The organism is Citrobacter sp. U14242 (assembly GCF_046555775.1).
In the GTDB taxonomy this organism is placed as follows: Bacteria; Pseudomonadota; Gammaproteobacteria; order Enterobacterales; family Enterobacteriaceae; genus Citrobacter.
On record NZ_JBKGLW010000007.1, the window covers coordinates 57672 to 173014 of the forward strand.

General features: G+C 51.9%; 104 protein-coding genes, 3 tRNA genes, 1 pseudogene and 1 other annotated feature (1 of these 109 only partly in view). Of the genes and pseudogenes, 63 read left to right on the forward strand and 45 right to left on the reverse strand.

What is annotated here, in order from left to right:
• The 4 genes from dnaC to ACLJXE_RS12940 all read right to left on the reverse strand — a co-directional run.
• Positions 1 to 102 carry the 5' end (the start) of a DNA replication protein DnaC gene (dnaC, locus tag ACLJXE_RS12925; protein WP_003019133.1) on the reverse strand. Its footprint begins 636 nt before the window's first position, so the window shows 102 of its 738 coding nt (coding positions 1-102); it begins with the start codon at positions 100 to 102; its stop codon lies off the left edge, out of view.
• Positions 103 to 104: 2 nt separating this feature from the next.
• On the reverse strand, positions 105 to 644 hold the full coding sequence (gene dnaT, locus ACLJXE_RS12930) for a primosomal protein DnaT (RefSeq protein ID WP_410751074.1): 540 nt from the start codon (positions 642 to 644) through the stop codon (positions 105 to 107).
• 123 nt (positions 645 to 767) lie between these two features.
• Positions 768 to 1241, reverse strand: a complete 474-nt coding sequence (locus ACLJXE_RS12935) for a threonine/serine exporter (protein WP_202039584.1) — start codon at positions 1239 to 1241, stop codon at positions 768 to 770.
• Positions 1232 to 2008 carry a threonine/serine exporter ThrE family protein gene (locus ACLJXE_RS12940; protein WP_101742995.1) on the reverse strand — a complete coding sequence of 259 codons (777 nt, stop codon included), beginning with the start codon at positions 2006 to 2008 and terminating at the stop codon, positions 1232 to 1234. The genes ACLJXE_RS12935 and ACLJXE_RS12940 overlap by 10 nt, the downstream gene beginning before the upstream one ends.
• A gap of 442 nt (positions 2009 to 2450) precedes the next feature.
• On the opposite strand from ACLJXE_RS12940, the gene ACLJXE_RS12945 reads away from it, so the two are divergent.
• Positions 2451 to 3176: a helix-turn-helix transcriptional regulator gene (locus ACLJXE_RS12945; RefSeq protein ID WP_410751075.1), complete on the forward strand. Its 726-nt coding sequence runs from the start codon at positions 2451 to 2453 to the stop codon at positions 3174 to 3176.
• On the forward strand, positions 3137 to 3826 hold the full coding sequence (gene bglJ / locus ACLJXE_RS12950) for a DNA-binding transcriptional activator BglJ (protein WP_410751076.1): 690 nt from the start codon (positions 3137 to 3139) through the stop codon (positions 3824 to 3826). Before ACLJXE_RS12945 ends, bglJ begins: the two co-directional genes overlap by 40 nt.
• Before the next feature lie 45 nt (positions 3827 to 3871).
• Here bglJ and ACLJXE_RS12955 read toward each other — a convergent pair whose 3' ends face one another.
• On the reverse strand, positions 3872 to 4330 hold the full coding sequence (locus tag ACLJXE_RS12955; protein ID WP_410751077.1) for a YbaK/EbsC family protein: 459 nt from the start codon (positions 4328 to 4330) through the stop codon (positions 3872 to 3874).
• A 235-nt stretch (positions 4331 to 4565) separates the two neighbouring features.
• Here ACLJXE_RS12955 and ACLJXE_RS12960 point away from each other — a divergent pair, with 235 nt between their 5' ends.
• Positions 4566 to 4706, forward strand: a complete 141-nt coding sequence (locus ACLJXE_RS12960; RefSeq protein ID WP_271441718.1) for a hypothetical protein — start codon at positions 4566 to 4568, stop codon at positions 4704 to 4706.
• Positions 4696 to 6039, forward strand: a complete 1344-nt coding sequence (locus ACLJXE_RS12965) for a PTS sugar transporter subunit IIC (protein ID WP_410751078.1) — start codon at positions 4696 to 4698, stop codon at positions 6037 to 6039. Before ACLJXE_RS12960 ends, ACLJXE_RS12965 begins: the two co-directional genes overlap by 11 nt.
• Before the next feature lie 30 nt (positions 6040 to 6069).
• Here the strand turns inward: ACLJXE_RS12965 and fhuF are convergent, their stop codons facing one another.
• Both fhuF and ACLJXE_RS12975 read right to left on the reverse strand, forming a co-directional pair.
• Entirely contained in the window at positions 6070 to 6858 is a 789-nt protein-coding gene (gene fhuF, locus ACLJXE_RS12970; RefSeq protein ID WP_410751079.1) for a siderophore-iron reductase FhuF, read from the reverse strand.
• Positions 6859 to 6967: 109 nt separating this feature from the next.
• Entirely contained in the window at positions 6968 to 8044 is a 1077-nt protein-coding gene (locus ACLJXE_RS12975) for a GGDEF domain-containing protein (RefSeq protein WP_410751080.1), read from the reverse strand.
• Positions 8045 to 8296: 252 nt separating this feature from the next.
• Here ACLJXE_RS12975 and ACLJXE_RS12980 point away from each other — a divergent pair, with 252 nt between their 5' ends.
• Positions 8297 to 8533 (forward strand): DUF1435 domain-containing protein, encoded by a 237-nt coding sequence (locus ACLJXE_RS12980; RefSeq protein WP_410751213.1) that lies wholly within the window; start codon positions 8297 to 8299, stop codon positions 8531 to 8533.
• Positions 8534 to 8572: 39 nt separating this feature from the next.
• On the opposite strand, the gene ACLJXE_RS12985 is transcribed toward ACLJXE_RS12980, so the two are convergent.
• The 4 genes from ACLJXE_RS12985 to rsmC form a co-directional block, all read right to left on the reverse strand.
• Positions 8573 to 8659, reverse strand: a tRNA-Leu gene (locus tag ACLJXE_RS12985).
• A 33-nt stretch (positions 8660 to 8692) separates the two neighbouring features.
• Positions 8693 to 8779: transfer RNA gene (locus ACLJXE_RS12990), tRNA-Leu, on the reverse strand.
• Positions 8780 to 8807: 28 nt separating this feature from the next.
• Positions 8808 to 8894, reverse strand: a tRNA-Leu gene (locus tag ACLJXE_RS12995).
• A gap of 205 nt (positions 8895 to 9099) precedes the next feature.
• The gene (rsmC, locus tag ACLJXE_RS13000; protein WP_410751081.1) at positions 9100 to 10131 is read right to left on the reverse strand and encodes a 16S rRNA (guanine(1207)-N(2))-methyltransferase RsmC; all 1032 of its coding nucleotides are present in this window, start codon (positions 10129 to 10131) and stop codon (positions 9100 to 9102) included.
• A gap of 155 nt (positions 10132 to 10286) precedes the next feature.
• On the opposite strand from rsmC, the gene holD reads away from it, so the two are divergent.
• The 8 genes from holD (at position 10287) to ACLJXE_RS13040 (ending at position 16788) form a co-directional block, all read left to right on the forward strand.
• The gene (gene holD / locus ACLJXE_RS13005; RefSeq protein WP_410751082.1) at positions 10287 to 10700 is read left to right on the forward strand and encodes a DNA polymerase III subunit psi; all 414 of its coding nucleotides are present in this window, start codon (positions 10287 to 10289) and stop codon (positions 10698 to 10700) included.
• On the forward strand, positions 10669 to 11115 hold the full coding sequence (gene rimI, locus ACLJXE_RS13010; RefSeq protein ID WP_410751083.1) for a ribosomal protein S18-alanine N-acetyltransferase: 447 nt from the start codon (positions 10669 to 10671) through the stop codon (positions 11113 to 11115). The genes holD and rimI overlap by 32 nt, the downstream gene beginning before the upstream one ends.
• Before the next feature lie 17 nt (positions 11116 to 11132).
• Positions 11133 to 11810 carry a pyrimidine 5'-nucleotidase gene (yjjG, locus tag ACLJXE_RS13015; protein ID WP_410751214.1) on the forward strand — a complete coding sequence of 226 codons (678 nt, stop codon included), beginning with the start codon at positions 11133 to 11135 and terminating at the stop codon, positions 11808 to 11810.
• A gap of 92 nt (positions 11811 to 11902) precedes the next feature.
• Positions 11903 to 13492: a peptide chain release factor 3 gene (gene prfC / locus ACLJXE_RS13020; protein ID WP_016151601.1), complete on the forward strand. Its 1590-nt coding sequence runs from the start codon at positions 11903 to 11905 to the stop codon at positions 13490 to 13492.
• A gap of 299 nt (positions 13493 to 13791) precedes the next feature.
• Positions 13792 to 14409, forward strand: a complete 618-nt coding sequence (gene osmY, locus ACLJXE_RS13025) for a molecular chaperone OsmY (protein WP_410751084.1) — start codon at positions 13792 to 13794, stop codon at positions 14407 to 14409.
• Positions 14410 to 14537: 128 nt separating this feature from the next.
• Entirely contained in the window at positions 14538 to 14699 is a 162-nt protein-coding gene (locus ACLJXE_RS13030; RefSeq protein WP_003019081.1) for a DUF1328 domain-containing protein, read from the forward strand.
• Between the two features lie 242 nt (positions 14700 to 14941).
• Positions 14942 to 16015: a patatin family protein gene (locus ACLJXE_RS13035; protein ID WP_286630665.1), complete on the forward strand. Its 1074-nt coding sequence runs from the start codon at positions 14942 to 14944 to the stop codon at positions 16013 to 16015.
• Entirely contained in the window at positions 16012 to 16788 is a 777-nt protein-coding gene (locus ACLJXE_RS13040) for a metal-dependent hydrolase (RefSeq protein ID WP_286630666.1), read from the forward strand. Before ACLJXE_RS13035 ends, ACLJXE_RS13040 begins: the two co-directional genes overlap by 4 nt.
• A gap of 65 nt (positions 16789 to 16853) precedes the next feature.
• On the opposite strand, the gene ACLJXE_RS13045 is transcribed toward ACLJXE_RS13040, so the two are convergent.
• Together ACLJXE_RS13045 and ACLJXE_RS13050 are read right to left on the reverse strand one after the other, a co-directional pair.
• Positions 16854 to 17717, reverse strand: coding sequence for a YjjW family glycine radical enzyme activase (locus ACLJXE_RS13045; RefSeq protein WP_410751085.1), 864 nt, complete (start codon positions 17715 to 17717; stop codon positions 16854 to 16856).
• Positions 17689 to 19239 carry a YjjI family glycine radical enzyme gene (locus ACLJXE_RS13050; RefSeq protein ID WP_410751086.1) on the reverse strand — a complete coding sequence of 517 codons (1551 nt, stop codon included), beginning with the start codon at positions 19237 to 19239 and terminating at the stop codon, positions 17689 to 17691. The genes ACLJXE_RS13045 and ACLJXE_RS13050 overlap by 29 nt, the downstream gene beginning before the upstream one ends.
• Positions 19240 to 19500: 261 nt before the next feature.
• On the opposite strand from ACLJXE_RS13050, the gene deoC reads away from it, so the two are divergent.
• From deoC to yjjJ, 5 genes are all read left to right on the forward strand, one after another.
• Positions 19501 to 20280: a deoxyribose-phosphate aldolase gene (deoC, locus tag ACLJXE_RS13055; protein ID WP_410751087.1), complete on the forward strand. Its 780-nt coding sequence runs from the start codon at positions 19501 to 19503 to the stop codon at positions 20278 to 20280.
• Positions 20281 to 20387: 107 nt separating this feature from the next.
• The gene (gene deoA / locus ACLJXE_RS13060) at positions 20388 to 21710 is read left to right on the forward strand and encodes a thymidine phosphorylase (protein ID WP_410751088.1); all 1323 of its coding nucleotides are present in this window, start codon (positions 20388 to 20390) and stop codon (positions 21708 to 21710) included.
• Between the two features lie 51 nt (positions 21711 to 21761).
• Positions 21762 to 22985: a phosphopentomutase gene (gene deoB, locus ACLJXE_RS13065; protein ID WP_410751089.1), complete on the forward strand. Its 1224-nt coding sequence runs from the start codon at positions 21762 to 21764 to the stop codon at positions 22983 to 22985.
• A gap of 60 nt (positions 22986 to 23045) precedes the next feature.
• A complete protein-coding gene (deoD, locus tag ACLJXE_RS13070; RefSeq protein ID WP_000224864.1) occupies positions 23046 to 23765 on the forward strand; it encodes a purine-nucleoside phosphorylase in 720 nt (239 codons plus the stop codon).
• A 143-nt stretch (positions 23766 to 23908) separates the two neighbouring features.
• On the forward strand, positions 23909 to 25237 hold the full coding sequence (gene yjjJ, locus ACLJXE_RS13075) for a type II toxin-antitoxin system HipA family toxin YjjJ (RefSeq protein WP_410751090.1): 1329 nt from the start codon (positions 23909 to 23911) through the stop codon (positions 25235 to 25237).
• 7 nt (positions 25238 to 25244) lie between these two features.
• On the opposite strand, the gene lplA is transcribed toward yjjJ, so the two are convergent.
• Positions 25245 to 26261: a lipoate--protein ligase LplA gene (gene lplA, locus ACLJXE_RS13080; protein ID WP_410751091.1), complete on the reverse strand. Its 1017-nt coding sequence runs from the start codon at positions 26259 to 26261 to the stop codon at positions 25245 to 25247.
• A gap of 21 nt (positions 26262 to 26282) precedes the next feature.
• A complete protein-coding gene (locus ACLJXE_RS13085; RefSeq protein ID WP_286630673.1) occupies positions 26283 to 26924 on the reverse strand; it encodes a YtjB family periplasmic protein in 642 nt (213 codons plus the stop codon).
• A gap of 116 nt (positions 26925 to 27040) precedes the next feature.
• Here ACLJXE_RS13085 and serB point away from each other — a divergent pair, with 116 nt between their 5' ends.
• From serB to nadR, 3 genes are read left to right on the forward strand one after another with little or no spacing between them, the layout of a single operon-like run.
• Positions 27041 to 28009, forward strand: coding sequence for a phosphoserine phosphatase (serB, locus tag ACLJXE_RS13090; protein WP_410751092.1), 969 nt, complete (start codon positions 27041 to 27043; stop codon positions 28007 to 28009).
• 11 nt (positions 28010 to 28020) lie between these two features.
• Entirely contained in the window at positions 28021 to 29403 is a 1383-nt protein-coding gene (radA, locus tag ACLJXE_RS13095) for a DNA repair protein RadA (protein WP_003829944.1), read from the forward strand.
• 53 nt (positions 29404 to 29456) lie between these two features.
• Positions 29457 to 30686, forward strand: coding sequence for a multifunctional transcriptional regulator/nicotinamide-nucleotide adenylyltransferase/ribosylnicotinamide kinase NadR (gene nadR / locus ACLJXE_RS13100; RefSeq protein ID WP_410751093.1), 1230 nt, complete (start codon positions 29457 to 29459; stop codon positions 30684 to 30686).
• A 100-nt stretch (positions 30687 to 30786) separates the two neighbouring features.
• Here nadR and ettA read toward each other — a convergent pair whose 3' ends face one another.
• A complete protein-coding gene (gene ettA, locus ACLJXE_RS13105; RefSeq protein WP_005123940.1) occupies positions 30787 to 32454 on the reverse strand; it encodes an energy-dependent translational throttle protein EttA in 1668 nt (555 codons plus the stop codon).
• 208 nt (positions 32455 to 32662) lie between these two features.
• Here ettA and sltY point away from each other — a divergent pair, with 208 nt between their 5' ends.
• Complete coding sequence (gene sltY, locus ACLJXE_RS13110) at positions 32663 to 34600, forward strand: murein transglycosylase (protein ID WP_410751094.1); 1938 nt, start codon at positions 32663 to 32665, stop codon at positions 34598 to 34600.
• A gap of 90 nt (positions 34601 to 34690) precedes the next feature.
• Complete coding sequence (gene trpR / locus ACLJXE_RS13115; protein WP_286630684.1) at positions 34691 to 35017, forward strand: trp operon repressor; 327 nt, start codon at positions 34691 to 34693, stop codon at positions 35015 to 35017.
• Positions 35018 to 35117: 100 nt separating this feature from the next.
• Here trpR and yjjX read toward each other — a convergent pair whose 3' ends face one another.
• On the reverse strand, positions 35118 to 35633 hold the full coding sequence (gene yjjX / locus ACLJXE_RS13120; RefSeq protein ID WP_410751095.1) for an inosine/xanthosine triphosphatase: 516 nt from the start codon (positions 35631 to 35633) through the stop codon (positions 35118 to 35120).
• Positions 35634 to 35704: 71 nt separating this feature from the next.
• Between yjjX and gpmB the strand changes: the two genes are divergently transcribed.
• Entirely contained in the window at positions 35705 to 36352 is a 648-nt protein-coding gene (gpmB, locus tag ACLJXE_RS13125; RefSeq protein WP_271441700.1) for a 2,3-diphosphoglycerate-dependent phosphoglycerate mutase GpmB, read from the forward strand.
• On the opposite strand, the gene robA is transcribed toward gpmB, so the two are convergent.
• Complete coding sequence (gene robA / locus ACLJXE_RS13130) at positions 36349 to 37218, reverse strand: MDR efflux pump AcrAB transcriptional activator RobA (RefSeq protein WP_286630686.1); 870 nt, start codon at positions 37216 to 37218, stop codon at positions 36349 to 36351. The genes gpmB and robA overlap by 4 nt on opposite strands.
• Before the next feature lie 211 nt (positions 37219 to 37429).
• Here robA and creA point away from each other — a divergent pair, with 211 nt between their 5' ends.
• The 4 genes from creA to creD are packed head-to-tail and all read left to right on the forward strand — an operon-like array spanning position 37430 to position 41433.
• Positions 37430 to 37903 carry a protein CreA gene (gene creA, locus ACLJXE_RS13135; protein WP_271441699.1) on the forward strand — a complete coding sequence of 158 codons (474 nt, stop codon included), beginning with the start codon at positions 37430 to 37432 and terminating at the stop codon, positions 37901 to 37903.
• Between the two features lie 12 nt (positions 37904 to 37915).
• The gene (gene creB / locus ACLJXE_RS13140) at positions 37916 to 38605 is read left to right on the forward strand and encodes a two-component system response regulator CreB (RefSeq protein WP_410751096.1); all 690 of its coding nucleotides are present in this window, start codon (positions 37916 to 37918) and stop codon (positions 38603 to 38605) included.
• Positions 38605 to 40029, forward strand: a complete 1425-nt coding sequence (gene creC / locus ACLJXE_RS13145; protein ID WP_410751097.1) for a two-component system sensor histidine kinase CreC — start codon at positions 38605 to 38607, stop codon at positions 40027 to 40029. Before creB ends, creC begins: the two co-directional genes overlap by 1 nt.
• Before the next feature lie 57 nt (positions 40030 to 40086).
• The gene (gene creD / locus ACLJXE_RS13150) at positions 40087 to 41433 is read left to right on the forward strand and encodes a cell envelope integrity protein CreD (RefSeq protein WP_410751098.1); all 1347 of its coding nucleotides are present in this window, start codon (positions 40087 to 40089) and stop codon (positions 41431 to 41433) included.
• Between the two features lie 60 nt (positions 41434 to 41493).
• Here the strand turns inward: creD and arcA are convergent, their stop codons facing one another.
• Complete coding sequence (gene arcA, locus ACLJXE_RS13155) at positions 41494 to 42210, reverse strand: two-component system response regulator ArcA (protein ID WP_001194359.1); 717 nt, start codon at positions 42208 to 42210, stop codon at positions 41494 to 41496.
• 95 nt (positions 42211 to 42305) lie between these two features.
• On the opposite strand from arcA, the gene yjjY reads away from it, so the two are divergent.
• The 7 genes from yjjY (at position 42306) to ACLJXE_RS13190 (ending at position 49228) form a co-directional block, all read left to right on the forward strand.
• On the forward strand, positions 42306 to 42446 hold the full coding sequence (gene yjjY / locus ACLJXE_RS13160) for a protein YjjY (RefSeq protein ID WP_001541509.1): 141 nt from the start codon (positions 42306 to 42308) through the stop codon (positions 42444 to 42446).
• A 399-nt stretch (positions 42447 to 42845) separates the two neighbouring features.
• Positions 42846 to 43532: a tRNA/rRNA methyltransferase gene (locus ACLJXE_RS13165; RefSeq protein ID WP_410751099.1), complete on the forward strand. Its 687-nt coding sequence runs from the start codon at positions 42846 to 42848 to the stop codon at positions 43530 to 43532.
• A 277-nt stretch (positions 43533 to 43809) separates the two neighbouring features.
• Positions 43810 to 43936, forward strand: a sequence feature (Thr leader region).
• Positions 43815 to 43880, forward strand: a complete 66-nt coding sequence (gene thrL, locus ACLJXE_RS13170) for a thr operon leader peptide (protein ID WP_032337689.1) — start codon at positions 43815 to 43817, stop codon at positions 43878 to 43880. (Overlaps the previous feature by 66 nt.)
• Before the next feature lie 23 nt (positions 43937 to 43959).
• Positions 43960 to 46422, forward strand: coding sequence for a bifunctional aspartate kinase/homoserine dehydrogenase I (gene thrA, locus ACLJXE_RS13175; protein ID WP_286630693.1), 2463 nt, complete (start codon positions 43960 to 43962; stop codon positions 46420 to 46422).
• Position 46423: 1 nt separating this feature from the next.
• Positions 46424 to 47353, forward strand: a complete 930-nt coding sequence (gene thrB / locus ACLJXE_RS13180) for a homoserine kinase (protein WP_410751100.1) — start codon at positions 46424 to 46426, stop codon at positions 47351 to 47353.
• Positions 47354 to 47356: 3 nt separating this feature from the next.
• Positions 47357 to 48643 carry a threonine synthase gene (gene thrC / locus ACLJXE_RS13185; protein ID WP_410751101.1) on the forward strand — a complete coding sequence of 429 codons (1287 nt, stop codon included), beginning with the start codon at positions 47357 to 47359 and terminating at the stop codon, positions 48641 to 48643.
• A 267-nt stretch (positions 48644 to 48910) separates the two neighbouring features.
• Entirely contained in the window at positions 48911 to 49228 is a 318-nt protein-coding gene (locus ACLJXE_RS13190) for a DUF2502 domain-containing protein (protein WP_410751102.1), read from the forward strand.
• Between the two features lie 46 nt (positions 49229 to 49274).
• Here ACLJXE_RS13190 and yaaA read toward each other — a convergent pair whose 3' ends face one another.
• Positions 49275 to 50048: a peroxide stress protein YaaA gene (gene yaaA, locus ACLJXE_RS13195; protein WP_286630697.1), complete on the reverse strand. Its 774-nt coding sequence runs from the start codon at positions 50046 to 50048 to the stop codon at positions 49275 to 49277.
• Between the two features lie 77 nt (positions 50049 to 50125).
• Positions 50126 to 51556: an alanine/glycine:cation symporter family protein gene (locus ACLJXE_RS13200; RefSeq protein ID WP_410751103.1), complete on the reverse strand. Its 1431-nt coding sequence runs from the start codon at positions 51554 to 51556 to the stop codon at positions 50126 to 50128.
• 274 nt (positions 51557 to 51830) lie between these two features.
• On the opposite strand from ACLJXE_RS13200, the gene tal reads away from it, so the two are divergent.
• The 3 genes from tal to ACLJXE_RS13215 all read left to right on the forward strand — a co-directional run bounded on the left by tal (position 51831) and on the right by ACLJXE_RS13215 (position 54913).
• Positions 51831 to 52784, forward strand: coding sequence for a transaldolase (tal, locus tag ACLJXE_RS13205; protein WP_137383782.1), 954 nt, complete (start codon positions 51831 to 51833; stop codon positions 52782 to 52784).
• Between the two features lie 110 nt (positions 52785 to 52894).
• Entirely contained in the window at positions 52895 to 53482 is a 588-nt protein-coding gene (gene mog / locus ACLJXE_RS13210; protein WP_410751104.1) for a molybdopterin adenylyltransferase, read from the forward strand.
• Between the two features lie 123 nt (positions 53483 to 53605).
• A complete protein-coding gene (locus ACLJXE_RS13215) occupies positions 53606 to 54913 on the forward strand; it encodes an MFS transporter (RefSeq protein ID WP_410751105.1) in 1308 nt (435 codons plus the stop codon).
• A gap of 33 nt (positions 54914 to 54946) precedes the next feature.
• Here ACLJXE_RS13215 and satP read toward each other — a convergent pair whose 3' ends face one another.
• From satP to ACLJXE_RS13230, 3 genes are all read right to left on the reverse strand, one after another.
• On the reverse strand, positions 54947 to 55513 hold the full coding sequence (satP, locus tag ACLJXE_RS13220) for an acetate uptake transporter (protein WP_271449370.1): 567 nt from the start codon (positions 55511 to 55513) through the stop codon (positions 54947 to 54949).
• A gap of 149 nt (positions 55514 to 55662) precedes the next feature.
• The gene (gene msyB, locus ACLJXE_RS13225; RefSeq protein WP_410751106.1) at positions 55663 to 56376 is read right to left on the reverse strand and encodes an acidic protein MsyB; all 714 of its coding nucleotides are present in this window, start codon (positions 56374 to 56376) and stop codon (positions 55663 to 55665) included.
• A 26-nt stretch (positions 56377 to 56402) separates the two neighbouring features.
• Positions 56403 to 56807, reverse strand: a complete 405-nt coding sequence (locus ACLJXE_RS13230; RefSeq protein ID WP_410751107.1) for a DUF2541 family protein — start codon at positions 56805 to 56807, stop codon at positions 56403 to 56405.
• Between the two features lie 383 nt (positions 56808 to 57190).
• Here ACLJXE_RS13230 and dnaK point away from each other — a divergent pair, with 383 nt between their 5' ends.
• Positions 57191 to 59113 (forward strand): molecular chaperone DnaK, encoded by a 1923-nt coding sequence (dnaK, locus tag ACLJXE_RS13235; RefSeq protein ID WP_286630704.1) that lies wholly within the window; start codon positions 57191 to 57193, stop codon positions 59111 to 59113.
• Positions 59114 to 59198: 85 nt separating this feature from the next.
• Positions 59199 to 60332, forward strand: coding sequence for a molecular chaperone DnaJ (gene dnaJ, locus ACLJXE_RS13240; protein ID WP_271457035.1), 1134 nt, complete (start codon positions 59199 to 59201; stop codon positions 60330 to 60332).
• A gap of 68 nt (positions 60333 to 60400) precedes the next feature.
• Here dnaJ and ACLJXE_RS13245 read toward each other — a convergent pair whose 3' ends face one another.
• Positions 60401 to 63730 (reverse strand): AAA domain-containing protein, encoded by a 3330-nt coding sequence (locus ACLJXE_RS13245; protein WP_410751108.1) that lies wholly within the window; start codon positions 63728 to 63730, stop codon positions 60401 to 60403.
• A gap of 249 nt (positions 63731 to 63979) precedes the next feature.
• Between ACLJXE_RS13245 and nhaA the strand changes: the two genes are divergently transcribed.
• Together nhaA and nhaR are read left to right on the forward strand one after the other, a co-directional pair.
• Positions 63980 to 65146 (forward strand): Na+/H+ antiporter NhaA, encoded by a 1167-nt coding sequence (gene nhaA, locus ACLJXE_RS13250; protein WP_410751109.1) that lies wholly within the window; start codon positions 63980 to 63982, stop codon positions 65144 to 65146.
• Positions 65147 to 65184: 38 nt separating this feature from the next.
• The gene (gene nhaR, locus ACLJXE_RS13255) at positions 65185 to 66084 is read left to right on the forward strand and encodes a transcriptional activator NhaR (protein ID WP_410751110.1); all 900 of its coding nucleotides are present in this window, start codon (positions 65185 to 65187) and stop codon (positions 66082 to 66084) included.
• A 59-nt stretch (positions 66085 to 66143) separates the two neighbouring features.
• Here nhaR and rpsT read toward each other — a convergent pair whose 3' ends face one another.
• Positions 66144 to 66407, reverse strand: coding sequence for a 30S ribosomal protein S20 (gene rpsT, locus ACLJXE_RS13260; protein WP_003018940.1), 264 nt, complete (start codon positions 66405 to 66407; stop codon positions 66144 to 66146).
• A 105-nt stretch (positions 66408 to 66512) separates the two neighbouring features.
• Here rpsT and ACLJXE_RS13265 point away from each other — a divergent pair.
• From ACLJXE_RS13265 to ispH, 6 genes and pseudogenes are all read left to right on the forward strand, one after another.
• A pseudogene (locus ACLJXE_RS13265) lies at positions 66513 to 66728 on the forward strand (DUF2575 domain-containing protein).
• Between the two features lie 7 nt (positions 66729 to 66735).
• Positions 66736 to 67674, forward strand: a complete 939-nt coding sequence (gene ribF / locus ACLJXE_RS13270; protein WP_410751111.1) for a bifunctional riboflavin kinase/FAD synthetase — start codon at positions 66736 to 66738, stop codon at positions 67672 to 67674.
• A gap of 37 nt (positions 67675 to 67711) precedes the next feature.
• Positions 67712 to 70528: an isoleucine--tRNA ligase gene (gene ileS / locus ACLJXE_RS13275; RefSeq protein ID WP_410751112.1), complete on the forward strand. Its 2817-nt coding sequence runs from the start codon at positions 67712 to 67714 to the stop codon at positions 70526 to 70528.
• On the forward strand, positions 70528 to 71025 hold the full coding sequence (lspA, locus tag ACLJXE_RS13280; protein ID WP_410751113.1) for a signal peptidase II: 498 nt from the start codon (positions 70528 to 70530) through the stop codon (positions 71023 to 71025). The genes ileS and lspA overlap by 1 nt, the downstream gene beginning before the upstream one ends.
• Before the next feature lie 87 nt (positions 71026 to 71112).
• The gene (gene fkpB, locus ACLJXE_RS13285; RefSeq protein ID WP_003018929.1) at positions 71113 to 71562 is read left to right on the forward strand and encodes an FKBP-type peptidyl-prolyl cis-trans isomerase; all 450 of its coding nucleotides are present in this window, start codon (positions 71113 to 71115) and stop codon (positions 71560 to 71562) included.
• A 1-nt stretch (position 71563) separates the two neighbouring features.
• Complete coding sequence (gene ispH / locus ACLJXE_RS13290; RefSeq protein ID WP_410751114.1) at positions 71564 to 72505, forward strand: 4-hydroxy-3-methylbut-2-enyl diphosphate reductase; 942 nt, start codon at positions 71564 to 71566, stop codon at positions 72503 to 72505.
• Between the two features lie 137 nt (positions 72506 to 72642).
• Here ispH and ACLJXE_RS13295 read toward each other — a convergent pair whose 3' ends face one another.
• Complete coding sequence (locus tag ACLJXE_RS13295; protein ID WP_410751115.1) at positions 72643 to 73239, reverse strand: hypothetical protein; 597 nt, start codon at positions 73237 to 73239, stop codon at positions 72643 to 72645.
• A 266-nt stretch (positions 73240 to 73505) separates the two neighbouring features.
• Between ACLJXE_RS13295 and rihC the strand changes: the two genes are divergently transcribed.
• From rihC to caiF, 5 genes are all read left to right on the forward strand, one after another.
• Positions 73506 to 74423: a ribonucleoside hydrolase RihC gene (gene rihC / locus ACLJXE_RS13300; RefSeq protein ID WP_410751116.1), complete on the forward strand. Its 918-nt coding sequence runs from the start codon at positions 73506 to 73508 to the stop codon at positions 74421 to 74423.
• Positions 74424 to 74596: 173 nt separating this feature from the next.
• Positions 74597 to 75418 carry a 4-hydroxy-tetrahydrodipicolinate reductase gene (dapB, locus tag ACLJXE_RS13305; protein ID WP_271454648.1) on the forward strand — a complete coding sequence of 274 codons (822 nt, stop codon included), beginning with the start codon at positions 74597 to 74599 and terminating at the stop codon, positions 75416 to 75418.
• A 454-nt stretch (positions 75419 to 75872) separates the two neighbouring features.
• On the forward strand, positions 75873 to 77021 hold the full coding sequence (gene carA / locus ACLJXE_RS13310; protein WP_410751117.1) for a glutamine-hydrolyzing carbamoyl-phosphate synthase small subunit: 1149 nt from the start codon (positions 75873 to 75875) through the stop codon (positions 77019 to 77021).
• A 17-nt stretch (positions 77022 to 77038) separates the two neighbouring features.
• Complete coding sequence (carB, locus tag ACLJXE_RS13315) at positions 77039 to 80266, forward strand: carbamoyl-phosphate synthase large subunit (RefSeq protein ID WP_410751118.1); 3228 nt, start codon at positions 77039 to 77041, stop codon at positions 80264 to 80266.
• A 274-nt stretch (positions 80267 to 80540) separates the two neighbouring features.
• Positions 80541 to 80933, forward strand: a complete 393-nt coding sequence (caiF, locus tag ACLJXE_RS13320) for a carnitine metabolism transcriptional regulator CaiF (protein WP_286630714.1) — start codon at positions 80541 to 80543, stop codon at positions 80931 to 80933.
• 76 nt (positions 80934 to 81009) lie between these two features.
• On the opposite strand, the gene caiE is transcribed toward caiF, so the two are convergent.
• The 6 genes from caiE to caiT form a co-directional block, all read right to left on the reverse strand.
• Positions 81010 to 81606, reverse strand: coding sequence for a carnitine operon protein CaiE (caiE, locus tag ACLJXE_RS13325; protein ID WP_410751119.1), 597 nt, complete (start codon positions 81604 to 81606; stop codon positions 81010 to 81012).
• Positions 81607 to 81612: 6 nt separating this feature from the next.
• Positions 81613 to 82398: a crotonobetainyl-CoA hydratase gene (caiD, locus tag ACLJXE_RS13330; protein ID WP_410751120.1), complete on the reverse strand. Its 786-nt coding sequence runs from the start codon at positions 82396 to 82398 to the stop codon at positions 81613 to 81615.
• 54 nt (positions 82399 to 82452) lie between these two features.
• Positions 82453 to 84006 (reverse strand): crotonobetaine/carnitine-CoA ligase, encoded by a 1554-nt coding sequence (gene caiC / locus ACLJXE_RS13335; RefSeq protein WP_410751121.1) that lies wholly within the window; start codon positions 84004 to 84006, stop codon positions 82453 to 82455.
• A 63-nt stretch (positions 84007 to 84069) separates the two neighbouring features.
• On the reverse strand, positions 84070 to 85287 hold the full coding sequence (gene caiB / locus ACLJXE_RS13340) for an L-carnitine CoA-transferase (RefSeq protein WP_410751122.1): 1218 nt from the start codon (positions 85285 to 85287) through the stop codon (positions 84070 to 84072).
• 60 nt (positions 85288 to 85347) lie between these two features.
• Positions 85348 to 86490 carry a crotonobetainyl-CoA dehydrogenase gene (gene caiA / locus ACLJXE_RS13345; protein ID WP_137383761.1) on the reverse strand — a complete coding sequence of 381 codons (1143 nt, stop codon included), beginning with the start codon at positions 86488 to 86490 and terminating at the stop codon, positions 85348 to 85350.
• A 34-nt stretch (positions 86491 to 86524) separates the two neighbouring features.
• A complete protein-coding gene (gene caiT, locus ACLJXE_RS13350; protein WP_286630718.1) occupies positions 86525 to 88042 on the reverse strand; it encodes an L-carnitine/gamma-butyrobetaine antiporter in 1518 nt (505 codons plus the stop codon).
• Between the two features lie 481 nt (positions 88043 to 88523).
• On the opposite strand from caiT, the gene ACLJXE_RS13355 reads away from it, so the two are divergent.
• The 9 genes from ACLJXE_RS13355 to folA all read left to right on the forward strand — a co-directional run bounded on the left by ACLJXE_RS13355 (position 88524) and on the right by folA (position 96813).
• Positions 88524 to 89294 carry an electron transfer flavoprotein FixA gene (locus tag ACLJXE_RS13355; protein ID WP_286630719.1) on the forward strand — a complete coding sequence of 257 codons (771 nt, stop codon included), beginning with the start codon at positions 88524 to 88526 and terminating at the stop codon, positions 89292 to 89294.
• A 15-nt stretch (positions 89295 to 89309) separates the two neighbouring features.
• Entirely contained in the window at positions 89310 to 90251 is a 942-nt protein-coding gene (locus ACLJXE_RS13360) for an electron transfer flavoprotein subunit alpha/FixB family protein (protein WP_410751123.1), read from the forward strand.
• A 51-nt stretch (positions 90252 to 90302) separates the two neighbouring features.
• Positions 90303 to 91589: an FAD-dependent oxidoreductase gene (locus ACLJXE_RS13365; RefSeq protein WP_271449976.1), complete on the forward strand. Its 1287-nt coding sequence runs from the start codon at positions 90303 to 90305 to the stop codon at positions 91587 to 91589.
• Positions 91586 to 91873, forward strand: a complete 288-nt coding sequence (gene fixX, locus ACLJXE_RS13370) for a ferredoxin-like protein FixX (protein ID WP_096758345.1) — start codon at positions 91586 to 91588, stop codon at positions 91871 to 91873. Before ACLJXE_RS13365 ends, fixX begins: the two co-directional genes overlap by 4 nt.
• Positions 91874 to 91980: 107 nt before the next feature.
• Complete coding sequence (locus ACLJXE_RS13375) at positions 91981 to 93324, forward strand: MFS transporter (protein ID WP_286630721.1); 1344 nt, start codon at positions 91981 to 91983, stop codon at positions 93322 to 93324.
• Positions 93325 to 93414: 90 nt separating this feature from the next.
• Positions 93415 to 93648: a YgdI/YgdR family lipoprotein gene (locus ACLJXE_RS13380; RefSeq protein ID WP_271440470.1), complete on the forward strand. Its 234-nt coding sequence runs from the start codon at positions 93415 to 93417 to the stop codon at positions 93646 to 93648.
• A gap of 103 nt (positions 93649 to 93751) precedes the next feature.
• Positions 93752 to 94282: a glutathione-regulated potassium-efflux system oxidoreductase KefF gene (kefF, locus tag ACLJXE_RS13385; RefSeq protein ID WP_410751124.1), complete on the forward strand. Its 531-nt coding sequence runs from the start codon at positions 93752 to 93754 to the stop codon at positions 94280 to 94282.
• Positions 94275 to 96137 carry a glutathione-regulated potassium-efflux system protein KefC gene (kefC, locus tag ACLJXE_RS13390; RefSeq protein ID WP_286630722.1) on the forward strand — a complete coding sequence of 621 codons (1863 nt, stop codon included), beginning with the start codon at positions 94275 to 94277 and terminating at the stop codon, positions 96135 to 96137. The genes kefF and kefC overlap by 8 nt, the downstream gene beginning before the upstream one ends.
• Before the next feature lie 196 nt (positions 96138 to 96333).
• The gene (gene folA, locus ACLJXE_RS13395) at positions 96334 to 96813 is read left to right on the forward strand and encodes a type 3 dihydrofolate reductase (RefSeq protein WP_003018873.1); all 480 of its coding nucleotides are present in this window, start codon (positions 96334 to 96336) and stop codon (positions 96811 to 96813) included.
• A gap of 66 nt (positions 96814 to 96879) precedes the next feature.
• On the opposite strand, the gene apaH is transcribed toward folA, so the two are convergent.
• The 6 genes from apaH to lptD form a co-directional block, all read right to left on the reverse strand.
• Positions 96880 to 97728: a bis(5'-nucleosyl)-tetraphosphatase (symmetrical) ApaH gene (apaH, locus tag ACLJXE_RS13400; RefSeq protein ID WP_286630723.1), complete on the reverse strand. Its 849-nt coding sequence runs from the start codon at positions 97726 to 97728 to the stop codon at positions 96880 to 96882.
• Between the two features lie 10 nt (positions 97729 to 97738).
• On the reverse strand, positions 97739 to 98116 hold the full coding sequence (gene apaG, locus ACLJXE_RS13405; protein ID WP_003018867.1) for a Co2+/Mg2+ efflux protein ApaG: 378 nt from the start codon (positions 98114 to 98116) through the stop codon (positions 97739 to 97741).
• Between the two features lie 2 nt (positions 98117 to 98118).
• The gene (rsmA, locus tag ACLJXE_RS13410; protein ID WP_048212723.1) at positions 98119 to 98940 is read right to left on the reverse strand and encodes a 16S rRNA (adenine(1518)-N(6)/adenine(1519)-N(6))-dimethyltransferase RsmA; all 822 of its coding nucleotides are present in this window, start codon (positions 98938 to 98940) and stop codon (positions 98119 to 98121) included.
• Positions 98933 to 99925 (reverse strand): 4-hydroxythreonine-4-phosphate dehydrogenase PdxA, encoded by a 993-nt coding sequence (pdxA, locus tag ACLJXE_RS13415; RefSeq protein ID WP_410751125.1) that lies wholly within the window; start codon positions 99923 to 99925, stop codon positions 98933 to 98935. The genes rsmA and pdxA overlap by 8 nt, the downstream gene beginning before the upstream one ends.
• Positions 99925 to 101211 carry a peptidylprolyl isomerase SurA gene (gene surA, locus ACLJXE_RS13420; protein WP_410751126.1) on the reverse strand — a complete coding sequence of 429 codons (1287 nt, stop codon included), beginning with the start codon at positions 101209 to 101211 and terminating at the stop codon, positions 99925 to 99927. Before surA ends, pdxA begins: the two co-directional genes overlap by 1 nt.
• A gap of 179 nt (positions 101212 to 101390) precedes the next feature.
• Positions 101391 to 103763 (reverse strand): LPS assembly protein LptD, encoded by a 2373-nt coding sequence (gene lptD / locus ACLJXE_RS13425; RefSeq protein ID WP_410751127.1) that lies wholly within the window; start codon positions 103761 to 103763, stop codon positions 101391 to 101393.
• 450 nt (positions 103764 to 104213) lie between these two features.
• On the opposite strand from lptD, the gene djlA reads away from it, so the two are divergent.
• Complete coding sequence (djlA, locus tag ACLJXE_RS13430) at positions 104214 to 105029, forward strand: co-chaperone DjlA (protein WP_202039525.1); 816 nt, start codon at positions 104214 to 104216, stop codon at positions 105027 to 105029.
• Positions 105030 to 105170: 141 nt separating this feature from the next.
• Here djlA and rluA read toward each other — a convergent pair whose 3' ends face one another.
• The 6 genes from rluA to araB form a co-directional block, all read right to left on the reverse strand.
• Complete coding sequence (gene rluA, locus ACLJXE_RS13435) at positions 105171 to 105830, reverse strand: bifunctional tRNA pseudouridine(32) synthase/23S rRNA pseudouridine(746) synthase RluA (protein ID WP_410751128.1); 660 nt, start codon at positions 105828 to 105830, stop codon at positions 105171 to 105173.
• Between the two features lie 11 nt (positions 105831 to 105841).
• Positions 105842 to 108748, reverse strand: coding sequence for an RNA polymerase-associated protein RapA (gene rapA / locus ACLJXE_RS13440; RefSeq protein WP_410751129.1), 2907 nt, complete (start codon positions 108746 to 108748; stop codon positions 105842 to 105844).
• A 177-nt stretch (positions 108749 to 108925) separates the two neighbouring features.
• On the reverse strand, positions 108926 to 111277 hold the full coding sequence (gene polB / locus ACLJXE_RS13445) for a DNA polymerase II (RefSeq protein WP_410751130.1): 2352 nt from the start codon (positions 111275 to 111277) through the stop codon (positions 108926 to 108928).
• An 89-nt stretch (positions 111278 to 111366) separates the two neighbouring features.
• A complete protein-coding gene (araD, locus tag ACLJXE_RS13450) occupies positions 111367 to 112062 on the reverse strand; it encodes an L-ribulose-5-phosphate 4-epimerase (RefSeq protein WP_410751131.1) in 696 nt (231 codons plus the stop codon).
• A gap of 52 nt (positions 112063 to 112114) precedes the next feature.
• Positions 112115 to 113617, reverse strand: coding sequence for an L-arabinose isomerase (gene araA / locus ACLJXE_RS13455; RefSeq protein WP_410751132.1), 1503 nt, complete (start codon positions 113615 to 113617; stop codon positions 112115 to 112117).
• Positions 113618 to 113627: 10 nt separating this feature from the next.
• Entirely contained in the window at positions 113628 to 115337 is a 1710-nt protein-coding gene (gene araB, locus ACLJXE_RS13460; RefSeq protein WP_410751133.1) for a ribulokinase, read from the reverse strand.
• Positions 115338 to 115343 lie beyond the last annotated feature (6 nt).

Here is a 115343-nt window from a genome sequence, read left to right on the forward strand (position 1 = left end):
CTTTTGCCACGCCAGCAGCTCCTCACCTGTTTTGAAGGCTGGCTCAACATTAGGTGGCATCATTTTTTGCAAACGTTTCATCAGGTCGCCAACGTTTTTCATCGTTATCCCCTAAAACCTGGTGGAATATGGCTGTCAGGTTCGCTGACACTGTTAACATCGCGCTTGGGCATTCCGCCATTGCTGGCCCGGCCTATTTGTATGCTGCGCGCCAGTTTTTGCTGCCACTGGATATGGTGAAAGACTTTGCCTTCGGCTTGCCAGTAGGCAACAAATGAAGCCAGTTCTTCAGCGGTGACTGGCTCTCTTAGCGCCACTCCCCATAACGCCGCCTGACGCTGGAAGTCAGCATCTGGCTGCCAGTCAGCGTACATCGCAAATTTACCCATTGGCACGGCAACCGGTGCAGCTTGCGGCTCTTCATAAAATTGGGCATCTAATGTTACATCGCTTCCCGGGCGTGACAGCTTCTCTTCAAGCGCCAGCAACTCTGCCAGCCGTGCTGGGGTTACTGCGTAAAAAGCCGGCACATTATTGGCAAAAACAGCCACAGCGCCAGTCGCCGACTTTGCCAGCACCGCGTTGTGATCGTGTAATAAGGCGTCAATACTGATGACGTCCGGAGTCAAAATTTTGCAGGACATAATGTTTCTCAATACTGAACAACAACCGAGAAGGGACTGCTTTTATAGTAACACAGAGAAAGAGGAGAGCAGCAGATGAGGGAAGGTTCCCCCCATCTGCGAAGGGGTAAACAGGTTCACTCGTTAAACGCGCGGACGTTTGCGATACAGCCATAATCCTGGCACGGAAAGCCCAATTGAGAGTGCGCCCACAATCGATGACGCTTTCAGGAAGTTGGTCAGCAGGGTGATCATCAGCGCTTCGCTATAGCCGAAATGACCGATCTTTACAGCGGATATCATGGCGGTGTAGGCGGAGATCCCTGGGAACATAGGGATCACTGCCGCAACGGTGAAGACTTTCGGATGTGCCAGATACCATCGTGACCACTGGATCCCAATGCAGCCTACCAGCAATGAGGCCATAAAGGTGGACCACTCGATGTTAAATCCAGCGGTCATCATAACCATTCGGGAACCGTGTCCCAATGCGCCCAACAACGCACACCAGGGAAGCGCCCGATGTGGAACATTAAAGACCATGGCAAATCCTACTGCCGGGATGGCAGAAAGGATCATGTCCTGTATGAGTGCAAAAATAAAATCGATCACGCCCATCCGCGAAGCCCCCATAAGGTCATGGACATCACCACGCCAATGCAGGTTGCCAGCGTAAGCAGACTGGCAATCGCCCAGCGAGCGAGGCCGGTGTTAATGTGACCTTTAAACATATCCGCAACTGAATTGATCAACGGGAAACCGGGAACCAGTAACAGCACGCTGGCGGCCATGGCTACAGTCGGCGTGTGATTAAACGTCGGCAGCGTAAGCAGCAGGCCGGATATGGTCGTTGCCACGAAAGCGGTGATACAAAAGTTGATTTGTGGATGCAAATGCCGGGAAGCCAGGATCTGGCGAATGTACATGGCGATCATGCTGGCGAAAAAGGTGATCATCGCGCCATCCCAGCCGCCGTTATTGAGCTTACAAAAGCAGGCGCAGGACAATCCGACCATGAAAGCAACCAGCCATCTGGGATAGCGCAGCGGTTTGATTTGGTTAAACCGTTTCTCTACCCCTTTTTCATCCAGCAGATTATGTTCTGCCAAAATAACGATGTGTTGCACTTCCGTCACGACGTGCATATTGATGCCACGATCCTGATTTTTTCGGGTCGATGTCAGGCATTGTCCGTCTTTGATCGTCGTCAGGACGATAGCATTCGATGATATGGCACTTTCTACACTGTCCATCCCAAGCGCCAGACCCAGGCGGGTGGAAAGTTCATCGACTAACGCGCTTTCTGCGCCATGTTGCAGTAAAAAAAGCCCGCATTGTATACATAACCGTGTAACCGTTCTTTGTGACGACTGCTCTGTTTGCATAGCTCGCTCTGACTAAAAGATGCTCTCTTAATGAAGAATATCTTCTTTTTATCATGAAGCGCGAGTCTGTTGGCTCTGGATAAGATCAATCTTTGTGTTGAAAAAAGAAACCGGCCACTCGGTGGTTGCAGGGAATCGTATTGTGGACCCACTCCTGAACCAGGGCTAAATTTTCTGAGGTGAGCAGTAATTACGTAAGGAATGCTAATAATTTAATGTAGTTATTTTAATTGTACAATGATTGTACTTATGCGTGATTATGGCATGATAAATTTATAGTGTGATGTTATTGGGAATGTAGCATCACCGTTCCTTATTCAGAATAGGGATAATAATTCATCCTGTCTATTGTTCAACGCATGTCTATTTATTAATTATTTTATTTGATTGTAGGTGATACTTGTGCAAGCAAGATATGAAGACATGTGAATATGGAGGAGTTATGTTGCTGGGACGCTGCAAGAACGCAATTATTATTAGTAAATTACCTATCATACAAACTGGGCTTAAAGGGGTAATGCAGGCGCATTTCTCCGATTACAAACTGACCTACTGCCGCTCTGTAGAAGAACTGACATTGCTGCAACTGCGACGTTCAGATCTGGTCATCGCTGATTTAACCGGAGATTGTAGCCATCCGCGTTCGATCTGCGAACAATATTATTCTTTGTTACCCCAATACCGTGATATTCACTGGGTCTTTCTTGTTTCTCGAAATTATTATCCTGTGGCCGTTGAGTTGCTGATGTGTCCAATCAGTACGCTGTTATCCGATGCCGAACCGATCGACAGTTTAGTAAATGCTATTGATGCGGGGAATATTTATGCTGACAGAATTAGCCAGGTATTGCTTTCTCCGGTAATAACACCAGAAAGACAGGATCATAGCGTACATTCAATTATTCTGACGCTATCTGAACGGAAAGTGCTACGGCTTCTGGGAAAGGGTTGGGGGATTAACCAGATTGCCACATTACTTAAAAAAAGTAATAAGACCATCAGCGCCCAAAAAAATAGCGCAATGCGCCGTCTGTCTATACACAGCAATGCGGAGATGTATGCCTGGATAAATAGTTCTCAAGGAGCACGAGAATTGAATCTACCTTCAGTTTATGGAGAGACCACGGAATGGAAGACGGAAGTATCAAAAGAAATGTCGCACTGGTAGAAAAGTGTGTCATGAGCAGTGTGGGTATTTATAATTTATTTAATGCCATACCGAATAACCAATATCGACTCCATCCCTTTTCACGACAGCCAGCCTTCAGCCAGGCGATGTCACAGACGTCATTTTTCGCGGTTATTTTTTCACTTTCCGCGAAAAGAACCGATCGTCGCACCGGGCTGGCCTACCTGACGGAGCTGGCGATGAAACACCCTCGCATCAAGCGAGTAGTCATTGCCGATGATGATGAGGAGGCGCGGTTAATTGGCTCGCTGTCACCGTCACCACTGGATGCCGTGATTAGCAAAGCATCCACACTGAGTGTGTTACAGGAAGAATTATTTGCAGCGTTGGATTGTGTCAGAGGGGAAACAGAGGATACAAAAAAACTCTGGTATATCAATCAATGTCGTATGCTTAGCCCAACCGAGCGCGAAATTCTGCGCTATATGTCGAATGGCTATTCGATGCTGCAGATCGCGATTGAGCTTGAGCGAAACATTAAAACGATTCGTGCGCATAAATTTAATGTGATGTCCAAACTGGGCGTTAGTTCGGATGCCGGATTACTGGATGCTGCCGATATTCTGTTGCATGTACGCTCTGCTGAACCGTCATCTTTTCGTCGTACTGCCCCGTTATGGCGCGCTTGAGAAAAGGTGTATCAGCGTAGTCATTGGCATGGAAAGGTAAATCGATCACTGGCACACATCAACCCAGGTCGCCGCAGTCAGTTCTGCTATTCTCTCTGGCGTGATGCGAACCGCGCTGTGAGTGGCTCCAGCCGCAGGGAGCACTTCAGTGTAGTATTTCAACGAGACATCACAGTACACCGATATTGGTGTCTCCAACCCGAAAGGACATACGCCTCCCACGGGATGGCCTGTTGCGATGACCACTTCATCGCTGCTCAGCATGCGCGCTTTGGCGCCAAACGTATTTTTCAGTTTTTTATTATCGAGGCGAGCATCTCCTCTGGCGACGACCAGGATAATGTCGTTTTTCACTTTTAGTGACAGCGTTTTTGCGATCTGCCCTGGTTCGACGTTATGGGCTTTTGCTGCCAGATCGACGGTGGCGGTGCTTTGATCTAATTCGATGATTTCAATATCTGGCGCATGTTGCGCTAAAAACTGCCGCACTGATTGCAAACTCATTCTTTTCTCCCTCTCGCTTATCCGCAGCCCTGTATAGCAGAAAACCGCCTGGCGTAATTTGTCATAGGGGCAGCGTTACTGTAAATATTTTATTGTAACAACATAGCAACATCGACAGTTTTTCGATCACCTTCACAATCAAAGAAACCGGTTACAGTAACCGGTTGCAGAATATTGAAATGGCGATTAATACTGAAGCTGTCACTTCCTCTGTATCACATAATAAGAGCCATCTATGAAACTTAACTTTAATAGCGGTAGCGCTGGTGTTCCTCCCGGCACGGTTGCGAAAAGTGGTAACGGGCCTTACGTGGTGGTGTTGATACCAGCACATTTACAGGGTTTTGCACAACAGGAGAGCGGCTATGTCTACTAACCATGCTGTGTTTAATGTGATTTTCCGCTTTGTTGAAAACTACGTTAGCCCTGTCGCCGGGCGCATTTCTTCACAACGTCATGTGATGGCAATACGTGATGGCTTCATTTCGGCAATGCCGTTTATGATTGTAGGATCTTTTTTGCTGGTTTTTGCCTATCCCCCTTTTTCGCCGGATACCACCTGGGGATTTGCCCGCGCATGGCTGGATCTGGCAAAACAATTTGAAGGCCAGATACTCACGCCGTTTGATATGACGATGGGGATCATGTCGGTCTATATATGTGCCGCCATTGCTTACAACCTGGGTAAACACTATGTGAAGTCGCATCAGCTGGATCCGTTTATGTGCGCGATGCTGTCCATCATGGCGTTTTTACTGATCGCCGCACCGAAAACCAAAGGTACGATGCCGGTTGATAGCCTGGGTGGGACGGGGATTTTCACCGCGATCCTCGTGGCGATTTATTGCGTTGAGATGATGCGGTTCCTGAAGGTGCACAACATCGGGATCCGCTTACCCGATCAAGTGCCGCCGATGATCAAAAACTCATTTGATCTCCTGATCCCAGTGCTGGTTGTGGTACTGACGCTGTACCCGCTTAGCCTGGTGATACAGTCGCAGTTTGATATGCTGATCCCTCAGGCCATTATGGCAATCTTTAAACCGCTGGTGTCTGCTGCCGATTCTCTTCCGGCGATACTGCTGGCGGTATTGATAGGCCACCTGCTGTGGTTTGCCGGGATTCACGGGGCGGCGATTGTGTCCGGGATGCTGCAAATGTTCTGGCTGACCAACCTCGGCATGAATCAATCGGCGCTGGCGCAGGGGGCTCCTTTGCCGCATATCTTTATGGAAGCGTTCTGGACGTTTTTTATCGTGGTGGGGGGATCGGGGGCAACGATGGGGCTGGTGATTTGCTATCTGCGCAGCCGCTCTGCCCATTTACGCTCAATTGGACGCCTCAGCGTCGTCCCAAGCATTTTTAATATCAATGAACCGGTGATTTTCGGCACGCCGATAGTGATGAATCCGGTGTTCTTTATTCCGTTCCTGCTTGCGCCGATGGTGAATGCCGTATTGGCCTGGGCGGCGATGAAGCTGGATTTGATTGGTCGCGTCATTTCTGTCGTTCCCTGGACCGCACCGGCCCCGGTGGGGGCGGCATGGGCATTAGGCTGGGATTATCGAGCGGCGATCCTGGTGGTCGTGTTGGCGCTGGTTTCTGCCATCATCTACTTCCCATTCTTTAAGGTCTATGAAAAGCAATTGCTGGCGCAGGAAAAAGAAGAAGCTCAGCGTATAGAAGAGGAAAGTCAGCAGGTAGCGTAATCGTGCAGGCGGGGGGTTGTGGCTCCTCGCTTACTTTAACGTGCAGTCACCGCATTGCTGAACATCGGGCAAGCGATAGCGTTGACAGCAGGTTCTGCGTACTAACAGACCCTCACGTGGAACGACGGTACGCCACAACGGATTATCCTGGCCACAGGAGAGCTGTTTCTCAAAGAAGCAGGTTTGACGCAATGTTGTCAGCAGCTCTTCACCTAACAGCGGCTTCATTTCCGTTAAATACCAGTGGATGAGATACCCGGTATTGCTCCAGATAAGTTTCGCGTTGATCTCACCCGTCGATTCCAGCGCCTGAACAACCGGTGTCAGGGCTGACAAAATCAGCGTTTCCATGCGTTGTTGCGGTGAGAGCGCAGTGGTCTGGTGATCCTGATGTACATCTATCCAGAAACATGCGGCACGCCCGGTTTCGTGAAATTCCACGTGCATATGTTCAGGCGCGACATCCATGGCTTCTTTTTGCGTCAGCAGAGCTACCATAAGCGGGGGCATCATCAGGCCGATATACCATTGCGCCCAGAGGGAGAGCAGCGGTTTATTTTCGCGTACTAACGTGGGCTGGTTGCGGTAGATATGGTCTGAATAAACGGCCAGAAGCGAACTTAACGTTGTCGGTTGCGTCCATTCATGTAATGTCATTGCACCTTGTGGTGGGGGCTCGTCAAGACGAATGAAATCCAGCAAGTGTTCGCGAGTTTGGGCTATGGTCGCACGCACGGAGGCCGCCAGCGAGGGCATCTCTGAAGGGAGATGGCTGCGCCAGATGACATCTTCAACGATGGGTGCGGAACGGTAAGCCATGGTGATATAAGGATGTTAATCTAAATGATAATGATTGCTAATCCTATAGGTGAGGGTAAACGATGGCAAGATCTTTGTCGCAATATCGGGCAGTTCCGCACGGATAAACTCAGGAAGAGGCGCAGTTTATCCTCAGTTCATCGCTGACCAGGGTGTTGTTTCGACCGAGATTCTTGGCCTCATAAAGCGCTTTGTCTGCTCTGGTAATCGCAGAGTCAATATCCTGATCCACTAAAGGCGCAATGCCGATGCTGACCGTCACATTGGTTGCTACGCTCTCATTAAACATATGAGGAATCTTAAGGTCATATACTTTCTGGCGGATACGCTCAGCTGCGGCCTGCGCCTGCTGTGGATCGACGGCGGTCAGTAACACCATAAATTCTTCGCCACCAAAACGCGCGACCACATCCCGGGAGCGTACGGAATCACGAATCGCGGCAGAAACGCGAATTAACGCCTGATCGCCCATCATATGCCCGTAATGGTCGTTATAGGCTTTGAAATGATCGATATCCAGCAATAAGACGTAATGCTTCGAGTTGCTCAGTGCCAGCAACGTATCGAGTCGGTGTTGCAGCCCCCGGCGGTTATACAGACCCGTCAGCGGGTCGAGCATACTGAGGCCGTTCAGCGTTTCCCGTTCCTCTAAAAGTTTGTACATCAGTTGCTGAGCAAAACCGTCATAGCGCTTTTGGATCACATGCTGAATGGCGATCCCAGCCATCGGCAGTGCCATGAAATAGATCACTCGCAGCCCATGTTCACTGCCATTCAGCCACAAGCACACGGCAACTGAGGGAAGTGAGTGGAGGGTAAAGGCAATGATATTATTGGCAAAAGCGATAGAACCAATAAACAGCACGCTGAGAAGCGCTATTAACAGGAAATAATAATCATTATGACCTAGCGCGTTAAATTTCAGGAAAATATGCAATGCCCATAACAAGCCAAAAACGATTGAAATAAAAGGAAGATTAATTCTTTTATTCGCATATTTCCCATGCCATGCCAACAGCAATGTACTGGCGGCCAGGATGATCAATGCCGGGACAGATAAGGCGTTGACGGCAAAAAGTGGGAAAACAAGCGTAAACAGCGCGGAGACTGCGTTGAGAAGCAGAAACAGACGTAAAGAGAGTTGATATTTCTTAGTGCGCAGAGTTCGCCAGGATTGTACTGTCATAGGTAAATATTGTTATCTATCTGCAATATATGAAGGTGTGTTTGTAAGGAAAAAAGATGAACGAAAAATCATTCGTTCAGGTCGTTATTGTTTTTTGATGAAAAGCTAACCGGCGAGCAATTTATCACCTTAAATTATTCATGTCATCAATCGTTAAGTAAAACTCATAGAATTGATAGCCTTTCCTGGCTGACAAATGAGAAAATTTATCATATGATATTGGTTATCATTATCAATGTCATAGGTGAAACCATGTTGCAACGTGCGCTGGGCAGTGGATGGGGGGTTTTGCTGCCGGGGATAGTGATTGCCGGGCTGGCATTTACTGACCTGTCACTCGACGCATGGAAGGCGATGATTGTATTAGGATTGCTGTTGACTTCGCTAATGCTATACCACAAACGCTTACGGCATTTCGTTTTGTTGCCTTCATGTGCAGCGCTGATCGGCGGTATTGTCTTGGTAGTAATGAACTGGAATCAGGGATGAGTAAAGCAGAGAAGAAAACCGAGAGGAAAATAAGATAATTGGTGCGAGGGGGGGGACTTGAACCCCCACGTCCGTAAGGACACTAACACCTGAAGCTAGCGCGTCTACCAATTCCGCCACCTTCGCACAGTCATCTTACTTTTTTTGATATCGCCTCGTTGGTGCGAGGGGGGGGACTTGAACCCCCACGTCCGTAAGAACACTAACACCTGAAGCTAGCGCGTCTACCAATTCCGCCACCTTCGCCCAGTGCGAGCAATATCAACGTGGATTATGGTGCGAGGGGGGGGACTTGAACCCCCACGTCCGAAAGGACACTAACACCTGAAGCTAGCGCGTCTACCAATTCCGCCACCTTCGCATACCATCGATACTCAAAAAGTATCGTTACCACGGAGGCGCATTCTAGTGGTTTTCAGCTTTTCGTCAATAGTTAATTGCCCAGGACGCGATTAATTGATGTAAAAATGGGCGCCAGCCGTAGGCCGGATAAGCGATAGCGCCATCCGGCATTACCCGGTGTCACGTCGGATGGCGGCGTAAACGTCTTATCCGGCCTACATCAGTTAGGCTTTTTTCGCCTGACGCGTCATGATGGTACGATAAACCTTGAAACGACCGGTTTGTGCGATAACTTCATGGAAACCAAACACCTCATCCAGCACTTTCGGATACGGCAGGAAGGCGTTGGCCACGATACGCAGCTCGCCGCCGCTGTTCAGGTGACGAACTGCCCCGCGAATCAGCGTTTGAGCTGCATCAAGGCTGGTCTGCATGCCATCGTGGAACGGCGGGTTAGAGATGATCATATCAAAGCGGCCTGTCACGTCAGAAAAGACGTTACTGGCAATCACGTCACCTTCAATGCCGTTTGCAGCAAGCGTTGCGCGACTGGCTTCAACCGCGGATGCGCTGACATCGCACAGGGTCAGTCGAACTTTCGGCGAGTGACTGGCTAACGCAACAGAGAGCACGCCCGCGCCACAGCCGACATCCAGAACCTTGCCTTTAGTGTGCGGCGTTAGCGTAGAGAGCAGCAACTGGCTGCCGACATCCAGTCCGTCACGGCTGAATACGCCAGGCAAGGTTTTGATGGTCAGATTGTCGATGGTGTATTCATCCCAGTATTTTTCTGCATCAAAAACGGGCTGTTTTTCCAGGCGGCCATGATAAAGACCACAGCGACGGGCGCTGTCGACTTTATTCAGTGGCGCGTATTCGGCCAGCATCTGCTCTGCGCTGCGCACACCGCTGCGGTTCTCACCGACAACAAAAATATCGGTGCCGACGGGTAACAGCGACAGAATATTCATCAGTTGGAACTGGGCTTCTGGCTTATTCTTCGGCCAGTAGTAGATCAGCGTATCGCTGTCAGCAACGTCATCGGCTTGTGCGACGAGGCTAAAGCGGACGTTATCACCCATTTGGCGGCTCAGTACCTGCCAATGGTGCAACTGCTGAGTATGCGCGCGGCTGGCGGCGCTTGCGAATTGGGCTGGCAGGTCATCCTGCAAATCACCGGCAAACAGAATACGGCTTTGTTCGAAATCATCACTGTGGCGCAGCAAGACTTCACTTGCCGGGGTAAAAGCAGACATGGAATGCTCCTTAATTTATATAGGGTGCGATTATATACACAAAATCATTCAAGCTGAATCAAGGCGGTCTGCGGGATGACGTGTATCGTTGTTTGTTGGCGCTGATTCGACGAATTTGCTATATTTGCGCCCCTGATAGACAGGAGTGTTTCGCTATGACATCCCGACGAGACTGGCAATTACAGCAACTGGGCATTACGCAGTGGTCGCTGCACCGTCCTGGCGCGCTGCGGGGCGAGATCGCGATTTCAATTCCTGCGCATGTCCGTTTGGTGATGGTTGCTGCACAGTTACCCGCGCTAACCGAACCGTTAATGAGCGATATTTTACACGCATTGACCGTTAGCCCGGATCAGGTTTTACAACTGACGCCTGACCGTGTCGCCATGCTGCCGCAAGGTAGCCGCTGTAATAGCTGGCGGCTGGGAACCACTGAGCCGCTGCTGCTGGAGGGCGCTCAGGTCGCCAGTCCGGCGTTTAATGAATTACGGGATAACCCAGCGGCACGCGCCGCGTTATGGCAACAAATCTGCGCATATGAACACGATTTCTTCCCTCGAACCGACTGATTTACCTGCAGCATTTCAGATTGAAAAACGCGCACACGCCTTTCCGTGGAGCGAAAAAACATTCGCCAGCAACCAGGGCGATCGTTATCTCAACGTTCAACTGACCGTTGACGGCACGATGGCAGCCTTTGCGATTACGCAGGTCGTGCTGGATGAAGCTACGCTGTTCAACATCGCCGTTGATCCTGACTTTCAGCGCCGGGGCCTTGGGCGTGAGCTGCTGGAATACCTGATCGATGAGCTGGAAAAGCGCGGTATTCTGACGCTGTGGCTTGAGGTTCGCGCCTCGAATGCTGCGGCAATCGCATTGTATGAAAGCCTTGGCTTTAACGAGGCGACGATTCGGCGCAATTACTATCCGACAGCCGATGGTCATGAAGATGCCATCATAATGGCATTGCCAATCAGCATGTAAGACAAGGTGTAATGATGATGAAGTGGGACTGGATTTTCTTTGATGCCGATGAAACGCTGTTTACGTTTGACTCGTTTACCGGCTTACAGCGGATGTTTCTCGACTATAGCATCACCTTTACCGCTGAAGATTTTCAGGACTACCAGGCCGTGAATAAACCGCTGTGGGTGGATTATCAAAACGGCGCAATTACCTCATTACAGCTGCAGCATGCGCGTTTTCAGAGCTGGGCTGAGCGCCTGAAGGTTGAGCCCGGTCAGCTAAACGATGCGTTTATTAATGCCATGGCAGAAATCTGTTCGCCATTACCGGGTGCCGTGTCGCTGCTTAATGCGATTCGCGGTAAAGCCAGGATTGGCATCATTACCAATGGTTTTACTGCATTACAGCAAATCCGTCTGGAGCGTACGGGCCTGCGCGACTATTTCGACCTGCTGGTGATTTCTGAGCAGGTTGGGGTGGCAAAACCCGATCCCCGTATTTTTGACCACGCGCTGGAGCAGGCGGGCAACCCTGACCGTTCCCGCGTGCTGATGGTGGGCGACACGGCAGAGTCCGATATTCTTGGTGGCATTAACGCCGGGCTATCCACCTGCTGGCTAAATACGCACCGCCGCGAGCAGCCAGCGGGCATTCAGCCGACCTGGACTGTCGTGTCGTTAAGCGAACTGGAGCAGCTCCTGTGTAAACACTGATTGCCTCCCCCCCATTGATGGGTAAAATAGCCGCAATTTTTCGTATTCAACTTGCGCGGCACAATGCCGTGCTTACCTAAGAAGATTTGACTATGACGTTGTCTCCTTATTTGCAAGAGGTGGCCAAACGCCGCACTTTTGCCATTATTTCTCACCCGGATGCCGGTAAAACGACAATTACTGAAAAGGTGCTGTTATTCGGACAGGCAATTCAGACAGCCGGTACGGTAAAAGGCCGTGGCTCCAGCCAGCATGCAAAATCTGACTGGATGGAAATGGAAAAGCAGCGTGGTATCTCTATTACCACGTCTGTCATGCAATTTCCGTATCATGACTGCCTGGTAAACCTGCTGGATACCCCGGGGCACGAAGACTTCTCCGAAGATACCTACCGTACGCTGACGGCGGTCGACTGCTGCCTGATGGTCATCGACGCCGCGAAAGGGGTCGAAGACCGTACCCGCAAGCTGATGGAAGTTACGCGTCTGCGTGATACACCGATCCTGACGTTTATGAACAAACTCGACCGTGATATCCGCGATCCAATGGAGCTGTTGGATGAAGTCGAGAACGAACTGAAAATCGGCTGCGCGCCGATCACCTGGCCGATTGGCTGCGGTAAGTTGTTCAAGGGCGTCTATCACCTGTACAAAGATGAAACGTATCTGTACCAGACCGGTAAAGGCCATACGATTCAGGAAGTCCGCATTGTTAAAGGGTTGAATAACCCTGAACTTGACGCTGCTGTAGGTGAAGACCTGGCGCAGCAACTGCGTGACGAGCTGGAACTGGTGCAGGGCGCATCTAATGAGTTCGATCATGAACTGTTCCTTGCTGGTGAAATCACTCCAGTCTTCTTCGGTACTGCGCTGGGTAACTTCGGCGTTGACCATATGCTGGATGGCTTAGTGGAGTGGGCGCCTGCACCGATGCCGCGTAAAACCGATACCCGCGTTGTGGAAGCCTCAGAAGAGAAATTCACCGGTTTCGTCTTTAAAATTCAGGCCAACATGGACCCGAAACACCGCGACCGTGTCGCTTTCATGCGTGTGGTTTCCGGCAAATACGAGAAAGGCATGAAAATGCGCCAGGTACGTATTGGTAAAGACGTGGTGATTTCCGATGCGCTGACCTTTATGGCCGGGGACCGTTCTCATGTGGAAGAGGCGTATCCTGGCGATATTCTTGGTTTGCATAACCACGGCACGATCCAGATCGGCGATACCTTTACTCAGGGTGAAATGATGAAGTTCACTGGTATTCCGAACTTCGCACCAGAACTGTTCCGCCGTATCCGTCTGAAAGATCCGTTGAAGCAGAAGCAGTTGCTGAAAGGGTTGGTTCAGCTGTCAGAAGAGGGGGCAGTGCAGGTCTTCCGTCCGATCGCCAATAACGATTTGATCGTCGGTGCTGTCGGTGTGCTGCAGTTCGACGTGGTGGTTTCTCGTCTGAAGAGCGAATACAACGTTGAAGCGATTTATGAGTCGGTCAACGTGGCGACTGCGCGCTGGGTAGAGTGTTCTGACGTGAAAAAATTCGAAGAATTTAAGCGTAAAAACGAAATTCAGCTGGCGCTGGATGGTGGGGACAACCTTACCTATATCGCGCCGACCATGGTTAACCTGAATCTCACCCAGGAACGTTACCCTGACGTTCAGTTCCGCAAAACGCGCGAACACTAATCTGCCTCCCAGGGCGCGGTACTCACTGCGCCCTGCAACTTTTCCTGTCTTGTAAATCCCTTGCGGAATGTTCTTAAATCCCCTGATTTTTGTTTGTTTTTTAATCAATTCAGGCATCAGCCACGAAATCGTGAACTATATTTAACAATGTGATGATATAAATATCGGCTTTTAATGCTCATCATTACGCATTTTTTAGCCTCTTTAGCTGATATTTATTTCAGTCACGAGATTAGTTGCTGGTTATGACCGCTATGTGGCAGAACATCGCTATAAGCACAACAAACAGGAATACATCGATGACAATGACAGGACTTAAGATTTCTAAAACGCTACTGGCCGTGATGCTGACTTCCGCTGTCGCAACGGGTTCTGCCTATGCAGAAAACGCCACAATGGATAAAGCGCAATCCGGGCTCGAAAGTGCGGGGCAGAAAGTCGATAGCTCTATGAACAAAGTCGGTAATTTCATGGATGACAGCACCATCACCGCCAAAGTAAAAGCCGCGCTGGTGGACCACGAAAGCATTAAGAGCACCGATATCTCCGTCAAAACGGATCAGAAAGTGGTGACGTTAAGTGGGTTCGTTGAAAGCCAGGCTCAGGCTGAAGAGGCCGTTAACGTCGCGAAAGGCGTTGAGGGCGTGACCTCCGTTAGTGACAAACTGCATGTGCGTGACAGCAAAAACACCTCCGTAAAAGGCTATGCGGGTGATACGGCTATCACCAGTGAAGTGAAAGCCAAGCTGTTGGCTGATGACATCGTCCCTTCTCGTAAAGTGAAAGTTGAGACGACAGATGGCGTGGTCCAGCTTTCAGGAACCGTCGATTCACAGGCGCAAAGTGAGCGTGCTGAGAGTATCGCTAAAGCAATTGATGGCGTGAAAAGCGTCAAAAACGACCTCAAAACTCAGTAATTCGACTTAATTCGTCCTCCTGACGTTTGTCGGGAGGCGCATTGTGCACCACACTGAAAATATCGCCGATGAGCAGCCTGAGCGCTCATATCAAGCGGTCGACATTAACTAGGGTAAAGGAGAAGCATATGTTTCGATGGGGCATCATATTTCTGGTTATCGCGTTAATTGCCGCCGCTCTGGGATTTGGTGGACTGGCGGGTACCGCAGCAGGTGCTGCAAAAATTGTTTTTGTGGTGGGGATTATCCTGTTCCTGGTCAGCCTATTCACTGGCCGTAAACGACCCTAGCGTATCCCTTTATTCTTCAAGTTACAGGTGCGCTGGCTACACGCGCTTACCCGAATCACTTACCAGAGTAAGCTCATCGGGACTCACGCACTTGCCGCTTTCCTGTAACTCGAATTATTTTGGGGATTAGCTGTAAAGAATAATTGCTACTATGCCAGTCCATTGGACTGGCTTTTACGGTTTTAGCGCTGGGCAATTTGCGTTACCTTGTTGCTCTATTACAAAAAAACAGGAAGGCAGAGGTGGGGCAGAGAATACCCGTCACGCTCGGTAATATAGCGCCGTTATCGTTACGTCCATTTCAACCAGGCAGTATGGCGCTGGTGTGCGAAGGCGGAGGGCAACGGGGGATCTTTACTGCCGGCGTACTGGATGAGTTCATGCGTGCGCAATTTAATCCTTTCGATCTCTTCTACGGGACATCTGCTGGCGCGCAAAATCTGTCAGCCTATCTCTGTAACCAACCCGGCTACGGGCGCAAAGTGATCATGCGCTACACCACCCGACGCGAATTCTTTGACCCGGTGCGGTTTGTGCGCGGGGGAAATCTCATCGATCTCGACTGGCTGGTGGACTCCACCGCTGCGCAGATGCCGCTGGCGCTGGATAATGCGGAGCGCCTGTTTGAGGCAGGTAAAGCGTTTTATATGTGCGCCTGCCGGGGAGATGACTACACCCCGGGTTATTTTTCGCCGAACCGGCACAATTGGCTGGATCTCATTCGCGCATCCAGTGCGATTCCGGGATTCTATCGTTCAGGGGTTGTGTTGGATGGCGTAAACTATCTGGATGGTGGGGTCAGTGACGCCATACCCGTTCAGGAGGCGGCGAAGCAAGGGGCGAAAACGCTGGTGGTGATCCGCACCGTGCCGTCGCAAATGTACTACACCCCACAATGGTTCAAACGTATGGAGCGCTGGCTGGGGGAGAGCAGTCTGCAGCCGCTGGTGAATCTGGTTCAACATCATGAAGCCAGCTACCGCGCTATTCAGCGCTTTATCGAAAAACCGCCGGGCAAGCTGCGTATCTTTGAGATCTACCCACCAAAACCGCTCCACAGTATGGCACTGGGGAGCCGTATTCCGGCATTGCGTGAAGACTACAAAACCGGGCGCCTGTGCGGGCGCTATTTTTTGGCAACTATTGGTAAACTGTTGGCGAAAAACGCGCCGTTGCCTCGTCAGACGCCGAAGATTGTGGTGCCCAGCCCGGTGGTGGTTCCACCTGCCCCCGTTGCCAACGATGCCCATGCATCCGTTGCGAGCAGCGCGCCCCAGGCCAACGATACGACGTTTAAAAATGAGGATCTGGCGTGAGTCCCCGGTTTATCGATACGCATTGTCATTTTGATTTCCCCCCCTTTACCGGCGATGAGCCAGCCAGCCTCCAGCGTGCAGCTGACGTCGGTGTGCACCATATTATTGTTCCGGCAACGCAGGCGATGAACTTTTCACGCGTACTGGCGTTAGCGGAAGATTATCCTGCGTTGTATGCCGCGCTGGGTCTGCATCCCATTGTTATTGAAGATCACGATGATGACGGTCTGGACAGGTTGCAACAGGAATTGGAGCAACGACCACAGAAGCTGGTAGCGGTCGGTGAGATCGGGCTGGATCTCTGGCGTGACGATCCGCAGTTTGATAAGCAGGAAAGGGTGCTGGAAGCACAGCTTAAGCTGGCGAAGCGTTACGATCTTCCGGTGATCCTCCATTCGCGCCGTACCCATGACAAGTTGGCTATGCATCTTAAACGCCATGCTCTCCCGCGAACCGGTGTGGTGCATGGCTTTGCCGGAAGCCTGCAACAGGCAACGCGTTTTGTACAACTGGGGTACAAGCTCGGTGTTGGTGGGACCATCACCTATCCACGCGCCAGCAAAACGCGTGAGGTGATGGCGACATTGCCGCTGGAATCGCTGCTGTTGGAAACCGATGCGCCGGATATGCCGCTTAACGGTTTTCAGGGCCAGCCTAATCGTCCTGAGCAGGTGGTCAGAGTTTTTACCGCATTATGCGAACTGCGCTCTGAACCTACGGATGTGATTGCTGACGCGCTGTATCGCAATACGACGGCGTTGTTTGATGTGTGATTGTTGAGTGCCAGATGGCGGCTGCGCCTTATCCAGCCTACAAATGATGTCGTCGCATCCGGCAATCACAGGTACAGCGCCGGGAAGATCAAATTATCCACGCCACGCTTGCGTAACGCATTTGCCAGTTGCTCCACATCTCCCGGCGTGGCACCCGGCCAGGATTGCGCGTCGCCATACACCCCATGCGCATGAAAGGCATTAAGCCGCACAGGCACGTTACCTAAGCGATGAATAAACGCAGACAGCGGGTCAATGTGTTGCAGATAGTCTACCTGACCGGGGATCACCAACAGGCGTAATTCTGCGAGTTTTCCCTGGTCTGCCAGAAAAATAATACTGTTTTTAATCAGAGCATTATCACGCCCTGTCAGTTGCAGATGACATGCGCTATCCCAGGCCTTTAGATCGAGCATTGCACCGTCACAAACCGGTAGCAACTTTTGCCAGCCGGTTTCGCTCAGCATGCCGTTACTGTCTACCAGGCAGGTGAGATGCTGCAGATGCGGATCGCTTTTGATCGCACCAAATAGCGCAATAATAAATGGTAACTGTGTTGTCGCCTCACCACCGCTGACCGTCATTCCTTCAATAAACGGCGAGGCTTTACGAACATGCTGCAGCACCTCATCCACGCTCATGGTCAGCGTCATCGGCGTGGCCTGCTGAGGACACATATGCAGGCAGGTGTCGCATTGCTGGCAAATATCAGATTGCCACCCTACTTTTCCCGCGCTCAGACTTAACGCTTCATGCGGGCAATGCAGCACACATTCCCCGCAATCGTTGCAGCGGCCCATCGTCCACGGATTGTGGCAATTTTTACAGCGCAGATTGCACCCCTGCAGGAACAGGGCCAGACGACTGCCTGGCCCGTCGACGCAGGAGAAGGGAATCAGCTTACTTACTGAAGCGCATCTGCTGTTCATGACTAATCACACGAGGTTGTCGTTCCAGAATACGCGTATTGCGCGCGGCTTCTTCGCCCAGCCAGGTGGTGTTGGTACGTGAACCTTCGGTACGGTATTTTTCCAGATCCGACAGGCGCACCATATAGCCGGTGACGCGAACCAGATCGTTGCCGCTCACGTTGGCGGTAAACTCACGCATACCGGCGTTGAACGCGCCGAGGCAAAGTTGTACCAGCGCCTGTGGGTTACGTTTGATGGTTTCGTCCAGCGTGAGAATATCGCTGATCCCGGCGTGATAATACGCATGATGCGGCGCGACGGTTTGCAGATGGGTGATGGGATCGGGTTCATCACCATATGGCAGACGCGCGCCCGGCGTGGTGCCGATATCAGAACTGATGCCTGACTGCGCATGCAGCATCGCGCGCTGCTTCCAGCCATATTTCACCGGTGTGTTGTTAACAAAGTTGGCGAGCTGGGCACTAATACGATAACCAAGCTGGTTAGCGTACTCCTCTTTGCCGTAACGCGCGTTGTGTCCTGCTTGCTCACACAGCAGGTTTACGGCTTCTGCCAGGCCATACATGCCAAACATCGGCACAAAACGTTCGGGATCGATCAACCCTTCCTGTACCAGGAAGCTATTCTCAAAGAAATGTGATTTCTCGTAGAGGAATTCACATCGTGAATCAATGATGGCGATTTGCTGTTGGCAGTAATGCGGTAGGGTGCGCGTAAAGAAGTCATCGACAGAGGTGCTGCGTTCTGCAATGGCTTTCAGATTGAGTCTGACCAGTGTGCTTCCACCGCCCGCCAGCGGCAGTGAGTTGTAACAACTGACGACGCCATAGTGGCCTTTTGTGAAAATTTTATCATTTTCAGGGCCGTTAGAAATGTGCGGTTTACTGCATTCGCAGATATTTTTCGCGACGTTGAGCAGTAGATCATCAGGAGTAATTTGCGGATCATAAATAAATGTCAGATTGGGCGAAACCTGCTTTAACTCTGCATCTGCGCGTAAAATTGCCCGTGTTACAGGCGTGTCGGCAGGACCGATATTGGCGTGCATAAATGCATCAGGCAGCGTTCTGTCGAGATAACGCCAGAAACGTTTTATTCGAATATCGATCTCGTCTTGTGTTAGAATTTTAACATACGGTTGCAGCAACGCATCGAGTTGACCGAGGTACACTGGCATCGACGTCACTGACGGGACGTGGTGGTAAAGAATGGTGAGTAAGGATAATGCGTCATCGAGATCCTCTGCTCCTTCCAGTTCCAGCCATGATGAACCGTTGGCCAGAAAACGCGCGTAGTCGGGTAAAATATAGCGCGGTTTGAACGGGGCATGACCTTCGTACATGTCGCAGATAACCCCGTCATCCAGCGCCTGGCGTGCTTCAGCAGGCAACTGTGGATACGGCAAAGCGTTTTCTGCCTCCAGTGCCAGAAAATGACGTTTTTGTTCAGGGCTGAGCACTGGACTGGTCACGATTTGTTGGCAGCGCTGTTGCAGTGCGAGTTCGCTTGACGTGGGCATCGTTAGTTCCTTTATGTACTGAAGGTTAAGCGCCATTGTAGGAAGCAACGCAGCGCCAACCTTTGATCCGGATGCGCCTGATGTCACCGCACGCCGCCAGTAAAGGTCATTTATTTGAAGTAGATCTCATTAGAGTAATGCAAATCTGTATGTGGTTTTCATTAACTGTGATGTATATCGAAGTGTGATAGCGAGCGGATGTTAGAATACTAACAAACTCGCAAGGTGAAATTTTATACGGCGATGCCGTTGGAGAATGTTATGACCGATTTAACAGCAAGCAGCCTGCGTGCCCTGAAACTGATGGACCTGACCACCCTGAATGACGACGACACCAATGAAAAAGTGATCGCGCTGTGTCATCAGGCAAAAACCCCGGTAGGTAACACGGCGGCAATCTGCATCTATCCGCGTTTCATCCCTATTGCGCGTAAGACGCTGAACGAGCAGGGCACACCGGACATCCGTATTGCCACCGTTACTAACTTCCCGCATGGCAACGACGATATCGAGATCGCGCTGGCAGAAACTCGCGCCGCGATTGCCTACGGTGCAGACGAAGTTGATGTGGTATTCCCGTATCGTGCACTGATCGCAGGCAATGAGCAGATTGGTTTCGATCTGGTTAAAGCCTGTAAAGACGCGTGCGCAGCAGCCAATGTGCTGCTGAAAGTGATCATCGAAACTGGCGAATTGAAAGAAGAAGCTCTGATTCGTAAAGCATCTGAAATCTCCATCAAAGCCGGTGCTGATTTCATCAAAACCTCTACCGGTAAAGTACCGGTCAATGCGACGCCGGAAAGCGCACGCATCATGATGGAAGTGATCCGCGATATGGGTGTTTCTAAAACTGTTGGTTTCAAACCGGCTGGTGGTGTGCGTACCGCTGAAGATGCGCAGCAGTTCCTGGCGATTGCCGATGAACTGTTTGGCGCTGACTGGGCCGATTCCCGTCACTACCGTTTTGGCGCATCCAGCCTGCTGGCTAGCCTGCTGAAAGCGCTGGGTCACGGCGACGGTAAGAGCGCAAGCAGCTACTAAGTTTTCATTGCCCATCGTAGGCCGGATCAGGCGCTAGCTGCCATCCGGCATCAATACGACCCGCCGGGGAGCACAGTGCTTTCCCGGCCCATAATCGGGAGGTTACCTTGTTTCTCGCACAAGAAATTATTCGTAAAAAACGTGATGGTCATGCGCTGAGTGATGAAGAAATTCGTTTCTTTATTAACGGTATTCGCGACAACACCATCTCTGAAGGGCAAATCGCCGCCCTGGCGATGACCATTTTCTTCCACGATATGACAATGCCAGAGCGTGTCTCGCTGACCATGGCAATGCGTGATTCAGGAACCGTGCTGGACTGGAAAAGTTTGCAGCTGAACGGCCCGATTGTGGATAAACACTCTACCGGTGGTGTAGGTGACGTGACGTCACTGATGTTAGGCCCGATGGTCGCAGCATGCGGCGGCTACATCCCGATGATTTCCGGGCGAGGCCTGGGTCATACCGGCGGTACGCTGGATAAACTGGAAGCCATTCCGGGATTTGATATCTTCCCGGACGACGCGCGTTTCCGTGAAATTATTAAAGACGTGGGTGTGGCGATAATTGGACAAACCAGTTCGCTCGCACCGGCGGACAAACGTTTTTATGCCACCCGCGATATTACCGCGACGGTGGATTCCATTCCGTTGATCACCGGTTCCATCCTGGCTAAAAAGCTGGCGGAAGGGCTGGATGCGCTGGTGATGGACGTCAAAGTCGGCAGTGGCGCCTTTATGCCGACCTATGAACTTTCAGAAGCCCTTGCCGAAGCGATTGTCGGTGTGGCGAACGGTGCAGGCGTGCGTACCACCGCACTGTTAACGGATATGAACCAGGTGCTGGCTTCCAGCGCCGGTAACGCGGTTGAAGTCCGTGAAGCTGTGCAGTTCCTGACCGGCGAATACCGCAATCCGCGTTTGTTAGACGTCACCATGGCGCTGTGCGTGGAAATGCTGATCTCCGGCAAACTGGCGAAAGATGATGCTGAAGCCCGCGCGAAGCTGCAGGCGGTGCTGGATAACGGTAAAGCGGCAGAAATTTTTGGCCGCATGGTTGCGGCGCAGAAAGGCCCAACCGACTTCGTGGAAAACTATGCGAAGTACCTGCCGACGGCAATGCTCAGCAAAGCGGTATATGCTGATACCGAAGGTTTTGTCAGCGCAATGGATACCCGTGCGCTGGGTATGGCGGTTGTTTCCATGGGCGGCGGTCGCCGTCAGGCTTCGGACACCATTGATTACAGCGTTGGTTTCACCGACATGGCGCGTCTGGGCGACAGCGTGGACGGTCAGCGTCCGCTGGCGGTAATCCACGCCAAAGACGAAGCCAGCTGGCAGGACGCGGCGAAAGCGGTCAAAGCGGCAATCAGGCTTGACGACAACGCGCCAGAAATTACACCGACAGTCTATCGTCGTATAACCGAATAACTGTATACTGATCTGATCGCTTTTTTGCGGCGCAGATGTGTGGAGAACAAGATGAAACGTGCATTTATTATGGTGCTGGACTCCTTTGGTATTGGTGCGACTGAAGATGCGGATCGCTTTGGCGACGTAGGCTCAGACACTATGGGACATATTGCAGAAGCTTGTGCGAAAGGCGAAGCTGACAATGGTCGCAAAGGTCCGCTGAATTTGCCTAACCTGACCCGTCTGGGCCTGGTGAAAGCTCACGAAGGTTCTACCGGTAAAGTTGCTGCCGGGATGGATGGTAATGCAGAAGTGATTGGTGCCTACGCATGGGCACATGAACTCTCTTCCGGCAAAGACACGCCGTCTGGCCACTGGGAAATCGCCGGTGTGCCGGTTCTGTTTGACTGGGGATATTTCTCCGATCATGAGAACAGCTTCCCACAAGAATTGCTGGATAAACTGGTAAAACGTGCCAACCTGCCTGGTTACCTCGGCAACTGCCACTCTTCCGGTACGGTAATTCTGGACCAGTTGGGCGAAGAACATATGAAAACCGGCAAGCCGATTTTCTATACCTCTGCTGACTCCGTGTTCCAGATCGCCTGCCATGAAGAAACCTTTGGCCTGGATAAACTCTACGAACTGTGTGAAATCGCACGCGAAGAGTTGACCGAAGGCGGCTACAACATTGGCCGTGTTATCGCGCGTCCGTTTATCGGTGACAAGGCCGGTAACTTCCAGCGTACCGGTAACCGTCACGATCTGGCTGTTGAGCCGCCAGCGCCGACGGTACTGCAGAAACTGGTCGATGAGAAAAAAGGTCATGTCGTGTCCGTTGGTAAGATTGCGGACATCTACGCGAACTGCGGTATCACTAAAAAAGTGAAAGCAACCGGTCTGGACGCGCTGTTCGACGCCACCATCAAAGAGATGAAAGAAGCGGGTGATAAGACAATCGTCTTCACTAACTTTGTTGATTTCGATTCTTCCTGGGGCCACCGTCGCGATATCGCTGGCTATGCTGCCGGTCTGGAGTTGTTCGACCGCCGTCTGCCAGAGTTGATGGAGCTGGTGGGTGAAGATGACATTCTGATCCTGACCGCTGACCACGGCTGCGATCCGAGCTGGACCGGTACTGACCACACCCGTGAACACATTCCGGTACTGGTTTACGGCCCGAAAGTGAAACCGGGATCTTTAGGCCACCGTGAAACCTTCGCGGATATCGGTCAGACGCTGGCGAGCTACTTCGGTACGTCGCCAATGGACTACGGTAAAAACATGCTGTAATTGATTGCCGGGCGGCATTGCGCCACCCGGCAAAAACAACAAATTAAAAGGGAACTGAAGATGGCAACTCCACATATTAATGCAGAAATGGGTGATTTCGCTGACGTCGTTTTGATGCCGGGCGACCCACTGCGTGCGAAGCACATTGCTGAAACTTTCCTCGAAGATGTCCGTGAAGTAAACAACGTTCGCGGCATGTTAGGTTTCACCGGGACTTACAAAGGCCGTAAGATCTCTGTTATGGGTCACGGTATGGGTATCCCGTCCTGCTCTATCTACACCAAAGAGCTGATCACTGATTTCGGCGTGAAGAAAATCATTCGCGTAGGCTCCTGTGGCGCTGTGCGTATGGACGTCAAACTGCGTGACGTGGTTATCGGTATGGGGGCCTGCACTGACTCCAAAGTTAACCGTATCCGCTTTAAAGATCATGACTTTGCAGCTATCGCTGATTTCGACATGGTGCGTAACGCTGTTGATGCGGCAAAAGCGCTGGGCGTTGACGCGCGTGTGGGCAACCTGTTCTCCGCTGACCTGTTCTACTCTCCGGACGGCGAAATGTTCGACGTGATGGAAAAGTACGGCGTACTGGGCGTGGAAATGGAAGCGGCGGGTATCTATGGCGTTGCGGCTGAATTTGGTGCGAAAGCGCTGACCATCTGCACCGTGTCCGACCATATCCGTACCCACGAGCAGACCACTGCCGCTGAACGTCAGACGACCTTCAACGACATGATTAAAATCGCACTGGAATCCGTTCTGCTGGGCGATAAAGAGTAAGTTTTCTATAAGGGGCATCATTTGCCCCTTTTTCTTTCAAGTATCCATTCATCAATCCCTTCCTTGATTCCATTTTATATTGACAAATTAATTAGCTATACCATTTAATGTATTCAATTATCTATTCATGAATCTATTCATTAATGAGCGCGTTAACCGATTTGCTACTCCAGGGGCCACGTTCAGCACCTGAACTACGACAGTCGCTGGCAATCAGCCAGGCAACCTTTTCTCGTCTTGTATCAATGCATGAAGAGGTCATGCAGTTTGGTAAAGCCCGGGCAACACGCTATGCGCTCATTAAACCGATTCGTGGTGTAACGTCGTTTCCGTTGTGGCTGGTCGATGCACAAGGGAGTGCCTGTAAGTTTGGCGTTATTTACCCCTGTTGGCCGCAGGGGAGCTGTCTGGTCGCGTTGTCTTCTGGAGAATGGCAGTGGTTTGATGGTCTGCCGTGGTATCTCACCGATCTGAGACCGCAGGGCTTCCTTGGACGAGCCTGGGGAAGAGCTGTCGCACAACATACCAACCTGCCGGATGATATTCGTTTGTGGCAAGAGGATGAAGTGCTGTACGCACTGCGTACGTATGCGGGTGAAAATGCGGGAGGATGGATCATCGGTGAAGATAATTACCAGCGTTGGGTCGACGCGCCAGAACCGATCGTCATTGCCCACTCCGATAAAATTACGCGTTTTCAACAGCTCGCAGAGGATGCGTTAGCTGGTGAAGTTATCGGTTCCTCTGCCGGTGGTGAGCAGCCTAAATTCGCCTGTTTTGTGCAGACGGAGCAAGGAAATAAAAATGCGTTGGTTAAATTCAGTGCGCGGGAGCGGAGCATTATTTCTGAGCGCTGGAGCGATCTGCTGATTGCCGAATCTATTGCGCTATCGGTGCTGGAGGGGGCGAATGTTTCTGCAAGTCACGCCACGGCTTATTGTAGTGATGCAGGGCAGGTATTTCTGGAAAGCATCAGGTTTGATTGCGCAGGCGTACGCGGCAGGCGGCAGGTAGTCTCTCTTGAAGCGTTGCAAAGTGAGTATGTCTCCTCACTGGGAACCTGGCCTGTTGTCACGCGCCAACTGGCAGTACAGGGCTATATAGATGCACATTCCAGTCAACAAACCGAGATAATCTGGGCGTTTGGTCGCTTGATAGCCAACAGCGATATGCATGCTGGTAATCTTTCGTTCTATTTGTCCGCTCCGCCTATGGCGCTGGCTCCTGTTTACGACATGCTGCCGATGTCGTTTGCCCCCTCTGGAGCGGGTTCGTTGCGTACTGAAGCGGTTGATATAAAAGTAGATGCGACGGTAAACAGAGACGCGTGGGAATTTGCTCTGCCACTCGCTGAAGCATTCTGGCTGCATGTTGCAGATGATGCGCGCATCAGCGCGGGATTTCGACAAATTGCCCGCGCAATGCTGGAAAAACTGACGTTAGCCAGGGGGGTTATTCAGCGGCTTGCTTAAAGAGGACCTAACGTACCGCGCTCGCAATCCACACCGACAATTCTCGCAGCTCTTTTTCTTGTTCAGGGAAGTCCGTCAGTAGCGCCTCACATTCCTGTTGCAACCTATCAGCACGATACAGACACCCTTGCAGACGACCTGCCAGCGCTTCTAACGGCGCGGGGTTGAGACTGTCGGTAAAGACCTGTGCACGGGTGATGTGGCCTTTTTCGACGTCGAAATGCAGCTCGACGCCGCCCCAGGTAAAGCGCTCATCAAGCAGATGTGAGAAGGCGGGGGCCTGACCAAAATTCCATTCCCAACTGCTTTGGCGGGCGAAGGTTTCGGCAAAATTCGGCAGATCCGGTGTTTTGTCGGGAGAGATAATTTCGGCATCTACGCGTTCGCCGTAGTGTTCAAAAAAGGCTTCTGTAACAGCCTTACACACCTGTTCGTGGGTAATGCCCGGTAACAATTCAGTCAAATTGGCAACTCGCGAGCGGACGGAGGTAATCCCTTTCGCGGCGAGTTTCTTTTTATCGGGGTTCAGGTAGTTGGCCAGTCGACTGAGGTCGGCATTCAACAGCAGTGTTCCGTGGTGAAATCCACGATCCTTGGTTTCCCGATATGCGGAACCAGAGACCTTGCGATCGCCCTCGGCCGTTTTGACCACCAGATCGTTACGTCCGGAGGCATCGGCGTTTACACCCAGCGAATTCAACGCATTCAATACGATAGCAGTGGAGATGGTTTTGTCATACTCCGGTTTGCCGGCCATAAAGGTAAAGCAGGTATTCCCGAGATCGTGAAATACCGCGCCACCGCCGCTGCTGCGACGTGCCAACCGCACGTTATCCTCTTCCATGCGTCGGGTATTGCACTCTTTCCACGGGTTTTGCGCCCGGCCAATAACCACCGTATCGGCGTTACGCCATAAAAACAGGACGCGCTGCGTGGCGGGCATCTGGCGGAAAATGCACTCTTCAACGGCCAGGTTAAACCAGGGATCGTGAGAGTCAGAGATAAGCAGGCGTAGTGTTGTCATGGTTGATTTCCTTTCTTTGAATTACTCTTTTTTCTCGGTGTCTTCTTCCTGCACTGGCTTGTTGGCGGTAAGCAGGAATGGAGATTGTTGCCAGCGGGTACGCTTGCCTTGCAATAATGTGCGAGTGAGGACTACGCCAATAGCCAGTGACAGGAGCAGCATCAGGCGTAAGATGTTGGTGGTGTTGTCTACCTGCTTTGCCTCGGTGGCAAGCGTGTGGGTGTCGAGTGTCAGTCGCAGATAACCCAGCGGACCGTTTCTCCCCTGAATGGGCTCAACGATTTGCTGATTAAAATAGCCCCCGGCTTTTTTGCCATCGAGCGCCAGCCGGTCACGGACATTGACGCTCTCACCGGTGCGGGTAATCAGATCGCCCTGTTCATCGTACACACCAGCATCCAGAATACGGCTACTCTCCGTTAACTGCGTGAGTACGGCTTTGATGCGTTTTTCATCCGGTGTTTCGGTACGCATCAGCGGCGCGACGTTTAAGGTGACCTGGCGGGCCAGTGTACGGGCCAGTTCTTCCAGCTGCGGATTACGTTGCTGCTGGTGGCTTTGACTAAACCAGGATGCCCCCTGCATCAGGGCAACAAGCAACGCGAGACAGGACAATACAATCACTGCACGATGAAGTCGGAATTTCAGTTTTGCGCGAGCCATATTCCACCTGCTGAAAATTTGAGGCTTAATGTTGCCAGAAGCGCTGGTTACAGGGTAGCCTCATGCGTTATTTTCCCCTGGATGATTCCGACCCGAACGATTTTACAGGAGCTTTAATGCCTAACATTACCTGGTGCGATCTACCTGAAGATGTCTCTCTGTGGCCAGGTCTGCCCCTTTCTTTAAGCGGTGATGAAGTCATGCCGCTGGACTACCACGCGGGCCGCAGTGGCTGGCTGCTGTATGGTCGTGGGCTGGATAAACAACGCTTAACGCAATACCAGGGCAAACTGGGCGCGGCGATGGTGATCGTAGCCGCCTGGTGCGTCGAGGATTATCAGGTGATTCGCCTGGCGGGGTCGTTAACGCCGCGTGCGACAAAACTGGCGCATGATGCCAAACTGGATGTCGCCCCGCTGGGGAAAATCCCGCATCTGCGCACGCCGGGTCTACTGGTGATGGACATGGACTCTACGGCTATCCAGATCGAATGTATTGACGAAATCGCCAAACTGGCCGGCACGGGCGAAATGGTCGCGGAAGTGACCGAACGCGCGATGCGTGGTGAACTGGATTTTACCGCCAGCCTGCGCAGCCGCGTTGCCACGCTGAAGGGCGCTGATGCCAATATCCTGATGCAGGTTCGTGAAAACTTACCGCTGATGCCTGGCCTGACGCAGCTGGTGCTGAAGCTGGAAACGCTGGGATGGAAAGTGGCGATTGCCTCCGGTGGTTTTACCTTCTTTGCGGAATACCTGCGTGAAAAACTGCGGCTGACTGCCGTTGTGGCGAATGAGCTGGAAATCATGGACGGGAAATTTACCGGCAATGTGACTGGCGATATCGTCGATGCCCAGTACAAAGCCAATACCCTGACACGCCTGGCGCAAGAGTATGAAATCCCGATGGCGCAGACGGTGGCGATCGGCGATGGTGCCAACGATCTGCCGATGATCAAAACGGCAGGGCTGGGGATCGCCTACCATGCAAAACCGAAAGTGAATGAAAAGACGGAGATTACTATCCGTCACGCTGATCTGATGGGGGTGTTCTGCATTCTCTCCGGCAGCATGAATCAGAAATAACGAGGTAAAACGTGGCAAAAGCTCCTAAACGCGCCTTTGTATGTAATGAATGCGGTGCCGATTACCCGCGCTGGCAGGGGCAATGTAGCGCCTGTCAGGCCTGGAACACCATTACCGAGGTACGTCTTGCGGCGTCGCCTACGGTGGCGCGTAACGAGCGACTCAGCGGCTACGCCGGGAATGCAGGTGTCGCAAAGGTGCAGAAGCTGTCTGATATTAGCCTCGAGGAGTTGCCGCGTTTCTCTACCGGTTTTAAAGAATTCGATCGCGTACTGGGCGGCGGTGTGGTGCCGGGTAGCGCCATTCTGATTGGTGGCAACCCCGGAGCAGGGAAGTCGACGCTGCTGCTACAAACGTTGTGTAAGCTTGCCGAGCAGATGAAAACCCTGTACGTCACGGGGGAAGAATCGTTGCAACAGGTAGCGATGCGCGCTCATCGACTCGGTCTGCCGACGGCGAATCTGAATATGCTGTCGGAAACCAGTATCGAGCAGATTTGCCTGATTGCGGAAGAAGAACAGCCAAAGCTGATGGTCATCGACTCCATTCAGGTGATGCATATGGCGGATATTCAGTCTTCGCCAGGCAGCGTGGCGCAGGTACGTGAAACGGCCGCTTACCTGACGCGCTTTGCCAAAACGCGGGGCGTGGCGATTGTTATGGTCGGCCATGTCACCAAAGACGGGTCGCTGGCCGGGCCAAAGGTACTGGAGCACTGCATTGACTGCTCGGTACTGCTCGACGGCGATGCGGATTCTCGTTTTCGTACCCTGCGTAGCCATAAGAACCGTTTTGGCGCGGTGAATGAACTTGGCGTTTTCGCCATGACGGAACAGGGACTGCGTGAAGTCAGCAACCCTTCTGCTATCTTTTTAAGTCGCGGTGATGAAGTCACCTCCGGCAGCTCAGTAATGGTGGTCTGGGAAGGGACACGTCCATTACTGGTGGAGATCCAGGCATTGGTCGATCATTCTATGATGGCGAACCCGCGCCGCGTGGCGGTTGGGCTGGAACAAAACCGCCTGGCGATTCTGCTGGCAGTACTGCACCGCCACGGTGGTTTGCAGATGGCGGATCAGGACGTGTTCGTCAATGTGGTGGGGGGGGTAAAAGTCACTGAAACCAGTGCCGACCTGGCGCTGCTGCTGGCGATGGTTTCCAGCTTACGCGACAGACCGCTACCGCAGGATTTAGTCGTCTTTGGTGAAGTGGGGCTGGCAGGCGAAATCCGCCCGGTTCCCAGTGGTCAGGAACGTATTTCGGAAGCGGCGAAGCACGGCTTCCGCCGGGCGATTGTGCCTGCCGCCAACGTACCGAAAAAAGTACCGGAAGGAATGCAGGTTTTTGGCGTTAAAAAGCTTGCAGATGCGTTAAGCGTGTTCGACGACTTATAATTTAATCTTCGTTCCAGGGTATTTCGTTTTTTTTAGTAAAGCAGGAGGCTCTTGTGTCATTTGATTATCTGAAAACCGCCATTAAGCAAAAGGGCTGTACCCTGCAACAAGTGGCGGATGCCAGTGGCATGACCAAGGGATATCTCAGTCAACTGTTGAATGCCAAAATCAAAAGCCCCAGTGCGCAAAAGCTGGAGGCACTGCACCGTTTTTTGGGGCTTGAGTTTCCCCGTCAGCAGAAAAATATCGGTGTGGTATTTGGCAAGTTTTATCCGCTGCATACCGGTCATATCTATCTTATTCAGCGCGCCTGTAGCCAGGTAGATGAACTGCATATCATCATGGGCTATGACGATACGCGTGACCGTGGCCTGTTTGAGGACAGCGCCATGTCACAGCAGCCCACGGTCTCCGATCGTCTGCGCTGGCTGCTGCAAACGTTCAAGTATCAGAAAAATATCCGTATCCATGCCTTCAATGAAGAGGGTATGGAGCCCTATCCGCACGGTTGGGATGTCTGGAGCAATGGCATCAAAACGTTTATGCAGGAGAAGGGGATCCAGCCAAACTGGATTTACACATCTGAAGAATCTGATGCCCCGCAATATCTTGAACATCTGGGCATTGAAACGGTACTGGTTGATCCCAAACGGACATTTATGAGTATCAGCGGCGGGCAAATTCGAGAAAACCCATTCCGCTACTGGGAATATATCCCCACTGAAGTGAAACCGTTTTTCGTGCGCACCGTGGCGATCCTCGGTGGAGAATCGAGCGGTAAATCGACGCTGGTGAATAAGCTCGCCAATATCTTCAACACCACCAGTGCGTGGGAATATGGCCGTGATTACGTCTTTTCCCATTTGGGGGGCGACGAGATGGCGTTGCAGTACTCGGACTACGATAAGATCGCGCTGGGACAGGCACAGTACATTGATTTCGCAGTGAAATATGCCAATAAAGTGGCATTTATCGACACTGACTTTGTGACCACTCAGGCATTCTGTAAAAAGTACGAAGGGCGTGAGCATCCGTTTGTGCAGGCATTGATTGACGAATACCGCTTTGACCTGGTGATCCTGCTGGAAAACAACACGCCGTGGGTGGCGGATGGATTACGCAGCCTTGGGAGTTCGGTTGACCGTAAGGCATTTCAGTCTCTGCTGGTGGAGATGCTACAGGAAAACAACATCGATTTTGTCCACGTGGAAGAGCCTGACTATGATGGCCGGTTCCTGCGCTGCGTGGAGCTGGTGAAAGAACTAATGGGTGAGCAGAGGTAGGTTTTAATGCCGGATGGCGCTGCGCTTACCCGGCCTACAAGTCGTACTAACCTCGTAGGCCGGATAAGGCGGAACGCCGCCATCCGGCGCTTAACGGTAATTACTTAGAAATACGCTTGTACTTAATACGCTTCGGCTCCAGCGCATCAGCGCCCAGCGTGCGTTTTTTGTACTCTTCGTATTCGGTAAAGTTACCTTCAAAGAACTCGACTTTACCTTCATCCTGGTAATCCAGAATGTGGGTGGCGATACGGTCAAGGAACCAACGGTCGTGCGAGATAACCATCGCACAGCCTGGGAATTCCAGCAGGGCGTTTTCCAGCGCGCGCAGGGTTTCGATATCCAGGTCGTTTGTCGGTTCATCGAGCAGCAGCATATTACCGCCAACCTGCAGCAGTTTCGCCAGGTGCAGACGACCACGCTCACCGCCGGACAGTTCGCCTACGCGTTTACCCTGATCAACACCTTTAAAGTTGAAGCGGCCTACGTAGGCACGGCTTGGCATTTCGGTATTGCCGATACGCATAATATCCAGCCCGCCGGAGACTTCTTCCCACACGGTTTTGCTGTTGTCCATGGCATCACGGAACTGGTCAACAGACGCCAGTTTCACGGTTTCACCCAGTTCAATGGTGCCGCTGTCAGGCTGTTCCTGACCGGACATCATGCGGAACAGGGTGGATTTACCTGCACCGTTCGGGCCGATGATACCGACAATTGCCCCTTTTGGTACTGAGAAGCTCAAATCGTCAATCAGTACGCGATCGCCGTAGGATTTACGCAGATTGGTCACTTCAACGACTTTATCGCCCAGACGCGGTCCTGGTGGAATAAACAGTTCGTTGGTTTCGTTACGTTTCTGGTATTCGGTATTGTTGAGCTCTTCAAAGCGTGCCAGACGGGCTTTACCCTTAGACTGACGGCCTTTCGCACCCTGACGTACCCACTCCAGCTCTTTCTCAATGGATTTACGACGAGCGGCTTCCTGAGAGGCTTCCTGAGCCAGACGCTGATCTTTCTGTTCCAGCCATGAGGAGTAGTTACCTTCCCATGGAATACCTTCACCACGGTCAAGCTCCAGAATCCATCCGGCAACATTATCAAGGAAGTAACGGTCGTGGGTAATCGCCACAACGGTTCCTTCAAAGTCGTGCAGGAAGCGTTCCAGCCACGCGACGGATTCGGCATCCAGGTGGTTCGTCGGTTCGTCGAGCAGCAGCATGTCTGGTTTTTCCAGCAGCAGGCGGCATAGTGCGACGCGGCGACGTTCACCACCGGAGAGCTTCTCAATTTTGGCATCCCAGTCCGGCAGACGCAGGGCATCGGCGGCACGTTCGAGTTGTACATTCAGGTTGTGACCGTCGTGCGCCTGAATAATCTCTTCAAACTTGCCCTGTTGCGCAGCAAGCTTATCGAAATCGGCATCCGGCTCGGCGTACTTCGCATACACTTCATCCAGGCCTTTCAGGGCATTAACCACTTCGGCAACCGCTTCTTCAACGGATTCACGAACAGTGTGTTCCGGGTTCAGCTTCGGTTCCTGTGGCAGGTAACCGATCTTGATACCCGGCTGCGGACGTGCTTCACCCTCGATATCGGTGTCAATGCCGGCCATGATACGCAGCAGGGTAGATTTACCCGCACCGTTCAGACCGAGCACCCCGATTTTGGCGCCAGGGAAGAAGCTCAGAGAGATGTTTTTAAGAATATGACGTTTCGGCGGAACGACTTTGCCGACACGATGCATGGTATAAACGAATTGGGCCACGTTGGACTCGCCTCTCATCTAATTAATGATGAATAGTTATCAAAGGCGAAGTGTAGCCTTTTTCATTGCCCAATCCCAGCCAGCAGATCTCACTCGCAACAAAAGTAAAAAAGTGTCCGTGACGTGGCACATTCTGCAATGTCTGGTTAGCATGAACTAATTAAGCGGCATGATGCTGCACAGACGTAAACGACAAGAGGAAGAGCTTGTGGACAAAGCCAAACAATTTACCTGGCGCCTGCTGGCTGCCAGCGTATGTCTGCTGACAGTCAGTCAAGTAGCGCGAGCCGATTCCCTGGATGAGCAGCGCAATCGCTATGCGCAAATTAAGCAGGCCTGGGATAACCGACAAATGGACGTCGTAGGGCAGATGATGCCCGGCCTGAAAAACTATCCTCTGTACCCCTATCTGGAATATCGCCAGATCACTGACGATTTGATGAATCAGCCCACCATCACCGTAACGAACTTTGTGCGTGCTAACCCGACGCTCCCGCCGGCACGTACTCTGCAATCGCGTTTTGTGAATGAACTGGCGCGTCGGGAAGACTGGCGCGGGCTGCTGGCATTTAGCCCGGATAAGCCTGGCACCACCGAGGCGCAATGTAATTACTACTATGCGAAATGGAGCACCGGACAAACCGAAGAGGCCTGGCAGGGCGCAAAAGAGCTGTGGTTAACCGGCAAAAGCCAGCCGAATGCGTGTGACAAATTATTCGGCGTATGGCGCGCTTCCGGCACTCAGGACCCGCTGGCGTATCTGGAACGTATCCGTCTGGCGATGAAGGCGGGGAATACCGGACTGGTGACTGCGCTGGCCGGACAGATGCCAGCGCAGTATCAGACAATTGCGCAGGCAATCATCGCGCTGGCGAATGATCCTAATTCGGTGATGACCTTTGCGCGCACAACTGGTGCAACAGATTTTACGCGCCAGATGGCGGCGGTGGCTTTTGCCAGCGTAGCCCGTCAGGATGCGGAAAATGCACGTTTGATGATCCCTTCACTGGCGCAAGCACAACAGCTTAATGACGATCAAATTCAGGAGCTGCGTGATATCGTTGCCTGGCGCCTGATGGGCAACGACGTCACTGACGAGCAGGCGAAATGGCGCGATGATGCGATTATGCGCTCAAATTCCACTACGCTTGTGGAGCGCCGTGTACGCATGGCGCTGGGAACCGGCGATCGTCGTGGCCTGAATACCTGGCTGGCGCGTCTGCCGATGGAAGCAAAAGAAAAAGACGAATGGCGCTACTGGCAGGCGGATCTGCTGCTGGAGCGGGGACGCAATGATGAAGCGAAAGAGATTCTGCAGCAGCTCATGCAGCAGCGCGGTTTTTACCCGATGGTGGCCGCGCAAAGGCTGGGAGAAGAGTACGCGCTGAAAGTGGATAAAGCGCCAGCGAATGTTGACTCTGCCCTGACTCAGGGGCCGGAAATGGCGCGAGTTCGTGAACTGATGTACTGGAACCTGGACAATACCGCCCGCAGTGAGTGGGCGAATCTGGTTACCAGTCGCACGAAATCTGAACAGGCACAATTGGCGCGTTATGCGTTTAATAACCACTGGTGGGATCTGAGCGTTCAGGCCACGATCGCTGGTAAGCTTTGGGATCATCTGGAAGAGCGTTTCCCGCTGGCTTACCAGGATCTGTTTACCCGTTATACCCGCGGCAAAGATATTCCGCAGAGTTATGCGATGGCCATTGCACGTCAGGAAAGTGCCTGGAATCCGAAAGTAAAATCGCCGGTAGGTGCCAGTGGGCTGATGCAGATTATGCCGGGCACTGCGACACATACGGTGAAAATGTTCTCGATTCCAGGTTACAGCAGCCCAAATCAGCTGTTGGATCCTGATACCAATATCAACATCGGTACCAGCTATTTGCAGTACGTGTACCAGCAATTTGGCAACAACCGTATCTTTGCTTCTGCGGCGTATAACGCTGGCCCGGGACGCGTTCGTACCTGGCTTGGCAATAGCGCAGGTCGTATTGATGCCGTGGCGTTTGTCGAAAGTATTCCGTTCTCGGAAACGCGAGGATATGTGAAGAATGTGCTGGCATACGATGCTTACTACCGTTATTTCCTCGGGGATAAACCGACGTTGATGAGCGACGCAGAATGGCAACGTCGTTACTGATCGCGTTGAGTGTGTTATGCTATCGTACTCGTTAAAGAGTACAAAAGGGGGAGGCAAGCACGCTTCCCCCCGCAACGATGGCGACATTTTATGACCCAGCAATCACCCTATTCAGCAGCGATGGCAGAACAGCGTCACCAGGAGTGGTTACGTTTTGTCGACCTGCTTAAACAGGCTTACGAGCAAGATTTACATCAGTCACTGCTCAATTTGATGTTAACGCCGGATGAGCGCGAAGCGCTGGGAACGCGCGTGCGCATCATTGAAGAGTTGTTGCGTGGTGAGATGAGTCAGCGCGAGCTAAAAAACGAACTCGGGGCCGGGATTGCCACCATTACGCGTGGTTCTAACAGCCTCAAGTCGGCACCCGTTGAGTTACGCCAGTGGCTGGAGCAGGTGTTGCTCAAAAATGGCTGATTCGTCGTAGGCCGGATAAGGCGAAGCCGCCATCCGGCAACATTGCTGCGAAATGTCTGATGGCGCTGTGCTTATCTGGCCTACAACATCGCGCAAATAATTACCGATACACCGCGTTATGAAATGGGCTTAACGCCAGAATCACCGCCTGGTGATAGACGCTCGAACGTGTCAGTTTGCCCGCGGTAAAGACGCCAATTGCACCCTCTTTACGGCCAATTTCATCAATACCCGTGTAATCCGACATCACCGGACCAAGCGCTTCACCCAGACGTACCCTCTCGAGAATGACGGCAGGCAATGGCAGCGTGGCAGAACGGGCTTCGCCACGCTGGATGCCGTTATCAATGACCACCCAACTGAAGGTGGCGTCATCGTCAATTCCCGCTTCAATAGCGACCCAGAAATCAGCCTGCGGGTGCAGGCGGCGCGCGTTATCAACGCGATTTCGTGCGCCAGTGCGCGTTTCCTGGCTTCCAAAAGGCTGTTCTGGCACGCCACTCTCGACGGCGATGGGTTCAATATGGCAGGATCCTTCCCCGAAAATCTCTTCAAATGCCCGCAGAATTGCCTGAATTTTGGCAGGATTGGTGGTCGCAGAGATAACCTTGTGCATAATTAAGCTCAGTTTGAAAATTCATCGCAGAGTCTACTCAAAGTACGACGAGTATATAACGGAAAAAAAGCATGTTACAGGTATACCTTGTTCGCCATGGTGAAACGCAGTGGAACGCCGAGCGACGTATTCAAGGCCAGTCAGACAGCCCACTGACCGCTAAAGGTGAGCAGCAAGCCATGCAGGTTGGTGAACGCGCCCGCTCGTTTGGCATTACGCACGTTATCAGTAGCGATTTAGGTCGTACACGACGCACTGCAGAAATTATCGCTCAGGCGTGTGGCTGTGAGATCACTTATGATGCGCGACTGCGTGAACTCAATATGGGCGTGCTGGAAAAACGCCATATCGATACGCTGACCCCGGAAGAGGAAGGCTGGCGTCGTCAGTTGGTGAACGGTACGGTGGATGGTCGTATTCCGGAAGGGGAATCGATGCAGGAACTGAGCGATCGCGTCAACGCGGCGCTGGCATCCTGCCTGGAACTGCCGCCGGGGAGTCGTCCATTGCTGGTGAGCCATGGTATTGCGCTGGGCTGCCTGGTGAGTACTATTCTGGGATTGCCTGCATGGGCTGAGCGTCGTTTGCGTCTGCGCAACTGCTCTATTTCTCGTGTCGATTACCAGGAAAGTTTATGGCTGGCACCGGGCTGGGTGGTTGAAACGGCAGGGGACATCTCACATCTGGACGCCCCTGCGTTGGACGAGCTACAGCGTTAACGGCGGATAGGAATCAGGAATTCGCAGCGCAGATTAATAGGGCGATCTCCCGCTTTGGCATCTTCTGCCGGGTAGTATCGTTCTATATCCTGCCCTTTACGGCGAGTCAGGTTCAGCATCGGCATGCAGGTGCCGTACACTGTCAGGATAAACTCCTGCACGCCCGTCCCCAGGCCCTCATAGGTAAACATCACATACTCGCCGCCCTGTAACAGGATGGGTTGCGCCGACTGCACGTATCCGTTGGCCTGGTCTGGTGTGAGCGCGGTGGTATAAAACACTTCCTGTTCGTCATCTTTCTCAATGCTGGGGCGCGTTTCGTTGAGTCCGTACAGAACCTGCGGGATCGCAGGAGCCTGGCTGAGGAAGTCGCTCCAGAACTGGATCCGCATTTCATGACGGAAATCTGAAATCTGCTCAAGCGAGCAGGAATAACTCTGCGTGGTACCCAGCAGTGGTGTATCTTCCAGCGTTACAAATTCATGTGCTGGCATGGCAAATTCCCCGAGGCGCATTGGCGGGCGAATACCGAAAGCACTCCATTCCGGTGAGCGACGATACAGCGCAGGCGTCTGGGAAAATTGCTTTTTGAACGCGCGGGTAAACGTCTGTTGAGAATCGAAGCGATACTGCAGGGCGATGTCCAGTATTGGGCGCGCAGTCAGACGTAGCGCCACTGCGGACTTCGATAAACGACGAGCGCGGATATAGGCGCCAATAGCGTGGCCCGTCACGTCCTTGAACATTCTCTGCAGATGCCACTTGGAATAGCCTGCTTTTGCCGCCACATTGTCAAGCGACAAAGGCTGATCCAGATGGCCTTCCAGCCAGATTAAGAGGTCGCGAATAATGCCAGCCTGATCCATAAAATATCCTCATCCTTTCAACAACGAGTACCTGACGCCAAGTATGAGGATAATAGCATTTTTTGCTGTTTTAGCATTCAGTGTTTTTTTTGCTCATAAGTGCTTTTTTCGCACATACGAAAGCGTGATTATTGTAATCCTGTGATCTGTATACATTTTATCTTAGAATGTCTAATAATTACACAGAGTAACATTTAAGAATGGTAACAATATGAAATATAAGAGCTTAGTCATTTCCTCAATTCTGCTGATGATGACGCAGGTTGCCCATGCGGAGCAGATTGGATCTGTCGATACCGTGTTCAAAATGTTTGGACCGGATCATAAAATTGTAGTCGAGGCATTTGATGATCCTGATGTCACCAATGTAACCTGCTACGTTAGCCGTGCCAAAACGGGTGGCATTAAAGGTGGGCTGGGTTTGGCTGAAGATACTTCCGACGCTGCTATCTCCTGCCAGCAGGTGGGGCCGGTGGAACTGAGCGACAGAATTAAAAACGGCAAAGCCCAGGGCGAGGTGGTCTTTAAGAAACGTACGTCTCTGGTGTTTAAATCCTTACAGGTCGTGCGTTTTTATGATGCGAAACGCAACACGCTGGCTTATCTGGCCTATTCGGATAAGGTGGTTGATGGATCGCCCAAAAATGCTATCAGCGCGGTACCCATCATGCCGTGGCAGCGATAACAGGTAGGTAAAATGCAACAGGCGCTGATCTGGTTGGTTGAGGACGAGCAGGGGATTGCAGATACGCTTATCTACATGCTGCAGCAGGAAGGTTTTAGCGTTGAAGCCTTTGAGCGTGGATTGCCCGTGCTGGAAAAGTCACGCCAGAGATGTCCGGATGCGATCATTCTGGATGTCGGGCTCCCGGATATCAGCGGCTTTGAACTGTGTCGGCGACTACTGGAACGTCACCCGGCATTGCCAATTCTCTTTCTGACTGCGCGTAGCGATGAAGTCGATCGCCTGCTGGGGCTGGAAATTGGTGCGGATGATTATGTGGCGAAACCTTTCTCTCCGCGTGAGGTGTGCGCCCGCGTGCGTACATTGCTACGTCGGGTTAAAAAATTCTCTACGCCTTCACCGGCGACGCGGTGCGGTGATTTTGAACTCAATGAGCTTGCCGCACAGATTACCTGGTTTGGGATGCCGCTAAATCTGACGCGCTATGAATTCTTGTTGCTGAAAACATTACTGCTGTCGCCGGGACGCGTTTACTCACGCCAACAGTTAATGGATTTAGTCTGGGCCGATGCCCAGGATACTTTTGAGCGAACGGTAGACACGCACATTAAAACGCTGCGTGCCAAACTGCGGGCCGTTAACCCGGATCTCTCGCCGATTAATACTCATCGTGGTATGGGATACAGCCTGAGGAGCATCTGATGCGCATTGGCATGCGTTTGCTGCTGGGCTACTTTCTGATTGTCGCCGTTGCCGCCTGGTTCGTTCTGTCCATCTTTGTACAGGAGATTAAGCCCGGCGTTCGTCGTGCGACGGAAGGTACGTTGATTGATACCGCTACGCTGCTGGCCGCGCTGGCGCGTGATGATTTGCTTTCTGGCTCACCTTCCCACGGCAGGCTGGCGCAGGCATTTTCGCAACTGCACGATCGTCCTTTTCGCGCCAATATCAGTGGCATTAACAAAGTGCGCAATGAGTATCATGTCTACATGACGGATGCGCAGGGCAAGGTGGTGTTTGATTCCGCCAACAAAGCCGTAGGCGAAGATTATTCTCGCTGGAACGACGTATGGTTAACGCTGCGTGGGCAGTATGGCGCACGAAGTACGCCGCAGAACCCGGCCGATCCGGAAAGTTCGGTGATGTATGTTGCCGCACCGATTGTTGACCGCGGGCGTATTATTGGTGTGCTCAGTGTCGGCAAACCCAATGCGGCAATGGCACCTGTTATTCAGCGTAGCGAGCGGCGAATACTGTGGGCCAGCGCTGTGTTACTGGGGATCGCCTTACTGATTGGCGCAGGAATGGTATGGTGGATAAACCGGTCTATCGCGCGGCTGGCACGCTATGCTGATTCTGTCACTGAGAATCGCCCCGTTGCGCTTCCTGATCTTGGTAGCAGTGAGCTACGCAAGCTGGCGCAGGCGCTGGAAAGTATGCGCCTGAAGCTGGAGGGCAAGAATTACATTGAGCAGTACGTCTATGCGTTGACGCATGAGCTAAAAAGCCCGCTGGCGGCTATTCGCGGCGCGGCAGAAATTTTGCGCGAAGGCCCGCCGCCCGGTGTGGTCGCGCGATTTACCGATAATATTTTGACGCAGAATGCGCGCATGCAGGTGCTGGTCGAAACCTTATTGCGCCAGGCCAGACTGGAGAACCGGCAGGATATTAGGCTCATATCCGTCGCAACGGACGCGCTGTTTACTCAGCTTCGTGAAGCCCGTAGCGTGCAACTGGCCGCAAAAAACATCACACTTACCGTTGTACCTTCATCGCTGACGGTTGCCGCCGATGCCGCACTGCTGGAGCAGGCGTTGGGTAATCTGCTGGATAACGCCATCGATTTTACGCCGGAGAACGGGACAATTGTATTGAGCGCGCATCCGCAGGAGGACCGCGTCACAATACAGGTCAGTGATAACGGCAGTTGCATACCAGACTTTGCGTTGCCGCGTATTTTTGAGCGCTTCTATTCGCTGCCCCGCGAGAATGGGCATAAAAGCAGTGGGCTGGGGCTGGCGTTTGTCAGTGAGGTTGCGCGATTGCATCGAGGTGACGTGACGTTATGCAACCGCCCAGAAGGCGGGGTGCAGGCCTCGTTTACACTTCATCGTCACTTCACATAACTTCAAATTCCCCGCACATAGCTGTTCTATCTTGCTGATATCGCAAAGGAGAACGCTATGTTTAAATCACCCCTGTTTTGGAAAATAGTCACCTTAGGTGGCGCTATGCTGCTGCTGCTAATTCCACTGACGATGGTCAGGCAGATAATTGTTGAGCGGTCGGACTATCGTAGTGAGGTAGAAGATGCTATCCGACAGAGCACCAGCGGACCGCAAAAGGTGGTAGGCCCGCTGATTGCCGTCCCGGTGACTGAACTGTATATCGACCTGGAAGGTGACAAACAGATCCAGCGAAAACGTAGCTACATCCACTTCTGGTTGCCGGAATCGCTGGTCGTTGAGGGTAACCAGAACGTTGAAGCGCGTAAGATAGGTATTTATGAAGGACAGGTCTGGCACAACGATTTATCGGTGAAGGCCGAGTTTAATGCTGAACGCCTCAGTGAACTGAACCATCCTAATATCACCATCGGTAAACCTTTTGTGGTGGTTGGGGTGGGCGATGCGCGCGGTATTGGCGTCGTGAAGGCTTCGCAGATCAATGGAACATCGCTGGCAGTCGAACCTGGTACAGGATTGGATGGTCGTGCTCAGGGGATCCACATTCCGCTACCGGACGCCGGCTGGGCGGAAAAAAATCTCAGTGTCGTGTTGTCGCTTAATCTAAGTGGAACAGGTGATTTTTCTGTTGTCCCGGTTGGTCGTAATAGCGAAATGACCGTGACCAGCAACTGGCCACATCCTAACTTCCTCGGTGACTTTCTTCCGCCTAAGCGTGAAGTCAGTGAGTCAGGATTTAAGGCGCAATGGCAAAGTAGCTGGTTCGCGAATAATCTGGGAGAGCGCTTTGGTGATGAGAAGATTGGCTGGCAGGGTATGCCCGCATTTAGCGTCGCTGTGGCTACGCCTGCGGATCAGTATCAACTGACAGATAGAGCAATAAAGTATGCCATTTTATTGATTGCAATAACTTTTATGTCTTTCTTTGTGCTCGAAAGTATGACCAGCCTTCGACTGCACCCGATGCAATATCTGCTGGTGGGATTATCACTGGTGATGTTCTATTTGCTGTTGTTGGCGCTGTCGGAGCATGTTGGTTTTACTGCCGCGTGGATTGTCGCCAGCCTGGTTGGCGCGCTAATGAATGGCGTGTATTTACAGGCGATACTACAGGGATGGCGTAACAGTCTGTTTTTTACCGCAGCATTGCTGGGACTGGATGGCGTGATGTGGGCACTGTTGCGTTCGCAGGACAGCGCTTTACTGTTGGGCACGGGGGTACTGTTACTGGCGCTTTGTGGGGTCATGTTCCTGACGCGTCATCTTGACTGGCACGCGCTTGCACAGCCAAAGCCCAAAAAGGAGAACGCACCTGAGGACGATGAATTACGGTTGTGGAAATAGGGGCGTTGTGAAATGAAAAACGGCGCATTAAGCGCCGTTTTTATACCAGTCAGGATGACATTAATCCTGCAGGTCGCCGCAAAAACGGTAGCCTTCACCGTGAATGGTAGCGATGATTTCTGGTGTATCCGGCGTGGATTCGAAGTGCTTACGAATACGGCGGATTGTTACGTCAACGGTACGGTCATGCGGCTTCAGTTCGCGACCGGTCATTTTTTTCAACAGTTCTGCGCGAGACTGGATCTTGCCCGGATTCTCACAGAAGTGAAGCATGGCACGGAATTCGCTACGTGGCAGTTTATACTGCTCGCCGTCAGGACCAATCAGAGAGCGGCTGTTGATGTCCAGCTCCCAGCCATTGAACTTGTAGCTTTCGACGCTACGACGCTCTTCGCTCACTGTGCCCAGATTCATGGTACGGGACAGCAGGTTACGAGCACGGATAGTCAGTTCGCGTGGGTTAAACGGCTTGGTGATGTAATCGTCAGCGCCGATTTCGAGGCCGAGAATTTTATCGACTTCGTTATCACGGCCCGTCAGGAACATCAGTGCAACGTTAGCTTGTTCGCGGAGTTCACGCGCTAACAGAAGACCATTTTTACCTGGCAGATTGATATCCATAATCACAAGGTTGATGTCATATTCAGAGAGGATCTGATGCATTTCCGCGCCATCTGTCGCCTCGAATACATCATAGCCTTCCGCTTCGAAAATGCTTTTCAACGTGTTACGTGTTACTAACTCGTCTTCAACGATAAGAATGTGCGGGGTCTGCATGTTTGCTACCTAAATTGCCAACTAAATCGAAACAGGAAGTACAAAAGTCCCTGACCTGCCTGATGCATGTCGTAAATTAACATGATCGGCGTAACATGACTAAAGTACGTAATTGCGTTCTTGATGCACTTTCCATCAACGTCAACAACATCATTAGCTTGGTCGTGGGCACTTTCCCTCTGGACCCGACAGTGTCAAAAACGGCTGTCATCCTAACCATTTTAACAGCAACATAACAGGCTAAGACGTACCGGACACCCAATAAAACTACGCTTCGTTGACATATATCAAGTTCAATTGTAGCACGTTAACAGTTTGATGAAATCAACGTATCTAAATGATAGCTTTCATCACAAAATTGCAATATTACAACTAGTTGCACGCGCTAATTAATAAATGTAATGAATCCAATTTATGAGAACCATTCTAAATTAAATTATCATGGATAAACAGAAGGATATGCAACTTCTGTTAACATAAAAAGCAATAGTACAGACAGGAAATAGTTTAGCATTTTTTACTGAATGTGAAATGCTTTTTCAGTGATTTCTGTTAAAAATATGTAAATTCGCGCTGCGTAATATGTTGATGCGCATCACATAATTATCTGCAGACCGGTCAAAAAGAGTATCAAAATGCATTTAACAATTATTCTGGTTGCTCCAGCCAGAGCCGAAAATATTGGCGCGGCAGCTCGTGCTATGAAAACCATGGGATTCACACAATTGCGGATCGTTGATAGCGAGGCTCATCTGGAGCCTGCGACGCGATGGGTGGCACATGGTTCAGGCGACATTATTGATAATATTAACGTTTTTCCAACGTTAGCCGATGCGTTGCACGACGTTGATTTTACCATCGCCACCACGGCTCGTAGCCGCGCGAAGTTCCATTATTACGCCACTCCGGTCGAGCTGGTTCCCCTGTTGCAGGAAAAATCAACGTGGATGGATCACGCCGCGTTGGTGTTCGGTCGTGAAGATTCGGGGCTGACAAACGAAGAATTAGCGCTAGCGGATGTGCTAACTGGCGTACCGATGGTGGCTGACTATCCTTCACTGAATTTGGGGCAGGCGGTGATGGTGTATTGCTATCAATTAGCAGGTTTAATACAACAACCGGCAAAAAACATTGAGGTGACGGATGAGCTTCAGTTGCAGGCGTTACGTGCCAGGGTTTTGCAATTATTAGCCACGCTGGACGTTGCGGATGATATCAAGCTCACGGATTGGCTACAGCAGCGGATGGGGTTGTTAGGACAGCGAGATACCGCAATGTTGCACCGTTTTTTACATGATATCGAAAAAAATATTACAAAATAAAATGTCTTATTCTGTTTGTTTTTTAGTGTTTAATTCTAACTTCAAGTGGGGTGTGCATACTGTATTGGTTGAAAATAAAAGGGCAAGCAGTCGCTCGTGAACAAGTTTCGGAATGTGATCAATTTAAAAATTTATTGACTTAGGTCAGCAGATACTTTAACCCTAAAAGAATACAGCACAGCCAGATAACCCGTCATACTTCGAGTTGCATGTACGTTAGCTGCATTTGCTTACCGGCAACGCGAATTATTTTGGGTACATAATTACAGAGCACACAACATCATGAAACGCATCAGCATCACCATTACAACAACCATCACCATTACCACAGGTAACGGTGCGGGCTGACGCGTACAGGAAACACAAGAAAAAGCCCGCACCTAAACAGTGCGGGCTTTTTTTTCGACCAAAGGCAACGAGGTAAACCATGCGAGTGTTGAAGTTCGGCGGTACATCAGTGGCAAATGCAGAGCGCTTTCTGCGAGTTGCCGATATTCTGGAAAGCAATGCCAGGCAGGGGCAGGTCGCGACGGTTCTTTCTGCCCCCGCAAAAATTACCAACCATTTGGTGGCGATGATTGAGAAGACCATCGGTGGTCAGGACGCTTTAGCCAATATCAGTGACGCCGAACGTATTTTCTCAGAGCTTTTGGTTGGTCTTGCCGCCGCGCAGCCGGGCTTCCCGCTGACGCAGCTGAAAGCCTTCGTTGAACAAGAATTTGCCCAAATTAAACATGTTCTGCACGGTATCAGCCTGCTGGGACAGTGCCCGGACAGCATTAACGCTGCGCTTATTTGTCGTGGCGAAAAAATGTCGATCGCTATCATGGCAGGCCTGCTGGAAGCGCGCGGGCATCACGTTACCGTTATCGATCCGGTTGAGAAACTACTGGCGGTAGGTCATTACCTCGAATCTACCGTTGATATCACCGAATCTACGCGTCGCATCGCAGCCAGCCGTATTCCCGCAGACCATATGATTTTGATGGCAGGCTTTACTGCCGGGAATGAAAAAGGTGAATTAGTGGTGTTGGGGCGCAATGGCTCTGACTACTCTGCCGCTGTGCTGGCTGCCTGTTTACGCGCAGACTGTTGTGAGATCTGGACCGATGTTGACGGCGTATATACCTGTGACCCACGCCAGGTTCCTGATGCCAGGCTGTTGAAGTCGATGTCTTATCAGGAAGCGATGGAGCTTTCTTACTTTGGCGCTAAAGTATTACACCCGCGAACCATTACCCCGATTGCCCAGTTCCAAATCCCTTGTCTGATTAAAAACACCGGAAACCCACAAGCGCCAGGTACACTGATCGGTGCCAGCAGCGATGAGGACGATTTGCCGGTAAAAGGTATTTCTAACCTCAATAATATGGCGATGTTCAGCGTGTCGGGACCCGGGATGAAAGGCATGGTAGGCATGGCGGCTCGCGTTTTCGCGGCGATGTCTCGTGCCGGTATCTCGGTGGTGCTGATCACACAGTCTTCTTCAGAATACAGCATCAGCTTCTGCGTACCACAAGGCGACTGCATACGGGCGCAGCGGGCGATGCAGGATGAATTCTACCTCGAGCTGAAAGAAGGGCTGCTGGAGCCACTGGCGGTGACTGAACGCCTGGCGATTATCTCAGTGGTTGGTGACGGTATGCGCACGCTGCGCGGTATCTCGGCGAAATTCTTCGCCGCGCTGGCCCGCGCCAACATCAATATCGTGGCCATCGCGCAAGGATCGTCTGAACGCTCTATTTCGGTGGTCGTCAATAACGACGACGCAACCACGGGTGTGCGTGTGACCCATCAGATGTTGTTCAATACGGACCAGGTGATCGAAGTCTTTGTCATTGGCGTTGGCGGTGTAGGTTCCGCACTGCTTGAGCAGCTCAAGCGTCAGCAAAGCTGGTTGAAGGGCAAACATATCGATCTGCGTGTGTGCGGTGTGGCGAATTCGAAGGCCTTACTGACGAATGTTCACGGTCTGAATCTGGAAAACTGGCAATCGGAACTGGAGTGCGCGAAAGAGCCTTTCAACCTCGGCCGTCTGATCCGTCTGGTAAAAGAATACCATCTGCTTAACCCGGTGATCGTCGACTGTACGTCAAGCCAGGCGGTGGCAGACCAATATGCCGATTTCCTGCGTGAAGGTTTCCACGTGGTCACCCCGAACAAAAAAGCCAATACCTCGTCGATGGATTACTACCATCAGCTGCGTTTCGCTGCCGCGAAATCCCGGCGTAAATTCCTGTACGACACCAACGTTGGCGCAGGATTACCGGTTATTGAGAACCTGCAAAACCTGCTTAGCGCAGGTGATGAGCTACAGCGTTTCTCCGGTATCCTCTCCGGTTCGCTGTCGTTTATTTTCGGTAAACTGGATGAAGGGATGAGCTTCTCGCAGGCCACCACGCTGGCACGGGAGTTGGGTTACACTGAACCCGATCCGCGTGATGATCTTTCTGGTACGGATGTGGCGCGTAAACTCCTGATTTTGGCCCGTGAAACGGGTCGCGAACTGGAGCTTTCAGACATTGTCATTGAGCCGGTCCTGCCAGAAGCATTTGATGATTCTGGTGATGTTTCCGCGTTTATGACGAATTTGTCGCAACTGGACGATGAGTTTGCCGCTCGCGTCGCGAAAGCCCGTGATGAGGGTAAGGTATTGCGCTATGTTGGCAATATCGAAGAAGACGGTGTGTGTCGGGTGAAAATCGCCGAAGTGGATGGCAACGATCCACTGTTTAAAGTGAAAAACGGCGAAAACGCGCTGGCATTCTACAGTCATTATTATCAGCCATTACCGCTGGTGTTGCGTGGGTATGGTGCGGGTAATGATGTCACGGCGGCAGGTGTATTTGCCGATCTTCTTCGCACCCTTTCATGGAAGTTAGGAGTTTAACATGGTGAGAGTTTACGCCCCGGCTTCCAGTGCCAATATGAGCGTCGGGTTTGATGTGCTTGGCGCCGCGGTCACGCCCGTGGATGGTTCACTGTTGGGTGACGTGGTCTCGGTTGAAGCGGCTGACCAGTTCAGCCTGAATAACCTGGGGCGCTTTGCGAATAAGCTGCCATCAGAGCCGCGGGAAAATATTGTCTACCAGTGCTGGGAGCGCTTCTGTCAGGAACTGGGTAAAACCGTTCCGGTGGCGATGACGCTGGAAAAAAATATGCCGATTGGTTCCGGGTTAGGCTCCAGTGCCTGTTCCGTTGTGGCCGCACTGGTGGCGATGAACGAATATTGTGGTAAACCGCTCAACGATACGCGGCTGTTGGCGATTATGGGCGAACTGGAAGGGCGTATCTCCGGCAGCATTCACTACGATAATGTCGCTCCGTGCTTTTTGGGCGGCATGCAGTTAATGATCGAAGAAAACGGCATTATCAGCCAGCAGGTGCCAGGCTTTGATGAGTGGCTGTGGGTACTGGCGTATCCAGGCATTAAAGTTTCCACGGCGGAAGCGCGGGCGATTTTACCTGCACAGTATCGTCGTCAGGACTGTATTGCCCACGGGCGGCATCTGGCTGGGTTTATTCATGCCTGCTATTCCCGTCAGCCGGGGCTTGCCGCGAAGCTGATGAAAGATGTGATTGCTGAGCCATACCGTACCCGCTTGCTGCCCGGCTTTAGTCAGGCGCGTCAGGCGGTAGCGGAAATCGGCGCGCTGGCTAGCGGCATTTCCGGGTCAGGGCCGACGCTGTTCGCCTTATGCGATAAGCCGGATACGGCACAGCGCGTAGCAGACTGGCTGGGTAAAAATTACCTGCAAAATCAGGAAGGCTTTGTTCATATTTGCCGGTTGGATACGGCGGGCGCACGGGTACTGGGATAATCAATGAAACTCTATAATCTGAAAGATCACAACGAACAGGTCAGCTTTGCGCAGGCCGTTACGCAAGGGCTTGGCAAGAATCAGGGATTGTTTTTTCCGCACGATCTGCCGGAATTTAATCTGACAGAAGTGGATGAGATGCTGAACCAGGATTTTGTTAGCCGTAGCGCTAAGATCCTTTCCGCATTTATTGGCACAGAGATCCCACAAGAGATCCTGGAAGAACGTGTGCGTGCGGCATTTGCCTTCCCGGCACCGGTCGCTCAGGTCGAAGGTGATGTCGGCTGTCTGGAGTTGTTCCATGGTCCGACACTGGCGTTTAAAGACTTTGGCGGGCGCTTTATGGCGCAAATGCTAACGCACATCAGCGGTGACACACCGGTGACTATCCTGACCGCGACATCCGGAGACACCGGAGCGGCGGTTGCACATGCCTTTTATGGCCTGAAAAATGTGCGTGTGGTGATCCTCTACCCAAATGGCAAGATCAGCCCATTGCAGGAAAAACTGTTCTGTACGCTGGGCGGCAATATTGAAACCGTCGCGATTGATGGTGACTTTGATGCCTGCCAGGCACTGGTGAAACAAGCGTTTGATGATGAAGAACTGAAGGCGGCTTTGGGGCTGAATTCCGCTAACTCCATCAACATCAGCCGCCTGCTGGCGCAAATTTGCTACTACTTTGAAGCTGTGGCTCAACTGCCGCAGGAAGCGCGTAACCAACTGGTTATTTCTGTTCCCAGCGGTAACTTTGGCGATCTGACCGCGGGTTTGCTGGCTAAATCACTTGGTTTGCCAGTGAAGCGTTTTATTGCGGCTACTAACGTCAACGATACGGTTCCACGTTTTCTTGCCGAAGGCGAGTGGGCACCGAAAGCGACTCAGGCGACCTTATCGAATGCCATGGACGTTAGCCAGCCAAACAACTGGCCGCGTGTGGAGGAACTGTTCCGCCGTAAAATATGGCGCTTGAATGAGTTGGGCTATGCCGCTGTGGATGATGCAACAACGCAGGACACCATGCGTGAGCTGCAGAAGATCGGTTACACGTCAGAGCCGCATGCTGCGGTGGCGTATCGTGCACTGCGTGATCAGTTGAATCCGGGTGAATATGGCCTGTTCCTTGGCACCGCACATCCGGCGAAATTTAAAGAAAGCGTTGAACAGATTCTGAATGTTACGCTGGATCTACCAAAAGAGCTGGCTGAACGTGCAGATTTACCGCTGCTTTCTCACCATCTGCCTGCTGATTTTGCTGCGCTGCGTCAGTTAATGATGACCCGCAGTTAATTGTTGTGCCCGGTGATGCTCTGCTTACCGGGCCGACGACACCTGTTATCGGGTAACAGGTAGGCGATGCTTGCTGACAATCTGAGTCGGGTTTTACCCGGCTTTTTTTATGGAGAAAATAAGGAGAAAATGGGTAGCGAAAAAGGAGAAATTCCCAATAAATGCGCTAACTTAGAGATTAGGATTGCGGAGAATAATAATGTTTATTCCCTTCACGTAATCTCCTTTTATCGACCCGATAAGGGCAATGATAAAAAGGAGTCATCAATGAAAAAATTCAAACCTGTGCTTCTTGCGCTTTCTATGATGCTGGTTGCTCCCATTGCTGTGCAGGCGGCTGAAATTACCCTGTTACCGGCGGTCAAATTACAGATTGGCGATCGTGACAGCCGGGGGAACTACTGGGATGGTGGGAACTGGCGCGATCACGATTGGTGGGGTAAACACTATGAGTGGCGGGATCATCGCTGGCAACCTCACGGACCACGTCCACAGTCGCACAACAATCGTTATGATGATCATCATAACGATCGACATGACGACCGCCGCGACGACCACCGTCCGGGACCGAACGGACACCATTAAGTTTGTGCTGTCGGATAAGGTGCATCCTTATCCGGCATGTGCTGCATTATTGCTCGTGACGCTTAAACACCAGTTCTCCATTTCCTGATGCCTCTTCATCAAAGAAATAGCCGTCGCTGTTAAACTCAGTCAATTGCTCAGGCTTCGTCAGACGATGTTGAATAATGTAGCGACTCATCAGGCCGCGGGCTTTTTTGGCATAGAAGCTGATGACTTTGAATTTGCCGTTCTTCTCATCAAGGAATACCGGTTTGATCAGTTCTGCGTTCAGCTTTTTCGGCTTCACGGATTTAAAATACTCGTCTGAGGCGAGGTTAATCACCACGCTATCACCTTGTGCCTCCAGCGCTTCATTAAGCTTATCGGTGATAGTATCTCCCCAAAACTGATAGAGGTCTTTACCCTTCGCATTGGCCAGACGAATGCCCATCTCCAGACGGTAGGGTTGCATCAAATCCAGTGGGCGCAGAACACCATACAGCCCGGACAGCATGCGTAAGTGCTGCTGGGCGAAATCGAAATCCGCTTCGCTGAAGGTTTCTGCCTGTAATCCGGTGTACACGTCACCTTTGAACGCCAGAATGGCCTGACGCGCATTGTCCGGTGTGAAGTCTGGCTGCCAGTCATGGAAACGAGTCGCGTTCAGATCCGCCAGCTTATCGCTAATTCCCATCAGTTTGCCGATCTGCGGCGCAGAGAGTTGACGCGCCACATGGATTAACTGCTGGGAGTGGTCCAGCAGTTCAGGCAGCGTATGGCGTGTGGTAGCCAGCGGGCTTTGGTAGTCGAGCGTTTTTGCAGGTGAAATCAGAATCAGCATATCCAGTCCTTGCAGGAGATTTACTGCGACTTTAGCAAAAAAAACGACAGAATTGATCGATGGTTGTGATTGCCGCGCTAGCTGCGCGGCGTTTCATCCCAGGTATCCGGTGCAAGCTGTTGTCTGATCTCAGGATAACGGCGCGGATCAAATTCCGGGCGCACACCGAGTTTGCGCTGACGCAGATAGTCGCTGGCAAGGGTATGAACAACCGGGGAGAGCAGTAAAATCGCCGTCAGGTTCGTTATCGCCATGCAGGCCATGATGATGTCGGCGAGCTGCCAGACCAGCGGGAAGCTGACTAAGGTGCCTGCGATCACGGTACTGACGGTAGCAATGCGCAACAGCCAGATAACCCGGATATTGTCCAGACGCAAAAAGACCAGGTTGTTTTCCGCATAAATGTAGTTGGCCACGATAGAGCTGAAAGAAAACAGAATCACAATAAATGCGACAAACCCAGCCCCCCATTCGCCGGTCAGTGAGACCATGGCCTTCTGCATCAACTGGATGCCCTCCATTGGAATATAGGTCGTGCCATTCCCCGCCAGAAGAATAATCATTGCGCTGGCTGTGCAGATAATCAGCGTATCACCTAATACACCGATCATTTGCACAATGCCTTGCGCCGCGGGATGCGGTGGCCAGGAGGCGGCTGAAGCTGCTGCGTTAGGTGCTGAGCCCATTCCCGCTTCATTAGAGAACATACCGCGTTGAAAACCGCTGGCAATGGCCTGACTCAGCGTATAACCGGCAGCACCGGCAGCAGCTTCCTGCCACCCGAAAGCACTTTTTACTATGCTGACGATGATCTCGGGGATCTGCCCGATATGCCAAAGACAGATAGTCATGCTGCAAGCGACCCACAGCAGCGCCATGATCGGCACAAACCATTGCATCAGACGGGCAACACCTTTAATACCGCCAATGATCACCAGGAATGACAGTATCGCCAAAGCGATGCCGGATGCGAGGGGAGGGATGTCGAACGCAAATGCCAATGCGCGGGAGACAGAGTTTGCCTGTACGCTGTTAAAAATCAGGCCGTATGCGATGAGCAAAAAGAGGGCAAAGAGTACGCCCATCCAGCGCATACCCAGACCGCGCGCCATATACCATGCTGGCCCGCCGCGGTACTGCCCCTTACTATCGCGTTCTTTATACAGCTGCGCGAGTGAGCACTCGGCAAAGGAGGTCGCCATGCCAATGACCGCTGAGACCCACATCCAGAAGACGGCCCCTGCGCCACCCGCGGCGATCGCCAGGGCAACACCGGCGAGGTTTCCGCTGCCAATACGAGCAGCGAGGCTGGTACACAATGCCTGAAACGAGGTTAAGCCACCCGGTTGCGGGCTGAGGCTGTTTTTAAGACTTTTGCCAAAATGGCGAATGTAGCGAAACTGAACAAACCCGGTACGCCAGGTGAACCAACATCCTGCGCCAAGCAGGAGGTAGATCATCACCGATCCCCAGAGTATTTCATTAATAAACGAGAAAAAATCAGGCATTAACATCCCTCTTGTTGATGCCGGTACGCGCTAATATTCCCATGTAAGCGCTACCAATTATCGAACAGTATATACCTTGTCAGGAGATTGATTGCGGGAGTTTACCATAACAATGGGTATAACCCTTAATTGCGCATCAGGAGCTTTAAGATGCGTAATCGGGAATGTGCAGTGCGTTGGACAATCCCGGCGGTTGCGCTGAGAGTGCGTCGTGCTATCATCAGGGAAGATCGGTTACATCCCCCTAACAAGCTGTTTAAAGAGAATCGCTATCATGACGGACAAATTGACCTCCCTTCGTCAGTTCACCACAGTAGTGGCCGACACCGGAGACATCGCGGCAATGAAGCTGTATCAGCCTCAGGATGCCACAACTAACCCTTCTCTCATTCTTAACGCAGCGCAGATCCCGGAATACCGCAAGCTGATCGATGACGCTGTGGCATGGGCTAAGCAGCAGAGCGACGATCGTGCTCAGCAGATCGTCGATGCGACAGACAAACTGGCGGTAAATATCGGTCTGGAGATCCTGAAACTGGTCCCGGGTCGTATCTCTACTGAAGTTGATGCTCGCCTGTCCTACGACACCGACGCGTCTATCGCGAAAGCAAAACGTCTGATCAAACTGTACAACGATGCTGGCATCAGCAACGATCGCATTCTGATCAAACTGGCTTCTACCTGGCAGGGTATCCGTGCCGCTGAGCAGCTGGAAAAAGAAGGTATCAACTGTAACCTGACTCTGCTGTTCTCCTTCGCGCAGGCGCGTGCATGTGCTGAAGCTGGCGTATACCTGATTTCTCCGTTCGTTGGCCGTATTCTTGACTGGTACAAAGCCAATACTGACAAGAAAGAGTACGCACCGGCGGAAGATCCGGGTGTGGTTTCCGTAACGGAAATTTACGAGTACTACAAACAACACGGTTACGAAACCGTAGTCATGGGCGCAAGCTTCCGTAACATCGGCGAAATCATTGAGCTGGCGGGCTGCGATCGTCTGACGATTGCTCCGGCGCTGCTGAAAGAGCTGGCGGAAAGTGAAGGCGCTATCGAACGTAAACTGTCCTTCTCTGGCGAAGTGAAAGCGCGCCCTGCACGCATCACTGAAGCGGAGTTCCTGTGGCAGCACAACCAGGATCCAATGGCTGTAGACAAACTGGCGGACGGTATCCGTAAGTTTGCTGTAGACCAGGGTAAACTGGAAAAAATGATCGGCGATCTGCTGTAATCATTAAGGCGTGGCCCTGATATGGGTCACGCTACCTCTTCTGAAACCTGTCTGTCCTTCCCTTCGCAGTGTATCATTCTGTTTAACGAGACTGTTTAAACGGAATAATCATGAACACTTTACGCATTGGCCTGGTTTCCATTTCCGATCGCGCCTCCAGTGGCGTTTACCAGGATAAGGGTATCCCTGCGCTTGAAGAGTGGCTGGCATCGGCTCTGACTACCCCCTTTGAACTGCAAACGCGGTTAATCCCGGATGAGCAGGCGATCATCGAGCAAACGTTATGCGAACTGGTTGATGAAATGAGCTGCCATCTGGTGCTGACCACCGGCGGTACCGGCCCGGCACGCCGCGATGTGACACCTGATGCAACGCTGGCTATTGCCGACCGCCAAATGCCTGGGTTTGGTGAGCAAATGCGCCAGATTAGTTTGCACTTTGTACCGACGGCTATCCTTTCCCGTCAGGTTGGGGTCATTCGCAAGCAGGCGCTGATCCTGAATCTGCCAGGGCAGCCGAAATCGATCAAAGAAACGCTCGAAGGCGTAAAAGATGCTGACGGTAAGGTTATCGTGCCGGGTATCTTTGCGAGTGTACCGTATTGTATACAGTTGCTGGATGGACCGTATGTGGAAACTGCGCCCGCTGTCGTAGCATCTTTTCGCCCTAAAAGCGCAATGCGCGATACAAAAGGCTGAAAGTAGTCTATTCGTGATATAAATGGCAAACACGGTGGAGTATTGAATTGTTTACGATATAGTAATTTTTGATTTACACATATCGCCAAAACGTTCAATGACTCCACTGACTCATGGTTTGCTATGTCACAACATTCTCGACCGCTGAATCGCCAGGATTATAAAACCCTAACACTTGCTGCCCTCGGTGGGGCGTTGGAGTTTTATGATTTCATTATTTTTGTCTTCTTTGCCGCCGTCGTTGGTGAACTCTTTTTCCCCGCAGACATCCCGGAATGGCTACGTCAGGTGCAAACCTTCGGTATTTTTGCCGCGGGCTATCTGGCGCGTCCGCTGGGCGGCATCATCATGGCGCACTTTGGCGATCTGGTCGGGCGTAAGAAAATGTTTACCCTGAGCATCTTGCTGATGGCAATACCGACACTGGCAATTGGTTTGCTACCCACTTACGCCTCAATGGGGATCCTGGCTCCGCTGTTGCTGCTCCTGATGCGTATTTTGCAGGGCGCAGCCATTGGTGGCGAAGTTCCGGGCGCGTGGGTATTTGTGGCTGAACATGTACCGGAACGTCGCATCGGCATCGCGTGCGGAACGCTGACTGCCGGGCTGACAGTGGGGATTTTGTTAGGTTCGGTGGTTGCGACGCTGGTGAATACCACGTTAACGCAGCAGGCCGTGCATGACTATGGCTGGCGTATCCCTTTCCTGTTGGGCGGGGCGTTTGGGCTGGTGGCGATGTATTTGCGTCGTTGGCTGCAGGAAACACCGGTCTTCCTTGAAATGCAGCAACGTAAGGCGTTGGCGCAGGAACTGCCGGTGAAGTCGGTAGTCAGTAAACATAAAAAGGCCGTGGTCATTTCAATGCTGCTGACCTGGTTGTTATCGGCCGGGATTGTGGTGGTCATTCTGATGTCGCCTGTCTGGTTGCAGAAACAGTATGGATTTGCCCCCGCACTGACGTTACAGGCGAACAGTGTCGCCACCATTATGCTGTGTATCGGGTGTCTGCTGGCCGGATTTATTGTCGACAGGGTTGGTGCCAGCAAGACCTTTATTATCGGTAGCCTGCTGTTGGCCTGTTCCAGTTGGTTCTTCTATCACCTGACCGGCAGCCACCCTGAGTATCTCTTCCTGTTGTACGGGCTGGTGGGGTTGTGTGTTGGTGTGGTAGGGGCGGTGCCTTATGTCATGGTGCGGGCGTTTCCAGCAGAAGTGCGCTTTACCGGCATCTCCTTTTCCTACAACGTTTCCTATGCCATTTTTGGTGGTCTTACGCCGATTGCGGTAACAATGTTAATGAGCGTGTCGCCAATGGCTCCGGCCTGGTACGTGCTGGCGTTATCGCTGGTGGGATTAGGTCTGGGGATTTGGCTGCGACAGGATATTTATCATTGTGATGCGAGCGTACAGGGGGAGCTACAGCGCTTGTAAGGAATATCCCCCCGAAAGGGGGGATAACGTCGATTAGTGTGCTTCACCAATCGGCAGGATGGTACGACCAAACTGTTCGTTCAGTACTTCACCCATCGCCAGGTAAATGGCGCTTGCGCCACACACCAAGCCAATCCAACCTGCAACGTGGATAATGGCTTCGTTACCGACTATGTTGCCAACAGCCAGCAGCGCGAACAGCACCGTCAGGCTCAGGAAAACAAACTGTAATGCACGGGCGGCTTTCAATGTTCCGAAGAACATGAACAGAGTGAACACACCCCACAGGCCCAGGTATACGCCCAGGAACTGACCATTTGTCGCATCTGCCAGGCCCATTTTCGGCATGATCAGGATCGCAACCAGTGTCAGCCAGAAAGAGCCATAGGAGGTAAAGGCGGTTAAACCAAAGGTATTGCCTTTTTTATATTCCAGCAGGCCGGCAAAAATTTGCGCGATACCGCCGTAGAAAATTCCCATCGCCAGAATAATAACATCAAAGGCGAAGAAACCCGCGTTGTGCAGGTTAAGCAGAATGGTGGTCATGCCAAAGCCCATCAGGCCCAGCGGTGCCGGATTAGCCAACTTAGTGTTGCCCATAATTCCTCAAAATCATCATTGATTGAATGGTGAAATAGTTTCCCCGAATAACGATCACAGCCTTCGGGGCGCGGCATGATAATCAGGGGAGAGAGGACTGTCTATGATCTAATAAGGGGAAAATGAATTATTTTCCCCTGTGACGAGCATCACGCTTGTGAGGTGTTGATTATTCGGCGCAGGCAGGCGATTTGCAGCACGGCCGGAATGGTGACCCGATAGGCACTTCCACTCACGGCTTTTACTCCGTTTAAGGCTGCACCCACTGGGCCTCCAGTCCCTGCGCCGCGCAGGAGTCCGTGTCCGATGACGCTGACAGCCGCGTGCGTACGCAGAATCCGGGATAACTGGCCGGAGAGCAGGTGAGACACTCCTTTCGCCAGATTTCGATCTTTCATTAATAGCGGCAACAGTTCTTCCAGCCCGGAGACTTTTGCATCGACCGCCTGCAGAAATTCTTGCTTGTGCTCAGCATCCATTTTTTGCCAGGTATTTCGCAAAAAATGTTCCAGCAGATATTGTTCAATTTCGAACGTAGACATCTCTTTATCGGCTTTGAGCTTTAGCCGCTTTGAGACATCCAACAAAATCGCCCGGTATAATTTCCCGTGTCCGCGCAATTTGTTGGCAATACTGTCACCGCCGTAATGTTGAAGCTCGCCAGCGATTAATTGCCAGTTGCGACGGTGCTGCTCCGGGTGTCCTTCCATCGATTTAAACAATTCGTTATGACTCAGAACGCTCGACAGACGGGCTTTCCCTTTTTCGTTGTGGGTCAGTAAACGGGTAATGTCGGCGAGTTGCTCCTCACTACAATGCTGGAGAAAAGCGAGATCGTCGTCATTCAAATACGTGACATTCATACTGAGCTCTACTTATGCAGGAGGGATTAGTCGTCGCCAATGATTTTCAACGTCGCCATATCAGACGAGTTTACCGACTGACCAGAGAAGGTCATTTTGGAGACACAGCGTTTGTTGTCGTTGTCGCTATTAATATTGATCCAATTGGTGGTCTGCCCCTCTTTAATAGATGAAGGGACATTCAGGCTTTGACTGGACATGCGTGCAGCTTTGAAATAAACAGATGCGCCGTTCAGGTGAATATCGCCACGGTCAGCGGTAAGCTGGATGCGCTTCACTACGCGACAAACGGGGATTTTTAGTGCCAGATCGTTGGTTTCATTTCTGGGCATCGCAATCATACCGAGAACTTTATGATCATTAGCGTGCGCGGCGCTGCTCAGTAGAAGACCCGCCAACAGGCTGGCGGGAAGCGTTAATGCGGCTTTCATGGTGTTTCTCTTTGACGGATTCAAAAATGTATTCGTTGCCGCCATCTTAACGCTGCCAGAAAAACGATTCATTCCTGTAATCTTTTCTTTTTATTGCAATTTTTTGATGAATAACTGATTTTTTATTATTGGATTTATGAATGAGTTTTGAGTGGTGATTATTCACAATTGCACGTTTCACCCGTTTTTCCCTCATTTTATTGCCACGACGCTAAAAAAAATTTTCATGCCCCCCTTGATGACGTGGGTTACGACCCCATCTTGTAGACAACCGCAGTGGTGAGTCTGAAAAAAAACGATTCAGGGTAGTTGAAACCGCACGTTTCGCCCTTATTACAGATTCACAACCACATGATGACCGAATTTTTAGTGGAGACGTTTAGATGGGTAAAATTATTGGTATCGACCTGGGTACTACCAACTCTTGTGTAGCGATTATGGATGGCACTACTGCACGTGTGCTGGAGAACGCCGAGGGCGATCGCACCACGCCTTCTATCATTGCTTATACCCAGGATGGTGAAACTCTGGTTGGTCAGCCGGCTAAACGTCAGGCAGTGACAAACCCGCAAAACACCCTGTTTGCGATTAAACGCCTGATTGGCCGCCGCTTCCAGGACGAAGAAGTACAGCGTGATGAAGCCATCATGCCGTACAAAATCATCGGTGCTGACAACGGTGATGCATGGATTGATGTAAAAGGTCAGAAAATGGCACCGCCGCAGATTTCTGCTGAAGTGCTGAAAAAAATGAAGAAAACCGCTGAAGATTACCTGGGTGAACCGGTAACTGAAGCCGTTATCACCGTTCCTGCATACTTTAACGATGCTCAGCGTCAGGCAACCAAAGACGCTGGCCGTATTGCAGGTCTGGAAGTAAAACGTATCATTAACGAACCAACCGCAGCAGCACTGGCCTACGGTCTGGATAAAGAAGTCGGCAACCGTACTATCGCGGTCTATGACCTCGGTGGTGGTACTTTCGATATCTCTATTATCGAAATTGATGAAGTTGACGGCGAAAAAACCTTCGAAGTTCTGGCAACCAACGGTGATACCCACCTGGGTGGCGAAGACTTCGACAGCCGTATGATCAACTATCTGGTTGACGAATTTAAGAAAGATCAGGGCATTGACCTGCGTAACGACCCGCTGGCGATGCAGCGCCTGAAAGAAGCCGCTGAGAAAGCGAAGATTGAGCTGTCTTCCGCTCAGCAGACCGACGTGAACCTGCCGTACATTACTGCAGACGCGACTGGTCCGAAACACATGAACATCAAAGTGACCCGTGCGAAACTGGAAAGCCTGGTAGAAGACCTGGTGAACCGTTCTATCGAGCCGCTGAAAGTTGCTCTGCAGGATGCTGGTCTGTCTGTTTCTGACGTTCAGGATGTAATCCTGGTTGGTGGTCAGACTCGTATGCCAATGGTTCAGAAGAAAGTTGCTGAGTTCTTCGGTAAAGAACCACGTAAAGACGTTAACCCGGACGAAGCTGTGGCAATCGGTGCTGCTGTTCAGGGTGGTGTATTGACCGGTGATGTGAAAGACGTACTGCTGCTGGACGTTACCCCGCTGTCTCTGGGTATCGAAACCATGGGCGGCGTGATGACCGCACTGATCGCGAAAAACACCACCATCCCGACCAAGCACAGCCAGGTGTTCTCTACCGCTGAAGACAACCAGTCTGCGGTAACCATCCACGTGCTGCAGGGTGAACGTAAACGTGCTGCTGATAACAAAGATCTGGGTCAGTTTAACCTGGATGGTATCAGCCCGGCACCGCGCGGTATGCCGCAGATCGAAGTGACCTTCGACATCGATGCCGACGGTATCCTGCACGTTTCCGCGAAAGATAAAAACAGCGGTAAAGAGCAGAAGATCACCATCAAGGCTTCTTCTGGTCTGAACGAAGAAGAAATTCAGAAAATGGTTCGCGAAGCAGAAGCGAACGCGGAATCTGACCGTAAGTTCGAAGAACTGGTTCAGACTCGCAACCAGGGCGACCATCTGCTGCACAGCACGCGTAAGCAGGTTGAAGAAGCCGGCGATAAACTGCCAGCTGACGACAAAACTGCCATCGAGTCTGCATTGACCGCGCTGGAAGCTTCTCTGAAAGGCGAAGACAAAGCGGATATCGAAGCGAAAATGCAGGCACTGGCGCAGGTTTCCCAGAAGCTGATGGAAATCGCTCAGCAGCAACACGCACAGCAGCAAGCGGGTGCAGCAGGCGCTGATGCTTCTGCAAACAACGCGAAAGATGACGACGTTGTCGACGCTGAGTTTGAAGAAGTGAAAGACAAAAAATAATCGCCCTTTGATTGGGTAATTACTGACACGGGCGAAGAGGTTTCCTCTCCGCCCGTTCATGCATGTTAAGGGCAGATAAAAAGAGATGGCTAAGCAAGACTATTACGAGATTTTGGGCGTTTCCAAAACAGCGGAAGAGCGTGAAATCAAAAAGGCCTACAAGCGCCTGGCCATGAAATTTCACCCGGACCGCAACCAGGGTGATAAAGAGGCCGAAGCAAAATTCAAAGAGATCAAAGAAGCCTATGAGATCCTGACTGATGCGCAAAAACGTGCGGCTTACGATCAGTACGGCCATGCTGCATTTGAGCAAGGCGGTATGGGCGGCGGCGGCGGTTTTGGCGGCGGGGCTGACTTCAGCGATATCTTTGGTGACGTGTTTGGCGATATTTTTGGCGGCGGTCGTGGTCGTCAGCGCGCCTCACGTGGTGCTGATTTACGTTACAACATGGATCTCACTCTGGAAGAAGCCGTGCGTGGCGTCACCAAAGAGATCCGTATTCCTACGCTGGAAGAGTGTGACGTTTGCCACGGTAGCGGTGCGAAGTCAGGCACTCAGCCGCAGACTTGTCCAACCTGTCATGGTTCTGGTCAGGTGCAGATGCGTCAGGGCTTTTTCGCCGTACAGCAGACCTGTCCACACTGTCAGGGCCGCGGTACGCTGATCAAAGATCCGTGCAACAAATGCCACGGTCATGGTCGCGTAGAGAAAAGCAAAACGCTGTCCGTTAAGATCCCGGCAGGTGTTGATACCGGTGACCGCATCCGCTTAGCGGGTGAAGGTGAAGCGGGTGAGCATGGCGCGCCGGCAGGTGATTTGTATGTTCAGGTGCAGGTGAAACAGCACCCCATCTTCGAACGTGAAGGCAATAACCTGTACTGTGAAGTGCCGATTAACTTTGCGATGGCAGCCCTGGGCGGCGAGATTGAAGTCCCGACGCTGGACGGCCGCGTGAAGTTAAAAATTCCGGGTGAAACGCAGACCGGCAAACTGTTCCGTATGCGTGGTAAAGGCGTTAAATCTGTTCGCGGCGGTGCACAGGGCGATCTGCTGTGCCGTGTGGTTGTTGAAACCCCGGTGGGTCTCAACGACAAGCAGAAACAACTGCTGAAAGATCTGCAGGACAGCTTTGGTGGTCCAACGGGTGAACAAAACAGCCCGCGTTCAAAAAGTTTCTTCGACGGCGTGAAGAAATTCTTTGACGATTTGACGCGCTAATCTTACTGCCGTATATGATAAAAAGCCTGAGATTGGAAAATCTCAGGCTTTTATTTTTGGTTTGGCTCTCACTGCCACTCCAGGCTTACCTGTTTAACAATGATATTTGTCTCTGCTTTCTCCGGTAAGGTATGTGCAACACTTTCAAATCCGGGTAATGTCTTCCATACCAAAGGATCGCCAATAACAAAAATGTGTTTTTTGGCCCGGGTAAGGGCAACGTTCAGAAGATTAGGTTTGCTCGAAGCCCATTCTGCGCCGCCGCGATTGTGTACATCACATCCGAGAACAAAAATAACGATGTCGTTTTCTTTCCCCTGAAATGTATGGACTGTACCAACACAGCTTTTTTGCCACTCTTTAATTTCTTTATGTTTTAGTCGCGGTGAGTATTGTTGCCAGCTGGCCAGCTCTCTTTGTTCAATCAGTTCCAACAACGCATATTTAACAGCCTTGAATGGGGTAATAACGTAAATAGACCCCAGCTCTATATTTTCCACGAGTAGACGGTCCAGCAGGGTAATCAGGCTTTGACCGTGACTATCTCGGTACTGCTTGTCTCCCAGACCTCCTCTTGAAACCAACCAGTGGTTTTCAAGTTCGCCATTGACAAGGCGACTGCAGATTTTGTCTGTATCAAGTCCGTGAATCATCCGGTTATTGTATGCCAGTTTATTAGCAATACTGAACATGGGTTCGATACAACGGCGATGTACCCATAAAGGGATACCAATCCAGATGTTATTGTTCATCATCTCTAATTTGCAGCCCCAATGATTGACGCGATCGGCAACCTGTTGGACTGAGAGCTTTTCTGGATTCCACTTTTCAGCATGCTCGTGTAAGAGGTCCTGACAAAGGTGTCTAACCAGTGATGGAGAGGTGGTGAATACAGGCTCAATCTGTAACGGATCGCCCACAACGAGTACGCGTCTGGCGCGCCAGATAGCGCCGACGGCCTGTTGAGGTGATGCCTGACCAGCTTCATCGATCATTACCCAGCCAAGCTCACCGCCTTTTACGCCATGCAGCATACGTCCCACTGAGGCAAAGGTGGTCGAGAGTACCGGGACAAACATGCATAACGTTTGCCACCAGGGGAGTGGCCTGGGCTCAAGATGAGGGGAATTTAAAAAGTTCCTCAGGCGGAGAAGGAACATTTCTCTAAAGCGATCAACGCTCCCCATTGCCTCGTAAAGCCAGGCTTGATGAAGATCCATCGCAGCCATAAACAACAGTGAGCGTTGGCGGTTGATCTGAGCGTTTTGCCAGAATGCAGTGCGCTGTAAGCCAGCATTATCGATGGATTTATGGCTATCAGGTAGAGCTATTCCTGAAAACTTATCCTTCAGGCCCTGCAATTTTTGTTCTATTTCCTCGTGCTGCTGGGCAATCCTGTCTATTTCTTGCTGTAAGCGGCGTTTTTGGGCGTCTGCCTCATTCAGTTGTTTACGCTGTTCAGCAACGTGCTGTGTTTTTTGTATCAATGATGCGCTAAGCGTTAAAAGATGCTGTTGTGTGTTACGTAATGACGTCTGGTAAGTCTGTACCTTTTTACGATTGAGCAAACGAGTCAGCAGGCCAGGAGCATCGGCTTCCTCTATTTTTTGCTGTTGCCTGGCATGCTGAACCTGTTTTTCAATTACGTCCCGCTCAGCTTCAAGTTCCTTAAGTGCGCTAAGCCGTTCTTCACATCGCACTGCCGCTTTTGCCAAGTCCGAAGACAAAACATCAGATGAACAGTCTGGTTTTTTTGCCAGCAGTCCGGCAAATTCTGCTAACTGTTTTTGCAGTTCTTCTGTTGTTTTCAGGCAGTGAATGAAATGCAGCTTTGCTGCGGTGAAAGAGAGTTTATTGTGGCAAGACTTCCAGCGCCAAAGGCTGAGAAAGTTCTCGTTGTCCGGTCTGGCCATTTCGACTGACGTATCGCGTAAAAAATGCTCATCAAACAGCAATCTCTGGGCGAATTTTGTACGATTTGCTTTTCTTCCAAGAGCTGATGAAATTAATCCCCAACACTGTTTTTCTGTCTCAAGAGGACGAAAGAGATGGTAATTACGCTCAGTTCCTTTTCCATCTTTATCTCTTTTATGCGCAGATTTGGGCAGGGATTTTGCTGCAACTTGATTTGCGGTCGGCGACAAATAGTCAAGAGAACGAAATTCTTCGGCCAGTGATTTCTTTTGCGGTAATTCGTTAGAGATATTTTCTACGGCTGCATTATTGGATGAGGCCACAAGCATTTCGAAACCGGTCAGTTCCGGGACGATAAAGCCTTCATGGGTAAACGTATCTTCTACATTGCTGAAGCCCGCAAGGACTCTCGCTCGTTCAACGACATTATGCGCAACTAAATCACGCAGCAACGTCGTTTTTCCTGTTCCCGGAGGCCCATTTACGGAGAGTAATCCACCTTCAGCAAGCTCTTCTACCGCCGTATTAATTGCAAACTGCTGCATTAATGACATCGCGTGCTCTGGCTCTGAAGGCCAACGTCCCAGAGGCATTTTGGTCGGATGCAGCTTATCGATAATGGCTGTTAGTCCTTCCTGAGAATAGAGATCCGGGTTTCTGTGAACACGGTGAGTGAGGTAAGTATTGAGTGTTCGACATCGAGTGTCTTCCAGTGATGACATTGCATCTTCAATATCCTCAAAAAAGAAGCTATTTAAAATGGGAAGTACTAGTGCCTTTTCATTGTCGCTTATGAGGTCTTCCGTTTCGCTAGTTTCTTCTTGTTCCGCGTCCTGGCTCTCGCTGTTGCTATTAAACCAGTCAATTTGTACGGCATATTGCCATTCTGGTGCAAAGTCCGCCCATGATGTTAAATGAGTGTTGAGCAGCGTGAGAATATCACTCGCGCGCAATACGCCAGGGCCTTTTTCCCTGACGGGCTCTAACGTAACGCAGAAATCAATGAAGGTATCGGCAAGATGCATACAATCGACCGCGAAGACTGATGAGTCGAGTTTGTGGAATTGACGTTTTTTTAGATGGCCCAACGCCCAGGGTAGCGAACTTACCGACAGTTTATCTCTTGCGGGAACCCCTTCTCCGTTCAACTGCATCTTAGCAAAACAGGTTGTCCCTTCCTGATCCAGGCGCTGTTCGCATTCGTCGTCATTATCCTCATTTGGTCCAAGAACCTCCTCACTGAGACTGCTGACGATGCTTTTCTCGAATAGCCCCACGTGAACAATAAATGATGCCTTGAGTGGAATGTCATATTGCTGGCGCAATTTCTCTGAATGCCACGGAAGTGAAGTATCACCTAATGTAATGAGTTTTTTTAGCGGAATAAGCAGGCTTTTATCTTTTCTTTCAAGCGTATAAGGCTGAAAAAATTCTATACGTTGCCAGGTTCTCAATATTTCTTGCGGGCGAGGTGTCGAGTCCATCTTAGCTCTTTGATTATTATCCCAATATATCAATGAATACGAGAATACTCTGATCCAGGAATTTTTGTAGGCCTGAGTGGAGGATATCATTCTCTCTGGCGGGAATAGCCCCTGCAGACCATCTTGATGACTGCTGAGATTTTTGCTCGGAAAAACCGATCTTTTCATCATGAATAATCTAATATTAACGATGAATTATGCGGAGTAAGATAGTAATTACGAAGTATTCACCCAATAGAGAGAATAAAAGTGAAACATCTACATCGTTTTTTTAGTAGCGATGCCTCGGGAGGCATTATTCTGATTATCGCTGCGGTAGTAGCAATGTTGATGGCCAATATCGGCATAAGCAGTGGATGGTACCACGACTTTCTGGAGACGCCGGTTCAACTGCGGGTTGGTGCGCTTGAGATCAATAAAAATATGCTGCTGTGGATCAACGATGCCTTAATGGCGGTGTTTTTCCTGCTGATCGGTCTGGAAGTGAAGCGTGAACTGATGCAGGGATCGCTCGCCAGTCTGCGGCAGGCGGCGTTTCCGATCATTGCGGCGATTGGTGGCATGATTGTCCCGGCGTTGCTGTATCTGGCATTTAACTATGCCGATCCCGTCACTCGTGAAGGGTGGGCTATCCCGGCGGCAACGGATATCGCTTTTGCGTTAGGCGTGCTGGCGCTGCTGGGTAGTCGCGTTCCGCTGGCACTGAAAATCTTCCTGATGGCGCTGGCGATTATCGACGATCTTGGCGCTATCGTGATTATCGCGCTGTTCTATACCAGCGATCTGTCACTGCTTTCGCTGGGAGTTGCCGCGTTCGCTATTGTCATTTTGGCGGCGTTGAATATGTGCGGTGTCAGACGTACCGGTATTTATATCCTGGTTGGCGTAGTGTTGTGGACAGCAGTGCTGAAGTCAGGCGTGCATGCGACGCTGGCGGGTGTAATTGTTGGTTTCTTCATCCCGTTGAAGGAAAAGCATGGCCGTTCTCCGGCGAAACGTCTGGAGCACGTCCTGCATCCGTGGGTGGCTTACCTGATCCTGCCACTGTTCGCTTTTGCTAATGCAGGTGTTTCGCTGCAGGGCGTTACGCTGGACGGGCTGACCTCCATCCTGCCGCTGGGGATTATTGCCGGCCTGCTTATTGGTAAGCCGCTGGGGATCAGCCTGTTCTGCTGGCTCGCATTACGTCTCAAGGTGGCGCAGTTGCCCGAAGGCACGAATTTCCAGCAAATTATGGCGGTGGGTATTCTGTGCGGTATTGGTTTCACCATGTCGATTTTCATTGCCAGCCTGGCGTTTGGTAACGTCGATCCTGAGCTGATTAACTGGGCAAAACTGGGGATCCTGATTGGTTCTCTGTTGTCGGCGGTTATCGGTTATGGCTGGTTACGCACTCGATTGAACGTGTCAGCCTGATCGGCTGACACTTTTGTGACAATTTTCAGGGAGAGAGTATGTCTCATATCAATTACAACCACCTGTATTACTTCTGGCATGTGTATAAGGAAGGTTCGGTGGTTGGTGCAGCGGAAGCACTTTATCTGACGCCACAGACCATTACCGGGCAGATTAAAGCGCTTGAGGAACGCTTACAGGGAAAATTGTTCAAGCGTAAGGGGCGCGGACTGGAGCCCAGTGAGCTGGGCGAATTAGTCTTTCGCTATGCGGATAAAATGTTCACGTTAAGTCAAGAGATGCTGGATATCGTGAACTATCGCAAAGAGTCTAATTTATTGTTCGATGTCGGTGTGGCGGATGCGTTGTCTAAACAGCTGGTCAGCAGTGTGTTGGATGCCGCTGTGGTTGAAGATGAACAAATCCATCTGCGCTGCTTTGAATCTACGCACGAGATGCTGCTGGAACAGCTCAGTCAGCACAAACTCGATATGATTATCTCAGATTGTCCGATTGATTCGACGCAGCAGGAAGGTCTGTTCTCGGTGAAAATAGGCGAGTGCTGTGTCAGTTTTTGGTGCACGAACCCATTGCCTGAGAAGCCATTTCCGGCCTGTCTTGAAGAGCGGCGATTGCTGATTCCAGGCCGTCGTTCAATGCTGGGGCGTAAGCTGCTGAACTGGATTAATTCTCAGGGACTGAATGTTGAAATCCTCGGGGAGTTTGATGATGCCGCATTGATGAAAGCCTTCGGTGCCACGCACAATGCCATTTTCGTTGCACCAACGCTCTATTCGAACAATTTCTATGCCGATGATTCGATTGTGGAGATTGGACGTGTGGAGAATGTGATGGAGGAATACCATGCCATTTTTGCGGAGAGAATGATCCAGCACCCGGCGGTGCAGCGTATTTGCAATGCGGACTATTCCGCGCTTTTTACGCCAGCGAGCAAATAAGCAGACATAAAAAAACCCGCTTGCGCGGGTTTTTTCACAAAGCGACAACAAGCAGGCGATTAAGCCAGTTTGTTGATCTGTGCAGTCAGGTTTGCTTTATGACGTGCAGCTTTGTTTTTGTGGATCAGACCTTTAGCAGCCTGACGATCCACGATTGGTTGCATTTCGTTAAATGCTTTCAGTGCAGTAGCTTTGTCGCCAGCTTCGATAGCTGCGTATACTTTCTTGATGAAAGTACGCATCATAGAGCGACGGCTAGCGTTGTGCTTGCGGGCCTTTTCAGACTGAACGGCGCGCTTCTTAGCTGATTTGATATTAGCCAAGGTCCAACTCCCAAATGTGTTCTATATGGACAATTCAAAGGCCGAGGAATATGCCCTTTTAGCCTTCTTTTGTCAATGGATTTGTGCAAATAAGCGCCGTTTAAATTGCAGCACTCGTTGCGTAGTGATGGCGCAGGATTCTACCAGCTTGCGTGCTGTGAATACAGCTTTTCGACGAGAAAAATTGAATTGGTTTACCTGTGAAGGGCATCAATTTGTTTCATAACAATGAAAACAATCTTCTTTCTGTTTCGAGGAAACAATCGCCGGTTAACCTTGACCGCTGTACAGGGTATACTTTCACGATTTTCACTGTTTTGAGCCAGACATGAAGCTGATACGAGGCATACATAATCTCAGTCAGGCCCCGCATGGGTGTGTGCTGACTATTGGTAATTTCGACGGCGTGCACCGTGGCCACCGTGCCTTGTTGCAGGGCTTGCAGGAAGAAGGGCGCAAACGCGGTCTGCCAGTGATGGTGATGATTTTCGAGCCACAGCCGCTGGAACTGTTTGCGACGGATAAGTCACCTGCGCGACTTACCCGCCTGCGGGAAAAACTGCGTTATCTGGCGGAGTGCGGCGTGGATTACGTGCTATGCGTGCGTTTTGACAGGCGTTTCGCCGCATTAACGGCACAGACCTTTATCAGCGACCTGCTGGTGAAGCGCCTTGGTGTACAATTTCTTGCCGTGGGTGATGATTTCCGCTTTGGCGCTAGCCGCGCGGGCGATTTCTTGTTATTACAGGAAGCTGGCGCTGAGTACGGTTTTGATATCACCAGTACCCAGACCTTCTGTGAAGGCGGTGTGCGGATCAGTAGCACCGCGGTGCGTCAGGCGCTGGCAGACGATAACCTGCAACTGGCCGAAAGTTTGCTTGGACACCCTTTTACCATTTCAGGACGCGTCGTACACGGCGATGAACTGGGGCGAACTATCGGTTTCCCGACGGCAAATTTACCGCTGCGTCGCCAGGTTTCCCCAGTGAAAGGGGTATATGCGGTTGAAGTGATGGGATTGGGTAAAAAGCCTTTTCCCGGCGTCGCTAACATTGGCACCCGCCCGACGGTCGCCGGTGTGCGCCAGCAGTTGGAAGTGCATCTACTGGATGTTGCAATGGACCTCTACGGTCGCCATATAGATGTAGTACTGCGTAAAAAGATACGCAACGAACAGCGATTTGCTTCGCTGGATGAACTAAAAGCGCAGATTGCGCGTGATGAGTTGACTGCCCGCGATTTTTTTGGGCTAACAAAACCGGCTTAATGCCTATACGAGTTTTAAATACGGAACCGAGAATCTGATGAGTGACTATAAATCAACCCTGAATTTGCCGGAAACAGGGTTCCCGATGCGCGGCGATCTCGCCAAGCGTGAACCGGGAATGCTGGCGCGTTGGACTGATGATGATCTGTACGGCATCATTCGTGCGGCCAAAAAAGGCAAAAAAACCTTCATTCTGCATGATGGCCCTCCTTATGCGAATGGCAGCATTCATATTGGTCACTCGGTTAACAAGATTCTGAAAGACATTATCGTGAAGTCCAAAGGGCTCACGGGTTATGACTCGCCTTACGTTCCGGGCTGGGACTGCCACGGTCTGCCTATCGAGCTGAAAGTGGAGCAGGAATACGGTAAACCCGGTGAGAAGTTCACCGCTGCGGAGTTCCGTGCTAAGTGCCGCGAATATGCTGCAACGCAGGTTGACGGTCAGCGTAAAGACTTTATTCGTCTTGGCGTGCTGGGCGACTGGTCGCATCCGTATCTGACTATGGACTTCAAAACTGAAGCCAACATCATTCGTGCGCTGGGTAAAATCATCGGTAACGGCCACTTGCATAAAGGCGCGAAACCTGTGCACTGGTGCGTTGACTGCCGTTCTGCGCTGGCGGAAGCGGAAGTTGAGTATTATGACAAAACGTCTCCATCTATCGACGTTGCGTTCCATGCGGCCGACCCAGATGCAGTAAAAGCAAAATTTGGCGTTTCTGATGTCAACGGCCCGATCTCTCTGGTTATCTGGACCACCACCCCGTGGACGTTACCAGCGAACCGCGCGATCTCTCTGGCACCTGACTTTGACTATGCGCTGGTACAGATGGACGGCCAGGCGGTAATTCTGGCAAAAGATCTGGTTGAAAGCGTAATGCAACGTATTGGCGCGGCTGAATACACTATCCTTGGCACCGTAAAAGGCGCTGAGCTGGAACTGCTGCGCTTTACCCATCCGTTTATGGGCTTTGACGTGCCGGCTATCCTTGGCGATCACGTGACGCTTGATGCCGGTACCGGTGCGGTGCATACCGCCGGCGGCCACGGCCCGGATGACTACGTCATCAGCCAGAAATACGGTCTGGAAATCGCTAACCCGGTTGGCCCGGACGGCGCATACCTGGCGGGCACTTACCCGGAGCTCGACGGTGTGAACGTCTTTAAAGCGAACGATAAAATCGTTGCGCTGCTGAGCGAAAAAGGCGCACTGCTGCACGTTGAGAAGATGCAGCACAGCTATCCATGCTGCTGGCGTCACAAGTCTCCGATCATCTTCCGTGCGACTCCGCAGTGGTTCGTCAGCATGGATCAGAAAGGCTTGCGTGCGCAGTCGCTGAAAGAGATCAAAGGCGTGCAGTGGATCCCAGACTGGGGCCAGGCGCGTATTGAATCGATGGTTGCTAACCGCCCTGACTGGTGTATCTCCCGTCAGCGTACGTGGGGCGTGCCGATGTCTCTGTTTGTCCACAAAGACACAGAAGAGCTGCACCCGCGCGCTATCGAACTGATGGAAGAAGTGGCCAAACGTGTTGAAGTTGACGGTATCCAGGCGTGGTGGGATCTCGATCCGAAAGATATCCTCGGTGATGAAGCCGATCAGTACGTCAAAGTCCCGGATACGCTGGACGTGTGGTTTGACTCCGGTTCAACCCATTCTTCTGTCGTTGACGTGCGTCCTGAGTTTGCAGGGCATGCGGCAGATATGTATCTGGAAGGCTCTGACCAGCACCGTGGCTGGTTCATGTCGTCTCTGATGATCTCCACCGCCATGAAAGGCAAAGCGCCTTACCGCCAGGTACTGACCCACGGCTTCACCGTCGACGGTCAGGGCCGCAAGATGTCCAAATCTATCGGTAACACCGTTTCTCCGCAGGATGTGATGAACAAACTGGGCGCGGATATTCTGCGCCTGTGGGTGGCATCGACCGACTATACCGGTGAGATGGCGGTTTCCGATGAAATTCTGAAACGTGCCGCTGACAGCTATCGTCGTATCCGTAACACCGCGCGCTTCCTGCTGGCGAACCTGAACGGGTTCGATCCGGTTAAAGACATGGTGAAACCGGAAGAGATGGTGGTACTGGACAGGTGGGCTGTAGGTTGTGCGCAAGCGGCTCAGGAAGAGATCCTGAAAGCTTATGAAGCCTATGACTTCCACGAAGTGGTACAGCGCCTGATGCGCTTCTGCTCCGTAGAAATGGGCTCGTTCTACCTTGATATCATCAAAGATCGCCAGTACACCGCCAAAGCGGATAGCGTGGCGCGTCGTAGCTGCCAGACTGCGCTGTTCCATATCGCCGAAGCGCTGGTGCGCTGGATGGCGCCGATCATGTCCTTCACCGCAGATGAAATCTGGGGTTACCTGCCGGGCGATCGCGAGAAGTATGTCTTCACCGGTGAGTGGTACCAGGGTCTGTTTGGTCTGGCCGATACCGAAGCGATGAACGATACCTTCTGGAACGAGCTGCTGAAAGTGCGTGGCGAAGTGAACAAGGTTATCGAGCAGGCGCGTGCGGATAAGAAAGTGGGTGGATCTCTGGAAGCGGCAGTGACCCTGTACGCTGAACCTGAACTGGCTGCCAAACTGACCGCGCTGGGCGAAGAATTGCGCTTTGTCTTGCTGACCTCTGGCGCAGTGGTTGCGGATTATGCCGCGGCACCGGCGGATGCTCAGCAAAGTGAACTGCTCAAAGGGCTGAAAATCGTCCTGAGCAAAGCCGAAGGCGAGAAATGCCCGCGTTGCTGGCATTACACCACCGACGTCGGCCAGGTGGCGGAACATGCAGATATCTGCGGACGCTGTGTCAGCAACATCGCCGGTGATGGCGAACAACGTAAGTTTGCCTGATGAGTAAGCCTCTTTGTTCAACAGGGCTACGCTGGCTGTGGCTGGTGGTAGCCGTGCTGATTATCGATTTGGGCAGCAAATACCTGATCCTCCAGAATTTTGCTCTGGGGGATACGGTGTCGCTGTTCCCGTCGCTTAATCTGCACTATGCGCGTAACTATGGTGCGGCGTTTAGCTTCCTGGCTGACAGCGGTGGCTGGCAACGTTGGTTCTTTGCTGGTATCGCCATCGGTATCTGCGTCATTCTGGCGGTGATGATGTATCGCTCGAAGGCGACACAGAAGCTGAACAACATCGCGTATGCGTTAATCATTGGCGGTGCATTGGGTAACCTGTTTGACCGCCTGTGGCACGGCTTCGTGGTTGATATGATTGACTTTTACGTCGGTGACTGGCATTTCGCGACCTTCAACCTGGCCGATACAGCGATTTGTATCGGTGCGGCGTTGATTGTGCTGGAAGGCTTCTTACCGTCGAAAGAGCAAAAAGCCGCATAAAAAATACCGGATGGGGCGTTTACGCCTTATCCGGCCTACAGTTTTATCGACCTTTTCGCCTTCGGGCACACTATGTGAGCAACCTGCATGTCTAAATCAGTACAGAGTAACAGTGCGGTGCTGGTGCACTTCACCTTAAAGCTCGACGATGGCTCCACCGCAGAGTCAACCCGCAATAACGGCAAGCCTGCGCTGTTTCGCCTGGGCGATGGTTCTCTGTCTGAAGGACTGGAGCAACACCTGCTGGGGTTAAAAGAGGGCGATAAAACCACGTTTGCTCTGGAGCCGGACGCTGCTTTTGGCGTATCAAGCCCGGACCTCATTCAGTATTTCTCGCGTCGGGAGTTTATGGACGCGGGTGAGCCAGAAATTGGCGCAATCATGCTCTTTACCGCAATGGACGGCAGTGAGATGCCTGGTGTTATCCGCGAAATCAACGGTGATTCGATCACGGTTGACTTCAACCATCCGCTGGCCGGGCATACCGTTCATTTTGATATTGAAGTGCTGGAAGTCGAACCGGCGCTGGAGGCATAAAATGCAGATCCTGTTGGCTAACCCGCGTGGTTTCTGCGCAGGCGTAGACCGCGCTATCAGCATTGTGGAAAACGCGCTGGCTATTTACGGCGCGCCAATTTATGTCCGTCATGAGGTGGTACATAACCGCTACGTGGTGGATAGCCTGCGCGAACGCGGCGCGATTTTTATCGAGCAAATCAGTGAGGTGCCGGACGGCGCGATCCTGATTTTCTCCGCCCACGGCGTGTCTCAGGCTGTGCGTAACGAAGCTAAAGGCCGCGATCTCACGGTCTTTGATGCGACCTGTCCGTTGGTGACGAAAGTGCATATGGAAGTCGCGCGCGCCAGCCGTCGTGGCGAAGAGTCGATCCTGATTGGCCACGCCGGACACCCGGAAGTAGAAGGCACGATGGGCCAGTACAGCAACCCGCAAGGGGGCATGTACCTGGTTGAATCACCGGATGATGTGTGGACGCTGGACGTTAAAAACGAAGCGAAGCTGTCGTTTATGACCCAGACCACGCTTTCCGTGGACGATACCTCTGATGTCATTGACGCACTGCGTAACCGTTTCCCGAAAATTGTCGGGCCACGCAAAGACGATATCTGCTATGCCACCACTAACCGTCAGGAAGCGGTGCGTGCGCTGGCGGAACAGGCGGATGTGGTTCTGGTGGTCGGCTCGAAAAACTCCTCTAACTCCAACCGTCTGGCCGAACTGGCTCAGCGTATGGGCAAAGCTGCATACCTGATCGACGATGCCACTGATATCCAGGAATTGTGGGTGAAAGACGCGGCATGTGTCGGCGTGACCGCTGGCGCTTCTGCTCCGGATATTCTGGTGCAGAACGTGATTACTCGTCTGCAGGAGTTGGGCGGTGGAGAGGCTATCCCGCTTGAAGGACGCGAAGAGAACATTGTTTTCGAAGTGCCTAAAGAGCTGCGTGTGGATGTGAAATAAAATCATTATCCCCTTGCGACGTTCCAACTGTTTCAAGGGGATTAACGAGTTAATCTACAGTTTTAAGACAAAGCTAAATCATTGGTAGCATCTACCGATTTGCAATAGTCCCCGAATGCTTCTTTTATGCTCTGATCCTATACTACGGGAGCCTCGTTCTTGTTTCCTCCCCAGACAGCAAGCGTCTCGACGGCCATGGTGATGGCAGAGGAGTGAAATTCCTTCAGTATTCCCCCTTCAACTTCTTGCTCGCCTCCAGCATTCAGCGTTTTGCCAAATGTAACGAGGATATTTTTAACTGTTTTTTGATCATCAGTACCTAGAGTGCTTATTTTATTTTTTAGACCCTCGATGAAGGCTCCGGGACTGTTTTCACTAAGCGTAAAACAAGCTTTTTCGCTCAGGGCTTTTTTAAGTATTGCTCCTGTTCCAGGGACAAGGTGATCGGCACTGAGTTCTTTGGTAATGTTTTTTTTACTACCTAGTGTTGCGCTATTTTGTGCGGTCCTAAACTCACCATTGATGCTTATATGCTTGTCCGCCGTTGCATGACCAACCAGAGCCTGGATTTGTTTACATCCATTATTGATTGATTCGTTAAACCTGGCATCGGCCCCGGCGTTGTTATTTGCCCCCCTAAAGTGCGCAGTAAAATGATTTCTCACTGAACGCCCTGCATCCTTTATATGTTCGCCGATGGTGCGTAAATTGATTGTATGTCCATGAATTTGCATAATATTATTAATCACCTTTAACGATTATCTGCGATAGTAAAAGGCTATCCCTGTGGCATAGGGCAGAAATACCAAAAAGTGCTCCTGTATTCTCATTTCTTTACGATCTAAGAACTCGCAGAAAAGCGAGATATCAGATCTAATGGAAGATAAGACACGTAGCGAGCGTACTGGTGGTGTGGACATGAAATATGTAGCTAAATCATCTGTATAAGTGCTATGCATTAGCCAGAAAAACTGAGTGAAAACTGGAGAGAGAGTTAATTATGGAGCCCATACGTATTATTCTTGATACCGATCCTGGCATTGATGATGCCGCTGCCATTGCCGCCGCGCTGTTTGCCCCGGAGCTGGATCTGCAACTGATGACCACAGTCGCGGGCAATGTTTCGGTGGAAAAAACCACCCGCAATGCGTTGCAGTTGCTGCACTTCTGGAATGCGGATATTCCGCTGGCGCAGGGAGCCTCCATGCCGCTGGTGCGACCGCTGCGTGACGCGGCTTCTGTGCACGGTGAGTCCGGTATGGCAGGGTATGAGTTTGTCGAACACCGTCGCCAACCGATGGCAAAACCCGCCTTCCAGGCTATTCGCGACGCGCTGATGCATGCCCCGCAGCCTGTTACGCTGGTGGCGATTGGCCCCCTGACGAATATTGCGTTGCTGCTGATCCATTATCCTGAATGCGTATTCAATATTCACCGTCTGGTGATTATGGGCGGCTCTGCCGGGCGCGGAAACTTCACGCCAAACGCGGAATTTAACATTGCTATTGACCCGGAAGCGGCAGCGAAAGTATTCCAGAGTGGGCTGGAGATTGTAATGTGCGGGCTGGACGTGACCAACCAGGCCATGCTTGCGCCGGATTATCTGGCGACGTTACCAGGACTTAATCAGACCGGAAAAATGCTGCATGCGCTGTTCAGTCATTACCGTAGCGGTAGCATGAATACGGGACTCCGTATGCATGACCTCTGTGCGATTGCCTGGCTGGTGCGCCCGGATCTCTTTACGCTCAAGCCCTGTTTTGTCGCCGTTGAAACGCAGGGGGAATATACCTCTGGTACAACGGTCGTAGATATCGAAGGGCGGCTGGGGCAACCCGCTAATGCCCAGGTGGCGCTGGGGCTGGATGTCGAGGGGTTCCAGCAGTGGGTGGCACACGTTTTGGCACTGGCCCCCTGATTTCCACGTTATATAACGATATGACGCTGCTTATTCCGTGGCGTCATGCCTTTTACTGATATCTTTCCCTGTTTATCATTAAATTCTAATTATCGACGTTTTCGGCTGGCGGCGCAGCGATACGCTGGTTAATCTGAAAACGATTTACGTAAAATTAACAAAAGAGAATAGCTATGCATGATGCACAAATCCGCGTTGCCATCGCGGGAGCCGGAGGACGCATGGGGCGTCAGTTGATTCAGGCCACGCTGGGTATGGATGGCGTACAGCTTGGTGCGGCGCTGGAACGTGAAGGCTCTTCCTTACTGGGTAGCGATGCCGGGGAACTGGCGGGCGCAGGAAAGACGGGCGTAACTGTGCAAAGCAGCCTTGAAGCGATAAAAGATGATTTTGACGTTTTTATCGATTTTACCCGTCCGGAAGGTACGCTGACACATCTGGCGTTTTGTCGCCAGCACGGCAAAGGCATGGTAATTGGTACCACTGGTTTTGATGATGCGGGAAAACAGGCTATTCACGATGCTGCACAGGATATTGGCATCGTCTTCGCCGCTAACTTTAGCGTCGGCGTTAACGTCATGCTGAAGCTGCTGGAGAAAGCCGCGAAAGTGATGGGTGACTATACCGACATTGAAATTATTGAAGCTCACCACCGCCATAAAGTGGATGCGCCGTCTGGTACCGCGCTGGCGATGGGGGAGGCGATAGCCGGGGCACTGGATAAAGATTTAAAAGACTGTGCCGTCTATGCGCGTGAAGGTTATACCGGTGAACGTGTGCCGGGCACTATCGGTTTTGCTACGGTGCGTGCGGGAGATATCGTTGGAGAACATACCGCGATGTTTGCTGATATCGGTGAGCGCATCGAGATTACGCATAAAGCCTCCAGTCGTATGACATTCGCTAACGGTGCAGTGAGATCGGCAGTTTGGCTGAAATCTAAATCAAATGGTCTTTTTGATATGCGAGACGTGCTTGATTTACGCAATTTATAAGGTTTACCACCCTTCGTGATGTGGTTATTGTAGTCGTAATTGTTTGATTACATGGGGCAATATTTTATTGCCCTTTATTTTGTCTATTTAAAGTTAGTTTTGAGCTGAGTGCCTTATTTTTATATGTTTTCGTGTTATTTTGTGTGAGTAAAATGTGAATTTTGACCGTTTGGTCTACTTTTTATCTCTTGCTTCTGAAATTTGATACTCTTCCTGCTCCGCAAGCGTTTTCCACTCAAAGTTAGTTGATCTTTTTGATGCCTGGAGGCGAGTTAATTCATCAATGGCGCAAAATAATAATAAAAATTGTCCTTTTGGGTAGACTTTTACGTGGGCAATCTCTAGAATGCCGCCGTTTGCCAGAAATCCATAGGTAAGCAAATTTGCATTGATTCATGGTGTGTTAATGAATTAATATGCAAATAAAGTGAGTGAATATTCTCTGGAGGGTGTTTTGATTAAGTCAGCGCTATTGGTTCTGGAAGACGGAACCCAGTTTCACGGTCGGGCCATAGGGGCAACAGGTTCGGCGGTTGGGGAAGTCGTTTTCAATACTTCAATGACCGGTTATCAAGAAATCCTCACTGATCCTTCCTATTCCCGCCAAATCGTCACTCTTACTTATCCTCATATCGGTAATGTCGGTACCAATGAAGCCGATGCAGAATCTTCTCAGGTACATGCGCAAGGTCTGGTCATTCGCGACCTGCCGCTGATTGCCAGCAACTTCCGCGATACTGAAGACCTTTCTTCTTACCTGAAGCGCCATAACATCGTGGCGATTGCCGATATCGATACCCGTAAGCTGACGCGCCTGCTGCGTGAAAAGGGCGCACAGAACGGCTGCATTATTGCGGGTGACAACCCGGATGCGGCACTGGCGCTGGAAAAAGCCAAAGCATTTCCGGGCCTGAACGGTATGGATCTGGCGAAAGAAGTGACCACTGCGGAGCCGTATCACTGGACGCAGGGCAGCTGGACGCTGGCAGGTGACTTACCGGAAGCAAAATCTGCTGATGAACTCCCGTTCCACGTCGTGGCTTACGATTTTGGTGCCAAGCGCAACATTCTGCGTATGTTAGCGGATCGCGGCTGCCGCCTGACGGTAGTACCGGCGCAGACCTCTGCAGAAGAGGTCCTCAAGATGAATCCGGACGGTGTTTTCCTGTCCAACGGCCCTGGCGACCCGGCCCCGTGCGATTACGCGATTACTGCGATTCAGAAATTCCTCGAAACCGATATTCCGGTATTTGGCATCTGCCTCGGCCATCAACTGCTGGCGCTGGCGAGCGGCGCAAAAACCATCAAGATGAAGTTTGGCCACCACGGCGGCAACCATCCGGTGAAAGATATTGATAACAATACCGTGATGATCACCGCGCAGAACCACGGTTTTGCAGTGGATGAAGCCTCCATGCCTGCCAATCTACGCGTGACGCATAAGTCGCTGTTTGATGGCACCCTGCAGGGGATTCATCGTACCGACAAACCGGCGTTCAGCTTCCAGGGACACCCGGAGGCGAGCCCAGGTCCGCACGACGCTGCGCCGTTGTTTGACCACTTTATCGAGCTTATTGAGCAATACCGTCAGTCCGCGAAATAATCAGGAGTAAAAGAGCCATGCCAAAACGTACAGACATAAAAAGTATCCTGATTCTGGGCGCGGGTCCGATTGTAATCGGTCAGGCGTGTGAGTTTGACTATTCCGGTGCCCAGGCGTGTAAAGCGCTGCGTGAAGAGGGTTACCGCGTCATTCTCGTGAACTCCAACCCGGCCACCATCATGACCGACCCGGAAATGGCCGATGCAACCTATATCGAGCCGATTCACTGGGAAGTGGTGCGCAAAATTATCGAAAAAGAGCGCCCGGATGCGGTGCTACCGACCATGGGGGGCCAGACGGCGCTGAACTGTGCGCTGGAACTGGAACGTCAGGGCGTACTGGCTGAGTTCGGCGTGACCATGATTGGTGCGACGGCGGATGCCATTGATAAAGCGGAAGACCGTCGTCGTTTCGACATCGCGATGAAAAAAATTGGTCTCGACACTGCGCGTTCAGGCATCGCCCACACCATGGAAGAAGCGTTGGCGGTTGCCGCTGATGTTGGCTTCCCGTGCATCATCCGACCTAGCTTTACCATGGGCGGTACCGGTGGCGGTATCGCTTACAACCGTGAAGAGTTCGAAGAAATCTGCGAACGCGGCCTGGATCTCTCCCCAACCAACGAACTGCTGATTGATGAATCGCTGATTGGCTGGAAAGAGTACGAGATGGAAGTGGTGCGTGATAAAAACGACAATTGCATCATCGTCTGCTCCATCGAAAACTTCGACGCCATGGGTATCCATACCGGTGACTCCATCACGGTTGCCCCGGCGCAGACCCTGACCGACAAAGAATATCAAATCATGCGTAACGCCTCGATGGCGGTACTGCGTGAAATTGGTGTGGAAACCGGTGGTTCCAACGTGCAATTTGCGGTGAACCCGAAAAATGGTCGCCTGATTGTCATCGAAATGAACCCGCGTGTGTCCCGTTCCTCAGCGCTGGCGTCCAAAGCAACGGGCTTCCCGATTGCTAAAGTGGCGGCGAAACTGGCGGTGGGTTACACCCTCGATGAGCTGATGAACGACATCACCGGTGGTCGTACTCCGGCCTCCTTCGAACCGTCCATCGACTACGTTGTGACGAAGATTCCACGTTTTAACTTCGAGAAATTTGCCGGCGCAAACGACCGTCTGACCACCCAGATGAAATCTGTTGGTGAAGTGATGGCGATTGGCCGCACGCAGCAGGAATCCCTGCAGAAAGCGCTGCGTGGCCTGGAAGTGGGCGCGACCGGTTTTGACCCGAAAGTGAGCCTTGATGACCCGGAAGCACTGACCAAAATTCGCCGTGAGCTGAAGGACGCGGGCGCCGAGCGTATCTGGTACATCGCCGATGCCTTCCGCGCCGGTCTGTCTGTTGACGGCGTGTTTAACCTGACTAACATTGACCGCTGGTTCCTGGTGCAGATTGAAGAGCTGGTGCGTCTGGAAGAGAAAGTGACTGAAGTGGGCATTAACGGCCTCGACGCTGACTTCCTGCGTATGCTTAAACGCAAAGGCTTCGCCGATGCGCGTCTGGCTAAACTGGCTGGCGTGCGCGAAGCAGAAATTCGCAAACGGCGTGAACAGTATAAGCTGCACCCGGTTTACAAGCGCGTGGACACCTGTGCCGCAGAATTTGCTACTGATACTGCTTACATGTACTCCACGTATGAAGAAGAGTGTGAAGCGAATCCGTCCGTAGACCGCGATAAAATTATGGTTCTGGGCGGCGGCCCGAACCGTATCGGCCAGGGTATTGAATTCGACTACTGCTGCGTACACGCCTCATTGGCGCTGCGTGAAGACGGTTACGAGACCATCATGGTTAACTGTAACCCGGAAACCGTTTCAACCGACTACGACACCTCTGACCGTCTGTACTTCGAGCCGGTGACGCTGGAAGATGTGCTGGAAATCGTGCGTATTGAGAAGCCGAAAGGCGTTATCGTTCAGTACGGCGGCCAGACTCCTCTGAAACTGGCTCGTGCGCTGGAAGCGGCGGGTGTTCCGGTTATCGGTACCAGCCCGGATGCGATTGACCGTGCCGAAGACCGTGAACGTTTCCAGCATGCGGTTGACCGTCTGAAGCTGAAACAACCGGCCAACGCCACCGTAACCGCTATCGAGCAAGCTGTTGAGAAAGCAAAAGAAATCGGTTATCCACTGGTGGTGCGTCCGTCCTACGTTCTTGGCGGCCGCGCGATGGAAATTGTCTACGACGAGGCCGACCTGCGTCGCTACTTCCAGACGGCGGTTAGCGTTTCCAACGATGCACCAGTGCTGCTGGACCGCTTCCTCGACGATGCGGTAGAAGTTGATGTGGATGCCATTTGTGACGGTGAAATGGTGCTGATTGGCGGCATTATGGAGCACATCGAACAGGCGGGCGTGCACTCCGGTGACTCCGCATGTTCTCTGCCAGCCTACACGCTGAGCCAGGAAATTCAGGACGTCATGCGCCAGCAGGTGCAGAAACTGGCTTTCGAACTGCAGGTGCGTGGCCTGATGAACGTCCAGTTTGCCGTGAAGAACAACGAAGTTTACCTGATTGAAGTTAACCCACGTGCGGCGCGTACTGTACCGTTCGTTTCTAAAGCCACGGGTGTACCGCTGGCGAAAGTGGCGGCACGTGTGATGGTGGGTAAAACATTGGCACAGCAGGGTGTAACCAAAGAAATTATCCCGCCGTACTACTCCGTTAAAGAAGTGGTGCTGCCGTTCAACAAATTCCCGGGCGTCGACCCGCTGTTAGGGCCAGAGATGCGCTCTACCGGTGAAGTCATGGGGGTGGGGCGTACCTTTGCCGAAGCGTTCGCTAAGGCACAGTTGGGCAGCAGTTCTACCATGAAAAAGCAGGGGCGTGCGCTGCTCTCCGTACGTGAAGGCGATAAAGAACGTGTTGTAGACCTGGCGGCGAAACTGTTGAAGTTTGGTTTCGAGCTGGATGCCACGCACGGCACGGCGATTGTGCTGGGTGAAGCGGGTATTAATCCACGTTTGGTAAACAAGGTGCATGAAGGCCGTCCGCACATTCAGGACCGTATCAAGAATGGCGAATACACCTACATCATCAACACCACTGAAGGTCGTCAGGCGATTGAGGACTCCAAGCTGATTCGCCGCAGTGCGCTGCAGTATAAGGTGCATTACGACACCACGCTGAACGGCGGTTTTGCCACGACGATGGCGCTGAATGCAGATGCGACAGAGAAGGTGACCTCTGTCCAGGAAATGCACGCGCAGATCAAAAAGTCATAAAAAATAAGTTCGGTGATAATTGCGTTAACCGGACCGGCAATATAATTTTGAAAGGGTTTCTGTAAAGAAACCCTTTTTTAAATTCGTGTAAGGTCATTCCTGGTGGAAATAGGGTTCTATAACCACATTTTCAATGTAATAAGCACGATATAGCTCACACTAATCAACATTCAAGTCGCATACTATCCTTTATATCCACAATTTTAATATGGCTTAGTTTTTATTAATTTGGACAGGCCGTAGCCAGATTTTTAATTTGTGAAATGGTGTGCTTATGTGTGAAAAATATGTTGAAAGACCGCTTTATTTGTTAATTGCTGACTGGATGATGGCTGAGGATCGTTGGATCACCGCAAAGGAAATTTCCCGCCATTTTGATATTGAACACTGCAAAGCGATTAATACGCTCTCCTATATTCTGTCCGAAGTGGGGGAAATCGTTTGTGAAGTTAAGATGATCCCCAATCAGATTGCCGGTCGGGGCTGTCAGTGCCAGCGACTGGTGAAAGTTGTGAGTATTGATTCCCATCTTTACAGCAGATTGAATCACAATTTGCAGGAAAAAAAGGTGAGCATGGCGAAAACGCCGCGCCTGGCGGTTCCTCCAACAGAGCTTAACCGTGAGCAGAAATGGCAAATGATGCTCTCCAAGAGTATGCGCCGCTGATTGTCAGTTTGCCTGATGGCGGTATAAACGGTGATTGACTCGTAGGCCGGATAAGCGTGAGCGCATCCGGCATCAATTACTGTGCTGATTTCGGCTTCACATCCGTCGTGCCTTTCAGGCGCGGTCGGTTTTCTTCGACCTGCGTTAATGGCTGCGTTTCGTGTAAACCCGTCTGACAGCGGATGGCAAGATCCTGATACTCTTTGGTGTTCAGTCGTTTCCAGTGTCGCTCCTGATCGGTGACTTCGCGCAGTACGCGAGCCGGTGAACCGACCAGCAGTTGCCTTGCCTCCCCCTGAAACCCGGCTTTGACAAAGCTCATGGCGGCAACAATGCTCTCTTCGCCAATCACGGCACCGTCCATAATGACACTATTCATGCCAATCAATGCATCCCGACCTACCACGCAGCCATGTAAAATAGCGCCATGACCGATGTGTCCATTCTCATGCACGATGGTATCGGTGTCGCAATAGCCGTGCATGATACAGCCATCCTGCAGATTAGAACCTGCTTTGAGGATCAGACGACCATAATCACCACGCAGTGACGCGTGCGGACCTATATACACACCGGCCCCCACAATGACATCGCCAATCAGCACGGCGCTGGGATGGACATACGCCTCTGGATGCACTACCGGAATCAGGCCTTCAAAGGCGTAATAGCTCATGAGATATCAGCGCCCTTTCCACACCGGATCGCGTTTTTCCGCAAATGCCTGTGGTCCTTCCAGCGCATCTTCAGAGTGCAGGACCGCAGGATAATGTTTCAGTACGCCGCTACGGATGTAACGGTAGCCTTCTTCCACCGGCATTTCGCTGGTCGCACGATAAATCTCTTTCAGCGCGGCAATAGCCAGCGGGGCGCTATTAACCAGTTGTTGCGCCAGTTCGCGGGCGCTGTCCATCAATTCACTCTGGCTAACGACACGGTTCACAATCCCCCAACGCAGCGCTTCTTCGGCGCTCATGCGTCTGCCGGTCATCACCATTTCGTTGACGATAGCCGGCGGCAACAGCTTGGGCAGACGCAATACGCCGCCACTGTCCGGCACGATACCGAGTTTTGCTTCCGGCAGGGCGAAGCTGGCGTTTTCTGCGCAGACGATAAAATCGGCCGCCAGCGCCAGTTCGAAACCACCACCAAATGCATAGCCGTTTACCGCAGCGATGACCGGTTTATCCAGATCGAATATTTCGGTTAAACCGGCAAAGCCGCCCGGGCCAAAATCGGCATCAGGTGCTTCACCTTCCGCTGCCGCTTTTAAGTCCCAACCTGCGGAAAAAAACTTCTCGCCGCCACCGGTGATGATGGCGACGCGCAATTCAGGATCGTCACGGAAATGAAGAAAAGCTTCGCCCATTTTAAAGCTGGTTTTGGCGTCAATGGCATTTGCTTTGGGCCTGTCCAGCGTAATTTCCAGAATCGGGCCATTGCGGGTCAGATGTAATGATTCACTCATGGTTCATCTCCAGATAAATAGATTTTCAGGCAGGTGATATTCCTGCCAGAGAGGTTATTTCAGATTTTTTTTAATTATTTTCCCTGAACAATTTCGCGGCAGGTCGGTTCTGATCTCCATAAAAGAGGGAACCTTAAATTTCGCCATATTGTGTTCGCAGAAGCTGAAAAACTCGGCTTCGCTTAATGTTTCACCTTCATTCAGGACAATAAATGCTTTAATCGCTTCATCACGGATAGTGTCTTTGATACCGACAACAACGATGTCCTGAATTTTCGGATGTGCAGAAATGATATTTTCCAGCTCAACGCAGGAGACATTTTCTCCGCCGCGTTTAATCATATTGCAGCGCCTGTCGACAAAATAAAAAAAGCCATCCTCATCCTGGTAACCCGAATCGCCGGTATGTAGCCAGCCCTCCGGCTCCAGCGCTTTGGCCGTTGCTTCTGGTTGAGCGTAGTACTCTTTAAAGATCGTTTTACCAGGCACGCCTTTAATGCATATTTCACCAATTTCACCGGCAGGCAGGGGGCGGTTTTGGTCGTCGCGGATTTCTGCTTCATAGCTAAAGCCGACACGACCGATTGAAGGCCAGCGCCGTTTGTCTCCTGGACGGTCGCCAATAATGCCGACGATGGTTTCTGTCATACCGTAGGAGGTCAGCAGCCTGACACCAAAGCGACCGGTAAAGTCATCCTTCTCCTGCTCTGATAAGTTGAGGTAGAACATCACTTCACGCAGATGATGTTGCCTGTCTGTCGGCGAGGCGGGCTGTACCATCAGCGTTCTGATCATCATCGGGATGCATTCCGTCACCGTCGCTTGATATTTGCGTACCTGGTCCCAGAAGCCCCGGGCGCTGTACTTCTCAATCAGCACAAAGGTGCTCCCTGATGAAAATGCCGGCATTGCAGCCGTACACTGGCAGTCGATATGGAAGGCGGGCATCACCGTCATGTACACATCATCATCGCGCAGAGCGATCTGCCAGGCAGAGTAGTAACCTGCAAAACGCAGGTTATAGTGAGTAATGACCACCCCTTTGGGACGTGAGGTGGTGCCTGAGGTAAACAGAATTTCTGCCGTGTCGTCAGTGGATAACGCGGGGGTATAGCATAGCGTGGCCGACTGTCGGTCTTTCAGGAGGGAAAAGTGGCTCACGCCGTCATCCGCCGGAACTCGATCGCCAATCAGACAGATGTGATTCAGTGGTGTTTCGTTTTCCTGGCGTATCTGGCGGTATATAGGATAAAACCGGGCGCTGGTGACCAGCAGGCGCACCTGACTGTTTCGCAGGATCCAGGCGCTTTCTTCACCCAGCAGACGGGCATTGATCGGGACCATAATGGCACCGATTTTTGCCAGTCCAAACCAGCAAAAAATAAACTCCGGACAGTTATCCAGATGCAATGCGACCTTATCGCCCTTGCGGATCCCCAAAGAATGGAAAAGATTCGCCGTGCGGTTAATTTCTTCATTAAGCGAGGCATAGCTAAACTGCTGAACGTTTCCTTCGCAGGATTCGAAAATAAGTGCCGTTTTATCTTCGTACGTCCTGGCCAGGTCGTCCCACATCTGACGTAAGTTTTGTCCGCCAACGATATCCATATTGCTTTATCCACTGAAAACAGGCGTGAGCGCTAACCAAACCCGTGGGTTAGCGCGTCGCGTTTATTCCTCAACCCTGGCCAGGCCTTTGCCGACCAGCTCATTTATGTCTGCTTCGCTATAACCGATATTTTTCAGAATGGCGGCGGTATCCATGCCGTGTGATGGCATGCCACGCCAGATTTTCCCCGGATTATTTTTGAATTTCGGCATGATGTTTGGCCCTTTGCAGGTGCGACCATCCATCGTTTGCCACTGAGTAATGGATTCACGGGCAACGTACTGCGGGTTGCCTTCCAGTTCTGGAATAGTCAGTACCTTCGCGCAAGCGATGTTCAGCTCGGCAAAGCGTGCCTGGACCTCAGCAATGGTGTGTTTCGCCAGCCAGGCATCCAGTTTTTCTTCGACTAATGGGCCGTATGGGCATTCAACGCGATGGATAAGCTGGGTGCCTTCCGGTACTTCAGGGGTACCGAGGATGTGAGCCAGACCAATATCTTTAAAGCACTCGTTGATTTGCGTGATACCCACCAGTTCCATAACGATGTAGCCATCAGCACATTTATACAGACCACAACCGGCGTAGTAGGGGTCTTTACCTTTGGTCATGCGCGGGCATATTTCGCCGCCGTTGAAGTAATCCATCATGAAGTACTGACCCATACGCAGCATCACTTCGTACATGGCGACGTCAATACTTTCCCCTTTACCTGTTTCGCGCACTTTGTGCAGCGCAGCCAGCGCGGCGGTGGTGGCGGTCATGCCTGAGAAGTAATCGGCGGTGTATGGGAAGGCGGGCATTGGCTGGTCAACGTCGCCGTTTTGGATCAGATAGCCGCTGAATGCCTGAGCGATGGTGTTATAAGCCGGAAGATTGGTGTACTCCTCGGTGCCAAACTGACCGAAGCCGGAAAGGTGGGCGATAACCAGTTTCGGGTTATGTTCCCACAATACCTCATCAGTAATGCCGCGACGGGCAAAGGCCGGGCCCTTACTGGCTTCGATGAAAATGTCGGTGGTTTCCATGAGCTTCAGAAACGCTTCCCGGCCTTCATCTTTGAAAATATTGAGCGAGAGTGCGTGCAGGTTACGGCGTGAAAGCTGTGGGTAGTTGGGTTGCACGCGGATGGTATCGGCCCATGCCACGTTCTCTATCCAGATAACTTCCGCACCCCATTCGGCAAACATTTGCCCGGCGAACGGCCCGGCAATTTCAATCCCTGAAAAGACAACCCGCAACCCGGCAAGTGGCCCAAAGGTTGGCATTGGTAAATGGTCCATAATTTAGCTCCTGGCAGTTAGTTGTAGGCCGGATAAGCACAGCGCTATCCGGCATCCCACTTAGCGGTATTGCTTGAGTACCGCACGACCCAACGTCAGGATCTGCATTTCATCAGAGCCACCGGAAACACGGTCAACGCGCAGGTCACGCCAGAAGCGCGTGATGCGATGATTGCCCGCGATGCCCACGCCACCCAGTACCTGCATCGCGCTGTCTACTACTTCGAACGCAGCATTGGCGCAGAAGTATTTGCACATTGCCGCGTCACCCGAGGTAATGGTGCCGTTATCCGCTTTCCATGCGGCTTCCAGTAGCATGTTTTTCATGGAGTTCAGTTTGATCGCCATATGCGCAAACTTCTCCTGAATCAGCTGGAAACGGCCGATAGTTTCGCCAAACTGTACACGCTGATTAGCGTAGCGCGCTGCATCTTCAAAGGCGCACATTGCTGTACCGTAGTTGGTCAGAGCGACGAGGAAACGTTCGTGGTCAAACTCTTCTTTTACGCGGTTGAAACCATTACCTTCCCGGCCGAACATGTCTTTCTCATCCAGTTCGACGTCATCAAAGGTGATTTCACAGCAGCTATCCATGCGCAGACCAAGTTTCTCCAGCTTGTTGACCTTGATACCTGCTTTGCTCATGTCAACAAACCACTCGGTATAAACAGGTTTATCCGGCGATGCACCATCTCTCGCCATCACCACGATATACGGGGTATAGGCGCTACTGGTGATAAAACACTTACTGCCATTAAGATAAACCTTACCATTTTTGCGTGTATAAGTGGTTTTCAGACTACCAACATCCGATCCCGCTCCCGGTTCGGTGATCGCCGAGTTCCACATCTGCTTACCGGTTCCCTGGAACGCCATGATTTTATCAATTTGCTCCTGGGTGCCTTCACGCAGGAAAGTGTTAAAACCCCCCGGTAATTGATACAGCACGTAAGTCGGAGCGCCAAGACGACCCAGTTCCATCCATACAGCGGCAACGGTGACGAAACCCGCTTCCAGACCACCGTGTTCTTCCGGGATCAGCAGGCTATCGATGCCCATATCCGCCAGTGCTTTTACAAAACGCTCCGGATAGACGCTGTCGCGATCGCACTCGGCAAAATAAGCTTCCCAGTTCTCACTGGCCATCAGTTCACGAATACCGGCGACAAACAGTTCCTGTTCGTCATTTAAGTTGAAATCCATCTTTCAGCCTCTTGATCAATTGGGTTAATGAGAATTACTTGTCTTTCCAGTGCACCTTGGCGTCTTTAATAAAGGACAGCGTTACCATGATGTTGACGAAGAACAGCGGACATCCTCCGGCAATAATCGCTGTCTGGATGGGTTTCAATCCGCCCAGTGCCAGCAGAACAATACCGATGACACCGACCAGTACCGACCACCCGATACGGACCAGCAGCGGGGGTTCTTCACCGTCGCGAACTTCGCGACAGGTCGACATCGCCAGGGTATAGGAACAGGCGTTAATCAGAGTGACAGTGGCAATGAAGCAGAGGATAAAGAATCCCCACATCGTGGCGGTGCTAAAGGGTAAGGCGGCCCAGGTTTCGATAATGGCGCGCGCCACACCGTGTTGTTCAATCAACTGCGGGATATTGAGGATGTTTTTATCCATCAGCAGCAGGGTGTTACTGCCAAGGACAGTCCACAGGATCCAGGTCGAAGCGGTCAGGCCCAGAACCATCCCGAAACACAGTTCACGTACGGTACGACCACGAGAAATACGTGCAAGGAAGATACTCATCTGGATGGCGTAAATGACCCACCATGCCCAGTAGAAGACGGTCCAGCCCTGCGGGAAGCCGCCTTTGCCGATAGCATCGGTATAGAACAACATGCGCGGCAAATACATCAGCAGCATCCCGACGGAGTCGGTGAAGTAGTTCATGATGAAGCTGGCGCCGCTGACGATAAATACCCAACCGAGCATCAGGAAACTCAGGTAGCTACGCACATCACTGGCGATCTTGACCCCTTTTTGCAGGCCACAGGCTACGCAAATAGCGTTCAGGATGATCCAGCAGGTAATGATGATGGCATCTAATTGCAGCGTATGCGGAATGCCGAACAGGTACTGCATACACTCGGTTACCAGCGGTGTCGCCAGACCGAGACTGGTACCCATCGCAAAGATCAGCGCCACCAGATAGAAGTTATCGACGATCGTTCCGAACAGGCCCTTTGCATGCTTTTCGCCAACTAGCGGCACCAGCGTAGAGCTGGGGCGGATAACATCCATCTTGCGCACAAAGAAGAAGTAGGCGAAGGCAACGGAGAGGAAGCTATAGGTTGCCCACGGCAGGGGCCCCCAGTGGAACAGGCTGTATGCCAGGCCTATCTCTTTCGCACCGGTAGAGTTAGGGGCGAGGGCAAAGGGGGGCGTAGAGATATAGTAGTAGATCTCTATCGAGCCCCAGAACAGTACGGCAGCGGATGTACAGGAAGCGAACATCATAAAAATCCAGCTGGCGGTGCTAAATTCTGGTTTTTCATCGCCTAATTTCTTTTTGGCGTACGGACCAAAAACCAGCCAGAACCAGCCGAAGAGCATGATGACCATATACCATTCAAATGCCCAACCCCAGACATTGGTGACATAACTAAATACCGCATTAATAACCACATTCGCGGCATCAAGATCTCTTACTGTTAGCCAACAAAGTATTCCGACAATTATTAATGGCGGAAAGAAAACCTTAGGTTCAATTCCCGACTTTCTCTTTTCATTTTTCATAAGTGAATTCCAGTGTGAAAACGAAATTTATTTAGCGTTCCCGTTTGTAATCTTTTGTTTATTTATTATTAATGATTTGTTGATAACTATTTAACCTCTGGGGCGCCTCAGTGAGTAACTCATAATGGGTATTCGTAACGGGTGGTTCTGTGATTGGTGTCACACTTTTTTATGCTGGTAATTTTGACTTAAATATCAACATTAACCCTTTATATTCAATTGCTTAATGTTGGTTTTTTAACTTTTTTAAGTGTTTGTCTTTCAATATTGTTGAACCAGCAAACAATATTGAAAATTTTCCTGTTTGACACGTTTCTTTCAATATTGGTGAGATGCATAACACTATTGAAAGTTATGAATATCAATGTGTGACATTTTCAATATTGGTGATTAATGTTTTATTTCCGAATTAAAGAGCGTGATATTTGTATTTAACACCGCCGATATAAATAACGTTTCCTTCATGATTTCTGGAGATGCAATGAAGATAATTACTTGCTACAAATGCGTACCTGATGAACAGGATATTGCAATTAATAATGCTGACGGTTCACTGGATTTCAGCAAAGCAGATGGCAAAATCAGCCAATATGATCTGAATGCAATTGAAGCTGCTTGTCAGTTAAAACAGCAGCAAGGAGAGACACAGGTTGTCGCCATAAGTGTGGGGGGGAAAGCACTGACCAACGCCAAAGGGCGTAAAGATGTGCTCTCCCGTGGCCCTGATGAACTGATCGTGGTGATTGACGATCAGTTTGAACAGGCGCTGCCACAACATACCGCGAGCGCGCTGGCCGCTGCCGCACAAAAATCAGGCTTTGATCTGATTATCTGTGGTGATGGTTCTTCCGATTTGTACGCACAACAGGTTGGTCTGCTGGTGGGTGAAGCGCTGAATATCCCGGCGATTAACGGTGTAAGCAAGATCCTGTCCCTAACGGATAACATCCTTACGGTAGAACGCGAGCTGGAAGATGAAATTGAGACCCTGAGCATACCGCTGCCGGCGGTGATTGCAGTCTCAACTGACATCAACACGCCACAAATCCCTTCTATGAAAGCCATTCTCGGCGCAGCGAAAAAGCCGGTTCAGGTCTGGTCGCCAGCGGACATTGGGTTTACTGGCGCACAGGCGTATTCCGTACAACAGGTTGCCGCACCGAAACAACGCGAGCGTCAACGCGTTGTGATTGAAGGCGACGGTGAAGAACAGATTGCCGCATTTGTCGAGAATCTTCGCAAAATCATTTAATTATCAGGGGATGTTATGAACAAGTTTTCCAGTGTCTGGGTATTCAGCGATACCCCTTCTCGTCTGCCGGAACTGATGAGTGGTGCGCAGGCTTTAGGTGAAAAAGTTAACACATTCGTACTGAATGACGCTGATAGCGCGATGGCATTCCAGCTGGGTGCGGATCATGCCTGGTTGCTCAGCGGTAAGCCAGAAGATCGCATGATGGAGGATTACGCCGGGGTAATGGCTGAGACTATTCGTCAGCACAGCGAAGGGGGGGCGGTACTGCTGCCGAATACGCGTCGCGGCAAGCTGTTAGCGGCAAAACTGGGTTTTCGGTTGTCAGCGGCAGTTTCCAACGATGCCAGTGCAGTGACATTGCAGGACGGGAAAGCAGCGGTCAAACATATGGTCTACGGTGGCCTGGCAATGGGAGCGGAAACCATCGCGTCACCGTTTGCCGTACTGACGCTGAGTAGCGGGACATTTGACGCCCAACAGCCAGACACCTCCCGTAACGGCGAGATGCACACTGTGCAGTGGCAGGCTCCGGCCATCGCCGTTACCCGCACCGCTACTCAGGCGCGTAAAAGTAATAGCGTTGATCTCGATAAGGCGCGTCTGGTGGTCAGCGTGGGACGCGGTATTGGCAGCAAAGAGAATATCTCGCTGGCGGAAGCGCTGTGTCAGGCCATGGGCGCTGAATTAGCCTGCTCTCGTCCGGTGGCAGAAAACGAAAAATGGATGGAGCACGAACGCTACGTTGGTATTTCTAACCTGATGTTGAAACCTGAACTGTATCTGGCCGTGGGGATCTCCGGACAGATCCAACATATGGTTGGCGCCAACGGCGCGCAGACGATCTTCGCTATCAATAAAGACAAAAATGCACCGATCTTCCAGTATGCGGATTTCGGTATCGTTGGTGATGCACTGAAGATCCTGCCTGCGCTGACAGCTGCATTAGCGCGCTAAACCATATCGGGCAGGGTACGAGAGTACCCTGTTGCGAGAGAGGAGTTTGTTATGTCCGAAGATATCTTTGATGCCATCATCGTGGGTGCAGGCCTGGCCGGTTCGGTTGCGGCGCTGGTGCTCGCCCGTGAAGGCGCACAGGTGTTGGTTATCGAGCGCGGAAATTCTGCTGGCGCGAAGAATGTCACCGGCGGGCGCATGTATGCGCATAGTCTGGAGCGCATTATCCCAGGCTTTGCAGAACAAGCCCCGATTGAACGTGTGATTACCCACGAAAAACTCGCCTTTATGACCGACAAAGGGGCGATGACTATCGATTATTGCAACGGTGAGGATGCTGCATCGTCGCAGGTTTCTTATTCCGTATTACGCAGTAAGTTTGACGCCTGGCTGATGGAGCAGGCCGAAGAAGCCGGCGCTCAACTGATCACAGGTATTCGTGTGGATAACGTCGTGCAGCGCGATGGCAAAGTCGTGGGCGTGGAAGCTGATGGCGATATTCTGGAAGCGAAAGTGGTGATCCTTGCCGATGGGGTGAATTCTCTGTTGGCAGAAAAGTTGGGAATGGCAAAGCGCGTTCAGGCTGCGCATGTCGCCGTTGGCGTGAAAGAGCTGATCGAGTTGCCAAAGTCGGTGATTGAGGATCGCTTTCAGTTGCAGGGTAACGAAGGCGCCGCCTGTCTGTTTGCCGGGTCGCCAACCGATGGTCTGATGGGAGGCGGCTTCCTGTATACCAATGAAACAACGCTCTCTCTGGGGCTGGTCTGTGGTCTTCACCATTTGAAAGACGCGAAAAAATCAGTCCCGCAAATGCTGGAAGATTTCAAGCAGCATCCGGCTGTAGCGCCGCTGATTGCCGGTGGCAAGCTGGTGGAATACGCCGCGCACGTCGTACCGGAAGCTGGAATGAATATGCAGCCTGAGCTGGTAGGCGATGGCGTACTGATTGCCGGTGATGCTGCCGGGATGTGTATGAATCTCGGCTTCACCATTCGAGGTATGGATTTAGCGATATCGGCAGGTGAGGCGGCGGCGAAGACGGTGCTTTCTGCCATGACGCGTGACGACTTTAGCAAACAGTCGCTTGGTGAATACCATCAGCACCTGGATGATGGCCCGATGCGCGACATGCGCATGTATCAAAAACTGCCTGCATTTCTTGATAATCCACGCATGTTTACCGCCTATCCCGAAATGGCGGTCAGTATTGCCCGCGATCTATTCACCGTCGATGGTTCAGCCCCGGTACCCATGCGTAAAAAAATACTACGCCATGCGAAGAAAGTGGGGTTCATCAACCTGATGAAAGATGGCCTGAAAGGAGTGACCGTATTATGACATCTCCCGTCAATGTGGACGTCAAACTGGGCGTCAATAAATTCAATGTGGATGAAGAGAGCCCACATATCATTCTGAAAACACAGCCGGATAAACAGGTACTGGAGGTGCTGATTAAGGCCTGTCCGGCGGGGCTGTATAAAAAGCAGGATGATGGCAGCGTGCGTTTTGATTACGCCGGGTGCCTTGAGTGCGGGACGTGTCGAATTCTCGGACTCGATACGGCGCTGGAAAAATGGGAATACCCGCGCGGGACGTTTGGTGTGGAGTTCCGCTACGGCTAAACCTGGTGCCGGATGGCGGCTTCGCCTTATCCGGCCTACAGGCACAGTACGTAGGCCTTAAAGCTACGCACCATTAGGCATTAAGTTAAATAAAGCAGGACATCACCATGCAGCAGCCCAGGAACTTTGATGACATCAAATTTACCTCTATTCACCGCCGGATAATGCTGTGGGGCAGCGGTGGACCATTCCTGGATGGGTATGTGCTGGTGATGATTGGTGTTGCGCTAGAGCAGCTCACGCCAGCGTTAAAACTGGATGCCGAGTGGATTGGTCTGCTGGGGGCCGGAACGCTGGCTGGGCTATTTGTTGGGACGTCGCTGTTTGGTTACATTTCCGATAAGGTCGGGCGGCGCAAAATGTTCATCATCGATATTATCGCCATTGGCGTGATATCGGCGGCGACGATGTTTGTGACCTCGCCCGTTGAGTTGTTAGTGATGCGCGTATTAATTGGGGTGGTCATTGGCGCCGATTACCCGATTGCGACTTCGATGATCACCGAGTTTTCCAATACCCGTCAACGCGCGTTTTCCATCGGTTTTATTGCCGCGATGTGGTACGTCGGTGCCACCTGCGCCGATCTGGTCGGCTACTGGCTGTATGATGTTGAGGGCGGATGGCGTTGGATGCTCGGCAGCGCCGTGATCCCCTGCATTTTGATCCTGATTGGCCGTTTTGATCTTCCTGAATCGCCGCGCTGGCTGTTGCGAAAAGGCCGGGTGAAAGAGTGTGAAGCGATGATGATCAAACTGTTCGGTGAACCGGTGGTGTTCGACGAAGAAGCGCCACAGGAAACCCGTTTTCTTCAGTTGTTTAATCGTCGTCACTTTCCATTTGTTTTGTTTGTCGCGGCCATCTGGACCTGCCAGGTGATCCCGATGTTTGCTATTTACACGTTTGGTCCGCAGATTGTTGGCTTGCTGGGCCTTGGTGTTGGGAAAAGCGCCGCGTTGGGTAATGTGGTGATCAGTCTGTGTTTCATGCTGGGCTGTATTCCACCGATGTTCTGGCTCAATAGCGCAGGTCGTCGGCCGTTGTTGATTGGTAGCTTTATTATGATGACGCTGGCGTTGGCCGCTTTGGGGCTGATCCCTGATATGGGGGTCTGGCTGGTGGTGCTGGCCTTCGCTGTGTATGCGTTTTTCTCTGGCGGTCCAGGGAACCTGCAATGGTTGTATCCTAATGAACTGTTCCCTACCGATATTCGTGCGTCTGCCGTTGGTGTGATTATGTCGTTGAGCCGCATCGGAACCATTGTTTCAACATGGGCACTGCCGATCTTCATCACTAAATATGGGATTAACTCCGTGATGTTAATGGGGGCAGGGATTTCGTTGATTGGCCTGCTGGTTTCTATTGCTTTCGCGCCAGAAACGCGAGGATTGACGCTGACACAAACCAGTCAAATGACGATTCGTAGAAAACCGATACCCAAAGCGAGTGTTTAAGAGTGTTCTGTATTTTCCCTGTGACTCAGTCAGTTAGCCTACAGTTAACGGGTATATCACTGAAAATGACTGAAAAGCAGGGAGAACACCATGCAAAAACATATTCTGATCACTTCCATTTTTACCGCCGCAGCACTGTTTACTGTTGCCGGTTGTTCCTCTAATCAGGCGGTGAAAACGACCGATGGCAAAACGATCGTCACCGATGGCAAACCGCAGGTGGATGAAGATACGGGCCTGGTCTCGTATAAAAACGCGGAAACGGGTAAGACGGAACAAATTAACCGCGATCAGGTTAAGAATATGAGCGAGCTGGACAACTAGTTCAGTTTTCTACATTCATCTACTCAATAATATTGACTTTTAGCCTGCGGATTAACTGACTAAACTCACTGTTATTACAATAATGCAGTGAAGCAGGCTAATCATGATTCTCATCATTTATGCACATCCCTATCCGCAGCATTCGCATGCGAATAAGCGGATGCTTGAGCAGGTAAGGACACTGGAGGGGGTAGAGGTTCGTTCGCTCTACGAACTCTATCCCGATTTCAATATCGATATCGCTGCAGAACAGGACGCGCTGTCACGTGCGAGCCTGGTTATCTGGCAACATCCCATGCAATGGTACAGCACACCTCCGTTACTCAAACTGTGGATGGATAAGGTCCTCTCCCACGGCTGGGCGTATGGTCACGGCGGTACCGCGCTGCATGGCAAACACCTGATGTGGGCCGTAACCACTGGCGGCGGTGAAAACCACTTTGATATCGGTTCCCACCCCGGGTTTGACGTGCTTTCCCAGCCTTTACAGGCCACGGCGTTATATTGCGGACTCAAATGGCTGCCACCGTTTGCCATGCACTGTACGTTCATCTGCGATGATGAAACGCTACAGGCGCAGGCGCGCCACTATAAACAACGTCTGATGGAATGGCAGGAGGAGCACCATGGATAGTCATACGCTGATACAGGCGCTGATTTATCTCGGTTCGGCAGCGCTGATTGTACCCATCGCCGTGCGGCTTGGCTTAGGGTCGGTGCTGGGCTATCTCATCGCCGGGTGCATTATCGGTCCGTGGGGCTTGAGGTTGGTGACGGACGCCGAATCTATCCTGCATTTTGCGGAAATCGGTGTGGTGCTGATGCTGTTTGTTATTGGTCTGGAGCTGGATCCACAGCGTCTGTGGAAGCTACGGGCCTCGGTGTTTGGCGGCGGTGCATTGCAGATGGTGGTCTGTGGTGGGCTGATTGGCCTGTTCTGTATGTTCCTCGGGCTGCGCTGGCAGGTGGCGGAGCTGATCGGTATGACGCTGGCGCTCTCATCCACCGCGATTGCTATGCAGGCAATGAATGAACGTAACCTGATGGTGTCGCAAATGGGGCGTAGCGCGTTTGCCGTGCTGCTGTTCCAGGATATCGCGGCCATTCCGCTGGTGGCGATGATCCCATTGCTGGCAGCGAGCGGAGCATCGACAACACTGGGGGCATTTGCGCTGTCGGCGCTTAAAGTGGCGGGGGCGCTGACGTTGGTGGTGCTGTTAGGCCGTTATGTCACGCGTCCGGCATTGCGTTTTGTCGCCCGCTCGGGCCTGCGAGAAGTGTTTAGCGCCGTCGCGCTGTTCCTCGTTTTCGGCTTTGGTTTGCTGCTGGAAGAGGTCGGGTTGTCAATGGCAATGGGCGCGTTTCTGGCGGGCGTTCTGTTGGCGAGCTCTGAGTATCGTCATGCGTTGGAAAGCGATATTGAGCCGTTTAAAGGCCTGCTGTTAGGGCTATTTTTCATCGGCGTGGGTATGTCTATCGATTTCGGTACGCTGATTGATAACCCATTGCGTATTATCGTTCTGTTGGTCGGTTTCCTGGTCATTAAAACGGTGATGCTGTGGCTTATTGCCCGGCCATTACAGGTGCCGGGTAAGCAGCGTCGCTGGTTTGCCGTATTATTAGGGCAGGGCAGTGAATTTGCTTTCGTGGTATTTGGCGCGGCACAAATGGCAAATGTGCTCGATCCCGAATGGGCGAAAGCACTGACGCTGGCGGTGGCATTGTCGATGGCGGCTACACCGATTTTACTGGTTGTCCTGACGCGTCTGGAAAAATCGGCTACCGGTGAAGAACGTGAAGCGGATGAAATTGATGAAGAACAACCGCGGGTAATCATCGCTGGGTTTGGACGTTTCGGCCAGATAACCGGTCGTCTGCTGCTGTCGAGTGGCGTCAAGATGGTGGTCCTTGATCACGATCCGGATCATGTTGAGACGTTGCGCAAATTTGGTATGAAGGTTTTCTATGGCGATGCGACTCGTATGGATCTGCTGGAGTCTGCGGGAGCAGCCAAAGCGGAAGTGATCATTAATGCAATCGACGATCCCCAAACCAGCCTGCAACTGACTGAGATGGTGAAAGATCACTTCCCGCATCTGCACATTATTGCCCGTGCGCGCGATGTGGATCACTACATCCGCCTGCGTCAGGCCGGGGTGGAAATGCCGGAACGTGAAACCTTCGAAGGAGCATTAAAGACCGGACGACTGGCGTTGGAAAGTCTCGGGCTTGGACGCTATGAAGCACGTGAGCGAGCTGACGTCTTCCGGCGCTTCAATATATTGATGGTTGAGGAGATGGTGAAAGGCGAAGATGACGCGATTTCCCGCGCGGCTGTTTATAAGCGTACCAGCGCAATGCTGAGTGAAATTATTGCCGAAGATCGTCAACATTTATCGTTAATTCAACGCCATGGCTGGCAAGGCACGGATGAAGGTAAACATACGGGCGACACCGCCGATGAGCCGGAAGTGAAACCGTTAGCGTAGGGAAAAATGTGATGTTCTGCAAACTTTACTGCTAATTGGCTGTTTTTGAACTACTGTAATGCTGGGAGTCCACTCAGAATTCACGGACTCGCCAGCAGAACAGAAAATTTTCCTGCACATCTTCCTTTGGCTAGTCGACGAAAGATTGCGCTTTCCGTATAGTGGCGACAATTTTTTTGTATCCGGGAAATAATCAATGATCAGTCTGATTGCGGCGTTAGCGGTAGATCGCGTCATCGGTATGGAGAACGCCATGCCGTGGAACCTACCTGCCGATCTCGCCTGGTTTAAACGTAATACCTTAAACAAACCGGTTGTCATGGGACGCCATACCTGGGAATCCATCGGGCGACCGCTGCCTGGGCGTAAAAATATCGTCATCAGCAGCAAACCCGGCACCGACGATCGCGTGCAGTGGGTGAAGTCTGTTGATGAGGCGATTGCAGCCTGCGGCGATGAACCGGAAATTATGGTGATTGGCGGTGGGCGCGTGTATGAGCAGTTCCTGCCGAAAGCGCAGAAACTGTATCTGACGCATATTGATGCGGAAGTGGAAGGGGATACGCATTTCCCGGACTACGAGCCTGATGACTGGGAATCCGTGTTCAGCGAATTCCACGATGCCGACGCACAAAACTCCCACAGCTACTGCTTCGAGATTCTGGAGCGTCGTTAATTTGGATGCCTGATGGCACATTCGTAGGCCGGATAAGGTGCGAGCACCGCATCCGGCAGACGACTATCAGGCGTTTACCGCCTCGCCGGGATCCAGATTCAAATGGCGATTTGATGCCTGCACGAAGTACTGTTTGTCTTCCCAGCGCAGACAGGTGAGATCTCCCCCCCAACAGCAGCCCGTATCCAGTGCGTATATACCTTCCGGTGTGCCTTTTCCCTCCAGCGATGCCCAGTGTCCGAATGCAATGCTATAGGCTTCACTGACGGGACCGGGTATAGCAAACCACGGCTTTAGCGGGGCTGGGGCATCTTCTGGTGACTCTTTGCTGTACATATCCAACTGGCCGTTGGGGAAGCAGTAACGCATGCGGGTAAAGGCGTTAGTAATAAAGCGCAAACGGGCCAGTCCCGTCAGCTCCGGCGTCCAGTTGTTCGGCATGTCGCCGTACATTGCATCAAGGAAAAACGGATAAGAGTCACTCGATAGCACGGCTTCCACGTCCCGTGCACAGTCTTTCGCGGTCTGCAAATCCCATTGAGGGGTAATGCCAGCATGCGCCATGACCAGTTTTTTCTCTTCGTCTACCTGCAGCAGCGGCTGACGGCGAAGCCAGTTAATTAATTCGTCAGCATCCGGCGCTTCGAGCAGCGATGTGACTCTGTCTTTTGGTTTATTACGACTGATTCCGGCAAACACGGCCAGCAGGTGTAAATCGTGATTACCCAATACCAGGCGCACGCTGTCGCCCAGCGATTTCACATAGCGCAGGACGTCCAGCGATCCTGGCCCACGTGCGACCAAATCGCCGGTGAGCCATAAGGTGTCTTTTCCAGGGGTAAAATCTACTTGATGCAGCAATGCGGTCAGTTCATCGTAGCAACCATGAACGTCGCCAATCAGGTATGTTGCCATAGATATTGTTTTAATGAATGAGTGTTGGAACGGCAAGTCGGAATACGGGAATATCGATAGTAAAGGCGATGCCCTGCTCATCGATCATTTCGTAATGACCCTGCATGGTGCCCAGCGGTGTTTCAATAACGGCACCGCTGGTGTACTGGTACTCTTCGCCAGGTTCGATGTGAGGCTGAACGCCAACTACACCTTCCCCCTGAACTTCGGTTTCGCGCCCATGACCATTGGTTATCAACCAATAACGCCCCAACAGCTGCACTGGCGCTCGCCCCAAATTGCGGATAGTCACGGTATAAGCAAAAACGTAACGTTCATCATCAGGTGAGGATTGCGCCTCAATGTAGACGCTTTGTACCTGAATACACACTCGGGGCGAATTGATCATGCTTAACTCTCCTTCGAAGGCGCGTTTTCTGACAGATAGTTAGCCATCCGGCAGTACTGCGCGACAGAGATATTTTCCGCTCGCATTGCCGGGTCAATGCCCAACTCTGTCAGGACTTCAACGCTGAACAGATTTCCGAGGCTATTACGTACCGTTTTACGGCGCTGATTAAACGCTTCGGTGGTAATGCGGCTCAGGACGCGAACATCTTTAACCGGGTACGGCATCGTCGCGTGAGGGACCAGGCGTACAACGGCGGAATCCACTTTCGGTGCTGGTGTGAAAGCCGACGGTGGAACTTCGAGCACCGGGATCACATTGCAGTAATATTGCGCCATGACGCTTAATCGACCATACGCTTTACTGTTTGGCCCTGCAACCAGACGATTGACCACCTCTTTTTGCAGCATGAAATGCATGTCGGCAATGGCATCAGTATAGGTAAAAAGATGGAACATCAGCGGTGTGGAGATGTTGTACGGCAGGTTGCCAAATACGCGCAGCGGCTGACCCATCGTTTGTGATAGCTCACCGAAGTTCATGGTCATGGCATCTTGTTGATAAATAGTCAGCTTTGGCCCTAAAAACGGGTGTGTTTGCAGACGCGCAGCCAGATCGCGGTCCAGTTCGATGACCGTGAGCTTGTCCAGACGTTCGCCTACTGGCTCGGTCAATGCAGCAAGGCCCGGGCCGATTTCGACCATTGCCTGACCCTTTTGCGGGTTGATAGCAGAGACAATACTTTCGATCACAAACTGATCGTTGAGGAAGTTTTGCCCGAAACGTTTACGGGCTAAATGGCCCTGATGGACTCGATTATTCATTGGTATTAACAATCATTTTGATGGCGAGGTTAAGCGCCGTAATAAAACTGCCGACATCTGCTTGCCCACGACCCGCCAGTTCAAGTGCGGTGCCGTGATCAACGGATGTGCGAATAAAGGGCAGGCCCAGCGTGATATTCACTCCGCGACCAAATCCCTGGTATTTTAGCACGGGGAGGCCCTGATCGTGGTACATTGCCAGCACGGCATCCGCGCTGTCGAGATATTTGGGCTGAAACAGGGTATCTGCAGGCAGTGGACCGTTTAATTTCATCCCCTGCGCACGCATTTCATCCAGTACCGGGATGATGGTGTCTATTTCTTCCGTCCCCATATGACCACCTTCTCCCGCATGCGGGTTCAGGCCGCAAACCAGAATATGCGGATCGTTCAGGCCAAATTTAGTACGTAAATCATGATGCAGAATGCCGATCACTTCTCGCAATAATGCCGGGGTAATGGCGTCAGCAACGGCTTTAAGCGGCAGATGTGTGGTCGCCAGAGCAACGCGCAGTTCTTCCGTCGCCAGCATCATCACGACTTTCTTCGCTTGTGAGCGGTCTTCAAAAAACTCAGTATGTCCGGTAAACGGCACGCCAGCGTCATTGATCACGCCTTTGTGAACGGGGCCGGTTATCAGCGCTGCAAACTCGCCCTGTAGACAACCGTCGCAGGCACGGGCCAGCGTGTCGACCACATATTGCCCATTCTCTACCGCCAGTTGACCCGCGACGACAGGTGCACGCAGCGCAACCGGCAATAGCGTCAGCGTACCGGCTGATTGTGGTTTGACGGGGATATCCGGAGAGTAGGGTAGGAGCGAGAGCGGTAGACCGAGCATGGCTGCCCGGTCACGGAGTAGCGTGGCATCAGCACAAACCACGAGTTCTACCGGCCACTCGCGCTGTGCAAGCTGGACCACAAGATCCGGACCAATCCCGGCAGGTTCGCCGGGAGTGATCACAACACGTTGAGTTCGAGTCATTAGTTGCTCAGAATTTTAACGTACGCACTGGCGCGCTGTTCCTGCATCCAGGTCGCTGCTTCTTCCGAGAATTTACGGTTCATCAGCATGCGATAAGCCCTGTCTTTCTGTGCCGCGTCAGTTTTATCAACATTACGCGTATCCAGCAGCTCGATCAGATGCCAGCCGAAGGAAGAGTGTACCGGAGCGCTCATCTGACCTTTGTTCAGACGGGTCAGTGCATCGCGGAAAGCAGGATCGAAAATATCAGCTGCCGCCCAACCCAGGTCACCGCCCTGGTTTGCTGAGCCCGGATCCTGAGAGAACTCTTTTGCCGCTGCTGCAAAGGTCGTTTTACCGCTCTTAATATCAGCCGCAATTTGTTCCAGTTTCAGGCGAGCCTGTTGATCGGTCATGATCGGCGACGGTTTCAGCAGAATATGGCGGGCATGAACTTCAGTCACGGAGACATTCTGGCTCTGGCCACGCATATCGTTGACTTTCAGAATATGGAAGCCGACACCTGAACGAATCGGGCCAATAATATCGCCTTTTTTCGCGGTGCTTAACGCCTGAGCAAAGATACCGGGCAGTTCCTGAATACGTCCCCAGCCCATCTGACCACCTTTCAGCGCCTGCTGGTCAGCAGAATAGGTGATAGCCAGCTTGCCAAAATCGCTACCGCTACGCGCTTCGTCAACCACAGAACGTGCCTGGCTTTCCGCCTGGTTAACCTGATCTGACGTTGGGTTTTCCGGTAATGGAATCAAAATGTGGCTCAGGTTCAGCTCAGTGCTGGCATCATTTTGGTTGCCAACTTGCTGCGCCAGGGCATCCACTTCCTGTGGCAGGATCGTGACGCGACGGCGGACTTCATTGTTACGCACTTCAGAGATAGTCATCTCTTTACGGATCTGGTTGCGATAGGTCGAATAACTCAGACCATCCTGAGCCAGACGGCTGCGCATTTGATCCAGCGTCATATTGTTCTGCTTGGCAATGTTGGCAATGGCCTGGTCTAACTGCTCATCAGAGATTTTTACGCCCATCTTCTGACCCATCTGCAGAACGATTTGATCCATGATCAAACGTTCCAGGATCTGATGACGCAGCGTGGCATCGTCCGGTAATTGCTGACCTGCCTGACCCGCATTAAGTTTTACTGACTGCATTAAGCCATCGACGTCGCTTTCCAGAACGACGCCGTTATTGACGACGGCTGCGACTTTATCGACTACCTGTGGGGCAGCGAAACTGGTATTCGCGACCATGGCGATACCGAGAAGCAGCGTTTTCCAGTTCTTCATACTTTTTCCATTATCAATTAACCGCAATGCGGATTACGTAGTATACCCTTCGTCTTTCAAGCCGCATTTTTGTTGGCTGCCTTTACTCACCCCAGTCACTTACTTATGTAAGCTCCTGGGGATTCTCTCAGTTGCCGCCTCAATGCAGCTCGAAATCCATTGGGTATCAATAAATCAGATCATAAAGAGCTTTGATACGGCAAAATGTTCGAACGCAGCATCTGGTTGGTGCCAAGGCCATAGTTAGAGCTCAGGCCGCGCAGTTCGATATTAAAGCCGATCGAGTTGTCATAAATCGCATGTTGCTGGGCACTATCCCAACCATTCAGCTTACGCTCGTAGCCGACGCGAATGGCATAACAGCAGGAGTTGTACTGCAAGCCCAGCATGGAATCCGCCACTTTGTTGGCATTGGTATCGAAGTAGTAAGCTCCGACGATTGACCAACGATCGGCGATCGGCACGCTCGCCACTGCACCCACCTGAGAAATCCCGTCTTTATACTGAGGGGCATTCCAATAGTTATTGTCATCTTTCTTCGGTAAAGTAGCTTGGATATATTCCGGGCTGGCATAGCGGTAGTTCAACTGCAGCATACTGTTTTCGTCGCGACGGTATTCGATGCTGCTGCTGCTGGTGGCAACGCTGTCCAGACGCGTGTCGTACTGGATCCCACTGCGTAAACCCCAACGATCGGAGATGCGCCAGTAGGTATCGCCAGCCCATACCAGTGAACCGGTTTTGTCGTCATTCTCCCATTTAATGTTGCCATCGCCAGTGCGAGACTCGGTGAAATAGTAGATTTGACCCACAGAAATATTAAAACGTTCAACGGCCGCGTCATCATAAACGCGAGATGTGACACCTGTCGTAACCTGGTTAGCGGAAGCAATACGGTCCAGACCGCCATAGGTGCGGTCACGGAACAGGCCGCTATAGTCAGCTTGCAGCAGGGAAGAGTCATAGTTATAGATATGACTTTGGTTGCGATATGGCACATACAAATACTGCGCACGCGGCTCCAGCGTCTGGGTATAGCCAGGCGCCAGCATTTCCATGTCACGTTCGAATACCAACTTACCGTCGACTTTGAACTGCGGCATGACGCGGTTAGCGGAGTCGTCGAGCTTATTTACGTTACCCGGATTGTTGTTGTACCAGTCCAGATTGGTCTGCTGGTAGTGTGTCGCCATCAGCTTCGCTTCAGTGTTGATACTTCCCCACTGATTGGATAGCGGTAAATTGATGGTCGGCTCAAGATGAACACGCGTTGCTTCCGGCATGTCGTCATTGGTATTGACGAAATGCACCGCCTGTCCATAAATACGGGTATCAAATGGACCAACGTCATTCTGATAGAAGTTGACGTCTAACTGCGGTTCTGCGGAATAGCTACTGCTGTTCTGATCGTCAAAAACCTGAAACTGTTTGGTTGAAACCGTCGCATCAAAGTTTTGCACCGCATAGCCGACACTGAATTTCTGTGTCGCATAACCGTCGGTACTGGAACCGTACTTATTGTCAAAATCATTAAAGTAGCTGGAGTCGCTGACTTTGGTGTAGTCGACGTTGAAACGCCATACCTGGTCCATCACACCGGCGTGTTGCCAGTAAAACAGCCAGCGGCGTGAATTATCATCATTCGGATGTTCGTCGTCGTAGACCCGGTCGGAATTCAGATAATCGAATTCCATCAGACCCATACCCGCCTGGGTCAGGTAACGGAATTCGTTCTCCCACATAATACCGCCACGGCGATGCATATAATGCGGCGTAATGGTGGCGTCCATGTTGGGCGCGATATTCCAGTAATACGGCAGGTAGAACTCAAAATAGTTCTTGGTGGAGTATTTTGCGTTCGGGATCAAGAAACCGGAGCGGCGTTTATCGCCGACAGGGAGTTGTAAATAGGGGCTGTAAAACACAGGAACCGGGCCCAGCTTAAAACGGGCGTTCCAGATTTCAGCGACCTGTTCTTCACGGTCATGGATCACTTCGCTACCGACGACGCTCCAGGTATTGGAACCCGGAAGACAGGAGGTAAAACTGCCGTTTTCCAGAATGGTGTAGCGATTCTCACCGCGCTGTTTCATCAGGTCCGCTTTCCCGCGTCCCTGACGTCCCACCATCTGGTAGTCACCTTCCCAGACGTTGGTGTCTTTCGTATTCAGGTTTGCCCAACCCTTTGGTCCCTTCAGAATGACCTGGTTGTCATCATAATGGACGTTGCCCAGCGCATCGACGGTACGAACTGGAGCGGGTTGACCTTCGGCCTGCTTTTGATGAAGCTGCACTTCATCGGCTTGTAGGCGGCTGTTACCCTGCGCAATATCCACGTTGCCGGTAAACACGGCGTCATCAGGGTAGTTCCCTTTCGCGTGATCGGCATTGATGGTGACAGGTAACTCATTGGTATCGCCCTGCACCAGAGGACGGTTGTAGCTTGGCACGCCCAACATGCACTGTGAGGCGAGATCGGCTGCCAGGCCCTGTTGACTATAAAGGGCGCTGGCAATCATGGTGGCCAGAAGAGTGGGAATACGTTTTTTCATACGTTGTATTTATTGTTCCATCATCAGTAGCGTCGCGCGTGACAAACGGTCACAGCCTAACTTATCTCATCTTCACTTCGCTAGTATTAATCCTGCCCATTTTATACCCGTCACCTTTCAAGCTGCATATTCGTTGTCTTTATCGTTTTCCCCAGTTACCTGCACTGTAAAGCGCCAGGGGATGTCGTGAGGGACTTCTTTATCCCTCATCGGAGGCAGCCTGCGGTAGTTCAAATTCGTTCCAGACGAGTTTGTCACTGCGTTGCTGCCTTGTCGTAACTCGAAATCCAACGGGTATAGCGTTTGTGGTGTTAGGCACGGCATTGAATGACAGGTATGATAATGCAAATTATAGGCTATGTCCCACAATTGACCGCAGCCGTAAAACGGTAAAAGCACCTTATATTGTGGGACATAGCCTGGCCAGGAGCATAAAGATTTGGGGAATGTATGCAGTATTGGGGAAAGATTATTGGTGTGGCCGTGGCCTTAATGATGGGCGGCGGCTTCTGGGGTGTGGTGTTAGGCCTGTTAGTTGGCCATATGTTCGACAAAGCTCGCATGCGCAAAATGGCGTGGTTCGCCAACCAACGAGAGCGTCAGGCGCTGTTTTTTGCCACCACTTTTGAGGTGATGGGGCATCTGACTAAATCCAAGGGACGTGTTACTGAGGCGGATATTCATATCGCCAGCCAGTTGATGGACCGCATGAATTTGCACGGTGATTCGCGTACTGCGGCGCAGCATGCTTTCCGCGTTGGAAAATCAGACAATTACCCATTACGTGAAAAGATGCGTCAGTTTCGTAGCGTCTGTTTTGGTCGATTCGATCTGATCCGCATGTTTCTGGAGATTCAAATTCAGGCCGCGTTTGCCGATGGTTCTCTGCACCCTAACGAGCGTGAAGTGCTGTACGTCATCGCTGAAGAACTGGGGATTTCGCGTACCCAGTTTGATCAGTTCCTGCGCATGATGCAGGGTGGCGCTCAGTTTGGCGGCGGGTATCAACAGCAATCTGCGGGCGGTGGCTGGCAGCAGGCGCAACGCGGTCCCACGCTGGAAGATGCCTGTAACGTGTTGGGGGTAAAAGCAACAGATGATGCAACCACCATTAAGCGCGCATATCGTAAGTTGATGAGCGAGCACCATCCGGACAAACTGGTTGCGAAAGGCCTGCCGCCAGAAATGATGGAAATGGCGAAGCAGAAAGCGCAGGAAATTCAAAAGGCTTACGAGTTAATTAAAGAACAGAAAGGCTTTAAGTAGGTTCCGGGCTATTTTACTTGCTATTTTGAACCTGGGCAGTGCTCACCACAGTCACGTACTACGTGTACGCTCCTGCGGTTGCGCGCTGTCCGTGTCCAAACTGGCTGCGCCAATAACGCCCGGTTTGGGAAGTGCTGCACCTCAAAAATCAGCCTGGACTTTAAATGTCATACTGTTGCCGTATTCGGGATGGGTGATGGTTAACATCTCTGCGTGCAGCAGCAGTCTCGGTGCCATTGCCAGCGCCTCCGGTGGCGCATAGAAGCGGTCGCCGAGGATCGGATGCCCTAACGCCAGCATATGCACACGCAGTTGGTGGGAGCGTCCGGTTATGGGTTTGAGCACCACCCGGGCGGTGTTGTCCGCCGCGAACTCTACCACCTCATACTCGGTCTGCGCGGATTTCCCGGTCTCATAACACACTTTCTGCTTTGGTCGGTTGGGCCAGTCACAAATCAGTGGTAAATCAACCAGGCCCTCGGCAGGTGCAGGATGTCCCCACACCCGCGCCACGTACTGCTTCTTCGGCTCACGCTCGCGAAACTGACGTTTGAGTTCGCGCTCTGCTGCTTTGGTCAGCGCCACTACAATCACGCCGCTGGTGGCCATATCCAGACGATGTACGGATTCGGCTTGTGGATAGTCGCGCTGAATACGTGTCATCACGCTGTCTTTATGCTCATCCAGGCGACCCGGTACGGACAACAAGCCGCTCGGCTTGTTGACCACCATAATGTGCTCGTCCTGGTACAGGATAACCAACCAGGGCTCCTGCGGCGGATTGTAGTTCTCCATCCCCATTTTCAGCTCCGTTACTGATGCGTCACGACGATCAGGCGTAGCGCATCCAGTCGCCAGCCAGCCTGATCGAGGCTTTCCATCACCTGCTGACGGTTGCTTTCTATGGCTGCAAGCTCGTCATCACGGATGTTCGGGTTTACGGCTCGTAGCGCTTCGAGACGCGACAGTTCCGCAGTCAGCTTCTCATCTGCTTCTTTACGTGCTGCATCGATAAGCGCCCGGGCCGACTTCTCAACCTGCGCTTCGCCCAGTTGCAGAATGGCGTGAACATCCTGCTGCACGGCGTTGACCAGTTTGCTACCGGTGTGACGGTTAACCGCGCTGAGTTGGCGGTTGAAGGTTTCGAATTCAACCTGGGCGGCGAGGTTATTCCCGTTTTTATCCAGCAGCATGCGTACCGGCGTAGGGGGCAGAAAGCGGTTCAACTGCAGTTGCTTCGGCGCCTGCGCTTCCACCACATAGACCAGCTCAACCAACAGTGTGCCGACCGGCAATGCTTTGTTTTTCAGCAGAGATATTGTGCTGCTACCCGTGTCGCCGGAGAGGATTAAATCCAGGCCGTTGCGGATCAGTGGATGTTCCCAGGTAATAAACTGCGCGTCTTCACGCGACAGGGCTACATCTCGTTCAAACGTAATGGTGCAGCCATCTTCCGGCAGACCAGGGAAATCCGGTACCAGCATATGATCGGACGGCGTCAGCACGATTAAATTGTCGCCACGGTCATCCTGGTTAATACCGACGATGTCAAACAGGTTCATGGCGAAGGCGATCAGGCTGGTGTCATCATCCTGCTCTTCAATGCTCTCGGCCAGTGCCAGCGCTTTTTCACCGCCATTGGAGTGAATTTCCAGCAGGCGGTCACGTCCTTGCTCCAGCTGTGCTTTCAGGGCATCGTGCTGTTCGCGGCAGGTTTTGATCAGGTCATCAAAGCCATCGGTGTTTTCCGGTTCAGCCAGGAAGCCGATCAGATTGTTATAAACCGTATCATAGATAGTACGACCGGTCGGGCAGGTGTGTTCGAATGCATCCAGACCTTCGTGGTACCAGCGTACCAGCACGGACTGCGCGGTTTTTTCCAGATAAGGAACGTGGATCTGAATATCATGTGCCTGGCCAATACGATCCAGACGGCCGATACGCTGTTCCAGCAGGTCCGGGTTAAACGGTAGGTCAAACATGACCAGATTGCTGGCGAACTGGAAATTACGGCCTTCTGAGCCGATTTCAGAACACAGCATCACCTGGGCGCCACTGTCTTCTTCACTAAACCAGGCCGCGGCACGGTCACGTTCAATGATCGACATCCCTTCATGGAACACGGCGGCACGGATACCTTCGCGCTCGCGTAGCACTTGCTCAAGTTGCAACGCGGTGGTGGCTTTCGCGCAGATCACCAGCACTTTCTGCGAGCGGTGGCTGGTCAGGTTACCCATCAGCCATTCAACGCGCGGGTCAAAGTTCCACCAGGTGCCGGTATCGCCTTCAAATTCCTGATAAATTTGTTCGGGGTAGAGCATGTCGCGAGCCCGGTCTTCCGCACTCTTACGCGCGCCCATAATGCCCGAGACTTTGATTGCTGTCTGGTATTGGGTTGGCAGCGGCAGCTTGATGGTATGCAGTTCGCGTTTCGGGAAGCCTTTCACACCGTTACGGGTGTTACGGAACAGCACGCGGCTGGTGCCGTGTCTGTCCATCAGCATCGAAACCAGCTCCTGACGCGCACTTTGGGCGTCGTCACTGTCGCTGTTCGCAGCCTGCAATAGCGGCTCAATATCCTGTTCGCCAATCATGTCGCCGAGCATGTTTAGCTCATCGTTACTCAGCTTGTTACCTGCCAGCAGCATGGCAACCGCATCGGCAACCGGGCGATAATTCTTTTGTTCTTCAACGAACTGGGCAAAATCGTGGAAGCGGCTTGGGTCCAGCAGGCGCAAACGCGCAAAGTGACTTTCCATGCCGAGTTGTTCCGGCGTTGCGGTCAGCAGCAGGATACCCGGCACGCGCTCTGCCAGTTGCTCTATCGCCATATACTCACGGCTGGGCGCATCTTCGCTCCACACCAGATGATGGGCCTCATCGACCACCAACAGATCCCATTCTGCGTCACACAAATGTTCAAGACGCTGTTTGCTACGACGGGCAAAGTCCAGCGAGCAGATGATCAGCTGCTCGGTTTCAAACGGGTTATAGGCATCATGCTGCGCTTCGGCATAGCGCTCATCATCAAACAGCGCAAAGCGCAGGTTGAAACGACGCAGCATTTCGACCAGCCACTGGTGCTGTAAAGTTTCAGGAACGATGATCAGTATGCGCTCGGCAGCACCAGACAGCAGTTGCTGATGCAGGATCATCCCGGCTTCAATGGTTTTGCCTAAGCCAACTTCGTCAGCCAGTAACACGCGAGGAGCGTGGCGGCGGCCGACATCGTGGGCGATGTTAAGCTGGTGTGGGATCAGGCTGGTGCGCTGACCGCGCAGACCACTCCACGGCATGCGGTACTGCTCGCTTTGAAATTTACGCGCACGATAACGCAGCGCGAAGCGGTCCATACGGTCAATCTGGCCAGCAAACAGGCGATCCTGGGGTTTACTGAACACCAGCTTGCTGTCGAGCAGCACTTCACGCAGCATGACGCCAGTTTCTTCGGTATCGAGACGGGTTCCGATATAAGCAAGCAGGCCGTTTTCTTCTTTTACTTCATCGACATGCAGTTGCCAGCCTTCATGGCTTGTTATCGTATCGCCAGGATTGAACATCACGCGGGTCACGGGGGAATCACTGCGCGCATACAGACGGTTTTCGCCCGTCGATGAGAAAAGTAAAGTGACGGTTCGCGCATCCATGGCGACAACGGTACCAAGTCCCAATTCGCTTTCTGTATCGCTGATCCAGCGTTGACCAAGTGTAAAAGGCATATGTGTTCGGCTCTATATCTTTAATTGCAGGCAATACTCGTCATTTTTCGGGCAAGCCCGAGGTTTTGAGAGCATACGACCCCGCTACCAGGCTAATAAATCAGTGGTAGTGGTGTTAAATGGGTCCAGGAATGGAAAGGGCGCTATGGTACTGGATGGCGGCGGTTTCGTCACGCGTCAAAATAACCCCAGTTGCCCTGTGAGTAGTGTAGCAAAGTTATCATCAATAAAGGGAAGAATTCCCTCGGCTACGGGCTGTATTTGCCGGGTCAGATAGTGCTCGTAATCCAGGGGGGATTGTTGATAATCCACGGGTTCTGGGCCATTTACCGTCCAGACATATTTGATCGTCCCGCGATTTTGATACTGCGGTGGGCGGCCGAGTTTTGCATTCTGTTCATCGGCGAGTCGCGCCGCGCGAACGTGCGGTGGGACATTACGCTGGTATTCGCTTAACGGGCGGCGCAGGCGTTTGCGATAAATCAGTTGTTCATCCAGTTCACCCGCCATTAACTTGTCGATGGTCTCGCGGACAAACGCCTGGTAAGTCTCGTTGCGAAAAATTCGCAGGTACAGCGCCTGCTGAAACTGCTGTGCCAGCGGTGTCCAGTCTGTCCGCACCGTTTCCAGGCCTTTAAACACCATGCGTTGTGTACTACCTTCCTGGATCATCCCGGCGTAACGCTTTTTGCTGCCGGTATCGGCACCGCGGATGGTGGGCATAAGAAAGCGACAGAAATGGGTTTCAAACTCCAGTTCCAGCGCGCTGGTCAGGTTTTGCTGTTGTAGTGATTGCGCCCACCAGTTATTGACATGACTGACCAACTCACGACCAATTCTGGCGGCATTCTCTTCCGTGTGCGCACCTTTGAGCCAGACAAAGGTCGAGTCAGTATCGCCATAGATGACATCGTAGCCCTGTGCTTCTATCAGCGCTTTTGTCTGGCGCATGATCGCATGGCCGCGCATGGTGATCGACGAGGCCAGTCGCGGATCAAAGAAGCGACAAGCGGTGGTGCCAAGTACGCCATAAAACGCATTCATGATGATTTTGAGCGCCTGAGAGAGCGGTTTATTACCGTGACGTTTCGCTTCGTCACGCCCGTGCCAGATTTGGGTAACAATCTCCGGCAGACAGTGCTTTTCGCGAGAGAACCACGCGTCGAGGAATCCTTCGGTGCTGTGCAACGGGTCCGGATGTGCCATCCCTTCGATAAGCCCCACGGGGTCTATCAAGAAAGTACGGATAATTGAGGGATACAGGCTTTTGTAATCCAGTACTAATACAGAGTCGTACAAACCCGGGCGCGAGTCCATCACGTAGCCGCCGGGGCTGGCATGAGGGGGAACTTCCCCCAGATTGGGCGCGACGTAACCGGCGCGGTGCATCCGCGGTAAGTAGAGATGCCCGAAAGCGGCAACCGAACCGCCGTGCCTGTCGACAGGCAGACCGTTTACCGTCGAACGTTCCAGCAGAAACGGCATGATCTCGGTTTTATGAAAAATACGCGTGACCAGCTCACAGTCTTTGAGGTTGTAAGTGGCAAGAGCGGGTTTATCGTGGGCAAAACGACGGTCAATTTCGTCCATTCTGTCCCAGGGATTATCAATCGATTTCCCTTCGCCAAGGAGTTCCTGCGCTACCGTTTCCAGCGAGAATGACGAGAAATTCCAGAATGCGGATTTCAGCGCCTCAATACCGTCAATAATCAGACGACCCTTGGCCTGGGCGAAAAAAACACCGTTTTTAAAACCATGTTCACGCCACTCCAGTTCGCTGTTATCGCGACCAAAACGCAGTGGGATACGATAACGTTCAGCATGATTTTGCAGGACGCGTAAATCGAACTGCACCACGTTCCAGCCGATGATCACATCAGGATCGTGACGGGCAATCCAGTCGTTAAGTTTTTCCAGCAACAGCGGGCGGCTGGCGACGTACTCAAGTTCAAAATCCAGCCGGGAGGCATCGCCATTCGGCGGGCCGAGCATATAGACAATACGCTGCCCGCAACCTTCAAGGCCGATGCAGTACAGCTCGCCGTGACGCGTTGTTTCAATATCCAGCGATACCCATTTCAACGGTGGTCGGTAGTCCGGGTTCGGCTTCAGTCGGGCATTAATTAGCGTGTTGTTTTGAAGAGTACCTTCGACCCAAACCGGGGAGGTAATAAAGCGTTCCATCAGATAACGTTCTGGTGGGCGTACATCGGCTTCGTAAACCGTCACACCATTTTCACGCAGCAGTTTTTCCAGCCGCATAAGCTGGCGGTGCGAGCGGCAATACAGGCCCGAAACCGGCTGACGGTGAAAATCCTGGAGTGTAAGCGGTGTCAGTCGATAGCCGTTTTCTGTGCGTAATAATGACGTTACGCGAGGCGTCTGGTGTGTGGGGGTAAACGCGACGGATTCCTGTGGCGCGAGCGTAACCAGCAGTGGCCCATTGTCCGTTGCCAGCCAGAATGAAACCTCTGTCCCCTGCGGGGTATCCCGCCAGTGTCGGGTTAAAATAAAACCAGCCTGCGCCACGCTGCGTATCCGTCAAAAAACCAGGCCTTATTATAGCCTGGTTCTGATGAGTTCGCTGTGGTTTTATACAGTTGTTATGACTGGTACAGCTACTGCCCGTAATAGGCTTTAGCGCCGTGCTTACGCAGGTAATGTTTATCCAGCAGAGTTTGCTGCATATCCGGCAATTGTGGCGCAAGCTGGCGGCAGAAGATGCCCATATAGGCCACTTCCTCCAGCACAATCGCGTTATGTACTGCATCCTCGGCATTTTTTCCCCACGCAAACGGACCGTGAGAATGCACTAATACGCCAGGCATCTGTGCGGCATCAATCCCTTTTTTCTCAAAGGTTTCGACGATCACATTCCCGGTTTCCCATTCATACTCGCCGTTAATCTCGACGTCGGTCATTTTACGCGTGCAGGGGATGGTGCCATAGAAATAGTCCGCATGCGTTGTGCCCGTGGCCGGGATTGACTGGCCCGCCTGCGCCCAGATAGTTGCGTGACGGGAATGGGTATGAACAATGCCGCCGATAGTCGGGAATGTCTGGTACAGCAGACGGTGCGTTGGTGTATCTGAAGAGGGTTTTTTCTGGCCTTCCACCACTTCGCCTGTTGCGATACTGACAACGACCATATCGTCGGCAGTCATTACGCTGTAATCGACACCGGATGGTTTAATGACAAATACGCCGCGTTCGCGGTCGACAGCGCTGACGTTCCCCCAGGTCAGCGTCACCAGGTTATGTTTCGGTAGCGCCAGATTGGCTTCCAGTACCTGACGTTTAAGATCTTCTAGCATATTTTTCTCCCTGTCTGGTGGCGGCGTGAGCGCCGTCACCAGACAAAAGCGCTTAGCGTTTAAAACCGTAATACACGTCGTTCCAGCGCAGCGCGTCCTTAAAGGCCGGCAGGCGGGTGTCGTTATCGATCACTGCGATCTCGATATCGTGCATTTCAGCAAACTGACGCATATCGTTCAGATCCAGCGCGTGGCTAAAGACGGTGTGATGTGCGCCGCCGGCGAGGATCCAGGCTTCAGATGCGGTTGGCAGATCCGGCTGGGCTTTCCACAGTGCATTTGCCACCGGCAGTTTCGGCAGATCATGTGGGGTTGGTACGGTGTCGATGCAGTTAACCAGCAGACGATAGCGATCGCCGAGATCGATCAGGCTGGCAACAACAGCAGGGCCGGTTTTGGTATTGAAGATCAGGCGGGCCGGATCGTCTTTACCACCAATGCCGAGGTGTTGTACGTCGAGGATCGGTTTCTCTTCCACTGCGATAGACGGGCACACTTCCAGCATGTGCGAACCGAGCACCAGATCGTTGCCCTTCTCGAAGTGATAGGTGTAATCCTCCATAAATGAGGTGCCGCCCTGCAGACCGGTTGACATCACCTTCATGATGCGAAGCAGAGCGGCAGTTTTCCAGTCGCCTTCGCCCGCAAAGCCATAGCCCTGCTGCATCAGACGCTGTACGGCCAGACCAGGTAGTTGTTTCAGGCCGTGCAAATCTTCGAATGTTGTCGTAAAGGCGTGGAATCCGCCCTGTTCCAGGAAACGCTTCATGCCGAGTTCAATACGGGCAGCTTCCAGCACGTTTTGACGTTTGTCACCGTGGATTTGCGTGGCCGCCGTCAGGGTATAGGTACTTTCGTACTCGTCGATCAGCGCGTTGATTTCGCCGTCGCTGATTGCGTTCACCACCTGTACCAGATCACCCACGGCCCAGGTATTTACTGAAAAGCCGAATTTGATTTGTGCCGCCACTTTATCGCCGTCAGTAACCGCAACTTCACGCATATTGTCGCCAAAACGGCATACTTTCAGGTGACGGGTGTCCTGTTTGGAGACGGCCTGGCGCATCCAGGAACCGATACGTTCGTGTGCCTGTTTATCCTGCCAGTGGCCGGTGACAACGGCATGCTGTTGACGCATACGCGCGCCGATGAAACCGAACTCGCGGCCGCCGTGCGCAGTCTGGTTCAGGTTCATAAAGTCCATATCAATGCTGTCCCACGGCAGGGCGGCGTTAAACTGGGTGTGGAACTGCATCAGTGGTTTATTGAGGATCGTCAGGCCATTGATCCACATTTTTGCCGGAGAGAAGGTATGCAGCCAGACGACCATCCCTGCGCAGCGATCGTCATAGTTGGCGTCACGACAAATAGCGGTGATTTCGTCAGGCGAGGTACCCAGCGGTTTTAGAACCAGTTTGCAGGGCAGTTTTGCTTCAGTATTCAGTGCGTTAACGACGTGCTCGGCATGTTGGGTTACCTGACGCAGTGTTTCAGGGCCATACAGATGCTGGCTACCAATCACAAACCACACTTCATAGTTATCAAAAATCGTCATTGTCGTGTCCTTAATGTGTCAGGGTTGCCTGGTTTGCCGGTGTTTTTTGCGCCGGCATGGCAGTCGGAAGGTATTGTTGTTCAGCGCTTACTGCCCACTGCTGGTAGCGACGGTAAAGCTGTTCAAAACGTTGAGCCTGTTCTGGACGAGGTTGCATCGTCTTTTCTACGGCGCTCGCCATTTTTTGTTGGGCTGCTGGAATGTCTGCGTGAACCTTCGCGGCAACGGCGGCGAAGATCGCGGCACCGAGTGCGCAGCACTGGTCTGAAGCAACGATTTGTAGCGGACGGTTCAGCACGTCACAGCAGGTCTGCATGATGACCGGGTTTTTGCGTGCGATACCGCCTAATGCCATGACGTTGTTGACCGCAATGCCTTGTTCGGTAAAGCATTCCATGATGGCGCGTGCGCCAAACGCCGTGGCGGCAATCAGACCACCAAACAGGGCCGGAGCATCGGTCGCAAGGTTCAGATCGGTGATAACCCCTTTCAGACGCTGGTTTGCGTTTGGCGTACGGCGGCCATTGAACCAGTCAAGCACCACGGGCAAATGATCCAGCGACGGGTTTTTTGCCCACGCTTCAGTCAGCGCAGGCAGCAGTTGTTTTTGGCTGGCTTTAATCTGGGTTTTCAGTTCAGGATGTTGTGCCGCAAGCTGATCCAGCGGCCAGCTCAGGACACGGCTAAACCAGGCATAGATATCGCCGAAAGCAGACTGGCCCGCTTCCAGGCCGATAAAGTGTGGGACGACGCTGCCATCAACCTGACCGCAAATCCCTTTCACCGCGCGTTCGCCCACGCTTTGTTTGTCGGCAATCAGAATGTCGCAGGTAGAGGTGCCGATGACTTTTACCAGCGTATTGGGCTGCGCGCCAGCGCCTACGGCCCCCATATGGCAGTCAAATGCTCCACCTGAAATGACGACACTTTCTGGCAGACCCAGACGCTGTGCCCACTCAGCGCATAACGTGCCAACCGGCAGGTCGGCGGTGACGGTGTCGGTAAACATCGGGTATGGCAAATGGCGGTTGATGACGGGATCGAGCTCATCAAAGAAACTGGCTGGTGGTAGTCCGCCCCAGCTTTCATGCCACAGCGATTTGTGTCCGGCGCTGCAGCGTCCACGGTGAATATCCTGCGGGCGTACGGTATTTGATAGCAGGGCTGGAACCCAGTCGCACAGCTCAATCCAGGACACGGCAGCCTGCGCGACCGCATCGTCCTGGCGGGTAATGTGCAGGATTTTTGCCCAAAACCATTCGCTGGAATAAATACCCCCGATATAGCGGGAGTAATCGACTTTGCCCGGTGTGTGGCACAGGCGGGTAATTTCTTCAGCTTCTTCGACTGCGGTGTGATCTTTCCACAGAACAAACATTGCGTTCGGGTTGTCAGCGAACTCTGGACGCAACGCCAGCACGTTGCCGTCGGCATCAATAGGTGCCGGAGTCGAACCGGTGCTGTCGACGCCAATTCCGACCACTTCCGCACGTTGTTCTGTGCTCAGTTCGGCCAGCACGGTTTTCAGTGCCGCTTCCATGGATTCGATGTAGTCGCGCGGGTGATGGCGAAACTGATTGTTTGGGCCGTCGCAATATTGCCCTTCCTGCCAACGCGGGTACCACTCTACGCTGGTGGCGATTTCTGCGCCGGTGGCACATTCCACCGCTAAAGCACGTACTGAATCACTACCAAAATCGAGGCCAATTGCAATCGCCATCGTCTT

What these genes read in the sequence shown, in the direction of transcription:
- dnaT (WP_410751074.1), bottom strand. Translation starts at nt 644, where the DNA reads ATGTCCTGCAAAATTTTGACTCCGGACGTCATCAGTATTGACGCCTTA.
- ACLJXE_RS12935 (WP_202039584.1), bottom strand. Translation starts at nt 1,241, where the DNA reads ATGGGCGTGATCGATTTTATTTTTGCACTCATACAGGACATGATCCTT.
- ACLJXE_RS12940 (WP_101742995.1), bottom strand. Translation starts at nt 2,008, where the DNA reads ATGCAAACAGAGCAGTCGTCACAAAGAACGGTTACACGGTTATGTATA.
- ACLJXE_RS12945 (WP_410751075.1), top strand. Translation starts at nt 2,451, where the DNA reads ATGTTGCTGGGACGCTGCAAGAACGCAATTATTATTAGTAAATTACCT.
- bglJ (WP_410751076.1), top strand. Translation starts at nt 3,137, where the DNA reads ATGGAAGACGGAAGTATCAAAAGAAATGTCGCACTGGTAGAAAAGTGT.
- ACLJXE_RS12955 (WP_410751077.1), bottom strand. Translation starts at nt 4,330, where the DNA reads ATGAGTTTGCAATCAGTGCGGCAGTTTTTAGCGCAACATGCGCCAGAT.
- ACLJXE_RS12960 (WP_271441718.1), top strand. Translation starts at nt 4,566, where the DNA reads ATGAAACTTAACTTTAATAGCGGTAGCGCTGGTGTTCCTCCCGGCACG.
- ACLJXE_RS12965 (WP_410751078.1), top strand. Translation starts at nt 4,696, where the DNA reads ATGTCTACTAACCATGCTGTGTTTAATGTGATTTTCCGCTTTGTTGAA.
- fhuF (WP_410751079.1), bottom strand. Translation starts at nt 6,858, where the DNA reads ATGGCTTACCGTTCCGCACCCATCGTTGAAGATGTCATCTGGCGCAGC.
- ACLJXE_RS12975 (WP_410751080.1), bottom strand. Translation starts at nt 8,044, where the DNA reads ATGACAGTACAATCCTGGCGAACTCTGCGCACTAAGAAATATCAACTC.
- ACLJXE_RS12980 (WP_410751213.1), top strand. Translation starts at nt 8,297, where the DNA reads ATGTTGCAACGTGCGCTGGGCAGTGGATGGGGGGTTTTGCTGCCGGGG.
- rsmC (WP_410751081.1), bottom strand. Translation starts at nt 10,131, where the DNA reads ATGTCTGCTTTTACCCCGGCAAGTGAAGTCTTGCTGCGCCACAGTGAT.
- holD (WP_410751082.1), top strand. Translation starts at nt 10,287, where the DNA reads ATGACATCCCGACGAGACTGGCAATTACAGCAACTGGGCATTACGCAG.
- rimI (WP_410751083.1), top strand. Translation starts at nt 10,669, where the DNA reads ATGAACACGATTTCTTCCCTCGAACCGACTGATTTACCTGCAGCATTT.
- yjjG (WP_410751214.1), top strand. Translation starts at nt 11,133, where the DNA reads ATGAAGTGGGACTGGATTTTCTTTGATGCCGATGAAACGCTGTTTACG.
- prfC (WP_016151601.1), top strand. Translation starts at nt 11,903, where the DNA reads ATGACGTTGTCTCCTTATTTGCAAGAGGTGGCCAAACGCCGCACTTTT.
- osmY (WP_410751084.1), top strand. Translation starts at nt 13,792, where the DNA reads ATGACAATGACAGGACTTAAGATTTCTAAAACGCTACTGGCCGTGATG.
- ACLJXE_RS13030 (WP_003019081.1), top strand. Translation starts at nt 14,538, where the DNA reads ATGTTTCGATGGGGCATCATATTTCTGGTTATCGCGTTAATTGCCGCC.
- ACLJXE_RS13045 (WP_410751085.1), bottom strand. Translation starts at nt 17,717, where the DNA reads ATGAACAGCAGATGCGCTTCAGTAAGTAAGCTGATTCCCTTCTCCTGC.
- ACLJXE_RS13050 (WP_410751086.1), bottom strand. Translation starts at nt 19,239, where the DNA reads ATGCCCACGTCAAGCGAACTCGCACTGCAACAGCGCTGCCAACAAATC.
- deoC (WP_410751087.1), top strand. Translation starts at nt 19,501, where the DNA reads ATGACCGATTTAACAGCAAGCAGCCTGCGTGCCCTGAAACTGATGGAC.
- deoB (WP_410751089.1), top strand. Translation starts at nt 21,762, where the DNA reads ATGAAACGTGCATTTATTATGGTGCTGGACTCCTTTGGTATTGGTGCG.
- deoD (WP_000224864.1), top strand. Translation starts at nt 23,046, where the DNA reads ATGGCAACTCCACATATTAATGCAGAAATGGGTGATTTCGCTGACGTC.
- yjjJ (WP_410751090.1), top strand. Translation starts at nt 23,909, where the DNA reads ATGAGCGCGTTAACCGATTTGCTACTCCAGGGGCCACGTTCAGCACCT.
- lplA (WP_410751091.1), bottom strand. Translation starts at nt 26,261, where the DNA reads ATGACAACACTACGCCTGCTTATCTCTGACTCTCACGATCCCTGGTTT.
- ACLJXE_RS13085 (WP_286630673.1), bottom strand. Translation starts at nt 26,924, where the DNA reads ATGGCTCGCGCAAAACTGAAATTCCGACTTCATCGTGCAGTGATTGTA.
- serB (WP_410751092.1), top strand. Translation starts at nt 27,041, where the DNA reads ATGCCTAACATTACCTGGTGCGATCTACCTGAAGATGTCTCTCTGTGG.
- trpR (WP_286630684.1), top strand. Translation starts at nt 34,691, where the DNA reads ATGACCCAGCAATCACCCTATTCAGCAGCGATGGCAGAACAGCGTCAC.
- yjjX (WP_410751095.1), bottom strand. Translation starts at nt 35,633, where the DNA reads ATGCACAAGGTTATCTCTGCGACCACCAATCCTGCCAAAATTCAGGCA.
- gpmB (WP_271441700.1), top strand. Translation starts at nt 35,705, where the DNA reads ATGTTACAGGTATACCTTGTTCGCCATGGTGAAACGCAGTGGAACGCC.
- robA (WP_286630686.1), bottom strand. Translation starts at nt 37,218, where the DNA reads ATGGATCAGGCTGGCATTATTCGCGACCTCTTAATCTGGCTGGAAGGC.
- creA (WP_271441699.1), top strand. Translation starts at nt 37,430, where the DNA reads ATGAAATATAAGAGCTTAGTCATTTCCTCAATTCTGCTGATGATGACG.
- creB (WP_410751096.1), top strand. Translation starts at nt 37,916, where the DNA reads ATGCAACAGGCGCTGATCTGGTTGGTTGAGGACGAGCAGGGGATTGCA.
- creC (WP_410751097.1), top strand. Translation starts at nt 38,605, where the DNA reads ATGCGCATTGGCATGCGTTTGCTGCTGGGCTACTTTCTGATTGTCGCC.
- creD (WP_410751098.1), top strand. Translation starts at nt 40,087, where the DNA reads ATGTTTAAATCACCCCTGTTTTGGAAAATAGTCACCTTAGGTGGCGCT.
- arcA (WP_001194359.1), bottom strand. Translation starts at nt 42,210, where the DNA reads ATGCAGACCCCGCACATTCTTATCGTTGAAGACGAGTTAGTAACACGT.
- yjjY (WP_001541509.1), top strand. Translation starts at nt 42,306, where the DNA reads ATGACTAAAGTACGTAATTGCGTTCTTGATGCACTTTCCATCAACGTC.
- ACLJXE_RS13165 (WP_410751099.1), top strand. Translation starts at nt 42,846, where the DNA reads ATGCATTTAACAATTATTCTGGTTGCTCCAGCCAGAGCCGAAAATATT.
- thrA (WP_286630693.1), top strand. Translation starts at nt 43,960, where the DNA reads ATGCGAGTGTTGAAGTTCGGCGGTACATCAGTGGCAAATGCAGAGCGC.
- thrB (WP_410751100.1), top strand. Translation starts at nt 46,424, where the DNA reads ATGGTGAGAGTTTACGCCCCGGCTTCCAGTGCCAATATGAGCGTCGGG.
- thrC (WP_410751101.1), top strand. Translation starts at nt 47,357, where the DNA reads ATGAAACTCTATAATCTGAAAGATCACAACGAACAGGTCAGCTTTGCG.
- ACLJXE_RS13190 (WP_410751102.1), top strand. Translation starts at nt 48,911, where the DNA reads ATGAAAAAATTCAAACCTGTGCTTCTTGCGCTTTCTATGATGCTGGTT.
- yaaA (WP_286630697.1), bottom strand. Translation starts at nt 50,048, where the DNA reads ATGCTGATTCTGATTTCACCTGCAAAAACGCTCGACTACCAAAGCCCG.
- ACLJXE_RS13200 (WP_410751103.1), bottom strand. Translation starts at nt 51,556, where the DNA reads ATGCCTGATTTTTTCTCGTTTATTAATGAAATACTCTGGGGATCGGTG.
- tal (WP_137383782.1), top strand. Translation starts at nt 51,831, where the DNA reads ATGACGGACAAATTGACCTCCCTTCGTCAGTTCACCACAGTAGTGGCC.
- mog (WP_410751104.1), top strand. Translation starts at nt 52,895, where the DNA reads ATGAACACTTTACGCATTGGCCTGGTTTCCATTTCCGATCGCGCCTCC.
- ACLJXE_RS13215 (WP_410751105.1), top strand. Translation starts at nt 53,606, where the DNA reads ATGTCACAACATTCTCGACCGCTGAATCGCCAGGATTATAAAACCCTA.
- satP (WP_271449370.1), bottom strand. Translation starts at nt 55,513, where the DNA reads ATGGGCAACACTAAGTTGGCTAATCCGGCACCGCTGGGCCTGATGGGC.
- msyB (WP_410751106.1), bottom strand. Translation starts at nt 56,376, where the DNA reads ATGAATGTCACGTATTTGAATGACGACGATCTCGCTTTTCTCCAGCAT.
- ACLJXE_RS13230 (WP_410751107.1), bottom strand. Translation starts at nt 56,807, where the DNA reads ATGAAAGCCGCATTAACGCTTCCCGCCAGCCTGTTGGCGGGTCTTCTA.
- dnaK (WP_286630704.1), top strand. Translation starts at nt 57,191, where the DNA reads ATGGGTAAAATTATTGGTATCGACCTGGGTACTACCAACTCTTGTGTA.
- dnaJ (WP_271457035.1), top strand. Translation starts at nt 59,199, where the DNA reads ATGGCTAAGCAAGACTATTACGAGATTTTGGGCGTTTCCAAAACAGCG.
- ACLJXE_RS13245 (WP_410751108.1), bottom strand. Translation starts at nt 63,730, where the DNA reads ATGGACTCGACACCTCGCCCGCAAGAAATATTGAGAACCTGGCAACGT.
- nhaR (WP_410751110.1), top strand. Translation starts at nt 65,185, where the DNA reads ATGTCTCATATCAATTACAACCACCTGTATTACTTCTGGCATGTGTAT.
- ribF (WP_410751111.1), top strand. Translation starts at nt 66,736, where the DNA reads ATGAAGCTGATACGAGGCATACATAATCTCAGTCAGGCCCCGCATGGG.
- ileS (WP_410751112.1), top strand. Translation starts at nt 67,712, where the DNA reads ATGAGTGACTATAAATCAACCCTGAATTTGCCGGAAACAGGGTTCCCG.
- lspA (WP_410751113.1), top strand. Translation starts at nt 70,528, where the DNA reads ATGAGTAAGCCTCTTTGTTCAACAGGGCTACGCTGGCTGTGGCTGGTG.
- fkpB (WP_003018929.1), top strand. Translation starts at nt 71,113, where the DNA reads ATGTCTAAATCAGTACAGAGTAACAGTGCGGTGCTGGTGCACTTCACC.
- ispH (WP_410751114.1), top strand. Translation starts at nt 71,564, where the DNA reads ATGCAGATCCTGTTGGCTAACCCGCGTGGTTTCTGCGCAGGCGTAGAC.
- ACLJXE_RS13295 (WP_410751115.1), bottom strand. Translation starts at nt 73,239, where the DNA reads ATGCAAATTCATGGACATACAATCAATTTACGCACCATCGGCGAACAT.
- rihC (WP_410751116.1), top strand. Translation starts at nt 73,506, where the DNA reads ATGGAGCCCATACGTATTATTCTTGATACCGATCCTGGCATTGATGAT.
- dapB (WP_271454648.1), top strand. Translation starts at nt 74,597, where the DNA reads ATGCATGATGCACAAATCCGCGTTGCCATCGCGGGAGCCGGAGGACGC.
- carB (WP_410751118.1), top strand. Translation starts at nt 77,039, where the DNA reads ATGCCAAAACGTACAGACATAAAAAGTATCCTGATTCTGGGCGCGGGT.
- caiF (WP_286630714.1), top strand. Translation starts at nt 80,541, where the DNA reads ATGTGTGAAAAATATGTTGAAAGACCGCTTTATTTGTTAATTGCTGAC.
- caiE (WP_410751119.1), bottom strand. Translation starts at nt 81,606, where the DNA reads ATGAGCTATTACGCCTTTGAAGGCCTGATTCCGGTAGTGCATCCAGAG.
- caiD (WP_410751120.1), bottom strand. Translation starts at nt 82,398, where the DNA reads ATGAGTGAATCATTACATCTGACCCGCAATGGCCCGATTCTGGAAATT.
- caiC (WP_410751121.1), bottom strand. Translation starts at nt 84,006, where the DNA reads ATGGATATCGTTGGCGGACAAAACTTACGTCAGATGTGGGACGACCTG.
- caiB (WP_410751122.1), bottom strand. Translation starts at nt 85,287, where the DNA reads ATGGACCATTTACCAATGCCAACCTTTGGGCCACTTGCCGGGTTGCGG.
- caiA (WP_137383761.1), bottom strand. Translation starts at nt 86,490, where the DNA reads ATGGATTTCAACTTAAATGACGAACAGGAACTGTTTGTCGCCGGTATT.
- caiT (WP_286630718.1), bottom strand. Translation starts at nt 88,042, where the DNA reads ATGAAAAATGAAAAGAGAAAGTCGGGAATTGAACCTAAGGTTTTCTTT.
- ACLJXE_RS13355 (WP_286630719.1), top strand. Translation starts at nt 88,524, where the DNA reads ATGAAGATAATTACTTGCTACAAATGCGTACCTGATGAACAGGATATT.
- ACLJXE_RS13360 (WP_410751123.1), top strand. Translation starts at nt 89,310, where the DNA reads ATGAACAAGTTTTCCAGTGTCTGGGTATTCAGCGATACCCCTTCTCGT.
- ACLJXE_RS13365 (WP_271449976.1), top strand. Translation starts at nt 90,303, where the DNA reads ATGTCCGAAGATATCTTTGATGCCATCATCGTGGGTGCAGGCCTGGCC.
- fixX (WP_096758345.1), top strand. Translation starts at nt 91,586, where the DNA reads ATGACATCTCCCGTCAATGTGGACGTCAAACTGGGCGTCAATAAATTC.
- ACLJXE_RS13375 (WP_286630721.1), top strand. Translation starts at nt 91,981, where the DNA reads ATGCAGCAGCCCAGGAACTTTGATGACATCAAATTTACCTCTATTCAC.
- ACLJXE_RS13380 (WP_271440470.1), top strand. Translation starts at nt 93,415, where the DNA reads ATGCAAAAACATATTCTGATCACTTCCATTTTTACCGCCGCAGCACTG.
- kefF (WP_410751124.1), top strand. Translation starts at nt 93,752, where the DNA reads ATGATTCTCATCATTTATGCACATCCCTATCCGCAGCATTCGCATGCG.
- kefC (WP_286630722.1), top strand. Translation starts at nt 94,275, where the DNA reads ATGGATAGTCATACGCTGATACAGGCGCTGATTTATCTCGGTTCGGCA.
- folA (WP_003018873.1), top strand. Translation starts at nt 96,334, where the DNA reads ATGATCAGTCTGATTGCGGCGTTAGCGGTAGATCGCGTCATCGGTATG.
- apaH (WP_286630723.1), bottom strand. Translation starts at nt 97,728, where the DNA reads ATGGCAACATACCTGATTGGCGACGTTCATGGTTGCTACGATGAACTG.
- apaG (WP_003018867.1), bottom strand. Translation starts at nt 98,116, where the DNA reads ATGATCAATTCGCCCCGAGTGTGTATTCAGGTACAAAGCGTCTACATT.
- rsmA (WP_048212723.1), bottom strand. Translation starts at nt 98,940, where the DNA reads ATGAATAATCGAGTCCATCAGGGCCATTTAGCCCGTAAACGTTTCGGG.
- pdxA (WP_410751125.1), bottom strand. Translation starts at nt 99,925, where the DNA reads ATGACTCGAACTCAACGTGTTGTGATCACTCCCGGCGAACCTGCCGGG.
- surA (WP_410751126.1), bottom strand. Translation starts at nt 101,211, where the DNA reads ATGAAGAACTGGAAAACGCTGCTTCTCGGTATCGCCATGGTCGCGAAT.
- lptD (WP_410751127.1), bottom strand. Translation starts at nt 103,763, where the DNA reads ATGAAAAAACGTATTCCCACTCTTCTGGCCACCATGATTGCCAGCGCC.
- djlA (WP_202039525.1), top strand. Translation starts at nt 104,214, where the DNA reads ATGCAGTATTGGGGAAAGATTATTGGTGTGGCCGTGGCCTTAATGATG.
- rluA (WP_410751128.1), bottom strand. Translation starts at nt 105,830, where the DNA reads ATGGGGATGGAGAACTACAATCCGCCGCAGGAGCCCTGGTTGGTTATC.
- rapA (WP_410751129.1), bottom strand. Translation starts at nt 108,748, where the DNA reads ATGCCTTTTACACTTGGTCAACGCTGGATCAGCGATACAGAAAGCGAA.
- araD (WP_410751131.1), bottom strand. Translation starts at nt 112,062, where the DNA reads ATGCTAGAAGATCTTAAACGTCAGGTACTGGAAGCCAATCTGGCGCTA.
- araA (WP_410751132.1), bottom strand. Translation starts at nt 113,617, where the DNA reads ATGACGATTTTTGATAACTATGAAGTGTGGTTTGTGATTGGTAGCCAG.
- araB (WP_410751133.1), bottom strand. Translation starts at nt 115,337, where the DNA reads ATGGCGATTGCAATTGGCCTCGATTTTGGTAGTGATTCAGTACGTGCT.